Below are 109,506 nucleotides of genomic sequence, written 5' to 3'. Positions count from 1 at the left end.
CGAGCCACGAACCGGTGACGTCGATGACCGTCATCCCCTCGGGCGGGGAGACGTCCGGACCGATCGCGGTGATCCGGCCGTCCTCGACGACGACCGCGCCCCCGCGTACCGTTGGTGCCATGAGCAACTCCTTCGCGATCACCGGTGCCCACGTCGTCCCCGTCTCCGCTCCAGCCTTCGACGGCGGCGCGGTCGTCGTCGAGGACGGCCGGATCACCGCGATCGGTCCGGACGTCTCCCCGCCCGAGGGGATGACGGTCATCGACGTCACCGGTTCGTGGCTCGTCCCCGGCTTCGTCGAGGCGCACGGCCACGTCGGCATCCACGAGGAGGCCAACGGCGAGGCCGGCAACGACACGAACGAGATGACCGCCCCGAACATGGCCGGGGTCCGCGCGATCGACGCGATCGACATCGAGGACGAGGGCTTCCGGGACGCGCTCGCCGGCGGGATCACGAGCATCGTCGTCAAGCCCGGCTCCGGCAACCCGATCGGCGGCCAGAGCGTCGCCATCAAGACCTGGGGCGGCCGGACGATCGACGAGCAGCTCATCTCCGACTCAGTGAGCGTGAAGAGCGCCCTCGGCGAGAACCCGAAGCGCGTCTACGGCGGCAAGGGCCAGACGCCCTCGACCCGGCTCGGTGTCGCGAAGATCATCCGCGACGCCTTCGTGGAGGCGCAGAACTACAAGGCCGCCCGCGACGCCGCAGCCGCGAAGGACGAGCCGTTCGCCCGCGACCTGACGAAGGAGACGCTCGTCCGGGTGCTCGACGGCGAGCTCGTCTGGGACCAGCACACCCACCGCCACGACGACATCGCCACCGCGATCCGCCTGTCCGAGGAGTTCGGCTACCGCCTCGTCGTGAACCACGGCACCGAGGCGCACAAGATCGCCGACGTGCTGGCCGCCAAGGACATCCCGGTCATCTACGGCCCGCTCTTCACCAGCCGCTCGAAGGTCGAGCTCCGCGACCGCGGCATCCCGAACCTCGCCACGATCGCGGCAGCCGGGGTCCGGGTCGCGATCACGACGGACGCGCCGGTCGTGCCGATCAACATGCTCGTCGACCAGGCGACCGCCGCCGTGAAGGAGGGCCTGCCCGCCCAGACCGCACTCGAGGCGCTCACCGTCAACCCGGCCGAGTTCCTCGGGTTCGGGGACCGCGTCGGTCGCCTGGCCGAGGGCTACGACGCCGACCTCGTGCTCTGGGACGGCGACCCGCTCGACGCGACCAGCCGCGCGACGCGCGTCTGGATCGACGGCAAGCCCGTCTTCGCGTGGGCCGACGGGGCCGGCGTCACCACCCCGCGCTGGTAGCGGGTGCACAGCCTGGAGGCCCGGATCGCGACGTGCCTGCGGGTCGCGATCCGGGCCTCCAGGCCGTTGCGCCGGGGGCGCCGCGTGCTCAGACCTCGCGCGCCAGCAGGAAGTCGTTGATGCGCGTCGTGAGCTCCGCGTCGATCGGACGCACGTCGCCGTTCACCGAACGGATCGGCGCAGCCTGCCGCACGCTCGACACGAGCCAGAGCGCGTCCGCCGCCGCCAGGTCGGCGAGGGTGACGAGTTCGTAGGCGGTCTCGATGCCCTCCTGCTCGGCGAAGCGGAACACGTCGGCCTGCGTCGTGCCGGCCAGGATCCCGATGTCGGTGCGGGGCGTGACGAGCCGGTCGCCGACCTTCATGATGAGGTTGGCGCGCGTGCCCTCGAGCACGTAGCCGTCGCTCGAGACGAACAGGGCGTCATCGGCGCCGCGGCGGACGGCCTCGCGCAGGGCGGCCATGTTGACGCCGTACGACAGCGTCTTCGCGCCCTGCAGCAGCCACGGCGAGGTGCGCTCGACGTCGTGCCGGTACCCGCGGTCCAGGACGACGACGGAGATGCCCTCGGTGCGTGCGGCCGTGGAGTCGCCCGACGGCGCGGCGTAGACCCACCCGGTCGGACGGTCGGTGCCCTCGACGCCGCGGGTCAGGACGGTCTTGGCGAAGGCCTCCCGCACCGGGTCGAGGCGGGCGCAGACGGCCTCGATGGCCTGGCGCCAGGCCTCCGGGTCCGGGGTGGGCAGGTCGAGCATCGCGGCGGAGCGGCCGAAGCGGGCGAGGTGCGCCTCGAGGGCCTGGGGCCGGCCGTCGATCACCGTGATCGTCTCGAACACGCCGTCGCCGCGCGTCACGCCGAGGTCCTGCACCTGCACGTGCTCCTCGAGCGGCTTCGCCCAGCTGAAGGCGTCGGCCGCGGGGTCGTGCGGCGCGGCGTCGCGGGAGGGCTGGTTGAGGACGGCGAGCACGGTTTCGGTCATGCGTCCATCCAACCGCAGCTCAGCCGGCTTCGGGCAGCGCGCCCAGCAGCTTCCACACGGCGGGCGTCAGCTCGGGGTGCTGCAGCGCGATCCGGCGCAGCCGGTGGTACTCCTCGCCCAGCTTGGTGCCCTGCCCCGACGCCGGGTGGCTCGACCACTGTGCGTGCCGCTTGCCGATCGCCTCGTCCAGGTCGACGGCGTCCGCGCGCAGGATCAGCACGACCTGCTCGTCGACGGTGGGGAGCGTCGGCATGAACTCCCACGGGTCCTCACCCTGACGGCTCCGGTGCTCGACGAGCATCGAGATCTCCTCGGCGGCCTCGGCGCGCAGCACTTCGAGGCTGCGCCCGGTCCTGCGGGGCTCAGCCATGGTGCCCCCGCAGCACGCCTGCCATGGGAAAAGCGTACGACACTCCATCGGTCACACTGGACGCGTGACCCTTCGCGACGAGAGCAAGTCCCAGCATCCCCGGGTGGTGGTCGTGTACCTGCTGCGCGACGGCGAGGCAGGCCCCGAGGTCCTGCTGGGGGAGAAGCGCCGCGGCCTCGGCACGGGCCGTCTGGTCGGCCCCGGCGGCAAGCGCGAGCCCGGCGAGTCGGCGGTCGAGACCGCCGTGCGCGAGGTGCGTGAAGAGGTCGGCCTGCGGATCGACGCGGTCGACCTGGAGGCCCGTGGCACGTTGGACTACCGGTTCCCGTACCGACCGTCCTGGTCCCAGGTCTCGGACGTCTTCGTCTGCCGCCGCTGGCAGGGAGACCCGTCGGGCTCCGACGAACTGGAGCCGCGGTGGATCCCGGTCGACACCGTGCCCTACGACGCGATGTGGGACGACGCCCGCTACTGGTTGCCGGGGGTGCTCGCGGGCGGCAACGTCCGGGCGCGCTTCACGTTCGCCGAGGACGACGCGACGGTCGCCGGGTTCACCGGGACGGGCGTCGGCGCGGGCGTGGGTGAGTAGCTGCTTGCTGCTTGCTGCTTGCTGCTAGCGCGGCTGCTGGGTGCGGGTGCTGCCGGTGCGCGCTTCCTCGGCGGCGGCCATGACGTCGGCGTCGCCGCTCCGGCCACCCAGGGGCCGCACGAAGAAGTCGATGATGCCGACGACGATCGCGCCGATCATCGAGAACATCGCCCACCCGACGAACAGCCCGGCGGTGCCGCGGCCGTCGGCGGGCGCGAGCAGGACGCTCGCGGCGTAGAAGCCGACCGTCATCACGAGGAACACGACGACGACGGTGATGAGGACGCGGTGCCAGGTGATGCGCGGGTTCATCCGATCAGGATACGCGTCAGCGGTCGGCGTGCTTGCCGTGCGGAGCCGCCGCTGGTCGCGGTTCCTTCCGGTTCGCGGGGCGCTGCACGGCGATGCGACCGGTCGGCGTCGCATCCGGCTCGAGGCCGTCGCGACCGCCGGTGAAGACGTCACCACCGGTGCGGTCGTCCTCCCAGTCGTCGTCCCGCAGCACGCTCAGGGTGCCGGTCTCGGTGGAGGTCAGGCCGTGGCGCTCGAGCTCGGCGTCGCGCTGCCCGCCGAGGAACTCGCGGTTGGCGGTGTTGGCGTCCTGGAACATCGTGGTCCGGCCGGTGACGATCGCCCGGATCCGTCGGCGCTCCCACCACTTCTTGCCGAAGTACATCAGCACCAGGCCGGCCGTGGCGTAGCAGGCCATCGTGATCAGGCCGCGGGCCGGGCCGGGGCCGACGCCGTAGACCTGGTGCTTGATCATGTCGACCATGCTCGAGCCGACGACGACGTTGTTCAGCCAGGCGAAGGGCTCGGGCATGAACCACTTCGGGTAGGCGCCGCCGGACGACGGCATGGACAGGAAGACGAAGCAGATCATCGCGGGTGCGGCGATGAACCGGCCGACGAAGTAGCTCAGGCCGTTCACCGCCAGGCCGATCGCCACGATCCAGCCCCAGGCGATGAGCACGAGCTGGATCCAGTGCCCGTGGATGGCGCCGAGCACGGGCCCGGCGAGCGTGTTCGTGATGAGCGAGATGACGAGGCCGCCGACGACGATGACCGTCATCCGGGTGCGGTGCCGGAGCGGGCCGCCCATGATGCCGATGAACATCGCGACCATGTAGCCGCCGATGCACCACGCGAGCATGACGTACATCGCGACGGTGCCGTACTCGTCCCAGGCGGGCAGCGGTGCGAGCTCGGTGACCTTCGGGGTCGCCACGCCCAGGCCGGTCAGTACCGCGGTGAGGGTGGCCGGGACGAGGCTCGCGACCTGGAACTGGTGCGCGCTCGCCTTGAAGAACTCGTTCGCAGCGGGGTCGTACGCGACCGCCATCGAGCCACCCACCACGTCGCGCTTCGCCTGCGCGAGCGAGTCGTACGTGTGGAACACGAACTCGCCGGGCAACGCCTGCTGCACCGCCTGCACGAACGCCGGGTCGCTGCCGATCAGGGCGATCGGGACGTCGTGCGGGTGCGGGGCGTGGAACGCGAAGACGTAGCACAGGCAGAACCCGACGATGAAGAACAGCGGCATCCAGAGCTGCAGGCCGATCAGCTGCAGCGACGGGTGCAGGGTCGAGTACCACCGGCGGTAGGCGCCGTGCTGCTGGGGCGCGGGCACCGGAGCCTGTCGCCGGGGTCCCGAACGCGTGTGCCCGGCGACCTTGCCGCCACGACGCGGCTTGGTCCCACGTGCGGAGGGCCTGGTCCCACGCGGCTTCGGCGGCGTGGGACGAGAACCGCCGGGGCGCTCCGGTCCGTCGTCGTTCCTGGGGACGTCGTTCCGCGGCGTGCTCACTCGGCGCTCTGCTCCTGCTCTCGATCGGAGCGCCAGGATACGCCCGGGGTGCTCAGGAGCGACTGCGCGACGCCTGCGCCGAGTCCATCGCGAGCTCCTCGGCGTCGAGGGTCACGAGCACACGGCGCATGACCTCCTCGTCGAGGTTCCCCTTCTCCCGCTCCTCGAGCACGATCTCGCGGCGGCGGTCGAGGAGCTCGCGCCGGATGTCCTGGATCTGGGAGCCCCGGAGGCGCAGTGCGACGTTCCGCCCCTCGTCCTCTTCTTCCTCGGCGTCCTGACGGAACGTCTCTGCCTGACGCTCGAGTCGCGCCTTCAGACGGTTCACCACCGAGTCGACAGCCTCCGAGCCGTACTGCTTCGCCCACGCCGGACGCCGCTTCTCGAGCAGCTCGATCGCGGCCTCGGTCGTGCGCTGGTTGAGTCGCATCTCGCTGCGCACGTCCTCCTCGCCCTCGGCCGGGTCCTGCACCTTGAGCGCGCGGATGACGAACGGCAGGGTGAGTCCCTGCAGCAGCAGGGTGCCGACGGTGACGAAGAACGCGATGATGAAGATCGTGTCCTGCGCCGGGATCTGCGTCGGGCTGGCCACGACCGACACCGCTGCGGCCAGGGTCACCACACCGCGCATGCCCGTCCACGAGATGACGGTGAGCTCCCGCCAGTTGAGCTTCGGCTCCGCGGAACCGCGCATCCAGCGCAGCGACGGGTGCCCGCGGGACAGCTTGATCCGCAGCGGCCGGAGCCACTTCCCGTTGAACCGGTTGCGCGCGTAGGACTCGAACACGAACAGCGGCCGGACCAGGATCACCACCGCGAGCACGACGGCCGCAGCGGTGAGCGTCTGCCCGAGGCTCCGCTCGCTCTCGACCAGGTCCTGCACGACGGTGTTGAGCTGCAGGCCGATGAGCGCGAACACGAAGCCCTCGAGGATGACGTCGATGCTCGTCCAGAGCGGGCGCTCCTGCAGGCGGGTGGCGTAGCCCTCCTTCGGCGAGTTGTAGCCGATGTACAGGCCGGCCGTGACGACCGCGATGACGCCGGAGCCGGACAGGTCCTCGGCGAGGATGTAGGCGACGAAGGGCAGCAGGATGCTCATGATCGTCTCGACCACGGGGTCGTTGATGCGCATCCGGATCCAGTGCACGACGACGCCGAGCACGATGCCGACGACCAGACCGACGCCGATCGCCAGGCCGAAGATGCCGAGGTCCTGCCAGATGGTCAGCGACGTGCCCGCGATGATGAGCGTGAACACCCGCACCAGGGTCAGCGAGGCCGCGTCGTTGATCAGGCTCTCGCCGGACAGCACGGTCATGACACGGCGGGGGAGTCCGAGCTTCCGGCCGATCGCGGCGGCGGACACCGCGTCCGGCGGGGCGACGATCGCGCCGAGCAGGATCGCCGCGGGCAGCGTCATGTCCGGGATGAGCAGGTACGCCACCCCGCCGACGACCAGGGCGGTGACGATCACCAGGAAGATGCCGAGCCGTCGGATCTGCTTGATCGAGCCGCGGAAGCTCTGCCACGACACGTCGAGGGCCGCCGAGTAGAGCAGCGGCGGCAGGATCACCGTGAGGATGACCTCGGAGTCGATCTCCATCGGCGGCAGCCCGGGCAGGAACGAGGCGGCCAGGGCGACCGCCGTGACGAGCAGCGGAGCGGGGAGCCCCTTGGCTCGGGCGAACCCCGTCACCGCGAGCGATCCGATCAGCAGGATGAGGAGCTCAGCGGTGTCCATGGACGCATTCTCCCATCGGCATGGTTCCGAAGCTGAACGAGTGTGAAGCTGCGGTGAACAACAGGTTGCCGATCAGGTTTGCTCGAAGGGCCGACGCCTGGGACACTTGCCCGCGGTGGACATCACACTCATAGTCGTCCTGGTCATCGCGTTGGCCCTCTTCTTCGACTTCACAAACGGTTTTCACGACACCGCCAACGCGATGGCGACCCCGATCGCGACCGGCGCCATGAAGCCCAAGGTGGCGGTCACCGTCGCTGCGGTGCTCAACCTGGTCGGTGCGTTCCTCAGCACCGCCGTGGCGACGTCGATCTCACACGGGTTGATCAACGAGGGGCCCGGTGGCGTCGCCATCAGCCCCGAGATGATCTTCGCGGGCCTGATCGGGGCAGTCGTCTGGAACATGATCACGTGGCTCCGCGGGCTGCCGTCATCGTCGTCGCACGCGCTGTTCGGCGGGCTCATCGGTGCCGCGATCGTCGGCGCCGGGTTCCAGTCGGTCAACTACGTCGCGCTGCTGACGGTGGTGATCATCCCGGCGTTCGCCTCGCCCGTGATCGCCGCGCTCGTGTCGTTCTTGTCGACGCGCATCGCGTACCGGATCACGAAGCGTCCGGTGTTCCCGAACGAGCGCGGCGGGTTCCGCATCGGGCAGGTCTTCACCAGCTCGATGGTGTCCCTGGCGCACGGCACGAACGACGCGCAGAAGACGATGGGTGTCATCACGCTGACGCTCATCGCCTCGGGCGCGCAGTCGTCGAACCAGGGCGTGCAGTTCTGGGTCGTCGTCGCCTGTGCCCTCGCGATCGCCCTCGGCACCTACACGGGCGGCTGGCGCATCATCCGCACCCTCGGCTCGGGCATCACCGAGATCCGTGCGACGCAGGGCTTCGCCGCCGAGGCCTCGACCGCCGCGACGATCCTCGCCTCCAGCCACCTCGGCTTCGCGCTGTCGACCACGCAGGTGTCCTCGGGCTCGATCATCGGCGCCGGGCTCGGCCGCCGCGGCTCGAAGATCCAGTGGTCGACCGCCGGCAAGATCGTCATCGCCTGGTTCATCACCCTGCCCGCGGCCGCCGCGGTCGGTGCGGTCGCCTCGGGCATCGCCCGCCTCGGCGTCATCGGGCTCGTGCTCGACGCCGTGATCGGTGCCGTCGTCATCCTCGGGCTGTACCTGTGGTCGCTTCGCAAGCCGCACGAGCAGGCCTCCGCGATCGAGGTCGACGTCGCCGCGAACGCGGTCCTGACCCGCAAGGAGCTGCGTGACATGCAGCGCAAGAAGCGTGCCGACGCGGTCGCCCAGCGTCGCGCCGAACTGAGCCGCGAGCGCACGCTCCGTCGCATGGCGGCCCGCAAGGGAGGCCGTCGCTGATGGGCATCGACTGGTTCGCATTCCTCACCGTGGCGCTCGTCGCCGTGGTCTCGTCGTGCTTCGTCGTCGCCGTGTACTCGGTCGGCCTCCGTCTCTGGAGCGCCGCCGACACCCGCGAAGGCAAGTTCACCGTGAAGGCCGACGGCACGATCGGCCCGGCCACCGCCGGCTTCCCGAACCCGGCCGGAGCCTCGGCGGCCGCACGTGCGCTCCGCGCCGCGGCCATCGCGTGCTTCGTCGTGTGCGGCGCCGTCGTGCTCTACGGCATCTACCTCATCGTCCCGCAGTTCCACTGACGGGCACGCTCACCGAGTGAGCAGAAGACGCCGGTTCGCCCCTCGCGACCCGGCGTCTTCTGCTCACTCGTCGCGCGTTCGCCGCGCCCGCGCACGCGGGCGGCGCGCTTGGTGAGCAGAAGATGTCGGGTCCCCGTCCGTGACCCGACCCCTTCTGCTCACGAAGTGCGCGGGCGGGCGGACGGGAGGCCCGTGGCGGCCGGGCACCGGGCCTCCAGGCCGTCGCGGGCGAGCGGGCGAAATCCGCCGTGCGTCGCGAAGGCGACCACGCCATTCCGCCCGCTCGCACGGGCGGGCGGCGCGCTTGGTGAGCAGAAGATGTCGAGTCGCCGTGTGGGACCCGACCCCTTCTGCTCACGATGTGCGCGGGCGGGCGGACGGGAGGCCCGTGGCGGCCTGGCACCGGGCCTCCAGGCCGTCGCGGGCGCGCGGGCGAAATGCCGCCGTGCGTCGCGAAGGCGACCACGCCATTTCGCCCGCTCGCGCGGGCGGCGCGCTTGGTGAGCAGAAGATGTCGAGTCGCCGTGTGGGACCCGACCTCTTCTGCTCACGAAGTGCGCGGGCGGGCGGACGGGAGGCCCGTGGCGGCCTGGCACCGGGCCTCCAGGCCGTCGCGGGCGAGCGGGCGGAATGCCAGCGTGCGTTGCCGAGGCGACCGCGGCATTCCGCCCGCTCGCGCGGGCACGCCGCCCGCTCCGCCCAGTCCCGGCGCGTTCCCGGACCGGCCGGACGGACGGGACTAGCCTCGACGTGTGACCGGCAACGAGGAGGCACCTGTGACGACGACGACGCGGACCGAGAGCGACTCGCTGGGATCACGGGAGGTCCCGAACGACGCGTACTGGGGCATCAACACGTTGCGGGCACTCGAGAACTTCCCGATCACCTCCGTGCCGATCGCCGTGTACCCGGACCTCATCGAGGCGCTCGTCACCGTGAAGCAGGCGGCGGCGCGGGCGAACCGGGCGATCGGTGTCCTCGACGAAGAGCGCGCCGACGCGATCGACCGTGCAGCGCAGGAGGTCCGCGACGGAGCACTCCGCGAGCAGTTCGTCGTCGACGTCGTGCAGGGCGGCGCCGGGACGAGCACGAACATGAACACGAACGAGGTGCTCGCGAACCGGGCTCTCGAACTCCTCGGGCGTGAGCGGGGCGACTACGCGTACCTGCACCCGATCGACCACGTGAACCGCAGCCAGTCCACGAACGACACGTACCCGACGAGCATCAAGATCGCGATGATCTTCGGGGTCCGACGTCTGATCGTGCAGCTCGAGGAACTCTCCGCGGCGTTCGCCGAGCGGGGCCGCGCCTTCGCCGACGTGCTGAAGGTGGGCCGGACGCAGCTGCAGGACGCCGTGCCGATGACCCTCGGGCAGGAGTTCACCGGGTTCTCGCACACGATCCAGGAGGACGCTGACCTGCTCCGCAAGGTGATGCCGCTGCTCGCCGAGATGAACCTCGGCGCGACGGCGATCGGCACCGGGATCACCGCGGACCCGCTCTACCGCGACGAGGTCCGTCGGCAGCTGCAGGAGGCGAGCGGCATCGACGTCGTCACCGCCCCCGACCTCATCGAGGCGACGAGTGACGCCGGTGCGTTCATGACCCTGTCCGGCACGGTGAAGCGCAGCGCCGCGAAGCTCTCGAAGATCTGCAACGACCTGCGGCTGCTGTCGTCCGGCCCGCAGGCGGGTCTCGGCGAGATCACGTTGCCTGCTCGCCAGGCCGGTTCGTCGATCATGCCGGGCAAGGTCAACCCGGTGATCCCCGAGGTCGTGAACCAGATCGCCTACGCGGTCGCGGGGGCGGACACCACCGTGACGATGGCGGCGGAGAGCGGGCAGCTGCAGCTCAACGCCTTCGAGCCGATCATCGCCCACTCGATCCTGCAGTCGCTGCAGTGGATGTCCCGCGGCTGCGCGACGCTGCGCGAGCACTGCGTCGTCGGCATCGAGGCGAACGAGGCAAAGCTCGCAGCCCAGGTCGACACGAACGTCGGTGTGGTCACCGCGCTGACGCCGTACATCGGGTACGCGGCGGCTGCGTCGATCGCGCACACGGCGCTGACCACCTCGACGCCGATCTCGACGCTCGTCGTGGCCGCGGGCCTGATGGAGGAGGACCAGGTCATGCGCGTGCTCAGCCCGGCGCGGCTGTCGGGGATCGAGCTGGCGACGGGTGCGATCCCGATCGTCACCGAGGAGATGCTGGACGCCGAGGCGCGCAAGCGCTGACGCGGGGCGTCCGCACCACAGGAACGCGCGCACGAGCACCGCGCGCAAGCACCGCACGCACGCACACCCCCGTCAGGGCAGCGGCCGCTCGCCCACCCGCACCTGCTGCGCCATCGCCCGCAGGTGCTCCTCGTTCGGGGTCAGCTCGGCGTCCTCTTCCTCGGCCACCCGCGCGGCCTCGGCCCGGACGTGCTGCGCGGCCGCGATGTCCTGGTCCCGCCAGCGCGCGAGCGTGAAGTTCCGCGTGACGTCCCGCAGCGGCAGCCGGATCGACTCGTCCGCCTCGATGCCGGCGAGCAGCTGCCGCATCCGGATCACCTCGGAGTCGAGTTCCCCGCCGACCACGAGCACGAAGTTCGAGATGTACAGGTACACGAGCAGCAGGATCGCGCCACCGAGCCACCCGTAGGCGCGGTTCCCGCCGCCGAGGGTCTCCACGTAGAGCGCGAACCCCACCGTGGCGATGGCCCAGGTCACGATCGCGAACGCGGCACCGGCCGACACCCACCGCAGCTGCGGGGTCTTCACGTTCGGCGTCGCGTAGTAGAGCACCGCCACCATCACGACGAGGTCGGCCGCGAGCACCGGCCACTTCACCACGTTCCACACGTCGTCGATCCAGGGCGCCCAGCCGAGCTGGCGGATCACCGCCTCGGAGATCGTCGGCGTCCCGAGCAGGATGACGATGGCGACGGCACCGCCGACCATGACGAGCAGCGTGACGAGGAGCATCATGCTGCGGAACTTCCAGATCCGTCGGCCCTCCTCGACCTCGTAGGCGGTGTTCATCGCCCGCCCGAACGCCGTCGCGTAGCCGGACAGCGACCAGAGCGTCAGCACGACGCCGATCGTGAACCCGAGCCACGGGTTGTCCAGGGTCAGCAGCTGCCGGAGCGGCCCCTCGAGGTGCTCGGCGGTCTCCGGCCGGACGATGAACCCGAGGACCTCGACGATGTCGGTCAGGCTGTCGCCCTTGCGGTCGACGATCGACAGCGCCGACACGACCGCCAACGCGGTCGGGAACACCGTCAGCAGCGCGAAGAACGTCAGCGACGCGGCCGCGTCGACGACACGGTGCCGGATGACCGAGTGGTAGGTGCGCCGGACGACGGCGCGGACTCCCGTCCGCTGGAGGTCGCGCGATGCACTGTCCGGCATGTGTCGTACGGTACCCGACACGTGACGGCCGGGAGGCCCGTGGCGGGCCCGCCCCGCGCCTCCCGTCCGCCTGTTGGTCGCGTTGCGAGCTCCTGCAAGACACCGGTGTTCACGCTCCGCACCGCGGAACGCGGGTGTTCGACGCGCGAACACCGGTGTCTTGCGGACCCGCACTCGACCGCGGCCCGCGGTCAGTTGGCGTGGGGGTGCAGGGCGTCGTAGCGGCGGAACGAGGGGACCATCCGGAGCAGCAGCGCGACGAGGCCGATGATCAGCACGCCGCCGATGACCGGCGGGTACGCGATGCCGGCCGCGACGACCAGGCCGGCGTACAGGTCACCGAGCCGCGGGCCGCCCGTGACCACGACGATGAAGATGCCCTGCAGCCGACCGCGCATGCCGTCCGGCGACGCCGCCTGCAGGATCGTGTTCCGGAACACCGAGCTGACGTTGTCCGCACCGCCGGCCATCGCCAGGAACAGCGCCGCGAGCCCGAGCGCCGGCAGGATCTCGACGCCGAACGCCTCACCCGAGCGGCCGCCGAGCACGTGCGCCAGCGCGATGACCACTCCGAACGCCGCGATCGCCCCGCCGTACGCCGTGATGGCCCAGCCGACGGCCTCACCCTGGCGTCGGACGTGCCCGAGCGGCCCGGAGAACACGCTCGACAGCAGCGCACCGATCGCGTACGCGGCGGTCAGGGTACCGACGGTGATCGACCCACCGCCGATGACGAGCGCGCCGATCGCGGGGAACAGCACACGCGGCTGCCCGAAGGCCATCGCGATGATGTCGAGCACGAACGTCATCGTGATGTTGCGCGACCGCCGCAGGAACTTCGCGCCCTCGATGAGCGAGCCGAGCCCCGGCCGCAGTGCGTCGTGGTCGGCGGCCATCCGCGGCAGCGTGAACACCCCGAGGAACGCGAACGTGAACAGCACGACGTCGATCGTGTACGTCGGCGCGAACCCGACGCTCGCGATGAGCACGCCGGCGATCGCCGGACCCACGGTGACCTGGAACCCGGACGCGATCCCGCCCAGGGCGCTCGCCGCGGGCAGCAGGTCGGTGCCGACGAGCCGCGGGACGATGGCCGAGCGGGAGGCGTTGCTGACGGTGGCGGCCACGGCGTTCACCGTCGCGAGCACGTAGAGCAGTGCGACGCTGTGCAGGTCGAGCCAGGCGTGCGTGGCGATCAGCGCGACGGCGACCCAGGCGATGATCGACGACACGAGCGCGACGAGGCGTCGGTCGAAGGCGTCCGCGAGCATGCCGCCGTACAGGCCGGCGACGATCATCGGCACGAGCGCGATGACGCCCACCAGGGCCACGGCGAAGGTCGAGCGGGTGATCTCGTAGACCTCGAGCCCGACGGCGACGGTGGTCATCTGGGTGCCGATGCCGGCGATCGCGGTGCCGGCCCAGAGCCGGGCGAAGGCGGGGGAGCGGCGGAGCGGGGTGAGGTCGGCGAGCAGGCGGCGGCGCGGCGGTGCGGGAGTCGATGGTGTCACGGTGGAACCATTCTGCGGGCTGGACGCTCGTTGCGCGTGCCCGGTGCGCGCTCTGGTTGACTGATCGGCATGACTGACCTGAACAGCAAGCCCGAGTTCGACGCCCCCGAGGGCCCCGCCCCCACCGAGCTCGTCATCACCGACATCGTCGAGGGCTCCGGCGAGGAAGCGTCCGCCGGCTCGACCGTCAAGGTCCACTACGCCGGGGTCGAGTACGAGACCGGCGAGGAGTTCGACAGCTCCTGGAACCGCGGCGAGCCCATCGACTTCCCGCTCGCGGCCCTGGTGCGCGGGTGGCAGGAGGGCATCCCCGGCATGAAGGTCGGCGGTCGCCGCAAGCTCGTCGTCCCGCCGGAGCTCGCCTACGGTCCCGCCGGTGGTGGGCACTTCCTGTCCGGCAAGACCCTGATCTTCGTGATCGACCTGCTCGGGGTCCGCTGATGCAGGTCGGTGCCCCGACGATCGAGCTGAACGACGGCCACCGGTTCCCGGAGCTCGGCCTCGGCACCTACGGCCTGAACGGCGACGAGGGCGCTGCGGCGGTCGGCACCGCGATCGCGAGCGGCTACCGGCTGCTCGACACGGCGCTGAACTACGGCAACGAGGACGCCGTCGGCAAGGCCGTCCGTGAGTCCGAGGTGGCGCGCGAGGACCTCGTCGTCACGTCGAAGCTCCCCGGCCGGCACCACGGCTACGACGAGGCGCACCGCTCGATCGACGAGACCCTCGGCAACCTGGGGCTCGACCACGTCGACCTGTACCTGATCCACTGGCCGAACCCGTCGGTGGACAAGTTCGTCGACACCTGGAAGGCGTTGGTCGACCTCCGCGACAGCGGCAAGGTCCGCTCGATCGGCGTCTCGAACTTCACGCCCGAGCACCTGCGCCGGATCGTCGACGCCACCGGGGTCGCCCCGGCCGTCAACCAGGTGGAGCTGCACCCGTACTTCCCCCAGGCGGAACTGCGGAAGGTGCACCAGGAGCTCGGCATCGTGACCGAGAGCTGGAGCCCGCTCGCGAAGCGGTCGGAACTGCTCACCGAGCAGCCGATCGTCGATGCCGCCGCGGCGCACGGGGTGGCCCCCGGCCAGGTCGTGCTGCGCTGGCACGTCCAGCTCGGTGCCGTGCCGGTGCCGAAGTCGGGCGACGCCGCCCGCCAGAAGGAGAACCTCGACGTCTTCGGCTTCGAGCTGACCGACGACGAGGTGCAGGCGATCTCCGCGCTCGAGCGCGGTCGTCTGTGGGACGGCGACCCGGACACGCACGAAGAGATGTGACTCCGACGCGACCCTTCGGGGACAGCGGGGCTCCCGGTGGGCAGTACACTGGTTCCCCCTCTTCCCGAAGGGTTGCGTGTGTCCGAACCGACCGAGATCGACCGTGAACGCGGCTACGTCGACGGCCTCTTCCGTCGTCTCGACGAGCTGACCGCCGAGGCCGAACAGCGCCTCGCCGAGACCCGCCGACAGGCGGTCGGCGGGAACCACCAGAGCCGCAGCGAGCGCGACGCGTACGCGAGGCTCTACGAGGACACCGTCGCGACGCTCGAGCGGGTGGGGGACCGTCTGGTCTTCGGCCGGCTCGAGGTCGCCGAGCCCGACAACCCCGACGACACCTTCCGGTACATCGGCCGGGTGGGGCTGCGCGACGCCGAGCACCGGCCGCTGCTGCTCGACTGGCGCGTCCCCGGTGCGAGCGCCTTCTACCAGGCCACCGCGGCGCACCCGATGGGCATGCGCTCCCGCCGGCACCTGTCCCTGCAGGGCCGTCGCGTGGTCGGCGTCGAGGACGAGGTGTTCGACGCCTCGCTCTACGACGACGAGCGCACCCACCTGCAGGGCGAGGGGGCGCTGCTCGCCGCCGTGACCGCCGAGCGCACCGGCCGGATGACCGACATCGTCGCGACGATCCAGGGCGAGCAGGACCGCATCATCCGCTCCCCGCTCGAGGGCGTGCTCATCGTGCAGGGCGGCCCCGGCACCGGCAAGACCGCCGTGGCGCTGCACCGCGCGGCCTACCTGCTCTACTCGTACCGCGAGCGGCTGCGGGGCTCCGGCGTGCTCATGGTCGGCCCGTCGCCGGCGTTCCTGACGTACATCGAGCAGGTGCTCCCGTCGCTCGGCGAGACCGGTGTCGTGATGGCGTCGCTCGGTTCGCTCTACCCGGGCGTGCACGCGACGACGCACGACACCCGCGACGTCGCCGCCGTCAAGGGCGCGGCGCAGATGGCGTCACTGCTGCGCCGGGCCGTGCGCTCGCGCCAGGTCGTGCCGACCGAATCGGTCACGCTCGACATCGAGGGCGAGCGGCTCGTCGTGCCGCCGCAGCTCGTCGCCGACGCCATGAAGCGGGCGCAGGACCGCGGCAAGCCGCACAACGCCGCCCGCGTCACGTTCAACAAGACCGCCCTCGACGCGATGACCCGCCTGCTCGCCGAGCAGCTGCGGGAGCGCGGCACCACGGTGGACGAGGCCGACGAGAAGGTCCTGCGCGAGGACATCCGGAGTTCGTACGACGCCCGCGTGCTGCTCAACACCGCGTGGTTGCCGCTGCCGCCCGAGAAGTTCCTCGAGGACCTCTACGCCCGGCCGAACTGGCTCGCCTCGCTCACCCCCGACTGGACCCCGGAGCGCCGCGCCCTGCTGCAGCGCGCCCGCGGCACGGCCTGGACCGTCGAGGACGTCCCCCTGCTCGACGAGGCCGCCGAACTGCTCGGCCCGTTCGACCCGACCGGCGGCGCCGCCAAGCGCGCGGCGAAGGCCAGCCGGAACCGCGACATCGAGAACGCCCGCCAGGCCATCGAGAACATGGGCGTCGAGGGCATCGTCAGCGCCGAGCAGGTCGCCGGCTCGTTCGCCGAGGGCGGCGACCCCCGCTCCACCGCCGAGCGCGCCGCCGACGACCGCGAGTGGACCTACGGGCACATCGTCGTCGACGAGGCGCAGGAGCTCTCGCCGATGCAGTGGCGCGTGCTCGCCCGCCGCAACCCGCTGCGCTCGTTCACGATCGTCGGCGACATGGCGCAGGGTTCCTCGCCGGGTGCCGCACGCACCTGGGACGACGTCATCGGGGCGCTCGCGCGACGCCGACGCGGCCGTGCGCCGCAGGTGCCGCTCGACCACCGCATCGAGCAGCTCACGGTCAACTACCGCACCCCGCGCTCCATCGTGGAGGCCGCCGGGGCCTTCGCCGACAGTGCCGGCCTCACGGTCACCCGCAACGAGGCCGTTCGAGACGGCGACCCCGTCGAGAGCGTCCGCGTCGCCCGGGCCGACCTGCTCGACACCGTCGTGGCGGTCGCCGACGCCGAGCGTGCCCGGATCGGCTCCGGCACCATCGGCGTCATCGTCCCCGAGGCCCAGGTCGACACGGTCCGGCAGCGGCTCGCCCGCACCGAGGCGGACGTCCGGGGCCTCGCCTCGCCGAACGCCGGCTCGCTCACGGTGCTGACGGGTGCGGACGCCAAGGGTCTGGAGTTCGACGGCGTGCTGCTCGTCGACCCGGACGGCGTGGGTGCCGACGCCGCCCGCGCCGCCGCCGCGGTGTACGTCGCGATGACGCGTCCGACACGTCGCCTGACGGTCATCGACGTCGACTGACGGTCGCGCGCGTGTCCCCGCGCACTTCGTGAGCAGGAACGGTCGGGTCCGTCGGTCCCACGCGACCGTTCCTACACACGATCGGTGGGTGGTGGCGTCCCCGCGGGGCGGACGGGAGGCCCGGTGCGGGCCCGCCACGGGCCTCCCGGCTCAGGTCGGGTCGCCCTCGGACCGCACCCGCGCGACCAGGTCGGCCCACGGGCCGTCGAGGCGGCGACCCGGGATCGTCACGGTGGTGCGCTCGACGGTGATCGTCCAGCCGAAGTCGTCGGGGACGGGCGCAGCCGTCGGTGCCGGGGTACGCCGCAGCGCGTCGACGACGTCGGACCACGCCGTGGGGTCGCTGCTCGTGTCGGTGTCGACCCGCCAGCGCCGTGTGGTGCCGGCGAAGCCCCCGGAGCGGCGGACCTCGATGCGCATGGCCCCGACGGTACGCCCGGGTGGCCTGCTCAGTCGAGCACGCCCACCTGCTGCCAGGCCTGACGGACCGCGGTCTGCTCGGCGGAACCGTCCCCGAACCGCCGTCCGGCCGCGTCGACGGTGACGGTGGCGAAGCCCGCGAAGTCGATCGAGGCGGTCACCTCGGCCGACGTCAGGGCGTCCCACCAGACGGCGCCGGCGCCCAGCCACGCGGGGCCGCCGATGGCCGTGGCCGCCAGGAAGAACGCGTGGTTCGGGATGCCGGAGTTCGTGTGGACCCCACCGGCGTCGTCCGTGGTGACGACGAAGCCGGACATTGTCGCCGGCTGCGGGTCCTTCCCGAGCACCGGGTCGTCGTACGCGGTGCCGGGGGCCCGCATCGACCGGAGCGCGTCGCCCTGCACGGCGTCGGTGAACAGCCCCTCGCCGATGAGCCAGCTCGCCTGCTCCGCCGTCTGCCCCGCCGCGTACTGGGCGACCAGGGAACCGAAGACGTCGCTGATCGACTCGTTGAGGGCGCCCGACTGGCCCTGGTAGGTCAGGTCGGCCGTGTACTGCGTGACGCCGTGCGCGAGCTCGTGGCCGATGACCTCGAGCGCGACGGTGAAACGGCGGAACACCTCGTCGTCGCCGTCGCCGAACACCATCCGGCGGCCGTCCCAGTAGGCGTTGTCGTAGTCCTGGCCGTAGTGCACGGTCGCGTCGAGGGGGAGCCCGGCGCCGTCGATCGACACCCGGCCGAACACCTCGAGCCAGAAGGCGTGCGTGGCGCCGAGGCCCGCGTACGCCTCGTCGACCGCGGCATCACCGGAGTCGGCGTCGCCCTCGCCCCGGACGACGGTGCCGGGCAGCGTCGTGGTGCCGCGCGCGTCGGTGATCGTCCGCTGCGGCGAGCGGTCGACGGCACCGCTGACGCTGCGCGGTGCGACCAGGTGCGCGTGCTTCGGCGCCTGCACGGCGTCGAGGGAGGCCAGCGCAGTGCGGGCCGCCGAGGCCGCCCGGGGGAACGCATCGGCACCGGCGACGGCGCGGAGCAGGTAGGGCGGGACGACGGAGCGGATGCGGTCGGTCGCGGTCATGCGCACATGCAACCACCGGGCACCGACACGGCCCTGCGCGGGCCGTCTCGTGGCGGGGTCAGTCGCGCTTGCGGTGCTCGACGAGGGCCAGCGCGTACGACTCCCACCACTGGCCGGCCGCGGGGCCGCCGTTGCAGGTGCCGTCGCTGAGCCCGGGCGTCTTCACCCAGAGCAGGGCGTCGAGCCGGGTGCTGCCGCCGGTGACGTGCGGCTCCTGGCCGAGGCCGGCGCCCTCGGGGTTGCACCAGGTTCCCCGCCACCCCTGCCCGTTGCGGGAGACGTCGATGACGAAGTGCGGGTCGCCGCCGATCGCGTCGGCGAGCTCGTCGGCGTACGCGCGCTCCTGGTCGACCCGGTAGAAGTTCGACACGTTCGTGAAGAACCCCTGCACCTCGTCGACGCCGGCCTGCCGCAGCCAGTCCGCCATGGTGGCGGTCGGCACACGGTTCTCGTTGCCGCCGTCCAGGTACACGGTGAGCCCGTGGCCGGTCAGCGCGTCGACGGCCTTCCGCAGCAGGGGCAGGCGTTCGTCGCGCAGCCGCTCGCAGTTCTGGATCTGGGCGATCGAGTCGGGCTCGACGAGCACGACGGCGTGCGAACCGGCCATCGCCCGGACGGCGGACCGGACCCACGGCAGGTAGGCGTCGTCCTCGGTGCCGCCCTTCGAGTAGCTGCCGCAGTCACGGTCCGGGATGTTGTAGAGGACGAACACGGGGGTGCCACCGCGTTGCTCGGCCGTGCTGACCACCGACCGGATCGTGGAGCGGGTCTCGGCCCGCGAGGTGTTCGTCAGCCACGTCGCGATCGGCTGGTCGGCGATCACCGCGATCTGCTCGGCGGTCTGGGTGTCACCGTCGGCACGGGCCTGGCGCTCGCGGAGGCCGGCCTGGTTCACGGCGGTCGGCTGGCGCGCGAGCCCGCCCGGGAACGCCTCGGCCGCGGACTTCCGCTCGGCGACGCTGCGGCCGCTCGGGGTGCGGTCGCCGTCCGGCTGGCCGCCGTTCCACGGGCCGACGACCACGAGGGTCGTGACGACCGCGGCGACGACGACGGCCGCAGCGGCGATCCACCCCCACTGCCGCAGGCCGCCGGTGCGGTTGCGGCGTGGGGTGCTGGGTGCCTCGTGCTCCGGCATGCTGCGGTGCTCCTGATCTGACCGTGCGGTGTCGGTGGTGCGGGCACCGATCGCGCCCGGACCCATGCTGACAGGTGCGGGGGAGTCCTGACCAGCGCCGATCCGCGATCGCCCAGGTGTCGTACCGACGGCTGACAGGAGCGCTCCAGCGACCGCGCAGGACCGTGCAGCACACTGTGCGGATGTTCCGTCGACTCCTCCTCCTCGCCCTGACCGCGGGCTACGCCTGGGTGATCTGGCGGATGACGCTGACCCCGCAGGTCTTCACCTCTGCCCAGAACTCCCTCGTGCTGCACGCGATCGCCTGGGTGCAGCAGCTGCCGCACGGTGCCTGGTTCACGTACGAGCGCACCGAGTTCCTCGCCAACATCGCGATGTTCGTGCCCGTGGGGATGCTCGCGGCGCTGTGGCTGCCCCGGCGCTGGTGGATCCTCGGCGCGCTCGTCGCGGTCGCCCTGTCCACGGGCATCGAGTTCGCGCAGGCCACCTACCTGCCGTACCGCGTCGCGGACCCGCGCGACGTGCTGTCGAACGGCCTCGGCGGACTGCTCGGCGCGACGCTGGTCGGACTCGTCCGCAGCCTGCTGCCGGAGCGTCGTCGCCGGCGCCGTCTGCACCCCAGGACCGCCTAGGACTCTGGTAGTCTTGTGCGGTTGCCGTCGAACGGCCGCGGACAAAGAGCGCTCGTGCATCAGGCACGAGCACCGCGCAACGGACAGGAAGGGGATCACCATGGCACTTGACGCACAGGTCAAGCAGGAGATCATCGAAGAGTACGCGACCCACCCGGGCGACACCGGATCCCCCGAGGTCCAGGTCGCCGTTCTGACGCGTCGTATCAACGACCTGAACGAGCACCTCAAGGAGCACAAGCACGACCACCACTCGCGTCGTGGCCTGCTCCTCATGGTCGGTCAGCGTCGCCGTCTCCTCGGCTACCTCTCCGACGTCGACATCGCCCGCTACCGCACGCTCATCGAGCGCCTCGGCCTGCGTCGCTAGTCGACCGACACACGCTTGACCGAACGCCCCGGTCCTCTTCGAGAGGACCGGGGCGTTCTTCGTTCCGCGGGGCGTTCGGCGCTCGGCGGGGCCCCGCTCAGTCCGCATTCCGTCCTCGGTCGGTCGCGAGGTCGGTCACGACACCTCGCCCGCGCTCGTCCCGCGGTCACGACTCGTCGGCCACCACGGTCCCACTCGACACTTCGTGACCGCTCCGCAGTCAGCGCGCGGGGAGTCGTGACCGATCGGCACGCTGTTCGATGGCGGGAATGGTTGCGAGGGCAACCCGGTTGGATGCTATGTTCATGCAAACGCATCGAAAGTCGGGAAGCATCATGACCACCATCGCCGTCGTCTCCGCCGGACTCTCCGAGCCCAGCTCCACCCGCCTGCTCGCCGACCGTCTGGGCGAGGCCGCCGTGGCGTCGCTCGTCGCCGAGGGCACCCCGGCACACGTCGTGCACGTCGAACTCCGGCCGCTCGCGCACGAGATCACCGACGCGATGCTCACCGGCTTCGCGGCCCCGGCACTCTCGGCAGCGATGGCCGCCGTGGTCGAGGCCGACGCCGTCGTGTTCGTCACGCCGATCTTCACCGCGGGCGTCAGCGGACTGGCGAAGTCGTTCCTGGACGTGCTCGACAAGGACTCGATGGCCGACATGCCCGTCCTGCTCGGGGCCACCGGCGGGACCTCGCGGCACTCCCTCGCGATCGACCACGCCCTCCGGCCGGTCTTCGCGTACCTGCGTGCGGCGATCGTGCCCACCGGGGTGTTCGCCGCGACCGACGACTGGGGGACCGACGGTGACGCGGCCGCCCTGGACGGTCGCATCCGCCGGGCCGGAGCCGACCTGGCCTGGGCGATCCGGGCCTCCAGGCGGGCCCCGCAGGAAGCCGACGCGCTCCCCGCGACGCCGGACTTCGCGAGCCTGCTCGGCGGCCTCGGTCACTGATCCGCGTCCCACCGCCGTCGACGGGAGCGCGTGCTCTTAGACGGACCACAGGGTTCGTACGGTCGGTGCGCGGCGGGTGCGCGGCTGGCTCATCGGTGCCCTCGGGAACCTCGTCATGACGACGAGGAGCACCGATGGACACCAGAGGCAGCGGCAGGCGATCCGCACGGATCACGAGTGCGCTCGTCAGCGTGGGCGGGCTCGTGGTGGCGATGGTCACCGGTGCGGGGCTCTGGCTCGGGCACGAGCAGGCGAGCACGAGCACGAGCACGAGCAGTGACACGAGCACGAGCAGCTCCAGCAGCAGCGAGTCGAGCAGCAGTGCCGACACGAGCACGAACACCGACTCGTCGACCCAGCCGACCGACGCCGCGACCGGCTCGACGAGCGAGTCCGGCACGAGCGACTCCGGCACGAGCGACTCGGACACCGGCGTCTCGCAGGGCACCACCGGCGGTACCTCCGACACCACGACGACGGGGTCGTGACCGTGCACGCCGCCACCGACTGGGACCTCTGGACCACGACCGCCCGGGTCGTCCTCGACCACCGGGACCGTCGGTACCTCGCTGCCGCGGAGTCCTGCGTCCGGCAGGTCACCTCCGCCGTCGACGCCGCGTGCAGCCGCTTCCGCGACGACTCCGAACTCACCGCACGCGCCGACGACCTCGTGCGTGGCACCGAGGTGTCGCCGCTCCTCGCCGCACTGGTGCAGCAGGCGCTCGACGCAGCCCGGCTCTCCGACGGTGACGTCGACCCCACCCTCGGGCGCCGGATGGTCTCCCTCGGGTACGACGCCGCCTTCGCCGACGCCCAGCCGGTCCCGTCGCCCGAGGCCCTGTCGCGTGCACTCGACGACCGTCCGGCGTGGCAGCGCATCCTGCTGTCGGGCACGTTCCTGCGCATCCCCGAGGGCGTCACCCTCGACCTCGGTGCCACGGCGAAGGCCGCTGCCGCCGACATGGCCGCGGCGAGCATCACCGCACGGCTCGGCATCGGGGCGCTGGTGTCCCTCGGCGGTGACGTCGCGACCGCCGGCCCGGATCCGTCCGGCGGCTGGCAGGTGCGGGTGGCGGACCTCGAGGGTGACCCGGTCGACCACGTCCGGATCGCCTCGGGCTGGTCCGTGGCGACCTCGAGCACGCAGAAACGCCGCTGGGAGCAGGACGGCACCGCCCGGCACCACATCCTCGACCCCCGCTGGGGTCTGCCCGCCGAGCCGGTCTGGCGCACGGTGACCGTCGTCGCCCCGTCGTGCACCACGGCCAACACGATGACGACGGCCGCCGTGGTGCGCGGTCGCACCGCCGCCGAGTGGCTCCGGCAGAGCGGTCGCGCCGCCCGCCTCGTCGCCGCCGACGGCACGGTCGTGCGGCTCGGCGGCTGGCCCGACGACCGAGGCGCCGACGGCCAGCGCGCCGACGACGACCGATCGGCGGTCGCCTGATGGACACCGCGCTCTGGGTGATCGGCCGGGGCTTCGGGGTCACCGCCGTCCTGCTCCTCACCCTCACGGTGCTCCTCGGCATCGTCACCAGGGGCGGACGACCGCTGCCCGGACTGCCCCGGTTCGCCGTGCAGCTCGTGCACCGGGACGTCGCCCTCGCCGCCACCGTGTTCGTCGCGGTGCACGTGGGGTCGCTGCTGCTCGACACCGAGGCCGAGCTGCGCCTCCTCGACACGGTCGTGCCGTTCGTCGGCGCCGACCGGTGGTTCTGGCTGGGGCTCGGCACCCTGGCCGTCGACCTGCTCGTCGTGCTCGTCGTCACCGCACTGCTCCGCCGCGCGATCGGCCCGCGGGCCTTCCGGGCGGTGCACTGGGCGGCCTACGCCATGTGGCCGATCGCCCTGGCCCACGCGGTCGGCACCGGGACCGACGGCACCTCCGCGTGGTTCCTCGTGCTCGCCGGCGTCTGCACCGCGGCCGTCGTCGGCGCCGTCGTCTGGCGCTGCACCGCCCGTGTCACCGAGTTCCGTTCCGCGAAGCTGGAGGTCGTCCGATGACCCTGACCCACCCCCGCACCGTCGTCCCACCCACCGGCACCCGACGGCTCCTGGCCGCACCCGGTCCGGCCCGCACCGACCACGAGGACACCTTCGGCCCGCTGCCGCAGCTCGGCCCGTGGCTGGTCGACGAACTCGGCCGCGCCGGCGTCGACGGCCGCGGCGGAGCCGGGTTCCCGCTCGCCCGGAAGCTCGCCGCCGTGACCGTCCGCGGCCGCCGTCGGGGTCGGAGTGCGCCCCTCGTGGTCGCGAACGCCGCCGAGGGGGAACCCGCCAGCCGCAAGGACGCCGTCCTGCTCGAGCGCGCACCGCACCTGGTGCTCGACGGCATCGTCGTCGCGGCCGCCGCGGTCGGTGCGTCCGAGGCAGTGCTCGCCACGAGCGACCGACTCGCCGGTCCGGTCCGCCGGGCACTGGCGGAACGCACCGACCGCGGCGGCGACCCCGTGCCGATCAGCCTGCGGGTCCTGCCCCACGCCTCCTTCGTCTCCGGGGAGGCCAGCGCCCTCGCCTCGGCCGTCGCCGGTGGCCAGGGTGTGCCCGAGGACCGCGTGGTGCGGCTCGCCGAACGAGGCCCGAGCGGGCGACCGACCCTGGTGTCAAACGTCGAGACCCTCGCCCAGGCAGCACTCGTCGTGCGCTTCGGGGCGGCGTGGGCCCGGGGCGTCGGCAGCCCGAGTGCCCCCGGCACCCGGCTCGTCACGGTGAGCGACGTGACGGACCCGACCACCGCGGTGGTGCTGGAGACCGCCGGGGGTGCGCCGCTCGGGGAACTGCTGCGGGCCTCCCGGCTGCCGGTGACCGATCCGGCGCACACGCGCGCCGTGCTGGTCGGCGGATGGGGCGGGACATGGCTGCCGGCCGCGGCCCTCGACGCGTCGTTCGACCCCGAGGGACTGGCTCGGTGGGGTGCCGCGCCCGGGGCCGGGGTGCTCGCCGTGCTCGACGACCGGACCTGCCCGATCGCGGTGACGGCACGGCTGGCGGCGGCGCTCGCCGGAGCGTCCGCCGGACGGTGCGGACCCTGCGTGAACGGGCTGCCGCGGATCGCCGACGTCGTCGGGGACCTGGCCTCCGGGCGAGCAGCGGGGGACCTGGCGGGAGAGGTGCGTCGGGTCGCCGCGCTGGTGGACGGTCGTGGGGCGTGTCACCACCCGGACGGGGTGGCGCGGATGGTGCGGAGCGCGCTCGACGTGTTCCACGACGACGTGCAGGCGCACCTCGGTGGCCGGTGCCTGCTGCGGCGCGGGGGTGCGTGGTGAGCGGGGGCGCGGGCGCAGGCGCGGGTGTCGTCTCGCTGCACGTCGACTGGACGCGCTGCCGGGGCCGGGGGTTGTGCACGGAACTGTTCGCCGAGCGGCTCGAGCGCGACGAGTGGGGCTACCCAATCGCCCGGGCCGGCGACCCCGGCGCCCGGGCCGGCGGCGACCCCGGCGATCCCGGTGTCCGGGCCGGCAACCCGGGCGACCCCGGCACCCCCGGTGCCGGCACCCGCGACGTCCCGGTCCGTCCGCACGAGCGGGCCGCTGCGGCCGACGCCGTCGCGATGTGCCCCCTGCAGGCGCTCCGACTGGTGGAGCGGTGAGCAGCCGGCGACCGGCGCCCGGCCGGCCCAGCGCTCAGTACCAGTGCGGGTTGACGCTCATCTCGTGGCCCCACGCCCCGCAGGGTGAGCCGTAGGCGCTCTTGATGTACGCGAGCCCCCAGTCGATCTGCGTGTTCGCGTTGGTGCGCCAGTCGGCTCCGGCGACCGCCATCTTCTCGGCCGGCAGCGACTGCGGGATGCCGTAGGCGCCGCTCGAGGCGTTCAGGGCGTTCGCCCGCCACCCGGACTCCTGCGTCCAGAGCGACACCAGGCACGAGAACTGGTCGGAGCCCCACCCGTACGACCCGAGCGCGCTCCGTGCGTAGGCCTGCGCGGCCGCGGGGTCCACGGCGACGCCTCCGGTGCTCGGGTAGGACGAGCCGGTGCCGCCGCTGGTCGCGCCGCCGCTGGAAGCGCTGCTGCCGGCGTTCGCCGCGGCCGCGTTCGCCGCCGCCTCGGCCGCAGCCGCTGCGGCACGCTTGCGCTGCTGCTCCGCCTTCTGCGCGGCGACCCGCTGGCCGAGTTCGTACCCGGCCTCCTGCTTCGCGGTGCTGTCCTTGAGCGACGCGAGCTGCGCGTACAGCTCGTCGCTGTGCTGCTCCGTCGACTCGACGGCGGCGTCCGCCGCCTGTTCCGCCGACTTCGCTGCGGCCGAGCGCTCCTCGGCCGCCTGGGCGCGCGTCGCGCGTTCCGTCTCGGCCCGCTCGGCCTGCTCGTGCAGCGACGACGCCGTGCCGGCCGCGACGGACGCGTCGTCCATGACGCCGGCCCAGGTCTCCGACAGCTGGTCGAGGGCGCCGAGCTGGTAGAGCAGCTGGTCCGGGTTCTTCGCGGTCGCGATGCGGGTGGTCATCTGGTTCGTGCTGCCGTCGCGGTACAGGTTCGCGGCCAGTTGGCCGGCCCGCTGCTGGGCCCGGTCCGCCGTCTCGCTCGCGTGCTGCGCCTGGGCCTGGAGGCTCGTGGCGGCCTGGGTGGCCGACGCCAACTCCGACTCGGCCGCGTCCGCCTTCGACGAGGCCACCAGGGCGGCCTGCGACTTCGCGGCTGCTTCGTCCTGCGCCGACTGCAGCGCCGCCTGCACCTTCTGCACCTCGGCGCGCTTCGCTGTCTCGTTGCCCTTGGCGCGCTGGACGTCCTGCCAGGTCGGGTACTCGGTGGCGTTCGCGGGGGCAGCGGTCAGGGCCGGGGCGACGAGCGCGCCGACGACCACGGCGGCCGCGACGAGCACGCCCCGCGAGGGGGTGAGGCGCATGTCGGCAGGCTACCGATGTTCACCAGGAGTCCAGCGAGCCGCGCCGCCGACAGCCTTAGGACTGGTAAAGTCCATCGTGTCCGAGGACTCATTCCCCGGACGTCACACACAACACTGCGCAGGCCGGGCACGGAGCTGGTCATCGGTGGTGGCTCGCGGGCCGGAACGGTTTCCCGAGTGCTTCTACTGCTGGCCAGACATGCGTCCGGAACGATCGGCGCGCACGCACCATCGAGTGCCGTCGCCACGGCCTGCCGGAAACACATCAAGGAGGCGCCCTTTTGGAGGGTCCCGAGATCAAGTTCGCCGAAGCCGTCATCGACAACGGCAAGTACGGCAAGCGCACCGTCCGGTTCGAGACCGGTCGGCTCGCACAGCAGGCCCAGGGCGCGGTCGCCGCGTACCTGGACGAGGAAACGATGCTCCTCTCGGCCACCAGCGCCGGCAAGCACCCGCGTGAGGGCTTCGACTTCTTCCCGCTGACCGTCGACGTCGAGGAGCGTTCCTACGCCGCCGGCAAGATCCCCGGTTCGTTCTTCCGTCGTGAAGGCCGTCCGTCGACCGAGGCCATCCTCGTCTGCCGTCTCATCGACCGGCCGCTGCGTCCGTCGTTCGTCGACGGCCTCCGCAACGAGGTGCAGATCGTCATCACCGTCCTGAGCATCGCTCCGGACGAGTTCTACGACGCGCTGGCGATCAACGCCGCGTCGGCGTCGACGCAGATCTCCGGTCTGCCGTTCTCCGGCCCGATCGCCGGTGTGCGCCTCGCGCTCATCGGCGACCAGTGGGTCGCGTTCCCGAAGGCCTCGCAGCTCGCCGACGCCGTGTTCGACCTGACCGTCGCCGGTCGTGTCGTCACGGACGAGGCCGGCAACGAGGACGTCGCGATCATGATGGTCGAGGCGGAAGCCACCGAGCACGCCTGGGACCTCATCCAGGGCGGCGCCACCAAGCCCGACGAGGCCATCGTCGCGCAGGGTCTCGAGGCGGCGAAGCCGTTCCTCAAGTCCCTCGTCGACGCGCAGGCCAAGCTCGCCGCGCAGTCGGCCAAGGAGATCCAGGACTTCCCGGTCTTCCCGCCGTACGCGCCCGAGGTCTACTCGGCCGTCGAGGCCCTCGCGCTCTCCGAGCTCGGTGACGTCTACAAGATCGCCGCCAAGACCGAGCGTCAGGACGCCGACGACGCACTCAAGTCGCGCGTCAAGGCCGCCATCGCCGAGCAGGTCACCGCGGGCTCGCTGCCCGAGGTCGCCAACTCGCAGGTCGGCGCCGCGTACAAGTCGGTCACGAAGAAGGTCGTCCGCGGCCGCATCCTGACCGAGCAGATCCGCATGGACGGCCGCGGCCTCGCCGACATCCGTCCGCTCGACGCCGAGGTCGCCGTGATCCCGCGCGTCCACGGTTCGGCGATCTTCCAGCGTGGCGAGACGCAGATCCTCGGCGTCACCACGCTGAACATGCTCAAGATGGAGCAGCAGATCGACTCGCTGTCGCCCGTCACGAAGAAGCGCTACCTGCACCACTACAACTTCCCGCCCTACTCGACCGGTGAGACCGGCCGCGTGGGTTCGCCGAAGCGTCGCGAGATCGGGCACGGCTTCCTCGCCGAGCGCGCCCTCGTGCCGGTGCTGCCGTCGCGTGACGAGTTCCCCTACGCCATCCGTCAGGTCTCCGAGGCGCTCAGCTCCAACGGCTCGACCTCGATGGGTTCCGTCTGCGCCTCGACCCTGTCGCTGCTCAACGCCGGTGTGCCCCTCAAGGCCCCGGTCGCCGGCATCGCGATGGGCCTCGTGTCCGACACCGTCGACGGCCAGACCCGCTACGCGGCCCTGACCGACATCCTCGGTGCGGAAGACGCCCTCGGCGACATGGACTTCAAGGTCGCCGGTACCTCGGAGTTCGTCACCGCGATCCAGCTCGACACCAAGCTCGACGGCATCCCGTCGACGGTGCTCGACGCGGCGCTCAAGCAGGCCAAGGAGGCCCGCTCGGCCATCCTCGGTGTGCTGAACGAGGCCATCGACGCCCCCGACGAGATGGCGGACACCGCTCCTCGCGTCATCTCGGTGCAGATCCCCGTCGACAAGATCGGCGAGCTGATCGGCCCGAAGGGCAAGACGATCAACGGCATCCAGGACACCACTGGTGCCGACATCTCGATCGAGGACAACGGCACCGTCTACATCGGCGCCGTCGACGGTCCGTCGGCCGAGGCCGCTCGTGCCCAGGTCAACGCGATCGCGAACCCGACCAACCCGGAGATCGGGGACCAGTTCCTCGGCACCGTCGTGAAGATCGCCACCTTCGGCGCCTTCGTGTCGCTGCTCCCGGGCCGTGACGGTCTGCTCCACGTCTCCGAGGTGCGCAAGCTCGCCGGTGGCAAGCGTGTGGAGAACGTCGAAGACGTGCTCGGCGTCGGCCAGAAGGTCCTGGTCGAGGTCACCAAGGTGGACGACCGCGGCAAGCTGTCGCTCGCGCCGGTCGTGGCCGACGAGACCGAGGGTGACTCCACCTCGGCCGAGACGGTCCGCGCCCACGCCGAGGACCCGGCCGAGGGCTGATCCTCCCCGCGTCCTGACGCACGAACGGCCGCCGTCCCTTCCGGGGCGGCGGCCGTTCGCCGTTGCGGGGCAGGTGCCACGCGTGCGTTGGCCGCGCGTGCTTTCGCGGTCAGCGACACCTCACGGGCACGGCGCCGCGTGAACTGTCGCTGTGCGCGAAGGATCGCGGCGCCGTGCCACGTGCCGGTCAGGCCGCGGGGGTCTCCTGCGTGCCCATGAGCTGCGCGCGCCCGAGCAGGTGCCCGCGGAGCATGAAGCCCACGACCGCGGGGGTCGCGTCGGCGGGGACCTCGAGCACGGGGACATCGAGGGCGCTCAGCGTGAAGAAGTAGCGGTGCACACCGTGGCCCGCGGGCGGAGCAGCCCCGAGGAACGTGTCCGTGCCGAACTCGTTGCGTCGGCGGAGTGCCTCGGCGGGCAGCAGGGCGTCGTCGGTGCCGGCGCCTGCGGGGAGCGACGTCGCCGAGCCCGGGATGTCCGTCAGGCTCCAGTGCCAGAAGCCGGAGCCGGTCGGGGCATCGGGGTCGTAGACGGTCAGGACGAAGCTCTTCGTGCCCTCGGGTGCGTCCGACCACTCGAGTGCGGGGGAGCGGTCCTCGCCGCCGACGTCGGAGCCGCGTGCCGAGGTGGGCAGCTCGCCTCCGTCGGTGAAGTCGGGGCTCGTCAGGGTGAAGGACGGGACGTCGGGCAGGTTCCAGTTGGGGTCGTTGGCCATGCCTCCAGCCAACACCCGCCGGCTCGGGCTGCGCTCGGTGCGCGCGCGGGGCTGTGGGAGTTCGCACAGGACGGCCTGGAGGCGCGGTGCGGGCCCGCCACGGGCCTCCCGTCCGGCCGCGGTCGCCTCGACCGCCCCACGGAAGCGACACATGTGCGTCGCGCGGGTGCGGCCGTGCCGCGAAGGCGACAGGATGCCGCGAACTGTTCGGGGCTATCTGTCGCTTTCGCGAAAGCGACAGCCGACGGCGACAGCGCTGGCGGCGAGCCGGGCGTCAGCCCGCGAGCACCCGGTCGACCACGCGGTTGAGCGCGGCGGTGGCGGCGATCGCGTCACCGGCGTACGCGCCGGCCATCGCACCGTCGCGCGCGAGCATGAGCTCGTCGGCGCCGTCGCCGGGCAGGGGGTGTCCGGCCTCCTGCAGCAGGGTCGCGAGTCGCTCGGTGTACCAGTCGCGGTGCACGGCGACGACCTGGCGGACCGGGTCGCGCGGGTCGTGGTACTCGGCGGCGGCGTGCAGGAACGCACAGCCGCGGAACGCCGGGTCGTTGACGTCGTCGGCCAGCGCGGCGACCCACGCACGGACGGCCCGCTCGGGGGAGCCGGCGTCGGCGATGAGCTGCTCCATCCGCTCCTGCACGCGCTCGTGCTGGGTGCGGATGTAGGCCAGGATCAGGTTGTCCTTCGACCCGTAGTGCTTGTAGAACGTCGCCTTCGTGACGCTCGCCTCGGAGATGAGACGGTCGACGCCGACGCTGTGGATGCCCTCTTCGTAGAAGAGTCGCGTGGCGGTCTCGAGGACACGGACCTTCGCGCCGCCGGAGCGGGGAGTCGGGGGGACGCTCGACCCGTCCGGCGACGCGAGGTTCGTGCTCGGGCCGGGGAGACGCTGGACGGCCGGTTGGGGGGAATCGACCGTCACAGCGTGTACTCCTCGGACTCATCGGCTCCGCGACCGGAGTGGGGGGACTCGGTGATCGCGCAGGACTGATGTCCCGAGCCGCCGGATCGGAACTTAGGGGGGCTTTCGATCCGGCGTGACCAACAGTAGCACAAGGAGGACAGACAGACGAGTCGGTCTGTCCACATTTTCTGTACCCCACTTCGAGTGGCACGCGACCGAGACCGGGAAACTGGGCGGGAGGCATCGACGGATCACTAGGCTCGTCTGCGATGAACCAGCCAGTGCCACTGCCGCTCGGGGCCCCGGACACGTCGTTCCTGACGTCCGGCGGGGCCTTCGTCCGTCGCACCGTGCTGCCCTCGGGCGTCCGTGTGCTGACCGAGGCGGTGCCGGGTGCCGCGTCGACGAGCATCGGGTTCTGGGTCGGCGTCGGTTCGCGTGATGAGCGCGACGGGCAGTTCGGGTCGACGCACTTCCTCGAACACCTGCTCTTCAAGGGCACCGAGACCCGGTCGGCGCTCGACATCGCCATCGCGTTCGACTCGGTCGGCGGCGAGCACAACGCTGCGACCGCCAAGGAGTACACCTGCTACTACGCACGGGTCCGGGACACCGACGTCCCGATGGCCGTGAACGTCATCGGTGACATGGTCACCGGCTCGGTGCTCGAACCGGACGCCTTCGCCGTCGAGCGCGGGGTCATCCTCGAAGAGCTCGCGATGGCCGCCGACGACCCGGCCGACGTCGCGGGCGAGGCGTTCTTCGCCGCGGCCTTCGGCGGACACCCGCTCGGCCGTCCGATCGGCGGCACCCCGGACAGCATCCGTGCGGTCCAGCGCGACGAGGTGCTGGCCCACTACCGCGAGCACTACGCGCCGAACGGCATCGTCGTCACCGCCGCCGGTGCCGTCGACCACGACCGGTTCTGCGAACTCGTCGCCGGCGTCTTCCACGACGCCCCGGACGCCGAGCCGCTGCCGCGCCGCACACCCGAGACCGTGGCCGACCCGGTCGAGGCGAAGCTGACCGTGGTGCACCGCCCGACCGAGCAGGTCAGCATGCTCCGCGGCTCGCAGGGCCTCGACCTGCGCGACGACCGCCGTCCCTCGCTCAGCGTCCTGAACGCCGTGCTCGGTGGCGGCATGAGCTCGCGCCTGTTCCAGGAGGTCCGCGAGCGCCGCGGTCTGGCCTACGCGGTGTCGTCGTTCGCCCCCGCGTACCTGGACAACGGCGCCTTCGGTGTCTACGCCGGATGCGCGCCGGACAACGTCGCCGGTGTCATTGACATCGTCGACGCCGAGTTCCGCCGGATGGTCGACCACGGCATCACCGACGACGAGCTCCGACGTGCCAAGGGCCAGATCGAGGGCGCGCTGACGCTCTCGCTCGAGGACTCCGACGCCCGCATGACCCGCCTCGGCCGCTCCGAGCTCGGAACCGGCGAGTACACCGACCTGTCGACGGCGCTCGAGCGTGTCGACGGCGTCACGACCGACGGCGTGCTCGAACTCGCGCGCGACCTGCTCACCCGGCCGACGATCACCTCGGTCGTCGGTGCCGTGCAGCAGGACGAACTCGCTGCGGCCATCGGGATCGGCAGCTGAGCACGGACATGTCGCACTACCTGTACCTCGTCCGGCACGGCGAACACCAGGACGCCGAACACGGCCTGCGGGACGGCAAGCTCTCCGAACGCGGCAAGCGTCAGGCGACCCTGATCGCGGACCGTCTCGGCGGCGTGCCCTTCGACGGCGTGTACCACTCGCCGCTCGAGGCCCCGAGCGAGACCGCCGCGTTCCTGTCGCAGCGCCTGCCGTCGATCCAGCCCGAGCCCTCGACACTGCTGTTCGACTGCATCCCCTCGGGCCCGACCCCGGACATGCCGCACGCCTACCAGGGCTGGTACGGCGGCATCACCGAAGAGGAGATCGTCGCCGGGCAGGCCCAGATGGGCGACGCCGTGTCGGAGTGGTTCACCCCGGCGCGCGAGGACCGGCACGACCTGCTGATCACCCACAACGCCGTGATCGGCTGGTTCGTGCGCGAGGCGTTCCAAGCCCCCGAGTGGCGCTGGATGGGCACGAACGTCGCCCACACCGCGCTCACGATCATCCGGATCCGTTCGGCGAAGCCCGCCGAGGTCGTCACGCTGAACGACCTGGCCCACCTGCCGGTGGAACTGCGCACGGGTCTGCCCGTCGACCAGCCCGTCTAGCGGCTGCCCGTCCGGTCCGCGGCGGCGCGGCCGGGAGGCCCGTGGCGGCTCAGACGATCGGCTTGCGGTACCAGGCGGTCGCGTTCGGGTTGTCGTTGAACGGCTCGACCCGCTGGTACCCGCGGCCGCGGTACATCGCGCCGGCCGCCACGAGCGAGTCGTTCGTGTCGAGGACGATGCTCGTCGCGCCGAGGTCCGCCCCGGCCCGCTCGAGCAGGTCCATCACGGCCGTCGCGACGCCCGTGCCGCGCCCGGCCGGTGCCACGAAGACGTGCTTGACCTCGAACCGGACGTCGACGGCACCGGTCGCGTCGACCCCGTCCGCGATCCGACGGAGGCCGCCGCAGCCGACCGCGACATCGTCGTCGTACGCCACCGCGAACACCCCGTTCGGCGGCGTGAACTCGGCCGCGGGGGTGCGCTTCCGCGAGTACGTGCCCTGCGCGCTCGGGAACGTCGCCTCGCGCTCGTCCAGGTACGCGTCGAGCAGCACGTCGACCTCGGGCAGATCGGCCGGCACGGTCCTGACCTCGACTGACATGCGTCGATCCTAGGATGGACCGCATGGTCACTCCCGTCGCCGTCGTCGGCGCCACCGGTCGTCTCGGGGGCCTCGTGGCGTCCGTCGTCGAGGAACTCCCGGAGTTCGAGCTCGTCGCCCGCCTGTCGTCGAAGGACGGCGCGCACGAGGCGCCGCCGTCGGTCTTCGGCGGCGCGGCCCTGGTGGTCGACGTGACGGTGCCGTCGCTCAGCCCGGCGATCGTGGAGAACGCGCTGTCGAGCGGCGCGAACGTGCTCGTCGGCACCTCCGGCTGGTCGCTCGACCGGCTCGCGAAGCTCCGAACCGGGCTGCGGGAACGCCCGGACCAGGGGGTGCTCGTGGTCCCGAACTTCTCGATCGGCTCCGTGCTCGGCACCCACCTGGCGACGATCGCGGCACCGTGGTTCCCCGCCGCCGAGATCGTCGAGACCCACCACGCCGGCAAGATCGACTCGCCCTCGGGCACCGCGGTGCGCACCGCCGAGCTGATGGCCGACGCCCGGCGCGAGGTCGGTCCCGTGGACGCCCCGCACGTCGACCAGCGCGCCCGCGGCCAGCAGGTCGCCAGCGTGCCCATCCACTCGCTCCGGCTCCCCGGGGTGAAGGCCGTGCAGGACGTCCTGCTGAGCGGCCCCGGCGAGACGCTGACGATCCGGCACGACACCAACGACGACGTCGCCTACGTCGCGGGCATCCGTGCGGCGCTGGCGAACGTGGTGTCGGCGCGCGGCCTCACCGTGGGCCTCGGCAGCGTCCTCGGCATCGGCTGACCGCCGTGGGTCGGATGGAGCGGGCCGGACGCACGATCCGCTCGCCGTTCTGGGGTGCAGCGCTGATGGCGGTGCTGCTCGCCCTGTACATCGTGCTCGTCGGGCAGCGCGCCGTCGCCTTCATCGCGACCGGGATCCCGATCGGCATCGGCATCGGCGTCGCGCTGTTCGTCGTCGCCGCGATCGGGGCGCTCCTGCTCGTGCTGGAGTTCCGCTTCGGCATCCGCATCACCCGGCTCGGCGCGCGGCTCGAGGCCGAGGGCGGCACCCCGGACGACGTCGTCCCGGTGCGGCCGTCGGGCCGGCCGATCCGCGACGCCGCCGACGAGCTGTTCCCGCGGTACCGCGACGCGGTCGAGCAGGACCCGGCCGACTGGCGTGCCTGGTACCGGCTCGGTGTGGTCTACGACGCCGCCGGTGACCGCAAGCGCGCACGGTCGGCGATGCGCACCGCCCTGGCGCGCGCCGCCGACCGCTGACCCCGGGGCCGGAGGCGGATCAGAAGACGGCGTCGATCGCGTCCGCCGCCTGCGTGTACCGGAACGTGTAGCCGGACTCGAGCAGCTTCGTGGGCACCATCCGCTGGCTCGACAGGAGCATGTCGTCGGCGGCCTCCCGCAGCGCCAGGCGCAGGGCGAACTCGGGGATCCGGAAGAGGTACGGGCGGTGCAGGACCTCGGCGACGTGCTTCGTGATGCGGTCGGCCACGACGGGCTCAGGGCCGGCCAGGTTCACCGGACCGGACACGTCCGGTGCCGCGGTCGCCAGGTGCACGATGGCGCCGACCTCGTCCTCGAGCGCGATCCAGGGCCAGTGCTGGCCACCGGTGCCGAGCCGGCTGCCGACGCCGAGCTTCGTCAGCGGGACGAGCGGCGCAAGTGCACCGCCGCCCTTGCCGATGACGATGCCGGTACGGAGCGTGACGACCCGGACCCCGGCGGGAGCGGCGTTCGCGGCGGCCTCCCACGCGGTGCAGACGTCGGCGAGGAACCCCGTGCCCGGGGCGGCGTCGTCCTGCAGCACGTCGGCCGGGCGGTCGCCGTACACGCCCGAGGCCGAGCCCGACAGGAACAGCGCCGGGGGAGTGGCGGCGTGCCGCATCGCCTCGACCAGGGTGTCGGTGGCGTCGATGCGCGAGCTGCGGATCTCCTTGCGGTACGCGTCCGTCCACGGCAGCTTGCCGATGTTCGCGCCGGCCAGGTTGATCACCACGTCGGCACCGTCGAGGATCGCCGGGTCGAGCGGACGCCGCCCCGGTGCCCAGCGGAACTCGGTCGCGGTGCGCGCTTCGCGGCGGACGAGCGTGGTGACGTGGTGCCCCGCCTCGCGCAGGGCGCGGACGAGGGGCGTCCCGATGAACCCGGACGAGCCGGCCACCAGGATCGAGAGCGGTTGTTCCGTCGTGTCGGGCATGCCCGCAACGCTACTCACACCGACGTAGGCTTCTGTGTGTGACCGACAGCGAGACCGTACAGCCCGACGCCTCCGTCCCGACGCCCTACGAAGACCTGCTCCGCCGGGTCCTGACCGAGGGCTCGCCGAAGGGTGACCGCACCGGCACCGGCACCCGGAGCCTGTTCGGCGCACAGCTCCGCTACGACCTGTCGAAGGGCTTCCCCCTCGTCAGCACCAAGCGCGTGCACTTCAAGTCGGTCGCGTACGAGCTCCTCTGGTTCCTCCGTGGCGAGGGCAACGCCACCTGGCTGCAGGAGCACGGTGTCCGGATCTGGAACGCGTGGGCGGACGCCGACGGCGACCTCGGCCCGGTGTACGGCGTGCAGTGGCGCTCGTGGCCGACCCCCTCGGGCGAGCACGTCGACCAGATCGCCCAGGTCATCGACCAGATCAAGACCAACCCGGACAGCCGCCGGCTCATCGTCTCGGCGTGGAACGTCGCCGACGTGCCGGACATGGCGCTCGCCCCGTGCCACGCCTTCTTCCAGTTTTACGTGAACGACGGCAAGCTCTCGTGCCAGCTCTACCAGCGGAGCGCCGACATGTTCCTCGGCGTCCCGTTCAACATCGCCTCGTACGCGCTGCTGACCCACATGATCGCGGCGCAGACCGGGCTCGAGGTCGGCGACTTCGTCTGGACCGGCGGCGACTGCCACATCTACGACAACCACGTCGAACAGGTCGAGGAGCAGCTGTCCCGCACGGCGTACCCGATGCCGACGCTCGAACTCGCACCGCGCGACTCGATCGACGACTACGAGTACGAGGACTTCACCGTCGTCGGTTACGAGCACCACCCGGCGATCAAGGCCGCGGTCGCCGTCTGATGATCGGCATGGTCTGGGCCCGCTCGACCACCGGCGTCATCGGTGCCGACGGCGGCATGCCCTGGCACGTGCCCGAGGACCTGGCGCACTTCAAGCAGGTCACCGGCGACGCGACCGTGCTGATGGGCCGGCGCACCTGGGAGTCCCTGCCCGAGCGCTTCCGGCCGCTGCCCGGTCGTCGCAACGTCGTGCTCACCCGGGACACGACGTGGACGGCCGACGGCGCCGAGGTCGTGCACGACCTGCAGGCCGAACTCGGGCGTGCCGACGGCGCCGACGAGACCGTGTGGGTGATCGGCGGCGGTCAGGTCTACGCCGCCGCACTCGACGCGGCCGACCACGTCTCCGAGACGCTGATCGACGTCGACGTGCCCGGTGACACCGTCGCACCCACGCTCGACGAGGCGGCCGGCTGGACGCTCACCGACGAGGGCACCTGGCAGGAGTCCCGGAACGACGGCACCCGCTACCGGTTCCTGGAGTGGCAGCGCCGCGCCTGAGCGCCCGCACGGGCCGGGCGTGACCGGCGGGACGGACGTGATCCGGGCCTCCCGGCCGCGCCGCAGGCGGTCCACCGTCCACACGGACGGCGGTCCTCGCGCGCATCCCCGGTACGCTGGTGCCCGTGTCCCCGCGTGAGAATCCCTTCGGTCAGGTCCTCGTCGCCCTCGTGACCCCGTTCACGGCCGACGGCGAGGTCGACTGGCCCGGCGTCGAGCAGCACATCGACGACTGCATCACCGCCGGCGCCGACGGCATCGTCGTCACCGGCACGACCGGCGAGACGTCGACGCTGACCGACCCGGAGAAGCTCCGGCTGGTCGAGGTCGGCAAGTCCGTCGCCGCCGGCCGCGCGAAGATCATCACGGGCGGTGGCTCGAACGAGACCGCGCACGCGATCCACCTGTACAAGCAGAGCGAGAAGGCCGGCGCGGACGGCGTGATGATCGTCACGCCGTACTACAACAAGCCGACGCAGTCGGGTGTCCTCACCCACTTCCGGATGATCGCGGACGCCACCGACCTGCCGGTGATCCTGTACGACATCCCGGGCCGCACCGGCATCCCGATCACGTACGACACGATCCTGCGTGCGTCCAAGCACCCGAACATCCTCGCCGTGAAGGACGCCAAGGGTGACTTCGCCGAGGTCTCGCGGGTGCTGAACAACACCGACCTCATGTACTTCTCCGGGGACGACACGAACGTGCTCCCGCACCTGTCGATCGGCGCCACCGGCCTGATCGGCGTGACCGCGAACATCACGTCGGCGCCGTACCGCACCATCGTCGACGCCGTGAACCGGGGCGACCTGGCCACCGCGACGGCCGAGCACAAGCGACTCGAGCCGCTCGTCCGCGCCGTGATGACGCACGTTCCCGGTACCGTGGCCGCCAAGTACATCCTGCACGGGCTCGGCCGCATCGGCAGCCCGCGCGTCCGACTGCCGCTCGTCGGCCCCGAGGACTCCGAGGCGTACGCCATCGAGACCTCCCTCGAAGCCGTGCGCGACGTGCCCGGCGCCGACTTCTCGAACTTCCGCCCCGACCGCAACGCGGCGGCCGGCGGTGCACTACCGAAGGTGCCAGGCACCACCCGCTAGCGAACACCGCGGCGCGCAGCACGCGCGTCGCCCGAATCCGTAGGACCGAATGCCCACACAGATCTCCGAACCGCAGCCGCTCGAAGCCGGCACCCTCCGCGTCGTCCCCATCGGGGGCCTCGGCGAGATCGGTCGCAACATGACCGTCTACGAGTACGAGGGCAAGCTGCTCATCGTCGACGCCGGCGTGCTGTTCCCCGAGGAGCACCAGCCCGGTGTCGACCTGATCCTGCCGGACTTCTCGCCGATCCGTGACCGCCTCGACGACGTCCTCGGTGTCGTGCTCACGCACGGCCACGAAGACCACATCGGCGCCGTCCCGTACCTGCTGAAGCTCCGCGACGACATCCCGCTGATCGGCTCCACGCTGACCCTGGCGCTCGTCGAGGCGAAGCTCAAGGAACACCGGATCAAGCCGTACACGCTCGTCGTGGCCGAGGACCAGACCGAGCAGATCGGCCCGTTCCACCTCGAGTTCGTCGCCGTGAACCACTCCATCCCGGACGCCCTCGCCGTCGCGATCACGACCCCCGCGGGTCGTGTGCTGCACACGGGTGACTTCAAGATGGACCAGCTCCCGCTGGACGACCGCATCACCGACCTCCGTGCGTTCGCCCGTCTGGGCGAGGTCGGCGTGGACCTGTTCCTGCCGGACTCCACGAACGCCGACGTGCCGGGCTTCACCGCTCCGGAGCGCGACATCGGCCCGGTGCTCGAGAACATCATCATGCGCGCCCGCAAGAAGGTCGTCGTGGCGAGCTTCTCGTCGCACGTGCACCGCGTGCAGCAGGTCCTCGACGCCGCCGCGGCCGCGAACCGCAAGGTCGCGTTCATGGGGCGCTCGATGATCCGCAACATGACGATCGCCGCCGACCTCGGGTACCTGCGGGTGCCGGAGAACGTGCTCATCGACACGAAGAAGGCGAAGAACGTCCCCGACGACCAGATCGTCTACATGTCGACCGGGTCGCAGGGTGAGCCGATGGCCGTCCTGGCCCGCATGGCGAACCTCGAGCACCAGATCGAGATCGGCGAGGGCGACACCGTCATCCTCGCGTCGTCGCTCATCCCGGGCAACGAGAACGCCGTGTACCGCGTCATCGACGGGCTGACCAAGCTCGGTGCGAAGGTCGTGCACAAGGGCAACGCGAAGGTGCACGTCTCCGGACACGCCTCCGCCGGCGAGCTGCTCTACTGCTACAACATCCTGCGGCCGCGCAACGTGCTCCCCGTCCACGGCGAGCACCGCCACCTGTACGCGAACGCCGACCTGGCGATCCAGACGGGTGTCCCGCCGCGCAACGTGATCCTCGGGCAGGACGGCATCGTCGTCGACCTGAAGGACGGCGTCGCGACGGTCGCCGGCCAGCTCGACATCGGCTACGTCTACGTCGACGGCTCCACCGTCGGCGAGATCACCGACGCCGACCTGAAGGACCGCCGCGTCCTGGCGGAAGAGGGCTTCATCTCGATCTTCTGCGCGGTGGACTTCACCACCGGGCAGTGCGTGATCGGCCCGGAGATCCAGTCGCGTGGCTTCGCCGAGGACGACTCCGTGTTCGACGACGTCCGCCCGCAGATCGCCAAGGCGATCTCCGAGGCCGCGGCCAACGGCACGCGCGACTCGCACGCCTTCGCGCAGGTCGTCCGTCGCACGGTCGGTCGCTGGGTGAACACCAAGCACCGCCGTCGTCCGATGATCGTCCCGGTGGTCATCGAGGCGTAGGGCCCGTTCGCAGGGTGGGCGCGCGTTCGCGTCCGTCCGGCCCGGGAGGCCCGTCCAGCGTCCGTCACGGACGCTGCGGCGGGCCTTCCTGCGTTTGTCCTGAGCGGGCGTTAGGGTTCTGCCCATGGCCGGAGGCACCAAGTCGACCACGCGCTCGCGCGCGTCCACGTCGTCCCGTGGCAACGGGACGCGCGGTTCGTCGCGCACCCAGGCCACGACGAAGAAGCTGCCGCAGGCCGCACCCACGCCGGTGTTCCGCGAGCAGAACCCGCTCGTGACCTTCTGGCTCGCGATGGCGCACGGCGTCGGCGCGATGTTCCGGCTGCTCGGCAAGGAGACCCTCGAGAAGGACCAGCGGCGCGACGGGTTCCCGTTCCTGCTGTTCCTGCTGGCCATCGCCGGCGGGGTCGTCGAGTGGCTCAACCCGACCAACAGTGTCTCCGTTGCGCTCGACGCGTACACGTTCGGCGGGCTGTTCGGCCGCCTGGCGTTCGCCCTGCCCGTCATCATGATCGTGTTCGCCGGATGGTTGTTCCGGCACCCGGCCTCGGTGCACGACAACACCCGGATCGGCATCGGCCTGGGCATCCTGATCGTGTCGATCGCCTCGCTCTGCCACGTCTTCGGCGGCCGTCCGAGCGCGGCCGACGGCATGCCCGCGCTGGCCGCTGCCGGTGGGGTGCTCGGCTGGGTGGTCATCGGCTGGCTCGTCACGATCGCGACCGCCTGGGTGGCCGTCCCCGTGGCGATCGTGCTGCTGGTGCTCTCGCTCTTCATCATCACCAAGACGCCGCCGAACAAGCTCGGGCGACGCCTGCACGAGCTCTACGCCTACCTGTTCGGCGCCCCGGCCCCCGCAGCAGAACCCGAGGCCGACGCCGCCGCCGTGGCGGAGCCCGCCGCCCGCGCCCGCACGTCGAAGCGCGGCAAGAAGGGCGACACCGACTTCCAGCTGTTCGACGACCTCGGGTTCGGTGACGAGCAGGCCGCTGCCGACGCCGAAGCCGGTGGCGACAACGTGCCGTGGTGGCGCCGGAACAAGTCCGGGCGCGAAGAGGACCCGGCGTACGACAGCCCCGTGCTGCCCCCGGCCAGCGGGGTCGCCCCGGCTGCCGCTGCCGTCGCACCAGTTGCCCCCGTCGTGCCCGCTGCGCCCGCCGTGAGCCCGAACGCCGGTGCCGCCGCCGGGCTCGTCGACCTCACGCCGGCCGAGCCCGCGTCGGTCAACCTCAACGACTCCGTCGAGCAGGACCTGCAGGACGCCGAGCAGGCGCTCCGCGCGTTCGGTACCGACGTTCCCGCACGGCCCGAGCCGACGGCCGACATCCGTCCGGCGGTGCCCGAGGTGCTGTCCGAGCCCGAGATCGTCGACGAGCCAGAGGACATCGACGCCGCCGCCGAGCTGAGCGCAGCCGCCGCCGGTTCCGACGACGATCCGTCGAAGCCCTACCGACTGCCCGCCGCCACGACGCTGAGTTCCGGAACGCCCTCGGTGGCGCGGAGCCAGGCGAACGACGACATCGTCGCCGCCATCACCGGGGTGCTCACCGAGTTCAAGGTCGACGCGAAGGTCACCGGGTTCTCCCGCGGGCCGACGGTGACCCGGTACGAGATCGAGCTCGGCCCCGGCGTCAAGGTCGAGCGCGTCACGGCCCTGTCGAAGAACCTGTCGTACGCGGTCGCCTCGAACGAGGTCCGCATCCTGTCGCCGATCCCGGGCAAGAGCGCCATCGGCGTCGAGATCCCGAACACCGACCGCGAGATCGTCTCGCTCGGTGACGTGCTGCGCTCGAACGCCGCCCGCAAGTCGAAGCACCCGATGACGATCGGCGTCGGCAAGGACGTCGAGGGCGGCTTCGTCGTCGCGAACCTCGCGAAGATGCCGCACCTGCTCGTCGCCGGCTCCACCGGTTCCGGCAAGTCGGTGTTCATCAACTCGATGATCACCTCGCTGCTGATGCGTGCGAAGCCGTCCGAGGTCCGCATGGTCCTGGTCGACCCGAAGCGCGTCGAGCTCTCGATCTACGCCGGTGTCCCGCACCTCATCACGCCCATCATCACGAACCCGAAGAAGGCGGCCGAAGCGCTGCAGTGGGTCGTGAAGGAGATGGACATGCGGTACGACGACCTGGCGTCGTTCGGGTTCCGCCACGTCGACGACTTCAACAAGGCGATCGAGAACAACGAGATCGTCCTGCCGGCGGGCAGCGAGCGGAAGCTCAAGCCGTACCCGTACCTGCTCGTCGTCGTCGACGAGCTCGCCGACCTCATGCTCGTGGCGCCGCGTGACGTCGAGGAGTCGATCGTCCGCATCACCCAGCTCGCCCGCGCCGCCGGCATCCACCTGGTGCTCGCGACGCAGCGCCCCTCGGTCGACGTCATCACCGGCCTGATCAAGGCGAACGTGCCGTCGCGCATCGCCTTCGCGGTGACGAGCGTCACAGACTCCCGCGTCATCCTCGACCAGCCCGGCGCCGACAAGCTCATCGGTCAGGGCGACGCGCTCTTCCTGCCGATGGGATCGTCCAAGTCGCTCCGCGTGCAGGGCGCCTGGGTGCAGGAGGGCGAGGTCGCCGAGGTCGTCCAGCACGTCACGCGGCAGGCGCAGCCCGAGTACCGCCAGGACGTCCAGGCCGTGGTCGAGCGCAAGGAGATCGACGCCGACATCGGTGACGACCTCGAACTGCTGCTCGCGGCCGTCGAGCAGGTCGTGTCGACCCAGTTCGGCTCGACGTCGATGCTGCAGCGCAAGCTCCGCGTCGGCTTCGCCAAGGCCGGCCGCCTGATGGACCTGATGGAGTCGCGCGACATCGTCGGGCCGTCCGAGGGGTCGAAGGCCCGCGACGTCCTGGTGACCGCCGACCAGCTGCCCGCGGTGCTCGCGAAGCTCCGTGGCGAGGAGCCGCCCGCCGCGGCCGCTCCGGCAGCGCCGGCCCCGACGCCGTCCGGCGACGGCGACCGCTACGGAGCAGACCCGGTCGGGGACATGACCCGCGGGTACGATGAAGTCCACGACGAGCCCGATGAGGACGCGTGGGGACTGACGGGCAGGGAGTGACGGCGATGACCGCCTCGGACAGCACGAACACCACGCACGGCGCACGGTTCCCGTGGCGCGGGCGGCTGCTGCGCAAGGGCCCCGGCCCGGCGTCGACCGCGAACGTCGCGAACATCATCACGGTGGTTCGCATCCTGATGGCGCCGCTGTTCTTCGTCCTGCTGCTCACCGACGCCGGCAACGACGGCCCCCTGCGCATCTGGGCAGCGGTCGTCTTCGTCGTGGCCATCGTCACGGACAGCGCCGACGGCATCATCGCCCGTCGGCAGAACCTGGTCACGGACTTCGGCAAGCTCGTCGACCCGATCGCCGACAAGGTGCTCATCGGCGGTGCCCTCGTCGCGCTGTCGATCCTGCAGGAGCTGCCCTGGTACGTGACGGTGCTGATCATGGTGCGCGAGATCGGCATCACGGTCTTCCGGTTCGCGGTGCTCTCCGACCGGGTGATCCCGGCCAGCCGCGGCGGCAAGATCAAGACCGTGCTGCAGGCCGTCGCGCTGACGGCCGCGCTGTTCCCGTGGTGGAACCTGGTCGGCGACTGGGCGCACTGGGTCAACGGCATCCTGATGACGGCCGCGTTCCTGGCAACGATCCTGAGCGGGATCGACTACCTCTGGCAGGCATGGAAGCACAACCGCACCACCGCATGACCGGGCCCGACCGCTCGACGCAGGCCGCGCCTCCCGTCCCGGTCGCACCGGGGCTCATCGCCGAGCTGACGGCGCGGGGCGAGACCCTCGCCGTGGCGGAGTCGCTGACCGGCGGACTCGTCGTGGCGACGCTGGTCGACGTGCCGGGTGCGAGCGCCGTGGTCCGGGGCGGCGTCGTGGCCTACGCGACGCCCGTGAAGCACTCCGTGCTCGGGGTCTCGGCGGAGCTGCTCGAGGCCGAGGGCGCCGTGCACCCGGAGGTCGCCCGGCAGATGGCCGCCGGTGTCCGGATCGCGCTGTCCGTCGACGGGGAACCCGCGACGTGGGGGATCAGCACGACGGGCGTCGCCGGCCCGGACCCGCAGGACGGCAAGCCCGTCGGCACCGTGTACGTGGGGATCGCCTCCGCCGCGGGGGCTGAGGCCTTCGAGCTGCACCTCGACGGTGACCGGGGAGCAATCCGGCACGCCACCGTCTCCGAACTCCTTGCACGGATGTCGTCCGAGGTCCGGGGCCGGGAATAGGTCCCGTTTCCACTGGGTTACATCTCACGAAATCTCCAGCAGTACGGCAGCCAGCCTGGCTAACATGCTGCAACCGGCAACGCTATTGTTGCTGAACCCGAACTCGATCCACCGGACCGAGCGGGCGCGGAGACGACAGAGAGGAGGAGTTCTCATGGTTCTCGTTCGTCAGGAAATCGGCGATGTGCTCCGGGACTTCCGCTTGCAGAAGGGCCGGACCCTCCGTCAGGTCGCGTCCAAGGCCAGTGTCGCGCTCGGGTACCTCAGTGAGGTCGAGCGCGGGCAGAAGGAAGCCAGCTCGGAGATCCTCGCGTCCGTTGCGGATGCTCTGGACACGCCCATCTCGACCATCATGCGCGAAGTGGGCGACCGCCTCGCGATCGTCGAGGGGCTGACCCCCGTCCCCGACACGCTCCCGGACGACCTCGTCGCCGAGTTCGACAACGACCTCGCGGTTCGCTGAGCGCACCGCACCGAACGCCCTCGCCGGTCCTTCCCGGCGGGGGCGTTCTGCGTTCCGACCCACGACCACGCGCCTAGGCTGGTCGGATGCGCGTGAGTGAGTTCTGGCGAGCCGTCGACCAGGTGTTCGGTGAGGCCTACGGTTCCGTGGTCACCCGTGACGTCGTGCTCGAGGGGCTGGGCGGTCGCTCCGCCGTGGACGCCCTCGCCGCCGGCATCGACGCCCGCCGGGTGTGGGACGCACTGTGCGACTCGCAGGACGTCCCGATGGACCGGCGGCACGGCAAGGGCCTCGCCGAACCCCAGGACTGAGCGGGTCCCGCGGGGCCGCGCACCCGAAACTGTGTTCGGCGTGTTGCTCGAACGCGTGTTCGATCGGTGGTAGCTTCCTCCACAGCGGCGTCGCCCGGATGTTCCATCCACAGATCGCGTGACCGTCGGCAGTGATGTCGGTGGCTCGCCATAGGTTGATGGACATCGGGAACAGCCCGAAGCCTTGTCGCAGAACCATCGGCCTTGCACCATCGGCCGGCGTGGACGCGACAGCCTACAGGCGGCCGAACACGAGCACGAAGGAGCACCCCATGCCATCACCGGCAGACCGCGAAAAGGCCCTCGAGACCGCACTCGCACAGATCGACAGGCAGTTCGGCAAGGGTGCGATCATGCGCCTCGGTTCGGACGAACGCGCCCCCGTCAACGTCATCCAGACCGGGTCGGTGGCGCTGGACGTCGCGCTCGGCATCGGTGGCCTGCCCCGTGGCCGCATCGTCGAGATCTACGGCCCGGAGTCGTCGGGTAAGACGACCCTCACCATCCACGCCATCGCCAACGCCCAGCGCGCCGGTGGCATCGCGGCCTTCATCGACGCCGAGCACGCGCTCGACCCCGAGTACGCCAAGAAGCTCGGTGTCGACATCGACGCCCTGCTCGTGTCGCAGCCCGACACCGCCGAGCAGGCGCTCGAGATCGCGGACATGCTGGTCCGCTCCGGCTCCATCGACCTGATCGTCATCGACTCCGTCGCGGCCCTCGTGCCCCGTGCCGAGATCGAGGGCGAGATGGGTGACTCGCACGTCGGTCTGCAGGCCCGCCTCATGTCCCAGGCGCTGCGAAAGCTCGCCGGTGGCCTGAACCAGACGCAGACCACGATGATCTTCATCAACCAGCTGCGCGAGAAGATCGGCGTGTTCTTCGGTTCGCCCGAGACCACCTCGGGCGGTAAGGCGCTGAAGTTCTACGCGTCCGTGCGCCTCGACATCCGCCGCATCGAGACGCTCAAGAGCGGCACCGACGCAGTGGGCAACCGCACGCGCGTCAAGGTCGTCAAGAACAAGATGGCGCCGCCCTTCAAGCAGGCCGAGTTCGACATCCTGTACGGCGTCGGCATCTCGCGTGAAGGCTCGTTGCTCGACTTCGGTGTCGACCACGGCATCGTCAAGAAGTCGGGTGCCTGGTACACCTACGACGGCGACCAGCTCGGGCAGGGCAAGGAGAACTCGCGTTCCTTCCTGATCCAGAACCCCGAGATCGCTGCCGACATCGAAGGCAAGATCCTTGCCAAGCTCGGCGTCGGCGGCGCCAAGGCCGAAGATGCCCCGGTCGAGTCGATCGCGCCGAAGCTCGCGGAGCGCAAGGGCGCGTGAGCACCGACCACGACGACGACGGCCTCGCACCGGTCACCGACCTGTTCGGTGCGAGGTCGCGTCGCCGTGCCCCCGTCACCCCGGTGGCGCCGGCGATCCCCGAGCCCCCGGTGTCACCGGACGAACCGCGCGACACCGACGGCTGGGCACTGCCCGAGTCGGACGAAGATCGTGCGGACGAGTTCCCCGCATCGTTCGACGCTGATTCGCCGGTGCCCCTGCACGGTGCCCGCGGGCCGGCGGCGTGGGTGTCGCCCGTCATCGGAGACGGCAGCGGGCGCTCGAGCCGTGCGGAGCAGGACGGCTACGACTCCGAGACGGCTGACGCCACCACGGCGTCGGTGTTCTCCATCGCCGGCGGCGAGGAGATCGACCCGGCCGACGCACCCCGTCCGCTCGACGAACAGCGCGCGGACGCCGAACGGCTCAGCCTGCGTGCCCTCGGGCGCAAGGGCGTGAGCGAGTCCGAGATGCGGACCCTGCTGCTGCAGCAGGACCTCGACCCCGACGTGGTCGAGCACGAGATCGAACGGTTGACCCGTGTCGGGCTCCTCGACGACGTCGCCCTCGCCACCGACCTGGTGGATCGGCTGCACGCCCGCAAGGGCCTTGGCCGACAGGGTGTCGTGACCGAGCTCCGTCGCCGGGGGATCGACCAGGTGGCGATCGACACCGCACTCGACGAAGCCGCCGACGACGAGGACGACGAGTTCCTCCGCGCGCAGGAACTCGCCGACAAGCGGGCACCGCAGATGCGCGGACTCGACCGGGCCACCGCGGAACGCCGGCTGTCCGGCTTCCTGATGCGCAAGGGCTACAGCTCCGGTGTCGTCCGGATCGCTGTGGCACGTGCCCTCGACGGTGGCGGGAAGCGGCCGCCTTCCGGCCGCGGGACCGTCCGGTTCGAGTAGCCGCTCCGACCTACACTGGGACGACCATGGCCACCGTCGAAGCGCGCCCCCGCACCTACGAAGTCCGCACCTACGGGTGCCAGATGAACGTCCACGACTCCGAGCGGTTGAGCGGGTCACTGCAGGCCGCGGGCTACACCGCGGCGGACGGTGCGCAGGCCGACGTCGTCGTCATCAACACCTGTGCGGTGCGCGAGAACGCGGACAACCGGCTGTACGGCAACCTCGGGCAGCTCGCGGGGATCAAGCGCGAGCACCCCGGCATGCAGATCGCCGTCGGCGGGTGCCTGGCGCAGAAGGACAAGAACGTCATCCTCGAGAAGGCGCCGTGGGTCGACGTCGTCTTCGGCACGCACAACATGGGGTCGCTGCCGACCCTGCTCGAGCGGGCGCGGCACAACGACGAGGCGCAGATCGAGATCCTCGAGGCGCTCGACGTCTTCCCGTCGACGCTGCCGACCAAGCGCGACTCGACGCACAGCGGCTGGGTCTCCATCTCCGTCGGCTGCAACAACACCTGCACGTTCTGCATCGTCCCCTCGCTCCGTGGCAAGGAGAAGGACCGCCGTCCCGGTGACGTCCTGGCCGAGATCCAAGCGCTGGTCGACGACGGCGCGATCGAGGTCACGCTGCTCGGGCAGAACGTGAACTCCTACGGGGTCGAGTTCGGCGACCGACAGGCGTTCGGCAAGCTGCTGCGGGCCACCGGTGCCATCGAGGGCCTCGAGCGCGTCCGCTTCACGAGCCCGCACCCGGCGGCGTTCACCGACGACGTCATCGACGCGATGGCCGAGACCCCGAACGTGATGCCCCAGCTGCACATGCCGCTGCAGTCGGGTTCCGACCGGGTGCTCAAGGCCATGCGCCGGAGCTACCGCAGCGAGCGGTTCCTCGGCATCCTCGACCGCGTCCGCGCGAAGATCCCGCACGCGGCGATCTCCACCGACATCATCGTCGGGTTCCCCGGCGAGACCGACGCCGACTTCGAGGACACCCTGCGCGTCGTCGAGCAGTCACGGTTCGCCTCGGCGTTCACGTTCCAGTACTCGATCCGCCCGGGGACCCCGGCCGCGACGATGGACGACCAGCTGCCGAAGCACATCGTGCAGGAGCGCTACGAGCGACTCGTCGCCCTGCAGGAACGCATCACCGCGGAAGAGAACGCGCTGCAGGTCGGCCGGAGCGTCGAGGTGCTCGTCGCGTCGGGCGAAGGCCGCAAGGACGACGCCACCCACCGGCTCTCCGGTCGCGCGGAGGACTCCCGGCTCGTGCACTTCACCGTGCCCGCCGGGTCCGAGGTCCCGCGCCCGGGCGACGTGGTCACCGTCGACATCACCCGTGCCGCACCGCACTTCCTGCTCGCCGACGACGACGCGCCGCTGCGCATCCGACGCACCCGGGCCGGTGACGCCTGGGACCGCGCGCAGGCCGAGAGCTGCGGCGTGCCCACGCCCGCTGCCGCCACGGGCGACGGACCCCGTCCGGTCTCGCTCGGGCTGCCCACGCTCCGTGTCGGGCGCTGAGCTCCCCGGGGCTGCGCCGACGAGCGACGCGTTGCTCGCATCCGGTGACGCCGCGGACCTGATCGCAGTCGTCGGGGCGACGGGCACCGGGAAGTCCGACCTCGGCATCGCGATCGCGGAACGGTTGCGTGCTGCGGGCCGGAACGCCGAGATCATCAACGCGGACGCCATGCAGCTGTACCGGGGCATGGACATCGGCACCGCGAAGCTGCCGCCGGCCGAGCGGCACGGCATCCCGCACCACCAGCTCGACGTGCTCGACGTCACCGACGAGGCGAGTGTCGCCGCCTACCAGGTCGCCGCCCGCGCCGACGTCGACCGGATCCAAGCCGACGGTGGCGTGGCCGTCCTCGTCGGCGGCAGCGGCCTGTACGTCTCCGCGGTGTTGTTCGACCTGGCGTTCCCGGGCACCGACCCCGCGCTCCGTGCGCAGCTCGAGCGCGAGCACGAGGAGCTCGGCCCGGGCATCCTGCTCGAGCGACTCCGCGCTCTGGACCCGGCAGCTGCCGCGACGATCGACGCGCGCAACCCACGGCGGTTGATCCGTGCACTCGAGATCGCGAGCCGATCCGAGGTCGTGACCCCGAGCCTCCCGGCCGCGCCCCGCGCCTGGCGACCGTCCCGGATCCTGCACCTGCGGCGTGACCGCGAGCAGCTCGTGTCGGCGCTGCACGAGCGGGCCACGCGGATGTTCGAGGCCGGACTCGTCGACGAGGTCGCGGCCCTCCGCGAGCAGGGACTCGAGCAGGGCAAGACCGCGCGGGGCGCGATCGGGTACTCGCAGGCGCTCGAGGTGCTCGCCGGCACGGCGACCCGCGAGCAGGCGGTCGAGGCGACCGGCATCGCGACCCGCAAGTACGCCCGGCGGCAGGTGTCGTGGTTCCGCCGGTACGCCGAGGCCGAGACGCTCGACGTCACGGGGGCGGACCGCGGCGACCTGTCGGAACTGGCCCGTAGGATCGTGCCGTGACCGAGCTGCACTTCACCAAGGGCCAGGGGACCGGCAACGACTTCGTCCTGTTCGCCGACCCCGACGCCACCGTCGACCTGACCCCCGAGCGGATCCGCGCCATCGCGGACCGACGCTTCGGCGTGGGCGGCGACGGCGTGATCCGCGCGGTGCGGTCCGAGGCGATCCCCGAGGGGCGGGCGCTCGTGGCCGTCGAGCCCGAGGCGACCTGGTTCATGGACTACCACAACGCTGACGGCACGGTCGCGGAGATGTGCGGCAACGGCATCCGCGTGTTCGCCCGGTACCTGACCGAGTCCGGCCTGGTCGAGCTCGCTCCCGGCGAGACGCTCACCGTCGGCAGTCGCAAGGGGCTGGTCGACATCCAGCGCACCACGAACGGGTTCGCCGCCGACCTCGGTCGCTGGGGCCTGGGCATCGAGGGCGGTGGTTCCGACGACGTGCTCGTCCGGGCGAAGAACCTCGACGGCGCGCGGCCCGGCATCGGCATCGACGTGGGCAACCCGCACGTGGTCGTCGCCGTCGAGACCGAGGACGAACTGGCCGACCTCGACCTGACGTTCCTGCCGGTGCTCGACCCGGCACCGGAGCACGGTGCGAACGTCGAGTTCGTGCTGCCCGGCGACCCCTTGATCAAGGACGGCGTCGGCGAGATCACGATGCGGGTGCACGAGCGGGGGAGCGGTGAGACGCTGTCATGCGGCACCGGGGCGGTCGCCGCTGCCCTCGCGACGCGCTACTGGGTCGGTGCGGGGGCGCCGGACACCTGGCGCGTGCGGGTGCCGGGCGGCCTGCTGACGGTGCGGATGACGGCGACCGAGGACGGCGAGCACGTCTCGCTGTCCGGTCCCGCCGAGCTCGTGTTCTCCGGCGATCTGACGGTCTGACGCGGAGCGGCGCGCGGGGCGCCCCGCTCGCGCGGGTGCGGGGCGGCGCTTCGGCTCGTTGCCGTTACGTGAGCAGAAATGGTCGGGTGCCCAGCGGCGACCCGACCATTTGTGCTCACGATGTGAGCGCTAGAGCTCGCGCCCTACGCGCTGCGCTGCACCCGGATCACGCGGAACCCCTTCGCCGTCGACTCGCGCGTGACCGCGAACCCCGAGCCGAGCGCCCCGACGAGCCACTTCTGCAGCGAGTCACCCCCGAGGTCCTTCGACACGACGAGCCAGGCGTCGCCCCCGACCTCGAGCCGGGGCAGCCACGTCAGCAGGATCTCGTGCAGCTCGTCCTTGCCGACACGGATCGGCGGGTTCGACCAGATCGTGCGGAAGCGCAGGTCGGCCGGCACGTCGTCGGGCAGCGCGATCGTGACGTTCGATGCCCCCGCAGCAGCAGCGTTGGCGCGCGCGAGCCCGAGCACCCGCTCGTTGACGTCGACGCCCCACACCTGGGCGTCGGGGGACTGCAGGGCCATCGTGATCGCGATCGGTCCCCAGCCACAGCCGATGTCGAGCAGCGCTCCGTCGGCAGCGGGTGCGGGCACCGAACCGAGCAGGACCTTCGTGCCGCGGTCGACGCCGTCGGGGCTGAAGACCCCCGCCGCGGTCGACAGGGTGAGGGGCTGACCAGCGAGCGTGACGTGCACCTGGCGCGGCCGGAGTTCGCTCTCGGGGCTGGCCGAGAAGTAGTGGTCGTTCGCCATGGATGAACCGTACCGGCAACCGAGTGTGTCGGAGGGCCTCCAGAGGTAGCCTGTGCACAGGATGACGGATACCCATCAGCAGAACCACCAGACCAACGACGACAGCGCAGAGGGTGTCGTCGAGAGGGTGTTGCGCAACGCAGACCACCGCGCAGCATCGTCCATCTTCGCACCCGCCCAGGCCATCCAGACGCAGTCGGTCGACGACCGCAGCTGGACCGGCGACGGCGACCAGTACGACCGTGAGGACCGTGCGGCGCTGCGCCGTGTCGCCGGCCTCTCCACCGAACTCGAGGACGTCACCGAGGTCGAGTACCGCCAGCTGCGGCTCGAGCAGGTCGTCCTGATCGGCGTGTACCCCCAGGGCGACGCCTCGGACGCCGAGAACTCCCTCCGCGAGCTCGCGGCACTCGCCGAGACCGCGGGCGCCGTGGTGCTCGACGGGCTCCTCCAGCGCCGGCCGAACCCGGACCCGGCCACCTACCTGGGCAAGGGCAAAGCCCAGGAGCTCGCGATGGTCGTCAAGGCCACCGGCGCCGACACCGTCATCGCCGACACCGAACTGGCACCCTCGCAGCGTCGTGCGCTCGAGGACGTCGTGAAGGTGAAGGTCATCGACCGCACGGCCGTGATCCTCGACATCTTCAGCCAGCACGCGAAGACCCGCGAGGGGAAGGCGCAGGTCGAACTCGCCCAGCTGCAGTACCTGCTGCCTCGACTGCGCGGTTGGGGTGACTCGATGTCCCGACAGGCCGGTGGCCAGGTCTCCGGCGGCGCTGGCATGGGCTCTCGTGGCCCCGGTGAGACGAAGATGGAGCTCGACCGCCGCAAGATCCACACGCGGATGGCGAAGCTCCGCCGGCAGATCGCCGGGTTCACCCCGGCCCGTGAGGCCAAGCGTGCCGAGCGCAACCGCAACGAGGTGCCGAGCGTCGCGATCGCGGGCTACACCAACGCCGGCAAGTCGTCGCTGCTCAACCGGCTGACGAGCGCGGGCGTGCTGGTGCAGAACCAGCTGTTCGCGACGCTGGACGCCACCGTCCGTCGGACCGAGAGCGCCAAGGGCCGGGAGTTCACGTTCGTCGACACGGTCGGCTTCGTCCGCAACCTGCCGCACCAGCTCGTCGAGGCCTTCCGCTCCACCCTCGAAGAGGTCGGCGACGCGGACGTCATCGTGCACGTGGTCGACGGCTCGCACCCCGACCCCGGTGCGCAGCTGTCCACCGTGCGCGAGGTCATCGGCGACGTCGGTGCGGGTGACATCCCGGAGATCGTCGTCTTCAACAAGGCCGATCTGATCGACGACGCGCAGCGCCTCGTGCTCATCGGACTCGTGCCGGACGCGGTGTTCGTGTCGGCGCGCACGGGCGAGGGCATCCCGGAGCTCCTCAGCGTCATCGAGGACCGCCTGCCGGAGCCCGACGTCGACCTGACGATCGTGGTGCCGTACGACCGCGGCGACCTGGTGTCGTCGCTGCACGACACCGGCTCGGTCGAGTCCGTCGACTACGTCGAGGACGGCACGCGCCTGCGGGTGCGCGTCTTCCAGCGGCAGGTCTCCGAGCTCGAGCCCTACGTGGTCACGCCGGTCCCCACCGTCTGACGGTCACCTCCGACACGCGCTGGCGCTGGGGAGCGCTGCCGCGCGGCCTGGAGGCCCGTCACGGGTCCGCCGGACACCGTCACGTCGCCGAGACGCCCCGGAACACACGAAACGCCGCCGGATCCGGCGGCGTTTCGTCGTGCAGGGGGCGTCGTACGGTGACGACGGCGTCTCGCGCCGGTGCAGCGCGGGCCGCGGTCAGAGGGAGCGGAGGACCGCGACGACCTTGCCGAGCACCGAGGCCGCGTCGCCGAGGATCGGCTCGAAGGCGGAGTTGCGCGGCAGCAGCCACGTGTGACCGTCGCGCTGGCGGAAGACCTTGACCGTCGCCTCTTCGTCGAGCATGGCCGCGACGATGTCACCGTTCTCGGCGGTCTGCTGCGACCGGACGACGACCCAGTCACCGTCGCAGATCGCGGCGTCGATCATCGACTCACCGACGACCTTGAGCATGAACAGCTCGCCGGTGCCGACGAGCTGTCGGGGGAGCGGGATGATCTCGTCGACGTGCTGCTCGGCGGTGATCGGGACACCGGCGGCGATCCGGCCGACGAGCGGCACGAGCGTGGTGGCGTCGATGTCCGGTCCGCCGACGTCGGACGACGGCTCGTCGACCAGGACCTCGAGCGCGCGCGGGCGGTTCGGGTCGCGGCGGATCCAGCCCCCGAGCTCGAGTTGGCCGAGTTGGTGGGAGACGCTGGAGAGCGAGGAGAGGCCGGCGGCGTCGCCGATCTCGCGCATGCTCGGCGGGTAGCCCCGTGAGGCGATCGACGCACGGATCGCGTCGAAGATCGCCTGCTGCTTCGGCGTCAGCGGCTTCTGGCCCCGCAGTTCGTCCACCACGTCGTCTCGCTTTCGTCGGTGCCGGTCCGGCCGCGGCGGGAATGTCGGTGGTCCCCGTCAGGCTTGTCCCAGTCGATCGAAACAGTATCCGACCAGCCAGGGCCGGACAAACACCTGTTCGAGCGTGTCGCAAGAAAACCCCGCAGAAATCCACTCCCAGGACTTGTGCGTCGTCTGATTCGAAACTATGTTCGGTACACGACTTCGGTTTCACCGAACGGGAAGGCAAGAACGACATGAGCACCATCGCCATCGCTGACATCCAGCGCACCGCGGCGCCCGCCGTGCGTACCCGCCTGCGTCTGACGCGTCGCGGCCGCATCGTCTTCACGACGCTCGCCGCGCTCCCGCTCCTCATCGTCGTCGCCCTCGGCGTGCTGAACGGCGGGCAGGCCTCCGCCGGAGACGCCACCGCCGGCGGCGCGCGCACCCAGTTCGAGACCGTGACGATCCAGCCGGGCGAGACGCTCTGGCAGCTCGCCGAGCAGACCGCGCCGAACTCGGACCCGCGTGACTTCGTGCAGGACGTCGTGAGCCTCAACGCGCTCGACGGCTCCGCGCTGCAGGCCGGCGAAGAGATCGCCATCCCCACCAAGTACACCGACGGCGAGTAGCCACTCGGGCAGCGCCGTCCAGACGGCTGGTCGTCGCACGGTGACAGCGGCCTACGATGGATCGGTGGCATTCACGCTCGAAGACCTCCCGATCCGAGACGACCTGCGCGGGCAGAGCCCCTACGGCGCCCCGCAGAAGCACGTTCGCGTGCAGCTCAACGTCAACGAGAACACGCATCCCGTTCCGGACGACGTCGCTGCCGACATCGTCGAGTCGATCCGGCAGGCCCTGCTGACGGTCAACCGGTACCCGGACCGCGAGTTCACCGAGCTCCGGCAGTCACTTGCCGACTACCTCGGGCACGACCTGACCGCCGAGCAGCTCTGGGCGGCGAACGGGTCGAACGAGGTGTTGCAGCAGCTCCTCCAGGCGTTCGGCGGACCCGGTCGCTCGGTGCTCGGGTTCCCGCCCACCTACTCGATGCACTCGATCCTCGCGTCGGGCACCGGCACCACGTGGATCCCGGCCCAGCGGGACGACGAGTTCCGCATCTCACCCGAGACCGTCGTGGCAGCCATCCGTGCGCACCAGCCGGACATCGTGTTCCTGTGCGGGCCGAACAACCCGACGGGCACCCCGCTCGACATCGAGACGATCGCGGCCGCCTACGACGCGACCGACGGCATCGTGATGGTGGACGAGGCGTACGCCGAGTTCATGCCGTCCGACGCCCCGAGTGCCCTCACGCTGCTGCCCGGTCGTGAGCGGCTGGTGGTCTCCCGCACGATGAGCAAGGCGTTCGCGTTCGCCGGTGCCCGGGTCGGGTACATGGCTGCGCACCCCGCCGTCGTCGACGCCGTCCGACTGGTCCGGCTGCCGTACCACCTGTCCGCGCTCACCCAGGCGGCAGCGATCGCGGCACTCCGGCACGCCCCAGAGATGCTGGCGATGGTCGACGACATCAAGGGGCAGCGTGACCGCATGGTCACCGAGCTCCAGGCCCTGGGGTACCGCACCTACGAGACCTGGTCGAACTTCGTCCTGTTCGGTGGTGTCGCCGACCCGAACGCCGCGTTCGAGGCGCTGCTCGAGCGCGACGTGATCGTGCGCGACCTCGGGATCCCGAACCACTTGCGGGTGAGTGCGGGGACCGAAGCCGAGACGACCGCGTTCCTCGACGCCATGCGGCAGGTCGCCGCCGAGCAGCCGCCGGTTAGGGTTGAGGCATGACCGCCCGCACCGCCTCGATCAGCCGTTCGACGAGCGAATCGAGTGTCGAACTCGAGCTCGACCTGGACGGTACCGGGACCTCGTCGATCTCGACCTCCGTCCCGTTCTTCGACCACATGCTGACCGCGTTCAGCAAGCACTCCCTGATCGACCTGCGGGTGCGCTCGACGGGTGACACCGACATCGACGTGCACCACACGGTCGAGGACACCGGCATCGTGCTCGGACAGGCGATCAAGCAGGCCCTCGGTGACCGCTCCGGCATCGGCCGGTACGGCGACGCCCTGGTCCCGTTGGACGAAGCGCTGGCCCAGGCCGTCGTCGACGTCTCCGGGCGCCCGTTCCTGGTGCACTCCGGCGAGCCCGCGGGCTTCGAGTTCCACCGCATCGGTGGCCACTTCACCGGCTCGATGGTCCGCCACGTGTTCGAAGCGATCACGTTCAACGCCGGCATCACCGTCCACGTCCGCGTGCTCGAGGGCCGCGACCCCCACCACATCGCCGAAGCCGAGTTCAAGGCGTTCGCCCGAGCCATGCGCAAGGCGGTCGAGCTGGACCCACGCGTCGACGGCATCCCCTCCACGAAGGGCGCCCTGTGACAACCGCCAAGCCGAACGTCGTCGTCCTCGACTACGGGTCGGGGAACGTCCACTCCGCCGCCAAGGCACTCGAGCGCGCCGGCGCCGAGGTCACCCTGACCTCGGACAAGCAGGCGGCACTCAAGGCCGACGGCCTGCTCGTCCCCGGCGTCGGGGCGTTCGCCGCCGTGATCGACCAGCTCGAGGGCGTGCAGGGCGGCGAGATCGTCGACCACCGTCTGGCCGGCGGGCGACCCGTGCTCGGCATCTGCGTCGGCATGCAGGTCCTGTTCTCGCGGGGCATCGAGCGTGGTGCCGACGTCGAAGGGCTCGGCCAGTGGCCCGGCACCGTGCAGGAGATCCAGGCCGAGGTGCTGCCGCACATGGGCTGGAACACCGTGCAGGCGCCCGAGGACTCCGTGCTGTTCGACGGGCTGCACGACGAGCGCTTCTACTTCGTGCACTCCTACGGCGTGACCGACTTCCCGCTCGAGGCGTACGGGCCGTTCCGCGCGCCGCGTCTGACCTGGGCCGAGCACGGGCAGCCCTTCATTGCCGCGGTCGAGAACGGGCCGCTCACCGCCACGCAGTTCCACCCCGAGAAGTCCGGCGAGCCGGGCATCCGCCTGCTCTCCAACTGGGTGCGTTCGCTCTGAACCCGGCCGGTGCCGGGCGCGACGGCCGTGCCGGACGCGCACCGGGCCTCCCGGCTGTCCGCAGCCCCTTCTCCACCGCAACGAAACCGACAGGACCATGACCGACCTCACCGACACCCCGCCCCTCGTCCTGCTGCCGGCTGTCGACGTCGTCGACGGACAGGCCGTGCGGCTCACCCAGGGTGAGGCGGGGAGCGAGACCGGCTACGGCGATCCCGTCGCCGCTGCCCGGACCTGGCGTGACCAGGGTGCCGAGTGGATCCACCTCGTCGACCTCGACGCAGCCTTCGGTCGTGGCGACAACCGCAGGGTGATCGCGCACGCCGTCCGCGAGGTCGAGGGTGTCTCCGTCGAGCTGTCCGGCGGCATCCGCGACGACGCCTCGCTCGAAGCGGCACTGGCGACCGGTGCGGCGCGCGTGAACCTCGGCACCGCGGCGCTCGAGAACCCGGACTGGGCCGCGCGGGTGATCGGTGAGTACGGCGAGCAGATCGCCGTCGGGCTGGACGTCCGCGGCACCACGCTGTCGAGCCGCGGCTGGACCGAGGACGCCGGTGACCTGTGGGAGGTGCTCGACCGGCTGGAAGCCGCCGGGTGCGCCCGCTACGTGGTGACCGACGTCACGAAGGACGGCACGCTGCAGGGGCCCAACGTCGAACTGCTCCGCCAGGTGTGCGACCGGACCGACCAGCCCGTGGTGGCCTCCGGCGGGATCTCAACGCTCGACGACCTCCGTGCGCTCCGCGAACTCGTGCCGTACGGGCTCGAGGGCGCGATCATCGGCAAGGCGCTGTACTCCGGGGCGTTCACGCTGCCGGCCGCACTCGACATCGCCTCCGAGTAGCGCCGTGGCGGGCATCTCGAACGGCCGCGGCACCGGGCCGGACGCCGACGACGCGCACACCCCCGGCGGGGCGGCGGACTCGGCGGGCTTCTCGTGGGAAGGCCGCACGTTCGACCACCACGACACCGCGTTCGCCGAGGACGACGGACTCGCCGACCCCGCGGTGGTCGCCGCGATCGGTGCGCTCGCCGCGGGTGCCTCCCAGGCGGCGATCGTCGAGGCGCTCCGCACCGCCCGGCTGCTCATCCCACTCATCGCCGAGGCCGGTGACGTGGGGGAGACCGACGAGGGCAAGCTCGTCGACAAGACCCAGGAACTCTCGATCGTGACGGTCGCCGGTCCGGATGGTCGCAGCGTGATGCCGGCGTTCACCTCGGTGGACGCCATGCACGTGTGGGACCCGGACGCGCGCCCGGTGCCGGTGGAGTCGCGCCGTGTGGCGATGGCCGCGGCGAGCGAGGACACCCAGCTCGTCGTGCTCGACCCGAAGTCGCCGACCGAGTTCGTGCTGCGACGTCCGGCGGTGTGGGCGCTCGGGCAGGACCTGCCGTGGACCCCGTGCTTCGAAGACCCCGAGGTGGCTCGGGCCTTCGCGGTCTCGGTCGAGGGGGAGCCCGGCGTCGCCCGTGTCGAACTCGCGCCGGGCGACCCGGTCGGCCGGTTCGCCGGGCCGGAGCTGACGGTGGGCCTGGCGCTGCACCCGGGGCTCGACCGCGAGCAGGTCGGCGAGCTCGTCGGGCGACTGCAGCAGCGGTGGTCGACCGACCCGGTGATCGCGGAGCGGGTCGACAGCATGCGCGTCGCCCTGCGCGCTGCCTGACGAGCAGCAGCGCGGCGTCCCGCGGCGGTGCGACCCGGCCCAGCCCGAGGTCGCCGGTACGATGACGGGGTGAGCCCGAACCCGACGACCAACCCCACCGGCGCGACCACCCACGGTCCGACGGGGCGTCCCGTCCGGGACTTCCCCGTGCCCGAGGAGCTCGACAGCACCGGACCCGCCCGCATCATCGCGCTCTGCAACCAGAAGGGCGGCGTCGGCAAGACCACGACTGCCATCAACCTGGGCGCCGCGCTCGCCGAGTACGGCCGCAAGGTCCTGGCCGTCGACTTCGACCCGCAGGGTGCACTGTCCGCGGGCCTCGGCGTCCGGACGCACGACATCCACACCGTCTACGACCTGCTCATGGGTGCCGTGAAGGACCCGAACCAGGTCATCCAGCCGACGAACACCCCCGGCCTCGACGTCATCCCGGCGAACATCGACCTGTCCGCGGCCGAGGTGCACCTGGTCAACGAGGTCGCCCGCGAGCAGATCCTGGCGAGCGTGCTGCGCAAGGTCGCGAACGACTACGACGTGATCCTGGTCGACTGCCAGCCGTCGCTCGGCCTGCTCACCGTGAACGCCCTCACGGCCGCGCACGGCGTCCTCATCCCGCTCGAGTGCGAGTTCTTCGCGCTCCGCGGTGTCGCCCTGCTCATCGAGACGATCGACAAGGTGCGCGACCGCCTCAACCCGGCGCTCAAGCTCGACGGCATCCTGGCGACGATGTACGACTCGCGCACGCTGCACTCGCGCGAGGTCATGGAGCGGGTCGTCGACACCTTCGACGACCGCGTGCTCGACACCGTCATCGGCCGCACCGTGAAGTTCCCGGACGCCACGGTGTCCGCACGCCCGATCACGCAGACCGCGCCGGACCACCCTGCCGCCCACGCCTACCGGCAGCTCGCACGAGAGCTCGTCCAGCGTGGCGCCGTCGCCTGACGCGGGGTTCCGGGTCCGGCTCGCCAACTTCGACGGACCGTTCGACCTCCTGCTGTCGCTCATCACGAAGCACGAGCTCGACATCACCGAGGTGTCGCTCGGTGCCGTGACGGGGGAGTTCATCCAGTACGTCCGGCAGGCCGAGTCCGCCGACGAGCTCGACGAGGCCAGCGAGTTCCTGGTCGTCGCGGCGACGCTGCTCGACCTGAAGATCGTCGGGCTGCTGCCCCAGGGTGAGCTCGTGGACGCGGAGGACGTCGCCCTGCTCGAGGCCCGGGACCTGCTGTTCGCCCGACTGCTGCAGTACCGGGCGTTCAAGCAGGCCGCCGACTGGTTCGGGGAGCGCTGGGGCGTCGAGTCGCGCCGGCACGTCCGCAGCGTCCGGCTCGAGGAGCGGTTCCGCGCGCGGACGCCGGAGCTCGTCTGGACCCTGTCGGTGCAGGACTTCGCCGCACTGGCCGCGCTGGCCTTCGCCCCGCGGGAGATCCCGACCGTCGGCCTCGACCACCTGCACGCCCCGCTCATCAGCATCCGCGAGCAGGCCGCGATCGTCGTCTCGATCCTCCGCACCCGTGATGGTGAGGGCGTCTCGTTCCGTGAACTGGTCGCGGGCGTCGACCAGACGGGTATCGTGGTGGCTCGCTTCCTCGCGATCCTCGAGCTGTACCGGAACGCGTCGATCTCGTTCGAGCAGCTCGAGCCGCTCGGGGAGCTGACACTGCGGTGGACCGCCGAGGACTGGTCCGACGAGAGCCTCGCGAACCTGGGAGCCGACTATGACGGATGACGTGCACGACACGTCCAGCGCCGAACCCGGCGGCGCCGACGAGATGGCCGACGCCCGCGCCATCGAGCGCGAGATCCACGAGCGCGCCGCGTCCGAGGCCCACCCCGCCATCCCCATCGACCGGCAGCTCGAGGCCATCCTGATGATCGCCGACCAGCCGCAGTCACTCGTCGCCCTCGGTGCTGCCGTCGGCTCGCCCGTCCCCGCCGTCCGCCAGGCGATCGAACGCCTGGTCGCGGACTTCGACGGCGTCGACGGCACGATCCGCCGTGGTTTCGAACTCCGCGAGGTCGGTGGCGGCTGGCGCTTCTACGTCCGCGCCGACCTGGACCCCGTGGTCGAGCAGTTCGTCGAGGCCGAGCGCCCCTCGCGGCTGTCGCAGGCCGCACTCGAGACCCTCGCGGTCGTCGCCTACAAGCAGCCGATCACCCGCTCGCAGATCGCTGCGATCCGCGCCGTCAACGTCGACGGCGTCGTCCGAACCCTGGTGGCACGCGGCCTCATCGAGGAGTCGTTCACCGACGCCGAGACCGGCGCCATCAACTACGTCACGTCCGACCTGCTCCTGCAGCAGCTCGGCATCAACTCGCTCGACGAGCTGCCGCTCATCTCGCCCCTCCTGGACGACGGTGCGGACGGCTTCGAGCAGAACGAAGGGATCCCCGATGGCAGGGTTTGACGACCGGGGGCGCGGCGCGCCCCGAGACCGAGACGACCGCAACGGACGCTCGGGAGGCCCGGATCGCTCCGGCCGCCCGGCCGGCGGACGCGGCGGGGCCGGCTCCAGTGCCGGTGGCCGCTCCGGCGGGTACGGTCGCGACGACCGTGGGGGCGCACGCCCGCCGCGTGACGACGACCGTCGTGGCGGGTACCCGTCGCGCGACGACCGCGGCGGCGAGCGTGGTGGGTACCGCGGGGCTTCGGCTCCGCGTGACGACCGTGGTGGCTACCGGGGTCGTGACGACCGCTCCGGTGGCGGTGACCGTGGTGGCTACCGGGGTAACTCGGCTCCGCGTGACGATCGCGGTGGCTACCGCGGCCGTGACGACCGTGGTGGGTCCGCTCCTCGCGACGACCGCGGTGGTGACCGTGGGGGCTACCGCGGCAACTCCGCTCCGCGTGACGACCGCGGTGGCTACCGGGGTCGTGACGACCGTTCCGGTGGCGGCGACCGTGGTGGGTACCGCGGCAACTCGGCTCCGCGTGACGACCGTGGTGGCTACCGCGGCCGTGACGATCGTGGGGCTTCGGCTCCGCGCGATGACCGTGGTGGCTACCGGGGCTCGGCTCCGCGTGACGACCGTGGTGGGTACCGGGGCCGCGACGACCGTGGAAGCTCGGCACCCCGCGACGACCGTGGTGGGTACCGCGGCAACTCCGCGCCGCGTGACGACCGCGGTGGGTACCGGGGCCGCGACGACCGTGGGAGCTCCGCACCGCGCGATGAGCGTGGCGGCTACCGGGGTCGCGATGACCGTTCCGGTGGCGGTGACCGTGGTGGCTACCGCGGCAACTCCGCTCCGCGTGACGACCGTGGTGGGTACCGCGGACGTGACGACCGTGGTGCTTCGGCACCGCGTGACGACCGTGGTGGGTACCGCGGGCGGGACGACCGTGGGGCTTCGGCCCCGCGCGATGATCGCGGTGGCTACCGGGGTCGCGACGACCGTGGCAGCTCCGCGCCGCGTGGTGACCGACGTGATGACCGCGGCCGCGACGACCGCCGCACCCCGGACGGCCAGCAGAGCCGCGTCTGGCACAACGGCCGCCGCTACGTCGGCGGCACCACGAGCGTCCGCAACAGCGACCGCACCACGCCGAAGCCGAGCGGGCAGCGCGACGACCGGGGCAACCCGGCCGAGGGCACGCCCGAACGGCCGATCATCGAGGACTGGGACGCGGCGGACGGAACGGCTCCTGCCGGGGCCGAGCCGAGCCTCCAGGCAGAGGGTGAGCGCCTGCAGAAGGTGATCGCCGCTGCCGGCGTGGCATCCCGCCGGGTCGCGGAGAACCTGATCGTCGAGGGCCGCGTGACGGTCAACGGCGAGGTCGTGGACGCCCTCGGGCGCCGCGTCGACCCCGAGAAGGACGCGATCAGCGTCGACGGCGTGCCCGTGCAGATCGACTCGTCGCGGCGCTACATCGTGCTGAACAAGCCGACCGGTGTCGTCTCGAGCCTGCAGGACGAGCGCGGTCGCCGCGACCTGACCGAGTTCGTGGACCGTTACGAGGAGCGCCTGTTCAACGTCGGCCGTCTCGACACCGAGACCTCCGGGCTGCTCGTCCTAACGAACGACGGCGACCTGGCACACGTGCTCGCGCACCCGTCGTTCGGTGTGCAGAAGACGTACATCGCGAAGGTCCACGGCAACGTGAACCCCGCCGTGGTGCAGCGCCTGACCGAGGGCGTCGAGCTCGAGGACGGTCCGATCAAGGCCGACAAGGTGCGGTTGCTCGAGTCCTCGCGGGGTGAGTCGCTCGTCGAGATCACGCTGCACTCCGGCCGCAACCGCATCGTCCGTCGCATGCTCGAGGCCGTCGACCACCCGGTCCTCGAACTCGTCCGCCGGTCGTTCGGACCGCTGCACCTGGGCAGCCTGCCGCCGGGCAAGATGCGCGAGCTCGGCACGGTCGAGGTCGGCAAGCTGCTCAGCACCGTCCGTGACGCGAAGCCGTCCGCTCGTGACGACCGCGACGACGCGCTCGACCAGGACGACGACGAGTACGAGGACGAGTCGGCGGACTGACCGAACCCGACGCTCGGGCATCGACCGATGCCCGAGCCTCGATCGGTAGGCTTGCCCGGTGACCGACGTGAACCCGACCGACATCGACCGCCGTCTGCGCGGCCCGGTCCGGGTCGTCGGTGCCGGGTTGCTCGGCGCCTCGATCGGTCTCGCCCTGCGTGAGAAGGGTGTGGACGTCGTCCTCGACGACGTCTCGCCCGCCGCGCTGGCGCTCGCCGTGGACTACGGCGCCGGGCGTCGACCGGCCGCCGGCGACCAGCCGGAGCTCATCGTCGTCGCGGTGCCGCCGGACGTCGTGGCGATGGTGGTCGAGCGTGAGCTCGCCGCCCACCCCGACGCCGTGGTGACCGACGTCGCCAGTGTGAAGTCCGGGCCGCTCGCCGCCCTGGTGGCGGCCGGGGCCGACGTCTCCCGCTACATCGGGTCGCACCCGATGGCCGGACGCGAGCGCAGCGGTCCGACCGCCGCCCGCGCCGACCTGTTCGTCGGCCGCCCGTGGGTGATCGCGGGGCACGACGGCATCACGTTCCAGCGCGCCGCGGTGGTCGAGGACCTCGCGCTCGACGTCGGCGCCACCGTCGTGCCGATGGACCCCGAGTCGCACGACCTCGCCGTCGCGTACGTCTCGCACGCGCCGCAGCTCGTGTCGACGCTGATGGCCTCGCGCCTGCGGGACGCCCCCGACGGGTCGCTCGGGCTGGCCGGTGGCGGCGTGCGGGACGTCACCCGGATCGCCGCGAGCGACCCCGGGCTCTGGGTGCAGATCATCGGGGCGAACGCCGGGCACATCCGGCCGGTGCTCACCGACCTGCGCGACGACCTGTCCCGCGTGATCGACGCGCTCGGCGACCCGGACGGTGCCGGATCGCCGCGCACCATCGCCGAGACCATCGCCGACGGCAACCGCGGGGTCGAACGACTGCCCGGCAAGCACGGCACCACCAAGCGCTTCGCCCAGGTGGTCGTCCTGGTCGACGACACCCCCGGGCAGATTGCCGCACTCCTGACGTTCATCGGGGAGATCGGCATCAACCTCGAGGACATGCGCCTCGAGCACTCACCGGGCGCACAGATCGGCATCGTCGAGGTGTCGGTGCTGCCCGAGCAGGAACAGCGACTCGTCGAGGAACTCGAGGGGCGCGGATGGAGGATCGCAGCAGCATGGGCCTGAACGACGACACGAACGACTCCGGCGTGATCAGTGGACGCGCTCCGGCCGGTGGGACCGACGGGCCCGACTCCGGCTTGCCGACCCCGACCCCGACCCCCGGCGACGGGGCGCGCGGCGGTGCTGAGGGTGGCCCCCTCGGTGGTCCCGCTGGCGGCCTCGGTAAGCCCGGCGGGGAGCCCGGTTCGACCAGCGCCCCGATGCCGTCCGGCCTGGCCGACGGCGCCTACGTGGCGAAGATCGTCATCGCGGTCGACGGTCCCGCCGGCAGCGGCAAGTCGAGCGTCTCCCGCGCGGCCGCACGCGCTCTGGGCTACGGGTACCAGGACACCGGCGCCGCCTACCGTGCACTCGCGTGGCACGCCCTGCAGCAGCGGGTCGACCTCGACGACGCCGCGGCGGTCCTGGCGAGCTGGGACACCTTCGACTACGCCATCGGCACCGACCCCGACGACTACTACGTCAAGGTGGGGGAGACCGACGTGACCGAGGCCATCCGCACCCCCGACGTCACCGGCGCGGTCGCCCACATCGCGAAGCTCCCGGACGTCCGGAAGCGCCTGGTCCAGCTGTTCCGCAACGTCATGCGGAAGACCGACGCCCCGGGCATCATCACCGAGGGCCGGGACATCACCACGGTCGTCGCACCCGACGCCGAGGTCCGGATCCTGCTGACGGCCGACGAGTCCGTTAGAATGGCCCGACGCTCGGCAGAGGTCACGACCCAGTCGGCCGCCGAGACCTCCGCAGCACTCGCTCGTCGCGACGCGGCGGACGCGAAGGTCGTCGACTTCATGAACGCCGCCGACGGCGTCACGACGCTCGACTCCACCGACCTCGACTTCGACCAGACCGTGCAGGCGGTCGTCGACCTGGCCCGCGCGGCCACGCACTGACGCACGACCGGACGGCCTCGGCCGCCTGGTCACACCACGGCCGGACCCCCGGCCCCGGCCGGCAACGGCCACCGACACCGCGGCCCCGGCCGCTCGCGAGGAACCCAAGATGGCTCAGCTGGACAACCCGGACAACGACGACTTCCCCCGGTACGACGACGCCCTCGGCGAGCGGCTCGCCGGACTCGACGAGGCCGAGGCCGAGCAGCGCGCGACCGCGCTCCGCGCCGGACTCGAGGAGTACGACCTCGAGGACGAGGACCTCGCCCTGCTCGAGGCCGGTCAGGTCGGCGAGGACGGCGTCCACTACCTGCCCGCCTACCCGGTGCTCGCGATCGTCGGCCGCCCGAACGTCGGCAAGTCCGCGCTCGTGAACCGCATCCTCGGTCGTCGTGAGGCGGTCGTGCAGGACGTCCCCGGCGTCACCCGCGACCGTGTCAGCTACAAGGCCGACTGGAACGACAAGCGCTTCACGCTCGTCGACACCGGCGGCTGGGAGCCCGGCGCCGAGGGCATCAACGCCTCGGTCGCCGCGCAGGCCGAGGTCGCGATCGACCTCGCCGACGCCGTGCTGTTCGTCGTGGACGTCACGGTCGGGATCACCGCCACCGACGAGCACGTCGTCAAGATGCTCCGCGGCACCGACCGCCCCGTCATCGTCGTCGCGAACAAGGCCGACGACGAGCGCCGTGAACTCGACGCCTACGAACTCTGGAACCTGGGGCTCGGGGAGCCGCACCCGGTGTCGGCCCTGCACGGCCGTGGCGTCGCGGACCTGCTCGACCTGATCATCAAGACGCTGCCCGACACCTCGGCCGTCGCCAAGCAGGAGGTCGGCGGCCCCCGCCGCGTGGCCATCCTCGGCCGCCCGAACGTCGGCAAGAGCTCGCTGCTCAACAAGGCCGCCGGTGAAGAGCGGGTCGTCGTGAACGACATCGCCGGCACCACCCGTGACCCGGTGGACGAGCAGATCGAGCTCGGCGGCAAGGTGTGGCGCTTCGTCGACACCGCCGGCATCCGGAAGCGCGTCCACATGCAGCAGGGGGCCGACTTCTACGCGTCGCTCCGCACCACCGCCGCGCTCGAGAAGGCCGAGGTCGCCGTCGTCGTCCTCGACGTCACCGAGCCGGTCTCCGTGCAGGACCTCCGCATCATCGACCTCGTCCTCGAGTCGGGCCGTGCCCTCGTGCTGGCCTACAACAAGTGGGACCTGCTCGACGACGAGCGCCGCCGCTACCTGGAGCGCGAGATCGAGCAGGACCTGGCGCACGTCGCCTGGGCCCCGCGCGTGAACATCTCCGCCCGCACCGGCCGCCACCTCGAGAAGCTCGTGCCGGCGCTCGAGACCGCCCTCGAGTCGTGGGACACCCGCATCCCGACCGGCAAGGTCAACGCCTTCATCGCCGAGCTCGTGCAGGAACACCCGCACCCCGTGCGCGGCGGCAAGCAGCCCCGCATCCTGTTCGGGACCCAGGCGTCGAGCCAGCCGCCGACCTTCGTGCTCTTCACGTCGGCGTTCCTCGACCCGCAGTACCGACGCTTCATCACGCGTCGCCTCCGCGAGGTCTGGGGCTTCTCCGGCACGCCGATCAACGTCAACATGCGGGTGCGCGAGCGCCGGAAGCGCTGAGCGCTCCCACCCGTCACGCAGAACGCGCCTCGATCCGTCGGGGCGCGTTCTGCGTTCGGGTTCGGCCTGGAGGCCCGCAGCCGGACCGGCGCGCCGGTGCGGCATCATTGGGGCGTGGGTACCGGGCCGTGGGCAGCGGACCGACGTCGGCTCGCCCTGGTGGGTGTCCTCGTCGGTGTGGTCGTCGTGGGGTCGGTGTCCCTGTGGACGATCTCGCACGCACCGGACGACGGCGACTCGGTCACCCGTGCCGACTCCGTGCCCTCCGAGCCGGCGCAGTCGCCCGACGTCCGACTGCCGCCGTCCAACGGCCTCGAGGAACCGATCGAGCCCGAACCCGTCCGTCCGGTCGACGGTTCGCCCATCGACCCGTGGTGGCGCCGCGTCCCGCCGGTCTCCGGTGACATCGTCGGCATCGGAGCTGCGGCCTCCGGGCACGTGCGGATCGCCGGGAACACGGGCGACGAGACCCTCGCGGTGGAGATCGACCACCTGGAGACCGGCGGGGACGGCCCGGTCGACGTCGTGCTGTCCGCGGGGACGGTGCGCGGTGGCTCGAAGCCGGTGTGGACGCCGGCCGCGGATTCCTACGACCTGTTCCAGGCTGCCGGGGTCGAACAGGGGCTGACCGTCGTGCTCAGCGACCCGTGGTCACTGCCCGACGAGGTCCGTTCCCTGGTCCTGCTCGACGCCGACACCGGGACCGTGCTGGGTGGTGCGGCACTCGTCCCGTCGGACTGAGCGGGGCGCAGGCTGAGGCTGGGCGGGGTTGGGGTGCGCTGCCCCGACGTAGAACGACGGTGTCGTGGTCGTCCGACGTCGACAGTGTCGTTCCGCATCGGTGCTCGTGGCTGTGCCGCGTCCGCCACCACCGCCGGGATGGGGCACGATGTACTGGTGACGCAGCAGAACGACGGACTCGGTGTGTTCGCCGACCGCGTGTGGTGCCGTCTGCGCCTCGACCGGTTGGCCGGAGGTCGGCAGTCCGGGTACGTGATCCGCGAGGACATGCTCGAACACCCCGACACCGTCCGCTCGTTCCGGTGGATCCGGTGGCTGCTCGTCGCGGAGACCGTCGTCGGCCTCACCGCCATCGTGGTCGCCGTGCTGCTGACCCGCGCAGGGGAGTCCCTGTCGTGGGCGGTGTGGTTCCGGTCCACCGTGGTGCTGCTCATCACCCTGACGCTCTACGTGTTCGCCTGGCGGGCACAGCTCGGGTACTACTGGGCGTACCAGCGGCTGCGGTTGTTCAGCCGGATCTTCCCGATCGTGACGCTGATCGTCGCGGCGATCCCGGGGCTCTACCCGTTCTGGATGGTCATCGAGCAGATCCTGTTCTCGGTGCTCATGGTCGGCATCGGCGACGTGCTGACGAGCGACCACATGCGGGCGACGTTCCCGAAGCCCGCGCGGCGGTAGGGCTCCGGCGGGCGGCAGACCGGCTCCGCGACAGAACACGAGTCGATCGACACGTGGACTGTCGCAAAACAGATGTGGGGGCGGCGCGAGCGGGCTACGCGACCGTGGCCAGGGCGAACGGGAGCACGGCGGAGGCCCCTGCGCGCCGGAGCTCCCGACCGGCGACGGTCATCGTCCACCGGCTGTCGACCAGGTCGTCGACGAGCAGCACCGGGCCCTCGTGCGACTGCAGGGCGGCGGCGAGCGACGGATCGACCACGAAGGTGTCCCACACGCCGGACAACCGGTAGGCGCTGTTCGTCGCACCGTCGCCACGAGGGGTCCCGCCAGCGCGGCCGAGCGTGCCGAGGAACTGCAGCCGCCCGATGGTGGACAGCGCCTGGGCGAGGGACCCCACGAGCTCGGGCCGTGACCGCGAGGACATCGCCACGACGCCGGTCGGCCGGGTCTCCCACGGCCAGTCCTTGAGCGCCCGGACGCAACCGTCGACGAGTTCGCGCGAGATCGGGGCATCGGGGGTGGACGTCGAGAACAGCGCACGCAGTGGACCGCCCCAGCCGAGGTCGGTCAGACGCGCCACCGCACGGCCGGGCTGCACGAGCTCGTCCGGGCCGATCTTGCCCCGCACGGAGACCCCGAGCGACGACATCCCCGAGGGCCACTGGGCACGCGGGGCGATCTCGACACCGACCTTGTCGAGCGCGGCCGCTGCACCGGACGAGTCGGTGTCGGACACGGCCGTCGGGAACCACGCCCCGGCGCAGTTGTCGCACCGGCCACAGGGCTCGGCCGAGGGGTCGTCGAGGTCCTGCTGCAGCAGCTGCATGCGGCAGGCCGAGGTGGACTCGTAGTCGAGCATCGACGCTGCCTCCGCAGCACGGGCCGCTGCGACCCGCTCGTACCGGGGCGCGTCGTACTCCCACGGCTGCCCGGTCGACACCCAGCCGCCGGTGACGCGTCGGACGGCGCCGTCGACGTCGAGCACCTTGAGCAGGAGTTCGAGGGTGGAGCGCTTGATGTCGACCAGGCCCTCGAGCGCCACGGTCGACATCGCGGTGTCGGTGGACAGGGCACTGAGCACGGCGGCGGCGCGGGCCTCGGTCGGCATCGAGGCGCTGGCGAAGTACTGCCAGATCTCGCGGTCCTCGCGCCCGGGCAGGAGCAGGACGTCGGCGTTGTCGGTCGCACGACCCGCGCGACCGATCTGCTGGTAGTAGGCGACGGGCGACGAGGGAGCCCCGACGTGCACGACGAACCCGAGGTCGGGCTTGTCGAACCCCATGCCGAGCGCACTCGTGGCGACCAGGGCCTTCAGCTCGTTGCCCTTGAGCTGCTGTTCGAGCTGTTCGCGCTCATCGGTGTCGGTGCGCCCCGTGTAGGCGCGGACGGCGTACCCGTTGTCGCGGAGCAGCCGGGCGATGTCCTCGGCCGCCGAGACGGTGAGCGTGTAGATGATGCCGCTGCCGGGCAGGTCGCCGAGGTGCGCGAGGAGCCAGCCGAGGCGCTGCCGGGCATCGGGCAGCGTCAGCACACCGAGGCGCAGGGACTTGCGGGCGAGCGACCCACGGATCGTGAACACCGGGTCGGCCGGGCCAGCGGTGAGCTGTTCGGCGACGTCCTCGACCACGCGCTCGTTCGCCGTCGCGGTGGTCGCCAGGACGGGGACGCCATGGGGGAGCGAACGGATGAGCTCGGCCAGCCGGCGGTAGTCCGGCCGGAAGTCGTGGCCCCAATCCGAGATGCAGTGTGCTTCGTCGACCACGAGCATGCCCATCCGGGCGATCAGGGTCGGCATCTGCTCGTCGCGGAACTTCGGGTTGTTCAGCCGCTCGGGGGAGACCAGCAGTACGTCGACCTCGTCACGGGCGAGGGCTGCCTGGGTCTCGCCCCACTCGTGGGCATTCGCGGAGTTGATCGACACCGCACGGACACCGGCCCGCGCGGCAGCGGCGACCTGGTCGCGCATTAGGGCGAGCAGCGGCGACACCAGGACGGTCGGGCCGCCCCCGCGTCGGCGCAGCAGCAGCGTTGCCAGGAAGTACACCGCGGACTTGCCCCACCCGGTGCGCTGCACGACGAGGGCGCGTTGCCGGTGCTCGACCAGCGCCGAGATGGCCTCGAGCTGGCCGGGGTGGAACACCGCGTCGGGGCGCCCCGTGAGCGCAGCGAGCGCCTGCTGCGCCTCGGCGGCGATGTCCGCAGAGGGGGACACGGAAGACGACGCGGTGGACCCGACACCAAGACCAGACATGCCCCCATGCTGTCAGCACCGACCGACGTAACGCAGGTCGCGCCTCCAGGCTGTGGAGAAGCTCCCTACTGGTAGGTGACCAACGACGGTGTCGGCTGCACGTCCTGCATGGTCTGCGCGGGCGTCAGCATGGGCGTGTCCTCGTCATAGAAGTTCTTCCAGCCCCAGTGCAGCCCCTTCGGCGCGCCCTGGTGCAGTGCCTTCCACGTCGCCTGCTTGTCCGGCTGCGACCCCTGCCCGTCGACGTGCACGAGCATGTCGAGCTCCGGGTGGGTCTGCAGTGCGGAGCGGTCCTGGATCATGGACAGCCGGAACTGGTGCAGCACCAGGGCCTTCGGCGGCAGCCCCTCGTCGCGCACGAGTCCAGCCAACCACGTGGAGACCTCGTTCACCTCGGACGCCGAGACACTCCCGATCTGCTTGAGGGGCACCTGGTCCTTCGTCAGCCGCCACTCCGGGTCGAGCGCCAGCCAGACGCCCGGCTTCTTCAGCAGTGACTCGTACTTCTTGGCCTGCGACAGGAAGTCCGACCGCCCGGGCTGCAGGTCGATGATGACCGGCATGTCCGCATCGTGCGCGGCCTCGACGTAGGGCTCGAGCGTCGACACCGGCAGCTCCGTCGAGTAGTCGCCGTCGGCTCCGGCGTCCCCCGCGGCGACGGTCGCGATGACCTCCATCGCGGGCGTCACGAGCTCGTCGGACTCCGCCCGGTACGGCTTCGCGACCTGCTCGGCACGCTGCACGGTCTCCTTCGGCCCCTGCTCGCCGAGCACGCCCAGCGCAGGCGCCCCGGGAGCCCCGTACAGCGCGACGTACCGGTGCCCGTCGAACGGTCGCTGGCCGCCGTTCCGCAGCTGGAACCCGCCCTCGGCCGCCCGCACCGTCCACTCCGCGTCCGGCAGGGCCTCGAACGCCGCACCGACCAGGACGGTCGGGTGCTTCGACCGCTCGTGCAGCGCCGTCACCACGTCGGGTGCGGCAGCCGGGTCGGCTACACCCTTCGGCATGGTCACGACGCGCGCGCCTGCGGCCTTCGCGGTCGCCACGGCAGCAGCGTCCGCACTCGCGTCCGCCACCACCACGGTCGCCTGCCGGGAGGCCCGGGTCGACTCCGGCGCGTCACCGCCGTCCGGCGCCTGCCGCTGTTCGGCGTCCGTGTCGACCGACACGTCGCCCTCGGCCTGGTACCAGTCGGCGCCGAGCCGGTCGAGCTCGCGGGCGACGGCGGCGCTCTTGTTCTTTGCGGTCAGCAGCACCGGGACGTGGGCGCTCGCCGCAGCCTTCGCCGCACCACGGATGCCGTCGGCGTCGCCTGCCCGGGCGACAACCGCTCCCGGGGCGCTCGCGAACAGGGCCTTGCTGACGCGGACCGACCGGGCTGCGGCATCCGAGGCATCGGCCACCGTGACGGTGTCGGCCGAGGCCTTCGCCAGGGTCGGGCGGCTCGTGTCCGGTCCGCTCGACGTGCACCCGGCGGCTCCGAGCAGCAGGCCGGAGACCGCGATCGCGACCAGGAAACGAGGGGTGGAACGAGAACGCATCGAGCCACCATACGAGCCAGACGGAGAGGTCCCTGAGAATCCGACGGGTGTCGTCTCGTACAAGGGAGGCATGCCCCACCACCCCGACGACCGCCCGCTCATCGGACCGGTCCGGTCGCCCGAGGTGCACTGCATGACGCTCAACGTGCGTCGCCGCGTGCCGCGACAGCCGACCCACCCCGACGCCTGGGAGCGTCGCCGAGAGGCCGTGCTCGCGCTCGTCACGTGCGAAGCGCCCACCGTCCTCGCCGTCCAGGAGGCCCTGCCCACGCAGGCAGACGACCTGACGTCCGGCCTCGGGTCGGGTTGGGAGCCCGTCCTGGCCGGACGGGGAGCGCGCGGCGGTGGCGAACAGGTCGGCCTGTTCCTCGACCGCTCCCGCCTCGACGTCGTCGAGCGCCGCACCTGGGCGCTCTCCCGCACGCCCCACCGCCCCGGCTCGCGGTCGTGGGCGACGTCCTTCCCCCGGCACGCCGTCGGAGCCGTCGTCGACGACCGCGCGACCGGCGTTCGGTTCCTGGCGATCGCCACCCACCTCGACGTCGCCTCGCCGTGGGCCCGAGTCCGCTCCGCCGAACTGCTCGGCCGGATCGTCCGGCAGCGCGGCCTGCCCGCCGTGGTCATGGCCGACTGGAACAGCCCGGCCGGTTCCGCACCATGGCGAGCCCTGGCGGAGGCGGGGGTCGAGGACAGCTGGGGGCGGGCCTCCAGGCAGGTGGGTGAGCCCTACGGGACGTACCCGCACTACGGGAGTCCGCGTGTCGGTGGCCGGCGGATCGACGGGGTGCTCGTGACGTCCGAGGCGGAGGTGGAACGCGTCGCGGTCGACGTGCGGCGGCCGGGCGGCGTGTGGCCGTCCGACCACGCTGCCGTGCACGCGGTCGTGCGGTGGGCGTCGTGATCGCCACGCTCGGACCGACGTTCCTGCGGCCGCGGTTCCTGGTGGCCGACGTGGTGCGGGCGCTGACGCTCGTGAGCGTCGTCGTGGCGACTGTCGGGTGGGGCGGGACGGCGTTCCCGGTCATGGCGCTGGCGCTGCTCGGCGTCGTCGTGCCGCGGATGCTCGGGCTGCGGCCCGCGTTCGACGTGGCGGTGTGCGTGCTCGTGCTCCTCGCCGGGTGGTCGAGCGTGCTCGAGTGGTACACGACGGTCTTCCTGTGGGACAAGTTCATGCACGTCGTGCTGACCGGGCTGCTCGCGGCGGTGCTCTACGTCATCGGTGCCGACCTGCGCGCTGTGCCGGCCCCGCACGCCGAGCGCCGGGTGGTCGTCGCGGTGCTCGCGCTGTGTGCGGGACTCGCGGTCGGGGCGGTCTGGGAGATGGGGGAGTGGCTCGGGCACAACTTCGTCGACTCGAAGATCTTCGTCGGGTACGACGACACGATCGGGGACCTGGCGGCGGACGGCTCCGGCGGGTTGCTCGTCGGGCTCGGGTTGCCGTGGTTGGCGGCGCGGCGCGAGGTGGTGCGGCCGGGCTGAGCGTGTCGTTCGGGTCGCGTTGCTCCGACTCGCCGTGGCACGGAGGGGGTCTGACGTCCGCTATGCTGGACCGGTCGCTCGCGCTCCGGTCGGACGTGGGCGAGGATCCTCCGGGATCCTGAGTTCTCCGGAACTCGCGGGCTGTGGCGCAGCTTGGTAGCGCACTTGACTGGGGGTCAAGGGGTCGCAGGTTCAAATCCTGTCAGCCCGACCGAAACGTGTCTGACACGACGACAGAAGCCCACCGAGGATCTCGGTGGGCTTCTTCGTTCTCATGGCTGTCGTTGGGTCGTACGCATGGGGTGCCTCACTGCGACGTTTAGCGGACCACCCGTGTGCGACGTGGGTCTTCTGACCCCTGCGGCCCGGTCGATTCAGACACCGCGTTGCGCGACGGGACCGGCTTACGAGACGTTCCTACCGGGGCTCGTCACCGAACGAGTGCCTTTGTCCATCGAGGCGAGTCGGACACCAGCTCATGACGGCGACGATAGATTCGCGGCATGACCCCTCGACGCGTTGTACTCGTGACGCTGGGTGCACTGGTCATCATCATCGGCTTCGTGTTGATGGCCCACTCGGACGGCAGGCTCGACCGTCTGGTGGCTTTTCTCGTCATCTTCGCCGGGTTCGCTCTAGTCGTGTTCACCACGGCTCGACCGGGCCAAGCGGCGCTCGCCCGCTACTGGAGCAAGTACGAGAAGAAGTAGCCACGACACATGTCACTCCTGCCGGACCGTTGAGCGCTCGTCATGCAGGACACGGTCAGGGCCGTCAGCCCCGCCCGGTTGTGGATCCCTATCGGCAGCCGATCCGACCTCACCTGCCGTCACTCGGCGGCCCCGGTAGAGTCGGTGCGAACGCCGAAGCGGACGAGATGGGGGATCTCGATGCGCAGGATCGTGTCGGTTGCAGTGATGGCCGTTCTCGCTTGCACCGTTGTCGGTTGCACTGACAGTTCCAAGCCTGACGTCACTCCGGCCCCATCCTCCGACCAACCGTTGGCTTCGGCATCTGCGGTCTCCGAGAGTGCTCCGGCCGAAGATCACGAGAGGACCGTGACGGCGAATGGAAGCGTCACCGGCGGTCCCTCATCATTCGTCTACACCGTGGCATCGGGGGACGCCGTGACAGGAATTGCTGCGCGTTTCGGTCTCTGCACTGCCGACATTTACCTGGCCAATGAAGACCCAGAGGTATATGGGCACGAGCTTGCGGTCGGCCAGCAGCTCACTATTCGCCGGATGGTCGGACCGGGTCATACAACGGAGCAGTGCGACCAGCCCTACCCAGACGGCGTGTACTGACCATGCGAGAGCGAGACTTGCAGGGTCCGCCTACCCAGCACGGCTGGAAGTCAACACCAAGTGCGGTGTTGTTCTGGGTACTCGCGGTGGTCGGGCTGCCCATCATGGCCGGCGCGTGGTTGTGGCTCAGTCTTGCCTCGTTAGAGGAAGCTACAGAACAGCCGAAGGCCGTTGCTGCGGGCACCACGATGGCTGGCACGACGCTGCTCGTGGGCGGCAACCCGCTGGCGCTCACCCATGTCCTCGGACTGGTCGTCCTTGGCGCGGTAGCAGTCAAGGGACGGTGCCACCGGTGGACGGGAATGATCGCAACCCTGGTTGCAGTGCTGTCGCCTCCGCGGCTGGGATCGCGTTCGTATTGATCCTGAACGGCGGGCAGCTGCTCACTCCAGTGAGTGGTTCATACGCCCCGTAGCCGCTACCGGCGCGCAACATGATGCTGAGGTCCCTCGACACGTGTGGGCCGACGAGGCCAGATGAGTTCCGGCGTCCAGTAGCGCATCGGCTACTGAGACATTTGGGCCGGTTCTATGAGCCGGTCACACTTCGTGTCATAACGATGCTGCCGTAGCGCTTACCGGGGAAGCGCACGTCGTCGACGTGCTCGAAGCCCCAACGCGCGTACATGGCGACAAGGTGCTCGGCCGGTGCCGCAGTGTCGAGTCCAATCCGCGTGATACCGTTCCTCGCGGCCCACGCGCACGCGACGTCGAACAGCGTTCTGGCGACGGCGCGACCGCGCAGTTCCGGCCCGACCGCCACTTGGCACAGCCATCCGGTGCCTGGCTTCTGAGCATGCTCCGACAGTGAACGGACGTCGTCCGGTGGAGGCGCGGACATCGTCATGCTCGCTGCGACACGGCCGTCGTTCTCCACAATCCAGCAGACGCCCCCTGCCACCCGCTGACGGGTCGTCTCGACGTCCTGGGTCGCTGCGGTGAAGTTCAATCCCGCATCTTGAAGCTCTCGGTAGGCCGAGTTCAGAAGAGCCGTCAGCTCCACTGCGTCCTCAGGACGGAAAGGACGCGGCTCGACGTTGGTAGTCACTCTGCAAGCCTAGGAGGCTGCCTCACGGTAAGCCGGTCCCGCCCGCCGACGCCCGGATCGGGATCGGCTACTGGACTTCTTCTTCCTCCCCTTGAGCTGAGGGATTTGCCCTATCCGCTTGCGCGGGTGGGACGACGCACGCCTGTCGCCCTGATCTCCGCATCGCCTTTCTTGCTCGTCTCTTGACAGATCCACAGGTTGGGGTCGAAGGTAACTGTCATGGGGACGGATCGGGGGGCTGGCGCTGAGGACCAGCCCGCGGAACGGCTTGAGCGCCTCGTTGCTGAGTCGCCCGGGTCAGTGGTTTCTGCGCCGGAGCAGGCGCAAACCTCTCGTCGAGTCCTCGGTGCGGTGGGCTTGCTTGCGGGTATCGGTGTTGTTGTGGCCGTGGGGTTGATTGCCGTTTGGCACTTCGTGTTGTCGCACGTTGTGCGTGCGGCCATGAGTCATTGGGCCGGTTAGTAGAGATCTGAGGCACGTCCAGCATGGGCAGGGCCGTGTGGGCGTCATTTGGGGGAGAGATGGCTGAGTTGTGGTTGCGTCGACGTTCGTTCCGTACCACCGCAGTGGCGGTTCTGGCGTGCGTGGCAGTGTTTGCAGGAGGTCCAGCACTGGCTGCCGCGCCGCCTGCTGCGGATCCGGACGCCTCGTTGCCGCCGGTTCAGAGCCAGGGGGATGCATCGCAGCAGGTTCCGGAAGGCGACCGGCGTCAGGCTCTTGGATCTGAGTGGGCGTCCTCGGGGGATGCCGCGTATCAGCTGGTGGGGACGGCTGACGGTCTCGCGGTGGTGCGCGGCACCGCGAAGGCGGGGTACCGCTGGGAGACGTTGGCGCAGATCACCGTTCCGGGTGTTGAGACGGACCGGTGGATTGGGAACTTCTGCCTGACCGCTGATGCGTCGCGCATGGTTGTGGTTTATGCCCCGCGGACGACGACGAACTCGGAGCAGGGGTTCGGGGAGGGTGCCTGGGCAAGTGTCGTGGACACGAAGACGGGGGAGCAGTCCTCTCTCGGCCGGGGGTACAGCATCTCGTATTCCAATCCGGGCTGTGGAGCAGGGCAACGAGTCGCTTTGATGCGGTCCGTGGACGATGCGACGTCAATTGCGAGCTTTGACGCGGTGGACAAATCGAGCCAGTGGACGGCTGACATCCCGCGGCAGCTGACATCCCCCGTGCCACTTGCCGACGGGTCAGTGCTCGGCGCCACTGCTGGGAAGATTGTTCGTGTCCGTGACGGTGGTGCGGTGGAAATGGTCGCCAAGACAACCGGTACCGCCTTTGATTTGGTCGTCGCCGGAAGTCGGCTGACGTATGCCGAGTACAAGGGTGCGACCGCCACGGTGAAGACGGGGACAGTGCCCGCGACGGGGACGGCTGCGCTCCGCTCAATTGGCTCCGGGAAACTTGAACAGGTCGGGGTTGCAGCGGATTCCCGCGGCCACACCTACGTCCTCGGCGACCTCAAGGCAGCTGGTTCGGTCCCGGATGGGATCCGTACGGCACCAGAGGTGCAGCCGGGTGCGGACATCTCGACGACGGGGCTAGTGGCGACAAGCGACGCGGCATCCCCGTCCACCCTTGGTGGTAGCGCCGCTGGTGACGCAACGATCGGGGTGCAGTCTCTCGAGACGGGGAAAGCCACAACGCTCGAAGTCCCTCCGGCGGGCGGGGACGTGACTTCTTCGCCAGTCGGTTCTCCTGCCGCATCACGGTCTCGGGTCGCCGCAGCTGCGGTGGGCTCGAAGTCGAATCCATCCGAAACGGAGCGCACGTGCGCGGTGCCCCGCAACGACCCGCGCGCACAGGCGCTGCAGCCCAAGCCGCGGCAGGTCGAGTGGGCCGTCAACCGGATCGTCTCCGGCCAGCTGACCATCTCTCGCCCCGCGAACTGGAACAGCACCGGCATGGCCGCGTACAAGCCAGCAGACCTGTTCCCGACGAAGGCGCTCTCCGGCGGCGGACGCATCCCCTCGCAGGTGCTCCTCGGGATCCTCGCGCAGGAGTCTAATTTGTGGCAAGCGTCCCGCTATACGAAGCCTGGAGCGACCGGGAACCCGCAGATTGGCGTGTTCTACGGCAACCCGCAGGCCGCAGGTGTGAATGACAACGCGTTCTGGGCGGTGGACTTCTCGAACGCCGACTGCGGCTATGGAGTCGGGCAGGTCACCGACGGGATGCGTCTCGCCGGCCGCGAGCAAGGCCGCGTTACCGCACTTCCGGTCGCGAAGCAGCAAGCCATCGCCCTCGACTACACGGTGAACATCGCTGCTGCGGCGCAGATCCTGACGGACAAGTGGAACCAGAGCCGCGCCGACGGCACCACCATCAACAACGGCGACCCGACGAAGATCGAGAACTGGTTTGCAGCGGCCTGGGCGTACAACTCCGGCTACCACGCGAAGGGAGAGCCCGAGTCGAACGGCGCGTGGGGGCTTGGCTGGCTGAACAACCCGGTCAATCCGGCCTACCCGGCGAACCGGAAGGCCTTCCTCGATGGCAACGCGGCGGACGCCGCACACCCACAGGACTGGCCCTACCCAGAGAAGATCATGGGGTTCGCGGCGAACTCGCTGACCTTAACCGAGAAGCAGACCGCCGACGCACCGCCGACCGAAGTGGGCGGGTACCGCACCGCCTGGTGGAACGGCACCGACGAGACCGCTCCGAAGAACCGCACGGCGGTGAAGCCCCCGCTGACAACCTTCTGCCAGCAGGGCGTAAACGAGTGCGCACCGATCTACACCGGCTACTGCTCCCGCTCCGACCTGCACTGCTGGTGGCATGGAAACGCGACCTGGAAGAAGGACTGCGACACCACCTGCGGCAACGAGCTCTACCGGTTCGCCCCCGCTGCCGACTACATGACCGAACAGCCCAACGGGGAAAGCTTCCCGCCTGCCTGCACCCGTACCGGTCTGCCGAGTACCGCGCGAGTCATTGACGACGTCCCGATCACGACGGACGCGGGAACCCTCACCGCCAACCCGACGAGAGCTGGATGCTCTCGAGTAGCCACAGAGGGGTCATTCCGATTCGACTTCGGTGCTGCCGGTGCATCCGGTTCGTACCCGTCGAAGATCGACACGCACCAGCTCGGCGGCGGCTTCAACGATCACTTCTACTTCACCCACACGTGGGCATCCAACAACACCCCGGCCTCTTCCGTGACTGGCACGTGGACGCTCGGCGGCAGTCTCAAACAGTGGGGAAGAGTCTGGATCCACACCCCGGACAACGGGGCATGGGCGAAAGACGCCCGCTACGACATCAATCTTGGCGACGGACGCACCAAAACCCGTGTGCTCCCACAACGCAACTGGTCCAACAAGTGGTCATCCGTTGGGGTGTTCCAGTTCAATGGCACACCGTCGGTATCGCTGTCGAACATTACGAACGACGCCGACGACAACGCCGCACGAGACGACGTCGCGTGGGACGCCGTCGCATTCGAGCCGCTGTCCGCGAAACCGAAGGACATCGTGGTCAACATCGGCGACTCGTACTCCTCGGGCGAGGGAGCGCCAGGTGACACCCCTGGCGGCTACATCCCGGTCAGCGACACCAACGGTGATGATACCTACTACCAAAACGCATGCCACCGCTCGGTGAACTCCTGGACCAACCGGGCCGTCTTGCCCGGAGCGACAGCCACTGTGGCCAGCCGCGACAGCACACGCGACGCCACGCTGGACTACCACTCCGTGGCGTGCTCGGGCGCGCAAGCGACGAATCTGCTGACGACGAAGCAATGGGAACCACCGCAGCTGTCGCAGGGGTACCTCGATGAGAACACCACCCTGGTGACGATGTCCATCGGGGGGAACGACATCGGGTTTGGCGACATCATCCGCGGTTGCATCTTCAAGGGTGTCTGCGAAGACAAGCAGAAGCCTTCCGCATACGCGGCACTCGACATTCTCAAGGGCCGCCTCGACGCCACCTACACCGAGATCAGGCGGCAAGCACCAAACGCCAAGATCGCGGTGATGGGCTATCCGAACATTTTCGAGGACGGCGTCAAATGCGTCGCGGGGATGAAGGAAGCCGACCAGGCGTGGCTCGTACAGCTCGGCGTCGACCTGAACCAAACGATCAAGGACCGCATCACGGCGCAGAACGCGGGCGCGAAGATGGTGTTCATGGACCCGGCGCCGGTGTTCAAGGGGCACAACGTCTGCAGCGCAGACCCAGCCATCCACACAACTCTGCCGATCGTCACGAACCTTTACGGTGCCCGGCGCAGCGGCGAGAAGGCCTGGTTCAACATCCCCGTTACCGAGGGCGCAGACGCGATCTTCGCGGTGTCGCAGCAGAGCTTCCACCCGAAGGTTCTCGGTACTGGCTACGAAGCGAAGCTGCTCGAGGCAGCCCTCAAATAGCAGCCCGCCGCTTTCGGACCAGGCGCCACTCGCCGCAGCACGGGTGGACGGCCGTCACAGAATGCTGCTGTCACAAGGGGATAACTATGGAACTGACCAGCGACCGCCGCATCGTCGCGACACTGCTCGCGTTCGGACTCGCCGCCGGCGCCCTCGTCGGGGGAAGCCAGACCGCCGGCGCCAGCCCGGCTGCCGCGGCCACCACCGCCGCTGCGTGCACCGACGGAGGCGAGACAGCGGACAACTTCGTCGCGTACAACATGTACGTTGAACTTCGCCGCAGCGCCAAGTGCGGAGGCACCGCCTGGTTCCGCATCAACTACAACGGCGGCGGCATCCAAGGCAACGGCGAAGTCACGCTCCAGCTCAAGTCCCGCACCGGGACCGTCTCGTCGGTATACACGAAGGACGTCCTCAGTGCCAGCCCGTCCTGGGTGAGCCCGTACTACACCGGTTACAGCCAGGCTCGGTTGGTCTACAAGAACAAGTCCGGTGGTGTCGCCAACCGCACGGGAGGGTGGAAGTCGATCTACCAGGAAGCACGGTAGTTCGACCACTTACGACTGAACGGGCTTTGAGGCTTCCTATCTCAGGGCCCGTTCAGCGCTTCATCCGACACCCTCGGGGAACGATGCATGGCACTGATCCACCTGATGACCCGGACCCTTCACATGACGGATATCCAGCCGTTGCCCGACCGAGAGTTCCTGCCCTAGGACGTCGTCATTGCTCAGGTAGATGTCCGCAGTGCAGATGCCAAACCGCTGCGCGATCGCTATCACCGCGTCTCCTTGTGCAACCCGGTACCTGTACCCGTTCCCGTCAGCGGTGCTCGATCCCGCGGCGCCGGCACGAGATCCCAGATCAGAGGGATCCGCAGAGACAACCCCCACGGGAGTCGACGAGGCGGACGGCGTAGCCGTTGGCGACGCCGATGGGAGTGGCGACTCTCGATGCGCGGTGCAACCGGTCAACAGGACCCCGCTTACAACAGCAACGACCACTGCCGTAGTCACTCGATTCACTCTGCCCCCTTAGCTCAGTGGACCCAGCATAAGGCGCGCCTTCGACAGGGCGACTCGCCGCCCGGTGGACGACGTCTTGCATCACTTCCAGCCCCGCTGACATGCTCCGAGAAGCAGCATTATCGGAACCGGGCCGCGCCGACTCGGTATCCGTGTGCGCGCATGGCGGCTTCGACGGCGGTGGTGATCAGCTTGCGCTGGTCGGTGTTGTCGCCGGCGGTGAGGGCGTTGAGTTGCACGGTGCCGATCGGCGTGGTGCTGTCAAGGATCGCGACGAGCTGCTCGAGGGGGAGCTGGCTACGGGTGTGGAGGGTGTGCAAGTGGCGGGCGATACCGTCGCGGAGATGCTGTTGGAGCTCCTTGGTGAAGGTGGCGTCGTCGGCGTGTACCCAGCCGGCCTGTCGGTAGGTTCGGCGGGTGGCATAGACAGTGCGTGCGAACGTTGCGGCCGCAGCAAGGCCCGCCAGGACCCAGGTGGCGGTCGTGCCGACGGCAGCGAGCCCAACTGTGATGATCACGCCGCTGATCAGCGTGGCGAGGATCCATGGCACGTCGGATCGTGTTGCAGCGTGCGCGATGCTACGGGCGGTGTCGGCGATCGCGGTGACTTCTGATGCTGCTGGTTTCGGGACGGGAGCGCGGCTGATGGGTTCGTAGGTGGTTGCAGTCCGTTGAAGGGGAGTCGTGGAGCGGATCTGTCCGTCGACTGAGATCCGTGTCAACTGCCCATCGCCACCGAGAGCGCTCGGTCGCCTCCGGTCCCTCCCGAGCCTTGCAGATCGCGAACGGCTGGGAGCCCTCCCGGGCAACACCCACACTGGCCATTGCCTGACCGGCGCAGGCCCAGGAATGCGCCGACACCCACCGCAGCAATGCCTCCGAAGAACGAAAGGCTCATGCTGCTGAACCAGGGCGCGTCCGAGCACCCGGTGTGTGGAGGTTTTGGGCAGAGCCCGTAGGCGTACAGGTTCTCGTTGAACACGTAGCCGGTTGAGATGACCACGGCCACGATTTCCGACCACGACGAATGCCCAGTTCATGACCAGGTCGCCGCGAGCAGCATTCCCTTCCCGAGGTGTGCTTGTGGTGCGTGTCCTCGTTCACGAGTGCTTCGATCGGTTCTTCTCCACCGGCCAGCTCCGTATCTGATCACGAGAGCGGCTGTCGCCGGATCCACACGGTCACCCCGAGGTGAGCGATGCCGGTCGCAGCGAGACAGACCATTGCCCACCCGACGACGCTGTGCCCGGTGGCGAGCCAGAAGATCCCGAAGGCGAGGACGAGGGCGGCCAGGAGAGCACCGACCAGGAGCAGCAGCAGGCTGGTCACGGGGGTGGCGTTCAAGGTGAGCTGCACGTCACGCACCCAGGCCGGGGTCCGCACACGATGCACGAGGATCGCGACCGTACCCACCAGGACGGCGATGCTCGCTGCAAACAGACCTGCTTCAGCCATGGCGAGATGGTACCGGCGAAAGGTGCATGCTTCGGCTGGTCCGCAGCCTCGAACGCCCCGGCTGACGCTGACAGGATGAGTTCGTGCAGATCGAAGACGTGGACGAGCGGCACTACGGCACCGAAGGCGAGCGCGACACGTTCGTCGTGCACTTCTTCCATGGCCCGAGCGGCGAGACGGTCGCGCCCGACTGGGACGCCACGAGTTGGGCGGTCAGAGTGATCCGCGTCACCGACGCGACGTACCGTGCGGCGTTTGCAGAGGCCCGGCGGATCGCCGCAGGCGAGGTGTTGCCGACACTGTTCTCGGTGTCCCTCGAGACCGCGGAGCCGAGTGGTCCTGGGATCCTGCGACTGTTCGGGACCGACCTCAACATGGAGGGACTCGAGCTCGAGCCCGATTCACACGCGGCGAAACGGGAGATGTTCGCCGAGTTCTTCAGCCGCGACCGTTCTGCGCGCGCGTGATCGGGCCTCCAGCCCATCACGCGCCGCGCGCGAGGAGCTGCTCGTGATGGAGCTGCAGTCGACGTCCGCACCGCTGTGCAACGCGCTCACTGTGGGTGACGATCACGAACTTGGTTCCCGCTTGCTGCAGCCGGTCGAAGAGGGCGAGCACTTCGTCTTCGGTCGTCTCGTCCAGTGCGCCGGTGGGCTCATCGGCGAGGACGACCGCAGGGCGCTTCGCGATGGCTCGAGCGATCGCGACGCGCTGCGCTTCTCCTCCTGACAGCCGTCGTGGGCGCTTGCTGGCGAGGTGGCCGATGCCGACCGCCTCGAGGGCCTCACGTGCTCGGTCAGCGGAGTCAGCGCGAGCAGGAACGCCGAGCCGGACGTTGTCGAGCACGCTGCGGTCGCCGAGGAGGCTGTGGTCCTGGGTGACGATGCCGATGTGTCGCAGTCGGTGCGCCGCCATCCTCCGTGCGGTGCGCTCGAGCATGTGCCCGTCGTGCTCGTAGCTCCCGCGGAAGTCGCTATCGAGGCCGGCGAGGATCCGGAGCAGCGTGCTCTTGCCGGATCCGCTCCGCCCGGTGATCGCGACCGAGCGATCGTCGTCACGAAGGTCGAAGTCGAGTCGGTCGAACAGTGCTCGGGTCGATCCGTCGGGCTCGGTGATGGTCTTCGAGACGTTGCGCAGCACGATCATCGTGGGGTACCTCTTCGGCGTTGGGCGGTCAGTTCGATGCGGAAGGCTCGTCGGGCGAGTGCCCCGTCCGACGCACACCAGAGGAGCAGGGCGGTGCCGGCGCCGAGTCGTGCCGTTGCACTGTCGTTGGGGAGCAACGCGCTGATCGCGAGGAACAGCCCGAGCACGGCGGTGTACTCGGTCAGGCGGCTCGCACGGAACAGTCGGTTCGTGGCATCCGGATTCCTCCCGAGGAGATGGTGCACCCGCGCCACTGGCGCTCGTCGGTGATGCAGGAGTCGGTTGAGGAACGCCGTGATGATGCCCACGCTCGCGGTGAGGACGACGAGCAGCGCGGTGACGAGCGCCACGTTGTCCTGGACGAGCTGGCGGACGAGGGAGAGCTGCACGAGGTAGCTCGGGACTCCGAGCAATGTGTACGACCGGAAGCCGGTGTCGTCTCCGATCGCGTCGAGACGCGCGACGACGGCTCCGAAATCGAGGCTGTGATCGGCGGCGAGATCGGCGTTGAGCACCTGGAACACCAGGCGCCCGAACAGCTCGGGATCCAGTCGGTCCAGTGCTGCTCGGTCGAGTCGGGCGAGTGTCGGCGGGTAGGGCACGATGACGGTGTCGTCGAGGTACTGGTTGGGTTCACCGCGGAAGTACATGGCGCTGTCCGGTTCGAGGAAACCGACGACTTCGAGCTCCTGCTCCTGCAGGATGACCGCTCCGGTGAGTCGCTCTCCGAGCTCGTACACGCCGCGGTACTCGTTGCCGAGCAGCACCGGGATCCGGCCGGATCCCCAGTCGACGCCGTCCCACTCGATCGGCTTGCCGTCCTGCACGGAGAGCCCCGCGAACTCGTACGCGGTCTCGTTGAGCTGGATCGACTTGATGTCCTGGACGCTCCGTCCGGACTCGTCCTGGTACTTCCCGTTGAGCGTGTACTCGGTGCCGTAGCCGACGTCGAAGCGGTCGTCGCCGCGGAAGTCCTGGACAGTGACGGGCTGGTCGTACGAGGAGATGAAGTCGAATCCGGGCTCGTCATCGATGCGGTCGACGAACGAGGCGACGTCGTCGAGTGCGTGCTGGTCTCGCCGGATCGCTTCGAACGCATCCGGGTCGAGATCGTCGACCACCGTGTAGAGGTCGGCGTCGGCATCAGCGGACAGGCCCTGGGCCACTGCCTGCGAGGTGGACTGAGTGAACGACGCCACGTTGTACCAGCAGAGTGTTAGCAGCACGAGCAGGACGATCTTGGCGACGATGATCGTCCAGTTGGACCGGAGGTCGTTCAGCAGTTCCATCGTCGGGTTCCCTGCAAGAACGAAGCGACGGACACGGCGAGCACGACGGTTCCGACCGCGACGACTGCGGGGGTGACGTCGAGGTCGAGGATGGTGGTCTGCCTGACGACTGCCGCGCCCGCGAGGGCGGCAGTACTGGCGGCGATGCTGATCACGCCGACTCGGATGGCAGCGCTGCGAAGGGTGTTCAGCGGTCGGATCCCGGTGGTGAAGCGGACGGCGGCGGTGCGGAGTTCCCATCGTCCGGCCTGAAGACCTGCGACCACGGCGATGAGTATGACGACGAGCGCGCCGAGCGCGACCAGGACCGGCGACACGGCGTCGACGTTCGTCCTGCGGTTCGTGCCGTCGTCGATGATCTCGACGCTCCTGCCGGGGAACTCTGCGCGGTAGTGGTGGGCGCTGCTCGGGCCGTCCAGGAGTAGCCGCTGTGGTGACGCCGAGAACCGCGACGGATCACCGAGGACCACATCGTCGGACAGCAGGCTGTCGGCCCGGACGCCGAGTCGCCCCACCACGTTGTACGGCTTGCCATCGACGGCGATGTCGTCGCCGCGGATGGCAACGTCAGCGCCCGCGAGGGCTTCGCCGGGGCGCCCGGTCAGTGCGTGCCCGTCGTGCAGTGGGACGTCTGTCCACCGTCCGGACAGGATCGCAACGGCGCGGACACCATCCTCGAGTTCCGCGAACACCTTGGTTCCCGGTTCGAACGTGCTCCGCGCACGCTCGAGCTCGTCGAGTGTCGCGGTCACCCACGCGCTCTGGCCCGTACGGAGGTCGTTGCCTTCCGCGGCGATGACACGTCGGCGAGCGTCGAACACCCCGATCAAGACCGTCAACAGCATGGCCAGCAGGAGCAGGCCCGCGATTGCCGTGATCTGTTGCTTCGTCACGTCTTCTCCTCGTGCAGCAGCGGGCGTGCTGACACTAGCCGTTAACATGTCAGACGCGGATCGATCTGTCGAGCGGGCGTGCTGGATCGCCGCAGAAGCGTCGTTCTGCTTCAGGCGCCTTCCATTCGAAGGGCCGTGCTGGTGCCGTGACGCTCATCGCTCATCCGAGCGATGTCCTCGTCCGAGCGAGGTGCTCTCCCGGTCGACCGCACCGGTCGCAGCACTCGCTCCGGCTGGTCAGAGCTTGACGGGGAACGTGGCGAGGAGGGCGATGCCGGCGAGCGCGCCAACGACGGCTGTGATCAACAGGACATCTCGCAGTCGCTTGCGCAGTTCCCGTTGGGACAGGGCCGTGAGGAACAGGACGAGGGCGAAGAGGACGGTGAGGATGGAGTAGTTGTCCGCCCGTTGGTTCATCTCGAGCGCCCGGGCGAAGCTTCCGTCCGCGCGATCGGCGAGTGCGGTCGCGGTGGCGGTGCCCTCGGGGACGTAGGACCGCTCTGCGAACGGTCCGGCCGCTGCTTTCCCGTCTGCCTGCCACGCCTCGAACGCGGTCCGGAGCTCCGGGGTGAACCGTTGCTCGACGTAGTCCCGGAGCACCGTGTCGTTGCGTGCATCAGCGAGGACCCACTGCACCCAGATGGTGAGGTCCCACTGCCGGGCGTCGCGCGCTTCCGAGGTCGCATCGGCGGCTTGCACCCGAGCGCTCGAGGCCTGGCTGAACGCGATCGACATCTCGCCGCTCCACTTGGATGCCTGGAACCCGCACCAGGCGGTGAGGACCGCGGTGATCGAGAGGATGAGGACGGTGATGAGCTCGCGGTTCGAGCGCCAACGTGTCCGGCGATCGGACTGCCCTGTACTGCTCATGCCTTCTGCTCCCGGCCGTCGGTCCGTTGAACGGACCACCACCTTCGTCCTGCTGGGGGAGGCGCCCATCGCCCGGAGCGGGTGAACTCGGCGAGGACCTGGAGCGAAACCACGGACGGACTGGAGGCGCGGTGCCAGCTGGCACCGTGCCTCCAGTCCGGCCGTCACCCCGCTGGGGCGGGGCGCCGGGACAGGCTGGTCATCTCGAGAAGCCGCGGATCCGCGTCGGTGTCACTCGGTGGGTCGCAGGCGACGCCGGCGACGCAGCGCCAGAGTCCCGGCGCCGGCCAGGAGGAGCAGTGTCGCGAGCAACGCCGGTCCGACAGGTGACTCCGCTCCGGTCGCGGCCAGCGTGCCCGTCGCCGTCGCCGGGGTCATCGGTGTGGTCGTCGTCGGGGTCGTCGGTGTGCCGGCGCCCTGCGCCGCTGGTGCCACGGTCGGCGTCGGCGTGGGCGCCGCGGTGGGCGTCGCGGTCGGTCCTGGCACGGCCGCAGCGATCAGCGGGCTCTCGGTCATCGCCGTGCCGGTGAGGCAGTGCTTGAGCTCGGTCTCCTTGACCCAGTGCGACCCTGCGGCGACCGCACGGCACCCGGAGGCGAACGCGATCTCCCGTTCGTTGTAGAGGATGCGCACGAGCGGCGTGTAGGCCGCTCCGGTAGCGGGGTCGATGCCCGCTCGTGACACGACGTCCCACTGCACGTTCGCCGCCATCGGCGTCACCTGGGAGCCTCGCCACGGGTTGGTGGCGTCGTCGTAGACGTCGGCGTCCGAGGTCGGAGCAGCGTTGTCGGGCGCGGCGACGGTGGAGCCCGGCAGACGCAGCAGCGCAGCGAACGGGATGATCGTCTCGGCATGCGCGAAGCGGAAGGTCGCCACCACGTCGCCGCCGGCGACGCGGCGGTCGATCGTGGCGAAGAAGTCGTCGAGCAGGGGCTCGGCGATCGAGTACGTCTCGTCGTGCCCGGCGAGGCTCGGGCCCTTCTCGTAGAAGTCCTCGGCGTCGAGCAGGTACGCGAACCACTCGGCATCCGCCGGCCGGCCAGCGAAGTACTGCGCGAAGTCGAACTGGTGCGGAGCGACGTTCTCCTCTTGCATGTCGGCCGCGATGATGTACAGGTTGTACAGCGACATCGCCGCGTCGACGGTGCTCTTGATCGACTTCTTCGGATCGCCGCAGGCATCGGGATCGGCCTTGGTGTCGGCACCGGGCGCACACGCCACCGCGCCGCCCTTCGAGCCGTCGGCGGTGTTGTACCAGGTGTGCGCCTTGTCCGTGCCGATCGCGGCGATGAACCCGGGCGTGAAGATGCCGGAGAGCAGGTCCTTCGCCGCTTCGAAGGATCGCGGCTTCGCCTCGATGTACTGCAAGGCCGCGGCGATCGTGCCGCCGTCTCCGGTCTGTGCGGCGACGTAGTCCTCGTACGCCTGGGCGCGCTCGCGCTCGGGCGACCCTTCGGCCTTGTCGGTGCCGTCCGGGTTCTCGACGTCGTGGAAGTAGAGCAGGTCAGGGCGCGGTTCGAGCTTGACGCCCGGAGCCCCGAAGCCCCGCAAGAAGTTCTCGCCCGACTCCGTCGCGCGAGACTCACCCGAGGTCTCGGCGACGACACGCCCGCCCGTCTTCGCCGCAGCTGCGAACAGCTGCTTGTTGCGCTGCGCGGCTCGTGCTCCGATGCCCTGGTGCTGGGTGGCGCCCTGACCGGTGAGCATGCCGTAGCCGTTCGCGACGTTCGCCGCGGTGATGGCGTCGAGGTTCGCGGAGAACTCCTTCCCGATCTCCGGCGTCAGGAACCCGTTCTCCGCCTGCGCGGTCGCGGCGAGACGGTGCAGCAGTGCGTCGTACTTGTACGCGGAGAGTCCCCGGGAGCCGTGTCGGGCGACCGACTCCGTGGCGACGGGGGCGTAGCCCGTCGGCGCCGGCGAGTAGGCGTCGATGTCCGACTGGCTGGGGGCGATGTAGGGCTGCTTGCTGCTGGTGAAGCTGGCCTCGTCGGCGTGCGCCGGTGTCGCGAACACCAGCGAGGCGAGGGCGGCGACGGCAACGCAGGACAGTGCGGTGCGGGTGTTCATGGGTCCTCCGGTATCGGGACCCTCGGGCAGCGGTCCGACAAGCAGAGGTAGCGGCAGCGGGTGAACAGCCCTTGACCTGGGGGTGACCGGACGGTGCTGCCGGGCACGGCGGCGCGCGTGGGATGCGACGACAGGAGCGCAGGCCCTGGACGCGTGCCACTGACGGACTGGAGGCCCGGTGCCAGCTGGTACCGGGCCTCCAGTCCGTCAGTTGCGGGCCACCGAGACCTGCCTAGCTGTGCCCGGATCGTCGGGTCAACTTCGAGCTGACGACGCCGTAGAGCAGCCAGGCGACGACAACGACGAGTGCGACCGCCTGACTTGCACTGGCTGGCGCCCTTGTCGAGGACGAACGGGTTCCACCCCGAGAGCGGGGTTCCGGAGAGCCCGTACCCATCATCGGATGGTGACGACGAGCTTGCCTGACCGGGTCCCGTCCTCCATGTCGCGGTGGGCCTGCACGATCTCCTCGAGCGGATACACCTTCGCGATCGGGACCTGCACGGTGCCGGCTGCGACGGTGTCGAGGAACGTCTGCAGCACCGATGCCGGCAGGTCGCTCGCTTCGCCGGAGTACGCGGTGAGGCGCACCCCGTTGGGGATCACCGCCATCGGGTAGAAGTCGGGGATGGTCCAGACGTCGGAGAGCATCCCGCTGAACGACACGGTGCCGTGGACGGCTGTCGCCCGGAGCGTGTCGGGCAGCGTGTCGGTGCCGATCAACTCGACCGCTCCGTTGACGCCGTCCGGCACGATTCGACGGACCGCGTCGGCGATCCGGCCCGAGTCCACCACGACGTGGTCCGCACCAGTGGCGTGCAGTCGCTCGGTGCGGTCCGGGTTGCGCGTGGTGGCGATGACGGTCATGCCCTGCTGCTTCGCCAGCACGATGCACGCCAGGCCGATCGACGACGTGCCACCGCGGATCAGGATCGTGTCGCCCCGGCGGGCACCGACGCCCACGGTGAGCGACCCGTGTGCGGTCTGCAGCATCTCGGGGACGGCGCCGAGCACGGACCAGTCGAGGCTGCTCCGGAACGGCACGACGCTGCTGGCCGGAACGACGGTGTACTCGGCGTAGCCCCCGTCGAAGTCGCGACCCATCCCGCCCATCAGCCCGGCCACTTGGGTACCGGCGGGGAACTCTCCACCTGGGGCTGCCTCCACGGTCCCGACGGCTTCGATCCCGGGCACCCGTGGGAAGGTCCCGAAATGGCCCATGCCGCGGCGGAAGTGCAGCTCGGACCGGTTGAGCCCGAACGCTTCCACACGGATCAGCACCTGGCCCGGGCCTGGGATCGGGATCGGCAGCTCACGGAGGTGCAACACGTCGGGGCCACCGGGTGCGTCGATCACGACGGCCCGCATGGTGGCCGTCATCGCCTTGCCTCCAACGTCGACTGCAGGCGCTCGAGTGCCGCGATGCCGTCTGCGATCGCCGTGGCATCGGCATCCGAGAGCACGGCGTCCAGCGCTTGGTCGAACCGCTCGTCCGCGAGGGCGAAGGCGTCTCTCCCCTGGGGTGAGAGCACACTGCGGACACTGCGCCGATCGTCCGGGTCCGTCGAACGCTCGAGGAAACCATCGGCGGCGAGCCGGTCGAGCAAGCGACTGGCTGCAGCGATCGACGTCCCGACGCCGGTCGCGACGTCCTGCACCCGGGCGCCCGATGGGGCCGCCTGGACGATCCGCAACACTTCCAGTCGGGCCAGGCTCAGCACACCCTCGCCCCGCATCCGCTTCTCGACCGCGTTCCACACGTCGGTCTCGTGCCGCACCAGCGCGGCGAAGTACTCGTGCAGACGCGCCGCTCGCCCGGTCCGGTCATCCGCGGCGTCGATTCCAGGGAGGGGGGCGAGTTCCGTGCTCATGCTTCGACTCTACGGCATCTACTTGCTATGTAAAGTAGTTGCCCATGACCACAGACACACGCCTCTCGTTCCTGCGATTCGTCGACTTCATCAACAGCGCCGACCCGTCCATCGGTGAGACGGTTATCGCACCGGAGGCGGCGTTCTTGACGCCGTTCTCGCCCGAGCCGCTGCGCGGGCTGCCGGGGTACCTGCAAATCCTGACGATCATGCGGGGCGCGTTCTCTGACATCCAGTGGAGCATCGACCGGATCGTCGTCGAGGGCGACACGGTCGCAGCACGTTTCGAACTCCGCGGCACGCACGACGGCGAGTTCCTCGGTGTCCCCGCTACGGGGAGGACGGTGGTCGCGAACGCGAGCAACTTCTACCGTTTCGACGAGGGACTGATCGTCGACGAGGTCGGCCAGCCTGACGTGCTCAGCATCCTCGGGCAGATCGGGGCGCTCCCGCCGGCACTCGGCTGAACGGTCACCGTTGAACGCCCTCGAGGACCCACCCGTTGTCGCAGATGCGCATCGGGGGAGTGAGTGACCTGGAACCGTGGATGCTGCTCGGGTTCGGCGAGGACGTGCCCCGATCGCTACGGTGATGCGCGCGCAGCCTCGGGCGGCAGCGGCGTCCGTTGGCAAGGTGCATGGATGCAGACCGAGGACGCTTGGCAGATCGCCACCCGAGCTCCGTCACCGACGCTGTTCGCGGGGGAGTTCGCCGAGTTCTCCAGTCGAGACTGCACCGCGGTCGAGTGATCGGGCGTGACCCGCGGTCGTCGTCGAGGAGGTCCGGAGCGCAGCCGGCGGCGGACTGGGTGTGGCCGCCACATCCCCGGCACGGACGTCACTTCGCCAGCGCGCGCGGATCGCGGAGAGTCGAGAGTTAGATGGGCGCATGTTCTCTCGCGTTCCGCCCCGTGTGTTCGGCCTTGCGTTCGGCCTCGGGGCTCTGGTCGCGGGGCTCGTGATGGCGCTCCTCGGTGCGGGCGTTCAGTACATCGGGCTCGTGGCCGGAGGGCTGGTCATCGCGGCGATGGGATTGCTGGCTGCGATCGTCGGCGCGATCGGCTTCGCACTCCACGGGTCCGCCCGATCCGAGCGTGACCGGACGAAGCGAACCTGAGTCGCTGGCAGGCTCGTTCGGCGGTCGATCCGTTACCGAACGGCGATCGTCCTGAGTGGTGAGCACATCGCCACGACGACGGCGACGGCGAACACGAGGGTCACCGCGAGCAGCGCGACGCCATCTCCAGCGCCGGTCATGAGCGCGCCGCCGCCCACTGCTCCTCCAGCCGCGAGGGTCCTGTTCGCGCTGCGCATCGTGCCGTTCATCCGACCGAGCAGCGCGTCGGGTGTGACGGTTTGGCGAAGACTCATCTCGTTCGCGTTCTCGCAGCCCGCTGCAGCGCCGTGCACGGCGAAGGCGACGAACAACACCGCGACAGTCGCCGGTGTTCCTGCGGTGTCGGTGCCAACCGTCGTGAGCGTGATGGCGGCCCAGGCGATCGGGTACGCGGCTCGAGCGGCGATGATCGTCCGGCCGGCGCCGAAGCGGGTGCCGAGGCGCGGCGCCGCAGTGGCGCCGAGGAGCATCGCGACACCGCTGACGGCGAGGATGCCCCCGTACACGGCCGCTGAGAGCGCGAAGGTGCGGAGCGCGAGTGTCGCGAACACCGTCAGTCCGGCGGCGTTGGCGAGGAACCAGAGATGTGTCGACAGCGCCAGCGGTGCGAGCGTCGCATGACCGTACGTCCACCGCAGACCGTCGGCGATGTCGCTCCGCAACCGCGCACCCGCCGTGCGCGCTGGCGTCTGCTCGATGACGCGGACGCCCGCGATGAGGACGGCGTCGACGAAGTAGCTCACCGCGTCGAGGGCGATCGCGACCGGCGCGGTCACGATGCTGACCAGGACACCTCCGAGAGCCGGGCCCACCGTCTGCGCTGCAGCATCACTCTGGTCGACCCGCGCATTCGTCGCCAGGAGGAGTGGGCGAGGGACGATTCGGGGGAGGAGGGACTGCGTTGCGGCGAATCCGATGACGGACAGGATGCCGAACACGAACAACGCCGCCGCCGTCACCCAGAGGTTCAAGAGCCCCGTGAACCAGAGCACCGGGATCGTGCCCAGGCACACGCCACGACCGACACTCGCCCAGATCAGGAGTGGCTTGCGTGGGAATCGATCAACGTACGCGCCGACGATCAGCCCGAACAACGCGTACGGGAGGAACTGGGCAGCGTTCACCAGCCCCACCTCGAACGGGCTGGCGTGCAGCACTGTCACCACGAGAACCGGTACGGCGACCGCGCTGACTGCTGATCCGAACGACGAGACGGTCGCAGCAGACCAGTACGGGCGGAACCCGGGGACTCCACGCAGCGTGGTCGCGTCCTCGCCCATGCGCCAACGCTGGCAGACCGCGACGCTGCGAGCAAGACAGTTCGCCCAAGACACTGTTCAAGCGTCGATGTCGGTCGGCTCCGCGACTTGTACGCGTCCCGGCAAACCCCGGACCGCTCTGTGCCAAGCCCAGGCGGCGGCGAGGAACACACCCGTGGCGATGAGCCAGAGCAGCCAGGGCGTGCGCGAGTCCAAGAGTCCGAGAGTGAGCGGGAACAGTGCCATGCCGATCGAGCTCGCGGTCTGGAACACCCCGATTGCCCGGCCGCGGATTCGAGGGTGTGGAGCTTCGGCCATGACCGCGTTGGCGGCCGGGAGGTAGATCATGTCCGCAGCTGCCAGCAGGATCGCGACCACGATGACGAAGGACCACGCAGCCAGCCCATGCAGCGGAGGAAGAACGATGAGCGGTGCTGCGGTCGCGGCCGTCAAGACTGCACCGAGAGCGATGAGCGTTCCACGCTGCTGACCAGCAACCCAGCGGGTCACGGAGGTCTGGAGCAACGCGCACAGGCCCGTAGCGACAGCGAACTGGACGGGCGCGACCGCTGGGGACATGCCCCACCGCTCGACGAAGAGAACGCTGAACGCGACGTTCGGCAACACCATTGCGGGACCGATGAGGAACTGTCCGAGCGTGATGAGTCGCATCGACCGGTCGGCGATGAAGGAACGAAGTGACCCGGTCGTGTCCGCCCCTTCCGCATCGGCGAAGGCGGACGTCGGCGTGGATCGGTGCCCGGTGGGTTGCGTCGCGAACACGCCGGCCGCCACAACGCTGGTGACGACGTTGGCGAGGACCAGCCACCGCAACCCGTCTTGGTGGCCGTTCGCGAGGGTGACCGCGGCGATGATCGCGCCAGCGCCGAGCGCTGCGGCCTTCGTCGCTTCGAGGAACGCGAACCACCGCTCGAACGGGCGGCCTTCAGCGAGGTCGTGGACGTACGCGGTCCATGAGGTCCAGTAGAGCCGCTCGGAGCCGTTGGCCAGGAAGATCGCCGCGAAGATCATCATCGGATCGTGAGCGAACAGGTAGAGCGTGAAGCCCGCTGCTGAGAGGAGGTTGTTGAGGATCATCGACGCCTTCGCGCCGAATCGATCGGTGAGGACGCCACCGACCAGTCCGATCGGGAGGGCAACCAGTGTCGCGACGGTGGAGACGGCGCCGAGCACTGCAAGCGGCACGTCGGTGGTGATGGTGAAGTAGACGATCGTCAGTGGCAGCGTGAGGCCGGCGCCGATGGTGTCGGTCAAGACTGCGAAGGTGACGAAACGGTGTTCGCGCAAGCTCGCGAGTGAGGCCCGAAACCGGGCAGGGGTGAAGAGCATGGATGTGGTCCCGTGAAGTCGTCGCGCCGCCGTCGTACGACGGCGCGGGCAAGCAGAAGCACGCGAGCAGGACGCTCGCGTCGGGGAGGGGCCGACCTTCGTGGTCAGCTCAGTACTGCGTTGCCATGACTCCGGGAGGGATCGGCCGCGGTCCGACGAACTCGGGCGCAGGCTTGGTGGAGAACAGTCGACGAGGGGCACAGAACGGCATCGTTGCCACCCTTCGCCATCATCGGACCAGTTGAACGAACGCTAGCAGCGCTCAAGATGAGAGATCAACGTGCCGTCTCAATTGGTGCCCCCTCCACGGGACGCACCCCGCCGTCCGCGCTCGGCGCACTGACAGGCTCGTTGTTCAGGGCTCCGACGTCACGTCGTCACTTGTTGGCTTCGTCGATCAACGTCGTCAACACACTGCGATTGATCGGACCGAGGATGCGGGCGCTCACCCGGCCCTCCTTGTCGAGAATGATGGTTGCCGGCGTCGAGTTGGGGGCGTTCGTCCCGGAGAATGCGAGTTGCACGGCCGCGTCCTGGTCAACGGCGTTGCTGTACGAGACGTCGTGCTCCTTCACGAAGGCACGCGCGGTCGCTGCAGAGTCCCGGACATCGACGCCGAGGAACGACGCCTGCGCGTGCCGATCATCGCTGACGGCTTGGAGGTCCTTCGCCTCGACGCGGCAGGGTGCGCACGACGCGTACCAGAAGTTGAGGACGAGCGCCTTGCCACGGTAATGATCGGCACGGATGACCTTGCCGTCGAGGTCATGGGTCTCGAAAGTGACCCGTTCACCACGATCGTTCGCGGCGAACTCCGTGACAGCGCCGTCTCCCGAGATGTAGTTCTTCGTGTCGCCGTCGCGGTACTGCTTCGCGAGGCCGTCGCTGCCTCCCGTGCAGCCGGTGAGCGTCACGGCGACCGCGACGGCGACGCCGACCAACAGTGCAGGACCCCCGACTCGACGTTGCCTCATTGCGCCAGGGTACGCACGCTTGCGGCCACTCTGGCGTCCGTCAGCAGATGCCCTACAGAGATGGCCGAGTCATGAGTTCTGCCACTTCGACGACCGCGTCGTCCGGCATCTCGGGGTAGTAGTTCTCGCGGAGCTGTTCCCCGAAGCGCCGCATGTCCGTCCCCGGAGGCTGATGCGCCTGTTCCGCCGTGAGGGTGTCGAGCCGGTACCGGTGCACGGCGGTGATCGCGCCGGTCAACGGTTCGGCGGTCGGGTGATCGTCGAAGACGAACGTCGCCGCGCCGACCTGTACAGACTCGTTCCACCGCACGGTGGTGACCTTGTCGCCGCGGATGATCGCTTCGTGGTGCTTCTGATGGAAGTGGACGGTACCTGGGGCTGTGTCGGCCATGCTCCCAGCTTGCCGGACGTCGCGGAGTGAGTGCGTCCCCTGTCACGCTGAGGACTCAACGATCGAGGAGGACCGGCAACTCGCGATCAGTCTCGGCGACCTGGGTGAGCTTCATGGCGACTGGTCGGAGCGGCCGTGACATCAACACCTTGTTGAGGAGCCCGCGGAGCGCGAGCGCCAGTCGGGACTGCGGGTACGCCAGTGCCTTGAGTCCGCGAGGGAGGTCCTGCACATCGTCGACCAGCGGGCGCATCCACTTCTCGTACGCGGTCAGCGCTGCTTCCTGGTCCTGCGTCACGTCGGCGAGCTCCGCGGCAAGGACGTACCCGGCGGTGAGCGCGAGTGAGGCGCCGCCGCCCCCCATCGGTGTGACGCACCATCCGGCGTCACCGGCCATCACGACGTGGCCGCGGTGCCAGGTCCGCATCCGGATCTGCTGGAGCTGGTCGATGTAGACGTCCGGGGACGTGTCGAGCGCGTCCAGGACCCGTGGCGCCTCCCACCCGACTCCGTCGTACCTGCGCCGCACCGCCGCCAGTGTCTGCTCACGAGTCAGACACATGACGTCGTCCCCGGGAGAGTAGGCGAGGATCGCGCGGGTGGTGCCGTACGGGTCGGGTCGCAGGTGGACCTGGCGTCCGCGAACGGCGTTGTGCCACCGCCAACGGTCGTCATCGCTGTCGGTCCGCGGGATGGTCCCGAACACCATGGTGACGTCGAGGTCGCGCTGGTCGACGTCGCCCTCGGCGAAGACCATCGCACGGGTCCGAGACCGCACACCCTCGGCGATGACGAACAGGTCCGCGCTGAGGCGCTGTCCCTTCGCGGTCGTCACGGTGACTCCCGCAGCGTCGTCGGCGACGTCCGACACGGTGTCCCCGTAGATGAAGGAGACGCCGGCCGGCAGGTTGTCGAGGATCGTCCGAGCGAGGTCGCCGCGCAGGATCTCGAGTTCCGCGGTCGCACCGCCGGCCCCGTCGGAGGGCAGTTCGGCGGTGACGGCCCCTCGCCCGTCGACGAGCACGGTGCCCGTCTCGGTGGTGTTCCGTGCCTTCACGGCGTCGAACAAGCCCATCTTGCGAAGCACGTCGCGCGCGACGCCTCGAACATCGACGTTCTGTCCGCCGTCACGGAACGCAGCGGCGCGTTCGATCACGGTCACGTCCCATCCGGTCCGGCGGAGCCAGTATGCGGTCGACAGGCCAGCGATACTGGCTCCTGAGATGACAGCGGTGCGGTTTGCCATGGTGTTCCTCCGTTGTGAGCTTTACAATAAAGATACTACACAGTAAAGGAATTCGATGGACGACGTGTTCGAGGCGGAGTGGGATGCACCCCAGGTCGAGGTGATGGAAGCACTCCAGAGCTGGGCGGTGGCGTTCGCGGAGCTCAACCAGCTGATGTCCTCCTGGCTCGACCTGCCGACCACAGATGCGAACGCCCTCGGACAGGTGCTCTGGGCCGACTCGTCCGGGGACCCGCTGTCGCCCGCACGGCTCGGGCAGCGGATCGGTATGACCTCCGGCTCCGTGACGGTGCTGCTGAACCGCTTGGAAGCGGCCGGTCTGCTCGCACGCAGCCGTGAGCACACCGACCGGCGCCGGGTGACGCTCCGTCCGACACCGGCGGCACGGGAACGTGCGCGGGCGTTCACGGAGAGGTCGACCGCCGAGATTGCTGCCGCCCTGCAACAGGTGCCTGCAGTGGAGCTCGAGCACCACGCCGCGTTCATCCGCCGCATGGTCGGTGCCGCGACGGACGCCGCGGACCGGCTCCGCAGGTAGCGGCCGTCGATTGCGGGGAGCGGCGTGGATCGGTCGGTCACTCATGGCCGGGGTCCTCGTCTGGGTGCTACCGCCCACGATCGTCCGGATCCGCCGCGCGCGCCGGTCCGTCGAGGAGCACCCGTCAGCGGACCCGGCATGGGAGCCGGAGCCCCTCGCCTCGTGAGCTCGGGTGCCAGCGCTCTCCCTTCATCTCAGGAGCCGATCGGCGACGGGATGCCAGGGTCGTCGTCATCGATCGGGGGCGTCACCGTCACCGTCGAAGACCTGCCGGTTGCCGGCGATCACCTGCTGGTGTTCCCGCACCCAGTGGGCGAGGGCGAGGGCCACGTACTGCAGCGACCGTCCGAGGTCGGTGAGCTCGTACTCGACGCGCGGCGGCACCTCGGCGTGGACCGTCCGCGAGACGAGCCCGTCGCGCTCGAGTGCGCGCAGCGTCACGGTCAGCATCCGGCGTGAGATGCCGGGGATGACCTCGGAGAGCTCGGTGAACCGCCGCCGCTCGTCACCGAGCACCCCGATCACCAACAGCGTCCACTTGTCGCCCATCCGGGACAGCAGCGACCGGAAGAGTTCCGGGTCCTCGCTCGTGCACAGCTCGGCCATCGTGGGCATCGACTGGTGGAGCCGGGCCTGCAACGTCTCCAGCGCGGTCTGGTCCGTCATGGGGTCTCCCGTGGTTACTGCCGGGTAACAGGGGATCGTTTGCGGTAACGGGAACCCGGCGGGCAGAGTTACTCATCGTAACCGAAGCCCGGGTCGTCGACTCGGGAACGATCGAAGGAGTGTCATGACCCTGTTCCGACTGGACGCCAGCATCCGCACCGAGGGTTCCACCAGCCGAGCACTCGGCGACATCGTCGAGACCGAGTGGAGTGCCGTGCACGCGGGCGCCGAGGTGACCCGCCGTCACGTCGGCACCGACCCCGTGCCCGCCGACAGTTGGGCGAACGCCGTCGCCGCCTCCGCGACGCCCGAGTCCGAGCGCACGGCGGCCCAGGTCGCCGCCGTCGCCCTGGCCGCCGAGCTGACCGAAGAGCTGGCCGGTGCCGACGCCCTGCTGTTCGCCGTGCCGCTCTACAACTTCGGCGTCTCGCAGCACTTCAAGTCCTACGTCGACCTCGTGCTGACCGACCCGCGCATGGCACCCGGCGCCGTGCCCGCGACCGCGGGCAAGCCGGCCGTCCTCGTCACGGTGCAGGGTGGCAACTACTCCGCAGGCACACCCCGGGAGGGCTGGGACCACGCCACGGCCTGGATGCGACGCATCCTGGAGGACGTCTGGCAGCTCGACCTCGACGTGGTGACGCGCGAGTTCACGCTCGTCGGGGTGAACCCCGCCCTCGATCAGTTCACGGAGCTGGCCGACGAACTGCGGGTCCGCGCCGAAGAGCAGGCGGCCCGGCACGGCCGCACGTTGGCGGCCGTGCCGAAGGCTGCGTGAAGCCGGCTCCTACGACGCGAGCATCTGCGCCACCACCGCGTACAGCTCCTTGGGGTCCCCGGCGAGCATCTGCTTGATCAACGCGGTCTGCTCGTCGACGACGACCTCGTAGTCGTCGCGCTCGACCCCGTCCAAGGTCGCGCGCGCCACGTCCGCCGGGTCGGTCTTGGGCATCGAGATCCCCGCGGTCATGTCGGTGTCTGCCACTCCGAGGTGCACGGACATCACCGCGGTCCCTTGGCCGGCCAGCTCGTGCCGCAACGCGTTGCCCATGTTCCACAGGGCGGCCTTCGACACCGCGTAGGCGGAGGCTCCGGGCATGGCGAGCCACGAGGCACCCGAGGCGATGTTCACGATGCTCCCACCGCCGTTCGCCGCCAGGACGGGTGCGAACGCGCGGATCACGGACAGGGTGCCCCAGACGTTCGTGTCCATGTCGGCGTGCGCTGCGTCCAGATCGCCCAACAGGGTCGCCGTGGTCGCGATCCCGGCGTTGTTGATCAGGAGATCGACGTCGGTCGCGACCGCGGCGGCGGCTGCGACGGACGCGGGGGAGGTGATGTCGAGGGCGAGACGCTCGACGCCCTCGAGGTCGATCAGTTCGGGGCGTCGGGCGGTGGCGTAGACCTTTGCCCCGCGGGCGATCAGCTGTGCGGCGAGGTGGCGTCCGATACCGCGGTTCGTGCCGGTGACGAGGGCAGTGGCTCCAGAGAGGTTCATGCCCGCTACGGTAGAACCTGACGTCAACGTGAGAATCAAGCCCGAGGGACAGAACGATGCGGATCGGTGAACTCGCAGATCGGGCCGGCGTCAGCGTCCGGTCACTGCGGTACTACGAGGAGCAGGGGCTCCTCGAGTCGGAGCGGACCACGGGCGGACACCGGGAGTACCGCGAGCCCGACGTCGCGCGGGTGCGCTTCATGCAGATGCTCTACGCGGCGGGCATGCCGAGTCGTCGGATCGTGGAAATCCTGCCCTTCCTCGACACCGGGGTCGCGACGCGGACGATGCTCGACCACTTCGACGAGGAGAGCGATCGCATCCGACGCCAGATCGAGGCCCTCGGCGCCACCCATGACCGCCTCGCGCGGCTCCGCGACATCGCGGCGGAGTCCGTCGCGGGGCGGCCGCCGGAGGAGTGCCGCTCGTCGGCGAACGCCGCCGCCGCCTGAGCACCCCCGACTAGCTGGCGGCGGGCCTGCTGAACAGGTTGACGACGTTGCCGTCCGGGTCGCGGACCAGTGCGGAGCGGTTGCCCCACGGCATCGTGGTCGGCTCCAGGACGACGTCGTCGCTGCCGAGCTGCAGTCCGGCGAAGGCACCGTCGACGTCAGCGACCTCGAACTCGATGAACACGGAACGGTTCGTCGCGGGCGTCACCGCGCCGCCGAGCATGGCGACCGTGGCGGTGCTGGCGATCGCGAGGGTCCCACCCGGGCCACTGAACTGCGCGAAGACCGGCGCAGGGCGCTCGGCTGGCTGGCCGGTGACCCGTTCGTAGAAGGCGACCATGCCCTCGAGGTCGTCGGTGATGATGCGGACGGATGCGAACGACATGGGGTTCCTCACGGTGGTGCTGCTGACTCGGAGCGATCAGCTTCACCGGCCGCCGCGACACCGTCCTGTCGGTGTTTCCGGAAACCGACCGCGTTTCCTGAAACCGACCGCGCTAGTCGTCGAGGACCGGCCGGAGCCGTCCGTACTGGATCGCGAGGTCCTCGGATCGCAGGACGCGCTGCGCCGTCCGCTCGTCGGTGACCTCGACTGACAGCATCCGGTCGCCGCGGAACGCCCGCACCCCGTCGCGGGTCCGGCACCAGGCGATCAGGTACCACTGACCGTCCTTCCCGATCGACCCCAGCGGTTCGACGTCGCGGACGGACTCCGCTCCGCCGGCATCCCGGTACCGGAGCCGCACGACTCGATCCGCGCGCAGGGCCGCCGCGAACTCGGCCGGGGCGACCGTGGTCTGGTCGTCCTCCAGGAAGTGCACCCGCGAGGCCAGCGAACTGGCTCGTGCGGCATCCCCGGCGGGCATCACCGCGAGCGTCTTCCTGGCCGCGGTCTGCGCCGCGTGCCGGAACGGACTGCGCCCCAGCGAGCCGAGCCCGATCAGCACCGCGAGGGCCTCGTCCGGCGTGAAGCCCGCCGGGCCGAGCGTCGCGGACGCGTCGATGACGTACCCGCCGGTCCGGCCGGGCTCCGCCCAGATGGGCAGACCCGCCTGCTGCAGCGCGGAGATGTCCCGTTCGATGGTCCGGACCGACACCTCGAACCGCTCCGCGAGACGACGCGCGCTCCGCGGCTGCGGGGCGACGGCGCGCAACTCCTCCACGAGGCCGTAGAGCCGGTCGGTGCGATTCACCTCGCCATCTTCGCTGTCGTCCCGACGTTCCGTCAGATCCACGCCGTCTCGTCTGCCACGTGCTCGTGGGTCTCGCGTCCGTCGGCCTAGGCTGCGGGGGTGTCCGCAGCCCTGACCGTCGAACTCCTCCGGACGTTCGGCGTCGCTCTCGAGCCCGGGTTGTCCGAACGGGAACTGGCGCGGGCCGAGCGTCGGTACGGCGTCCGGTTCGGCGCGGACCACCGAGCCCTGCTCTCCCTCGCGCTGCCGAGCGGGGACGGCTGGTTCGACTGGCGCGCGCGGAACGACGAGCGACTGCGGCGAGCGATCCGGTGGCCGGTCGAGGGTGCCCTGTTCGACGTCCGTCACGACGCCTTCTGGCCCGGGTCGTGGGGCGAGCGACCCGGCGACGAGTCGCAGCGTCTCGAGGTGGCTGAGCGGCACCTGCGGCAGTGGCCGCAGCTGGTGCCGTTGTACTCGCACCGCTACCTGCCTGCCGCGCCGCTCGGCAGCGGGGCGCCGGTCTTCTCGGTGCACCAGACGGACGTGATCATCTACGGCGATGATCTCGTCGACTACGTCAAGCGGGAGTTCCGGCCGGATCGTACAGAGCGGGAGACCAGCGTCGGAATGCACGACCTGGAGCCGTGGACGCTGCTCGCCTTCGGCGAGGACGTGCCCTGAACGCAACGAGCGGATCGGACTGCCGGCGGTCCTGAACGCGACGGCTGACGGACTGGAGGCACGGTGCCAGCTGGCACCGCGCCTCCAGTCCGTCCTGGGGTCGCGCCCAGGGCGTGTCAGGACTCCGACAGGAATCCGGCGCGAAGCGTGAGGGCTCCGTCAGGGAAGCACGCACGCCGTCGGCGGTCCGGCATGATCGGCAGGTTGCCCGCATGCACCACGGAACCAGGAGGACACCGGTGGCCCTCATCGACAACGGCATCTACGTCAACGGAACCAGAACGGAGTCGCCGCAGGACCTCAGCCTGACCTACGAGGCGCTCGACGCCGCGGGAAGCGGCGCGATGGCCTGGATCGGGCTGTTCCGACCGACGGCCGCCGAACTGGCCTCGGTCGCGGACGAGTTCGGGCTGCACCCGCTCGCGGTCGAGGACGCGCACAAGGGGCACCAGCGCGCGAAGCTCGAGCGCTACGGCGACACCTTGTTCGTGGTGCTGCGACCCGCCTGGTACGACGAGGACGAGGAGACCGTCGAGTTCGGTGAGGTGCACCTGTTCACCGGGCGCGACTTCGTCGTCACCGTCCGGCATGCGGAGCAGCCGAACCTCGCCGACGTGCGGAAGCGACTCGAAGCCGATCCGGACGCCCTGGGGCGCGGATCCGAGGCGGTGCTCTGCGCGGTCCTCGACGAGGTCATCGACAGCTACGCCCCGGTCGTCGCCGGGCTGCAGGACGACATCGACGACATCGAGGACGACCTGTTCGACGGGGACGTCGACCCGGCGTCCTCGCGGCGGATCTACCAGCTGCTCAGCGAGGTCATCGGGTTCCAGCGCGCCATCGGCCCGCTTCCCGGGATGCTCAACGCGTTGCTGCGCGGCGCCGAGAAGTACGGCACGGACACCGAGGTGCAGAACCAGCTGCGGAACGTGCTGGACCACGCGATCCGCGTGACGGAGCGGGTCGACACGTTCCGGACACTGCTCGAGAACGCGCTCACGCTGCACTCGACCCTGGTGACGCAGGAGCAGAACGACGCGATGCGCCGGATGACCAGCGCGAGCCTGGCACAGGGGGAGGAGAGCCGGCGGCTGGCGCGGGCATCGATGGAGCAGGGCGAAGAGGTGAAGAAGATCTCGTCCTGGGCGGCGATCCTGTTCGCTCCCACGTTGGTCGCGTCGATCTACGGCATGAACTTCGAGCACATGCCCGAGCTGCGGTGGGTGTGGGGGTACCCGGCGGCGATCGTCGCGATGGTCCTGTTGGCGGTCGTGCTGTGGGCGGTGTTCAAGCGGCGGCACTGGCTCTGAGCGTGCGTGACGACGGACTGGAGGCGCGGTGCCAGCTGGCGCCGTGCCTCCAGTCCGTCGGTCAGTCCGTCCAGGTCTGCTGGACGAGCGCTTTCAGGAGACCGTCGGTCGGGACGTTCGACTGCGTGATCGAGATCCAGGTGTCGCCGCGCACGAAGAACGTGTGCGTCGTCTCCACCTGATCCGAGTAGTACATCGACGTCTCGGTGTGCTGGCACGAACGTCCACCGAGCGTGTCGGTGCAGGTCCAGTCCTTGTCGGCGACGACGCGGAGGCGAGCCTGCAGGACGTCACGATCTGCCGTGCCCATCTCGAGGAACAACCCCTCGTCGCCCTCGGAGGTACCGCCCGGTGTCCAGGCACAGACCAGCTCCGCGTCCTCCTTGAACGGGATCTCGGGGTCGATGTAGTAGTCGGTCCTGCCGCCCGGTACCTGGGGGCGGAACTGGGTGATCTCCAGCGAACCGAACAAGCGCGGAGCATCGGCGGCCGGCACGGCATCGGTGCACGCCCCGGGGATCGTCGCCGTGGTGTCAGCCGGCGCGGGGGTCGGCGTGATGCGGGCCGCGGACGGGGACGGTGACACGGTCGGTGCCGGTGTCGGCGGTGCAGAGGACGGCGCGGGTGCCGGTGCTGCGGCGAAGGGCGTCGGAACGAGTCCGAGCGCCACCGAACCGCTCGCGGTGCCGATGCCGAGCACCCCGATCAACGCCACGATGAGGCCGACGCGACGGTGTGTGGAAGCCGGGCGAGGCTTGTCGTGCATGCCCCGGACGACCTGCTGCCGCATGCCGGCGAGCATCCGCTGCATCTCGTCGCCTCCGGGCGGCTCGTTGCTCATCGGGGACCCGTGGTCGGTTCGTCGTTCATCGTTCATCGTTCGTCACCGCCTTCTTGATCCGTGCACGGGACCGCCACACGCGCTGGGTGACGGCGCCGACGCTCATGCCGAGCAGGTCGGCGGCCTCGGCGTAGGAGCGGCCCTCGATGAGGCACAGCTCGCACACCTGGCGATCGAGTGGTGCAAGCGCGTCGATCTCGGCGCGGACCCACCGCAGTCGCTCGCGGGCGTCGTCGTCCGGCTCGGGCGCCGCGAGCTCGTCGGGCAGATCGACACCCTCGTGCCGTCGCTGCTGTCGCCGCAGGTTCGCGGCGTGGTTCCGGCACACGACGAGCAGCCACGGCAGGAGTGACTCCCCGGGGACCTCCACGGTGTCGGCCTTCTGCCACAGGGTCAGGAACGCGTCCTGCACGATCTCCTCGACGTCCATGCGCCGCGTGACCAGTGCCCACGTGTAGCGGGTCATGGTCTCGGCGTGACGGTCGAACAACGCGGTGACCGCACTGCGGTCGCCGCGCGCTGCTGCCGCCACGAGCGCGCTGTCCGGCTCGGCTGATCGGTTCATGTCCACCCCCTTCACTCCGCAGTGTGCACGGAGGGGACATCCTCACAGATCGGTCGCCACCGGGCGTGTCGCGACCGGGGCCGCCGCTGCGCGGACGGCGCGCACCCGCAGGAAGTCGAGCTTGTCGCCGTCGGGGCCGCTCTCCGGCGTGGAGTAGACGACGAGCTTGATGTCGGAATCGGGGACGGTGACGACGTCGCAGTCCAGGACCACGTCACCGACGATCGGGTTGTGGACCGTCTTCACGAGCGACTGGTGCGCCGTGGCTCGTCCTTCGTCCCAGTACCCGGCGAAGCGTTCGCTCTCGGTCCGGAGCCGGACGATGAACGCGCGGAACGCCGGGTCGCCGCCGAGGCTTCCGGCGGTGCGCCGGAGGTCGGCGACGAGCGCCCGCTCGAACGGTTCCGGTCCACCGTGCGCCGTCGCGATCTCGGCGACGCTGTTGTCGAGGAACGTCTGCACGATCAGGTTCTGTTCGGGGTCCTTGCGCACCGACGGCGCGTCGAAGAGTGCCTGCCAGAGCGGCGTGGAGTGCAGCAGTGTCCAGTCGGCGGCGAACACGGCGAGCGGCAGGTCACCCATGCGGACCAGCATGCGCTGGACACCGGGCGGGATGTGGCGGGACACCACACCAGCCCGGGGAGACGCCAGACCGGCGGCACGGTGGAACAGGTCCGTCTCGGCGCGGTCGAGCTGGAGCGCACGAGCGAGTGCCTGGACGACCTGGGCCGAGGGCGTGCGGGAGCGGCCCTGCTCGAGCCGCATCACGTAGTCGGCGCTGACACCGGCGAGCTGCGCGAGTTCCTCACGGCGGAGTCCCGCCGTCCTGCGTCGACCGTACGACTCCATCCCGACGTCCTCGGGGGTCAGCCGCCCCCGCCACGATCGGAGGAGATCGCCGAGGGCTTCGACCTGGTCTGCGGACACCCGACCATTCTCCGCGTGTGGACCCGCCGCTGGGTAGGACTGTCCTTCCGTGGCTGGAGATCCGGCAGCGCCGCACGCTGGTCACCTCACCACCAGCAACGAGCTCCAAGGAGATCCATGACGAACACCCTCATCACCGGCGGCAACAAGGGCATCGGCCGGGAGACCGCGCGACGGCTGATCGCCGCCGGGCACACCGTGTGGATCGGCGCTCGCGACATCGATCGCGGTCGGCGAGCCGCCGACGAACTCGGAGCGTCGTTCGTGCAGCTCGACGTCACGGACGACTCCTCCGTCGCCTCGGCCGCCGCGACGATCGGTGACCACGCAGGGCACCTCGACGTGCTGATCAACAACGCCGGCATCCTCGGGGACGTCACCGCACCCGAGGACATGACCGTCGACCAGCTCCGCGCGGTCTACGAGACGAACGTCTTCGGCGTCGTCCGTGTGACGAACGCGTTCCTGCCGGTACTCCGGCGGTCCGCTGCGCCCTCGGTGATCAACGTGACGAGCGGCCTCGGGTCGTTCACGATGATCCACGACCCCGAACGCGTGGAGTCGCAGTACCCCCTCGCGGCGTACGGGTCGTCGAAGACCGCGGTCACGATGCTGACGATGCAGTACGCGAAGACGACGCCGGACGTCCGCTTCAACGCGGTGGACCCCGGCCAGACCGCGACCGAGTTCACCGGGAACCTCGGGCACAGCGTCGAGGAGGGCGCCGACGCGGCCGTCCGGGTCGCGACCCTCGGCGCGGACACGCCGACCGGCACCGTCACGGATCGCGAGGGCACCCTGCCCTGGTGACCGCGCGGCGGTCCCCACACCGTGACGGACTGGAGGCGCGGTGCCAGCTGGCACCGCGCCTCCAGTCCGTCCGCTGGTCACGTCGCGCGACCGACGCCGGCTTGTTCACCCAACCGACGCATGCGCGTGGCAGGGTGGTCCGGGGCATCGTCGCCCGCAGCCCAGCCAGCCGCCAGCGGAGCACGATGCCAACACCCGACCTGATGATCGTCACGGACCTCGACGGGACGTTCCTCGACCACCACGACTACTCGTTCGACGCGGCCCTGCCGATGCTGGAACAGCTGCGGGCGGACGACGTCCCCGTGGTGTTCTGCAGCAGCAAGACGCGTGCCGAGATCACGGCGCTGCAGGCACGCACGGGGCTCGACGGACACGCGTTCGTGGCGGAGAACGGCGCGGTCGTCGTCGGACCGGCGGGCGACGTGCTGGTCGGACCGCGCGACGGCGACCTCGAGCGGCTGCACGCAGCACTCGACCGCGTCCGACAGTCACTGCAGCTGCGGTTCGAGACCTTCGGCGACGTGACCGACGCGGTCGTCGCCGCGTGGACCGGCCTCGACCTCGAAGCGGCCGGACGAGCGCAGCAGCGCGAGGCATCCGAGGTGCTGCTCTGGCACGCCGAGGACGACGACCGGGCGGACGCGTTCCGCGCGGCGCTCGCCACGGTCGGCCTCGACCTGGTGCGCGGCGGCCGGTTCTGGCACGTGCTGCCGGCGGGCCGCGACAAGGGCGCGGCGGTCCGGACGTTGATCGCCGAACACGAGCGTCGGACGGGGACGGTCCCGCGCACGATCGGACTCGGCGACGGCCCGAACGACACCGCGCTGCTCGACGCCGTCGACTTCGCCGTCGTGATCCGCGGACACGGCCCGGCACCCGGACCGCTCGCGGACGACCGCCCCGAGCGCGTCCACCGCACGACCGCCCCCGGCCCGCAGGGCTGGACCGAGGGCCTCACCCGGTTCACCACCCCGTCCGTCAGGAGCCACCGATGAGCGACTTCCACCAGAACGGCGTCATCACGACGTTCCACGACCTCGGTCGCCGCAGCACCGCGAGCCTCGAGGAGGACCTGCGGGGCTTCGCCGAGAAGCGTCCGATGAGCCTGATCCTGCCGGCGCTGTACTCCGAGCTCGAGCGTCCGGCCCTGTCGCGCATCGTCGACGAGCTGGCCGAGGCCGACTGGCTCAGCGAGATCGTGATCGGGCTCGACCGCGCCGACCGCTCGCAGTTCGAGCACGCCCGCGAGTTCTTCTCGCGGCTGCCCCAGCGGCACCGGATCCTGTGGAACGACGGGCCGCGACTGCGCGAGCTCGACGCCGAACTGGAGCGTGCTGGTCTGGCGCCGGGGGAGCCCGGCAAGGGCCGGAACGTCTGGTACTGCACCGGGTACGCCCTGGCGTCGGAGCGGGCGGACTGCATCGCCCTGCACGACTGCGACATCACCACCTACGAGCGGGGCATGCTCGCGCGGCTGTTCTACCCGGTCGCGAACCCCGCGTTCGACTACGAGTTCTCGAAGGGCTACTACGCCCGCGTCGCCGACGGTCGGATCAACGGCCGCGCCGCACGGCTGCTCGTCGGGCCCCTGCTCCGCTCGCTCCGCCAGGTCTACGGGGAGTCCGAGTACCTGGAGTACCTCAGCAGCTTCCGGTACCCGCTGTCCGGTGAGTTCGCGATGCGTGCCCACGTGCTCAACGGCCTGAAGATCCCCGGGGACTGGGGACTCGAGATCGGCATGCTCTCCGAGGTCTACCGCGACTACGCGACCCGGCAGGTGTGCCAGGTGGAGATCGCCGACGCGTACGACCACAAACACCAGCCCCTCGCCGAGGCCGACGGCACCGGTGGGCTCGCCCGGATGGGCAACGACATCGTGCAGTCGCTGCTCCGGAAGCTCGCGACGATGGGCGTCCCGCTCACGTCCGACTCGTTCCGGGTGCTCAAGGCGACGTACTACCGGAACGCGCTCGACATCGTCGAGGTGTACCGGCACGAAGCCGAGATGAGCGGGCTCGCGTTCGACCAGCACGCCGAGGAAGCCGCCGTGGAGCTCTTCACCAAGGCGATCCTCGACGCCGGCGGCGCCTTCACGGCGCGGCCGAACGACAAGCCGTTCATCCCGAGCTGGAGCCGGGTGCGCTCAGCGGTTCCGGACGTGCTCGACCGGCTGCGGGACGCGGTGGAGGCGGACCAGCAGGACTGACCGGTTCGCTCGACCGGGTGACGGCGTCGACGAAGCCGTCAACGACCAGACCGGCGCAAGCCGTCGAGGGGGACCCACCCTGGCTGCGAGCGTTGCCACGATCGGAAACGGTCGATGCGCCCCTGCGCGGCTGCCACGGCAGGCCGAGCCCGCCGGATCACGCGGCTCCGCAAGACGAGGAAGCCCGAGCCCACGAGGACGAAGAAGCCCGCCAGAGCCAGCCCCGTAAATCGGATCGGACCGACTACTGACCAGCCGATCGAGGCGCCGCCGAGCGCACACAGCACACACCCCCAGAACAACAGTCGGCTCGCGGTGTGCCGGAAGGTCCGGACGAGCCGTTCATCGTGTTCGATCGTCGGCGTGCTGCCGGGCTCTGACTCTGCGAACCCCACCCGGAGCCGCATCACGAGCCCCAGATGACGTACGCGACGACCCCGAGGACGACGACACCGCCGATGGGAACGAAGAAGATCCAGTCGTTCCGGATCGGCGCGCTACCCGGTTGATGGTCTCGCTGGAACGGGGCGACCGGGTTGCCGCTGACCCCGGGGAGGAAGTCGGTCGAGTGCTGTCGGACCGGTTCTTCGGGACGCTGGTCGTGCATGTGACCCCCCAGAGTCGACGGGTGCTGATGACCCTCCCGTCGATCTTGCCCGACATCGGGTGCCTTGACCACCACCGGTGCAATCGGCCGACTCGTCATCCGTGCTGCGGGTCCCACCCGTCGGATCCCGGCGCCCACCCGAGTTCCGGACCGAGACGCTCAGCGATGTCGGTGATGATCTGCGCGTAGTCGTCGGGCTCGAACGAGAACGGGAGTGCGAAGGCGACCTCGGTGACCGCCTGGTAGCCGACGTCGGCACGGAGCCGGTCCGCGATCTCGGCCGACGTGCCCACCAGGTCGGCGGCGAAGAGCATCCCGGCGGGGCCCTGCGGCACGCCGACGCGACCCGAGCGGCTGTCGACGTAGGCACGGTAGCGGGCCGCTTGCTCGGCCGTCGCGGTGTCGGTCGGGATGACGACCAGGCCCTGCGAGACGC

The 109,506-nt window shown here is 70.4% G+C and carries 112 protein-coding genes and 1 tRNA gene (1 of these 113 cut by a window edge); 69 read left to right on the top strand and 44 right to left on the bottom strand.

All coding sequences use genetic code 11. From position 1 onward, the window contains the following. Positions 1-119 precede the first annotated feature (119 nt). Complete coding sequence (locus DEJ04_RS06865) at positions 120-1,319, top strand: amidohydrolase (RefSeq protein ID WP_111046618.1); 1,200 nt, start codon at positions 120-122, stop codon at positions 1,317-1,319. 88 nt (positions 1,320-1,407) lie between these two features. On the opposite strand, the gene DEJ04_RS06860 is transcribed toward DEJ04_RS06865, so the two are convergent. Further along, entirely contained in the window at positions 1,408-2,298 is an 891-nt protein-coding gene (locus tag DEJ04_RS06860) for an aminodeoxychorismate lyase (protein ID WP_111046617.1), read from the bottom strand. Between the two features lie 19 nt (positions 2,299-2,317). Then, positions 2,318-2,668 (bottom strand): tryptophan synthase subunit alpha, encoded by a 351-nt coding sequence (locus tag DEJ04_RS06855; RefSeq protein WP_111038858.1) that lies wholly within the window; start codon positions 2,666-2,668, stop codon positions 2,318-2,320. A gap of 64 nt (positions 2,669-2,732) precedes the next feature. On the opposite strand from DEJ04_RS06855, the gene DEJ04_RS06850 reads away from it, so the two are divergent. Continuing rightward, positions 2,733-3,257 (top strand): 8-oxo-dGTP diphosphatase, encoded by a 525-nt coding sequence (locus tag DEJ04_RS06850; RefSeq protein WP_181437753.1) that lies wholly within the window; start codon positions 2,733-2,735, stop codon positions 3,255-3,257. A 24-nt stretch (positions 3,258-3,281) separates the two neighbouring features. Here the strand turns inward: DEJ04_RS06850 and DEJ04_RS06845 are convergent, their stop codons facing one another. From DEJ04_RS06845 to DEJ04_RS06835, 3 genes are all read right to left on the bottom strand, one after another. Beyond that, the gene (locus DEJ04_RS06845) at positions 3,282-3,569 is read right to left on the bottom strand and encodes a hypothetical protein (protein WP_110864711.1); all 288 of its coding nucleotides are present in this window, start codon (positions 3,567-3,569) and stop codon (positions 3,282-3,284) included. Positions 3,570-3,585: 16 nt separating this feature from the next. Further along, positions 3,586-4,887, bottom strand: coding sequence for an ABC transporter permease (locus DEJ04_RS06840; RefSeq protein ID WP_071405578.1), 1,302 nt, complete (start codon positions 4,885-4,887; stop codon positions 3,586-3,588). A 229-nt stretch (positions 4,888-5,116) separates the two neighbouring features. Then, positions 5,117-6,805 (bottom strand): sodium:proton antiporter, encoded by a 1,689-nt coding sequence (locus DEJ04_RS06835; RefSeq protein ID WP_027464738.1) that lies wholly within the window; start codon positions 6,803-6,805, stop codon positions 5,117-5,119. 115 nt (positions 6,806-6,920) lie between these two features. Between DEJ04_RS06835 and DEJ04_RS06830 the strand changes: the two genes are divergently transcribed. The 3 genes from DEJ04_RS06830 to DEJ04_RS06820 all read left to right on the top strand — a co-directional run bounded on the left by DEJ04_RS06830 (position 6,921) and on the right by DEJ04_RS06820 (position 10,710). Beyond that, a complete protein-coding gene (locus tag DEJ04_RS06830; RefSeq protein ID WP_035807670.1) occupies positions 6,921-8,177 on the top strand; it encodes an inorganic phosphate transporter in 1,257 nt (418 codons plus the stop codon). After that, positions 8,177-8,473, top strand: a complete 297-nt coding sequence (locus tag DEJ04_RS06825) for a hypothetical protein (protein WP_111046615.1) — start codon at positions 8,177-8,179, stop codon at positions 8,471-8,473. Before DEJ04_RS06830 ends, DEJ04_RS06825 begins: the two co-directional genes overlap by 1 nt. 776 nt (positions 8,474-9,249) lie before the next feature. Continuing rightward, the gene (locus tag DEJ04_RS06820; protein ID WP_258370489.1) at positions 9,250-10,710 is read left to right on the top strand and encodes an aspartate ammonia-lyase; all 1,461 of its coding nucleotides are present in this window, start codon (positions 9,250-9,252) and stop codon (positions 10,708-10,710) included. Positions 10,711-10,782: 72 nt separating this feature from the next. Here the strand turns inward: DEJ04_RS06820 and DEJ04_RS06815 are convergent, their stop codons facing one another. Continuing rightward, positions 10,783-11,868 (bottom strand): YihY/virulence factor BrkB family protein, encoded by a 1,086-nt coding sequence (locus DEJ04_RS06815; RefSeq protein ID WP_110864715.1) that lies wholly within the window; start codon positions 11,866-11,868, stop codon positions 10,783-10,785. A gap of 191 nt (positions 11,869-12,059) precedes the next feature. Next, entirely contained in the window at positions 12,060-13,379 is a 1,320-nt protein-coding gene (locus tag DEJ04_RS06810; RefSeq protein WP_111046614.1) for an MFS transporter, read from the bottom strand. 69 nt (positions 13,380-13,448) lie between these two features. Here DEJ04_RS06810 and DEJ04_RS06805 point away from each other — a divergent pair, with 69 nt between their 5' ends. The 3 genes from DEJ04_RS06805 (at position 13,449) to DEJ04_RS06795 (ending at position 16,978) form a co-directional block, all read left to right on the top strand. After that, complete coding sequence (locus DEJ04_RS06805; RefSeq protein ID WP_173035534.1) at positions 13,449-13,820, top strand: FKBP-type peptidyl-prolyl cis-trans isomerase; 372 nt, start codon at positions 13,449-13,451, stop codon at positions 13,818-13,820. After that, on the top strand, positions 13,820-14,656 hold the full coding sequence (locus tag DEJ04_RS06800) for an aldo/keto reductase (protein ID WP_111046613.1): 837 nt from the start codon (positions 13,820-13,822) through the stop codon (positions 14,654-14,656). Before DEJ04_RS06805 ends, DEJ04_RS06800 begins: the two co-directional genes overlap by 1 nt. A 78-nt stretch (positions 14,657-14,734) precedes the next feature. Beyond that, positions 14,735-16,978: an ATP-binding domain-containing protein gene (locus tag DEJ04_RS06795; protein WP_258371327.1), complete on the top strand. Its 2,244-nt coding sequence runs from the start codon at positions 14,735-14,737 to the stop codon at positions 16,976-16,978. Between the two features lie 150 nt (positions 16,979-17,128). Here DEJ04_RS06795 and DEJ04_RS06790 read toward each other — a convergent pair whose 3' ends face one another. From DEJ04_RS06790 to DEJ04_RS06780, 3 genes are read right to left on the bottom strand one after another with little or no spacing between them, the layout of a single operon-like run. Then, a complete protein-coding gene (locus DEJ04_RS06790; protein ID WP_111046611.1) occupies positions 17,129-17,398 on the bottom strand; it encodes a protealysin inhibitor emfourin in 270 nt (89 codons plus the stop codon). A 29-nt stretch (positions 17,399-17,427) separates the two neighbouring features. Continuing rightward, complete coding sequence (locus DEJ04_RS06785; RefSeq protein WP_111046610.1) at positions 17,428-18,477, bottom strand: M4 family metallopeptidase; 1,050 nt, start codon at positions 18,475-18,477, stop codon at positions 17,428-17,430. A gap of 58 nt (positions 18,478-18,535) precedes the next feature. Continuing rightward, a complete protein-coding gene (locus DEJ04_RS06780; RefSeq protein ID WP_146245002.1) occupies positions 18,536-19,612 on the bottom strand; it encodes a glycoside hydrolase family 6 protein in 1,077 nt (358 codons plus the stop codon). A 182-nt stretch (positions 19,613-19,794) separates the two neighbouring features. Here DEJ04_RS06780 and DEJ04_RS06775 point away from each other — a divergent pair, with 182 nt between their 5' ends. The 8 genes from DEJ04_RS06775 to DEJ04_RS18355 all read left to right on the top strand — a co-directional run bounded on the left by DEJ04_RS06775 (position 19,795) and on the right by DEJ04_RS18355 (position 25,156). Next, positions 19,795-20,244 (top strand): VanZ family protein, encoded by a 450-nt coding sequence (locus tag DEJ04_RS06775; RefSeq protein ID WP_084741173.1) that lies wholly within the window; start codon positions 19,795-19,797, stop codon positions 20,242-20,244. A 100-nt stretch (positions 20,245-20,344) separates the two neighbouring features. Next, positions 20,345-20,614 (top strand): 30S ribosomal protein S15, encoded by a 270-nt coding sequence (rpsO, locus tag DEJ04_RS06770; RefSeq protein WP_017885935.1) that lies wholly within the window; start codon positions 20,345-20,347, stop codon positions 20,612-20,614. 335 nt (positions 20,615-20,949) lie between these two features. Next, positions 20,950-21,567, top strand: coding sequence for a CE1759 family FMN reductase (locus DEJ04_RS06765; RefSeq protein WP_071245007.1), 618 nt, complete (start codon positions 20,950-20,952; stop codon positions 21,565-21,567). A gap of 134 nt (positions 21,568-21,701) precedes the next feature. Further along, positions 21,702-22,055 carry a hypothetical protein gene (locus DEJ04_RS06760; protein ID WP_146248659.1) on the top strand — a complete coding sequence of 118 codons (354 nt, stop codon included), beginning with the start codon at positions 21,702-21,704 and terminating at the stop codon, positions 22,053-22,055. After that, a complete protein-coding gene (locus tag DEJ04_RS06755; RefSeq protein WP_111046608.1) occupies positions 22,052-23,014 on the top strand; it encodes an FAD:protein FMN transferase in 963 nt (320 codons plus the stop codon). The genes DEJ04_RS06760 and DEJ04_RS06755 overlap by 4 nt, the downstream gene beginning before the upstream one ends. Then, on the top strand, positions 23,014-23,571 hold the full coding sequence (locus DEJ04_RS06750; protein WP_071405587.1) for a ferric reductase-like transmembrane domain-containing protein: 558 nt from the start codon (positions 23,014-23,016) through the stop codon (positions 23,569-23,571). Before DEJ04_RS06755 ends, DEJ04_RS06750 begins: the two co-directional genes overlap by 1 nt. Then, entirely contained in the window at positions 23,568-24,833 is a 1,266-nt protein-coding gene (locus DEJ04_RS06745; protein ID WP_111046607.1) for an NADH-ubiquinone oxidoreductase-F iron-sulfur binding region domain-containing protein, read from the top strand. Before DEJ04_RS06750 ends, DEJ04_RS06745 begins: the two co-directional genes overlap by 4 nt. Further along, the gene (locus DEJ04_RS18355; protein ID WP_111046606.1) at positions 24,716-25,156 is read left to right on the top strand and encodes a ferredoxin; all 441 of its coding nucleotides are present in this window, start codon (positions 24,716-24,718) and stop codon (positions 25,154-25,156) included. Before DEJ04_RS06745 ends, DEJ04_RS18355 begins: the two co-directional genes overlap by 118 nt. Before the next feature lie 34 nt (positions 25,157-25,190). On the opposite strand, the gene DEJ04_RS06735 is transcribed toward DEJ04_RS18355, so the two are convergent. Further along, positions 25,191-26,408: a hypothetical protein gene (locus DEJ04_RS06735; protein ID WP_111046605.1), complete on the bottom strand. Its 1,218-nt coding sequence runs from the start codon at positions 26,406-26,408 to the stop codon at positions 25,191-25,193. Positions 26,409-26,689: 281 nt separating this feature from the next. On the opposite strand from DEJ04_RS06735, the gene DEJ04_RS06730 reads away from it, so the two are divergent. Then, a complete protein-coding gene (locus DEJ04_RS06730; protein ID WP_110864729.1) occupies positions 26,690-28,969 on the top strand; it encodes a polyribonucleotide nucleotidyltransferase in 2,280 nt (759 codons plus the stop codon). A 187-nt stretch (positions 28,970-29,156) separates the two neighbouring features. Here the strand turns inward: DEJ04_RS06730 and DEJ04_RS06725 are convergent, their stop codons facing one another. After that, positions 29,157-29,684 (bottom strand): YbhB/YbcL family Raf kinase inhibitor-like protein, encoded by a 528-nt coding sequence (locus tag DEJ04_RS06725; protein WP_111033188.1) that lies wholly within the window; start codon positions 29,682-29,684, stop codon positions 29,157-29,159. A gap of 274 nt (positions 29,685-29,958) precedes the next feature. Further along, the gene (locus DEJ04_RS06720; RefSeq protein ID WP_110891918.1) at positions 29,959-30,606 is read right to left on the bottom strand and encodes a TetR/AcrR family transcriptional regulator; all 648 of its coding nucleotides are present in this window, start codon (positions 30,604-30,606) and stop codon (positions 29,959-29,961) included. Positions 30,607-30,857: 251 nt separating this feature from the next. Here DEJ04_RS06720 and DEJ04_RS06715 point away from each other — a divergent pair, with 251 nt between their 5' ends. Together DEJ04_RS06715 and DEJ04_RS06710 are read left to right on the top strand one after the other, a co-directional pair. Further along, positions 30,858-32,192, top strand: a complete 1,335-nt coding sequence (locus tag DEJ04_RS06715; protein WP_071405593.1) for a pitrilysin family protein — start codon at positions 30,858-30,860, stop codon at positions 32,190-32,192. An 8-nt stretch (positions 32,193-32,200) separates the two neighbouring features. After that, positions 32,201-32,803: a histidine phosphatase family protein gene (locus DEJ04_RS06710; protein WP_027464756.1), complete on the top strand. Its 603-nt coding sequence runs from the start codon at positions 32,201-32,203 to the stop codon at positions 32,801-32,803. A 49-nt stretch (positions 32,804-32,852) separates the two neighbouring features. Here the strand turns inward: DEJ04_RS06710 and DEJ04_RS06705 are convergent, their stop codons facing one another. After that, complete coding sequence (locus DEJ04_RS06705; RefSeq protein WP_111046604.1) at positions 32,853-33,344, bottom strand: GNAT family N-acetyltransferase; 492 nt, start codon at positions 33,342-33,344, stop codon at positions 32,853-32,855. Between the two features lie 23 nt (positions 33,345-33,367). Here DEJ04_RS06705 and DEJ04_RS06700 point away from each other — a divergent pair, with 23 nt between their 5' ends. Together DEJ04_RS06700 and DEJ04_RS06695 are read left to right on the top strand one after the other, a co-directional pair. Next, a complete protein-coding gene (locus tag DEJ04_RS06700) occupies positions 33,368-34,114 on the top strand; it encodes a 4-hydroxy-tetrahydrodipicolinate reductase (RefSeq protein WP_258371326.1) in 747 nt (248 codons plus the stop codon). Between the two features lie 14 nt (positions 34,115-34,128). Beyond that, complete coding sequence (locus tag DEJ04_RS06695) at positions 34,129-34,593, top strand: tetratricopeptide repeat protein (RefSeq protein ID WP_017885925.1); 465 nt, start codon at positions 34,129-34,131, stop codon at positions 34,591-34,593. 19 nt (positions 34,594-34,612) lie between these two features. Here DEJ04_RS06695 and DEJ04_RS06690 read toward each other — a convergent pair whose 3' ends face one another. Beyond that, positions 34,613-35,527 (bottom strand): TIGR01777 family oxidoreductase, encoded by a 915-nt coding sequence (locus DEJ04_RS06690; protein ID WP_111046602.1) that lies wholly within the window; start codon positions 35,525-35,527, stop codon positions 34,613-34,615. Positions 35,528-35,565: 38 nt separating this feature from the next. On the opposite strand from DEJ04_RS06690, the gene DEJ04_RS06685 reads away from it, so the two are divergent. The 14 genes from DEJ04_RS06685 (at position 35,566) to dapF (ending at position 50,356) form a co-directional block, all read left to right on the top strand. Next, positions 35,566-36,396 (top strand): thymidylate synthase, encoded by an 831-nt coding sequence (locus DEJ04_RS06685; protein WP_111046601.1) that lies wholly within the window; start codon positions 35,566-35,568, stop codon positions 36,394-36,396. Beyond that, entirely contained in the window at positions 36,396-36,896 is a 501-nt protein-coding gene (locus DEJ04_RS06680) for a dihydrofolate reductase (protein WP_111046600.1), read from the top strand. Before DEJ04_RS06685 ends, DEJ04_RS06680 begins: the two co-directional genes overlap by 1 nt. A gap of 125 nt (positions 36,897-37,021) precedes the next feature. Continuing rightward, the gene (gene dapA, locus DEJ04_RS06675; protein WP_017885921.1) at positions 37,022-37,999 is read left to right on the top strand and encodes a 4-hydroxy-tetrahydrodipicolinate synthase; all 978 of its coding nucleotides are present in this window, start codon (positions 37,022-37,024) and stop codon (positions 37,997-37,999) included. A 49-nt stretch (positions 38,000-38,048) separates the two neighbouring features. After that, positions 38,049-39,725, top strand: a complete 1,677-nt coding sequence (locus DEJ04_RS06670; RefSeq protein ID WP_111046599.1) for a ribonuclease J — start codon at positions 38,049-38,051, stop codon at positions 39,723-39,725. A 124-nt stretch (positions 39,726-39,849) separates the two neighbouring features. Further along, positions 39,850-42,783, top strand: coding sequence for a DNA translocase FtsK (locus tag DEJ04_RS06665; RefSeq protein WP_111046598.1), 2,934 nt, complete (start codon positions 39,850-39,852; stop codon positions 42,781-42,783). A gap of 5 nt (positions 42,784-42,788) precedes the next feature. After that, positions 42,789-43,433, top strand: a complete 645-nt coding sequence (pgsA, locus tag DEJ04_RS06660; protein WP_071405653.1) for a CDP-diacylglycerol--glycerol-3-phosphate 3-phosphatidyltransferase — start codon at positions 42,789-42,791, stop codon at positions 43,431-43,433. Continuing rightward, the gene (locus DEJ04_RS06655; protein WP_110864739.1) at positions 43,430-43,957 is read left to right on the top strand and encodes a CinA family protein; all 528 of its coding nucleotides are present in this window, start codon (positions 43,430-43,432) and stop codon (positions 43,955-43,957) included. Before pgsA ends, DEJ04_RS06655 begins: the two co-directional genes overlap by 4 nt. 154 nt (positions 43,958-44,111) lie before the next feature. Further along, positions 44,112-44,420, top strand: a complete 309-nt coding sequence (locus tag DEJ04_RS06650) for a helix-turn-helix domain-containing protein (protein WP_027464765.1) — start codon at positions 44,112-44,114, stop codon at positions 44,418-44,420. A gap of 86 nt (positions 44,421-44,506) precedes the next feature. Further along, a complete protein-coding gene (locus tag DEJ04_RS06645) occupies positions 44,507-44,731 on the top strand; it encodes a DUF3046 domain-containing protein (RefSeq protein WP_017885915.1) in 225 nt (74 codons plus the stop codon). Between the two features lie 272 nt (positions 44,732-45,003). Further along, positions 45,004-46,065, top strand: coding sequence for a recombinase RecA (gene recA, locus DEJ04_RS06640; RefSeq protein WP_027464767.1), 1,062 nt, complete (start codon positions 45,004-45,006; stop codon positions 46,063-46,065). Further along, entirely contained in the window at positions 46,062-46,976 is a 915-nt protein-coding gene (locus DEJ04_RS06635) for a regulatory protein RecX (RefSeq protein WP_111038874.1), read from the top strand. Before recA ends, DEJ04_RS06635 begins: the two co-directional genes overlap by 4 nt. A gap of 26 nt (positions 46,977-47,002) precedes the next feature. Continuing rightward, the gene (gene miaB / locus DEJ04_RS06630; protein ID WP_111046597.1) at positions 47,003-48,499 is read left to right on the top strand and encodes a tRNA (N6-isopentenyl adenosine(37)-C2)-methylthiotransferase MiaB; all 1,497 of its coding nucleotides are present in this window, start codon (positions 47,003-47,005) and stop codon (positions 48,497-48,499) included. A 31-nt stretch (positions 48,500-48,530) separates the two neighbouring features. After that, positions 48,531-49,469: a tRNA (adenosine(37)-N6)-dimethylallyltransferase MiaA gene (miaA, locus tag DEJ04_RS06625; RefSeq protein WP_258371325.1), complete on the top strand. Its 939-nt coding sequence runs from the start codon at positions 48,531-48,533 to the stop codon at positions 49,467-49,469. Next, on the top strand, positions 49,466-50,356 hold the full coding sequence (gene dapF / locus DEJ04_RS06620; protein WP_027464770.1) for a diaminopimelate epimerase: 891 nt from the start codon (positions 49,466-49,468) through the stop codon (positions 50,354-50,356). The genes miaA and dapF overlap by 4 nt, the downstream gene beginning before the upstream one ends. A gap of 143 nt (positions 50,357-50,499) precedes the next feature. Here the strand turns inward: dapF and DEJ04_RS06615 are convergent, their stop codons facing one another. Further along, positions 50,500-51,111 (bottom strand): class I SAM-dependent methyltransferase, encoded by a 612-nt coding sequence (locus DEJ04_RS06615; RefSeq protein ID WP_111046596.1) that lies wholly within the window; start codon positions 51,109-51,111, stop codon positions 50,500-50,502. Positions 51,112-51,172: 61 nt separating this feature from the next. Here DEJ04_RS06615 and hflX point away from each other — a divergent pair, with 61 nt between their 5' ends. After that, positions 51,173-52,714, top strand: coding sequence for a GTPase HflX (hflX, locus tag DEJ04_RS06610; protein WP_111046595.1), 1,542 nt, complete (start codon positions 51,173-51,175; stop codon positions 52,712-52,714). Between the two features lie 198 nt (positions 52,715-52,912). On the opposite strand, the gene lexA is transcribed toward hflX, so the two are convergent. Next, complete coding sequence (gene lexA / locus DEJ04_RS06605) at positions 52,913-53,557, bottom strand: transcriptional repressor LexA (protein ID WP_027464773.1); 645 nt, start codon at positions 53,555-53,557, stop codon at positions 52,913-52,915. Positions 53,558-53,793: 236 nt separating this feature from the next. Here lexA and DEJ04_RS06600 point away from each other — a divergent pair, with 236 nt between their 5' ends. The 15 genes from DEJ04_RS06600 to DEJ04_RS06530 all read left to right on the top strand — a co-directional run bounded on the left by DEJ04_RS06600 (position 53,794) and on the right by DEJ04_RS06530 (position 67,832). Further along, a complete protein-coding gene (locus DEJ04_RS06600; RefSeq protein WP_027464774.1) occupies positions 53,794-54,171 on the top strand; it encodes a LysM peptidoglycan-binding domain-containing protein in 378 nt (125 codons plus the stop codon). Positions 54,172-54,235: 64 nt separating this feature from the next. Next, positions 54,236-55,342 carry a histidinol-phosphate transaminase gene (locus tag DEJ04_RS06595; RefSeq protein ID WP_111046594.1) on the top strand — a complete coding sequence of 369 codons (1,107 nt, stop codon included), beginning with the start codon at positions 54,236-54,238 and terminating at the stop codon, positions 55,340-55,342. Beyond that, complete coding sequence (hisB, locus tag DEJ04_RS06590) at positions 55,339-55,941, top strand: imidazoleglycerol-phosphate dehydratase HisB (protein WP_027464776.1); 603 nt, start codon at positions 55,339-55,341, stop codon at positions 55,939-55,941. The genes DEJ04_RS06595 and hisB overlap by 4 nt, the downstream gene beginning before the upstream one ends. Beyond that, on the top strand, positions 55,938-56,576 hold the full coding sequence (hisH, locus tag DEJ04_RS06585) for an imidazole glycerol phosphate synthase subunit HisH (protein WP_111030465.1): 639 nt from the start codon (positions 55,938-55,940) through the stop codon (positions 56,574-56,576). The genes hisB and hisH overlap by 4 nt, the downstream gene beginning before the upstream one ends. Before the next feature lie 97 nt (positions 56,577-56,673). After that, positions 56,674-57,420, top strand: a complete 747-nt coding sequence (priA, locus tag DEJ04_RS06580; protein WP_017885902.1) for a bifunctional 1-(5-phosphoribosyl)-5-((5-phosphoribosylamino)methylideneamino)imidazole-4-carboxamide isomerase/phosphoribosylanthranilate isomerase PriA — start codon at positions 56,674-56,676, stop codon at positions 57,418-57,420. 4 nt (positions 57,421-57,424) lie between these two features. Then, on the top strand, positions 57,425-58,240 hold the full coding sequence (locus DEJ04_RS06575; protein WP_111046593.1) for an SseB family protein: 816 nt from the start codon (positions 57,425-57,427) through the stop codon (positions 58,238-58,240). A gap of 69 nt (positions 58,241-58,309) precedes the next feature. Beyond that, a complete protein-coding gene (locus tag DEJ04_RS06570; protein WP_017885900.1) occupies positions 58,310-59,185 on the top strand; it encodes a ParA family protein in 876 nt (291 codons plus the stop codon). Then, a complete protein-coding gene (locus DEJ04_RS06565) occupies positions 59,169-59,972 on the top strand; it encodes a ScpA family protein (protein WP_171907825.1) in 804 nt (267 codons plus the stop codon). The genes DEJ04_RS06570 and DEJ04_RS06565 overlap by 17 nt, the downstream gene beginning before the upstream one ends. Then, entirely contained in the window at positions 59,962-60,651 is a 690-nt protein-coding gene (gene scpB, locus DEJ04_RS06560) for an SMC-Scp complex subunit ScpB (protein WP_246520983.1), read from the top strand. Before DEJ04_RS06565 ends, scpB begins: the two co-directional genes overlap by 11 nt. Before the next feature lie 1,279 nt (positions 60,652-61,930). Then, positions 61,931-62,719 carry a pseudouridine synthase gene (locus DEJ04_RS18660; RefSeq protein ID WP_258371328.1) on the top strand — a complete coding sequence of 263 codons (789 nt, stop codon included), beginning with the start codon at positions 61,931-61,933 and terminating at the stop codon, positions 62,717-62,719. 58 nt (positions 62,720-62,777) lie between these two features. Beyond that, positions 62,778-63,890, top strand: a complete 1,113-nt coding sequence (locus tag DEJ04_RS06550; protein WP_111046591.1) for a prephenate dehydrogenase — start codon at positions 62,778-62,780, stop codon at positions 63,888-63,890. 197 nt (positions 63,891-64,087) lie between these two features. Then, positions 64,088-64,783, top strand: a complete 696-nt coding sequence (cmk, locus tag DEJ04_RS06545; RefSeq protein WP_111038957.1) for a (d)CMP kinase — start codon at positions 64,088-64,090, stop codon at positions 64,781-64,783. Between the two features lie 109 nt (positions 64,784-64,892). Continuing rightward, positions 64,893-66,413, top strand: a complete 1,521-nt coding sequence (der, locus tag DEJ04_RS06540; RefSeq protein WP_071405612.1) for a ribosome biogenesis GTPase Der — start codon at positions 64,893-64,895, stop codon at positions 66,411-66,413. Between the two features lie 114 nt (positions 66,414-66,527). Beyond that, positions 66,528-67,154 carry a hypothetical protein gene (locus DEJ04_RS06535; RefSeq protein ID WP_146248658.1) on the top strand — a complete coding sequence of 209 codons (627 nt, stop codon included), beginning with the start codon at positions 66,528-66,530 and terminating at the stop codon, positions 67,152-67,154. A 156-nt stretch (positions 67,155-67,310) separates the two neighbouring features. After that, positions 67,311-67,832 carry a hypothetical protein gene (locus tag DEJ04_RS06530; protein ID WP_111046626.1) on the top strand — a complete coding sequence of 174 codons (522 nt, stop codon included), beginning with the start codon at positions 67,311-67,313 and terminating at the stop codon, positions 67,830-67,832. A gap of 94 nt (positions 67,833-67,926) precedes the next feature. Here DEJ04_RS06530 and DEJ04_RS06525 read toward each other — a convergent pair whose 3' ends face one another. After that, positions 67,927-70,083: an ATP-dependent DNA helicase RecQ gene (locus DEJ04_RS06525; protein WP_220035551.1), complete on the bottom strand. Its 2,157-nt coding sequence runs from the start codon at positions 70,081-70,083 to the stop codon at positions 67,927-67,929. 65 nt (positions 70,084-70,148) lie between these two features. Beyond that, positions 70,149-71,624, bottom strand: coding sequence for a hypothetical protein (locus DEJ04_RS06520; RefSeq protein ID WP_111046589.1), 1,476 nt, complete (start codon positions 71,622-71,624; stop codon positions 70,149-70,151). 70 nt (positions 71,625-71,694) lie between these two features. On the opposite strand from DEJ04_RS06520, the gene DEJ04_RS06515 reads away from it, so the two are divergent. The 5 genes from DEJ04_RS06515 to DEJ04_RS18860 all read left to right on the top strand — a co-directional run bounded on the left by DEJ04_RS06515 (position 71,695) and on the right by DEJ04_RS18860 (position 74,410). After that, positions 71,695-72,525 (top strand): endonuclease/exonuclease/phosphatase family protein, encoded by an 831-nt coding sequence (locus DEJ04_RS06515; protein WP_111046588.1) that lies wholly within the window; start codon positions 71,695-71,697, stop codon positions 72,523-72,525. Beyond that, positions 72,522-73,103: a hypothetical protein gene (locus DEJ04_RS06510; protein WP_128781346.1), complete on the top strand. Its 582-nt coding sequence runs from the start codon at positions 72,522-72,524 to the stop codon at positions 73,101-73,103. Before DEJ04_RS06515 ends, DEJ04_RS06510 begins: the two co-directional genes overlap by 4 nt. 137 nt (positions 73,104-73,240) lie before the next feature. Further along, positions 73,241-73,314 (top strand) — tRNA-Pro (locus DEJ04_RS06505). A 292-nt stretch (positions 73,315-73,606) separates the two neighbouring features. Beyond that, the gene (locus tag DEJ04_RS06500) at positions 73,607-73,813 is read left to right on the top strand and encodes a hypothetical protein (RefSeq protein ID WP_146248657.1); all 207 of its coding nucleotides are present in this window, start codon (positions 73,607-73,609) and stop codon (positions 73,811-73,813) included. A gap of 42 nt (positions 73,814-73,855) precedes the next feature. Next, positions 73,856-74,410 (top strand): LysM domain-containing protein, encoded by a 555-nt coding sequence (locus DEJ04_RS18860; protein WP_111046586.1) that lies wholly within the window; start codon positions 73,856-73,858, stop codon positions 74,408-74,410. Between the two features lie 528 nt (positions 74,411-74,938). Here DEJ04_RS18860 and DEJ04_RS06490 read toward each other — a convergent pair. After that, positions 74,939-75,457, bottom strand: coding sequence for a GNAT family N-acetyltransferase (locus tag DEJ04_RS06490; RefSeq protein ID WP_111046585.1), 519 nt, complete (start codon positions 75,455-75,457; stop codon positions 74,939-74,941). Between the two features lie 1,085 nt (positions 75,458-76,542). Between DEJ04_RS06490 and DEJ04_RS06485 the strand changes: the two genes are divergently transcribed. Continuing rightward, positions 76,543-79,839 (top strand): SGNH/GDSL hydrolase family protein, encoded by a 3,297-nt coding sequence (locus DEJ04_RS06485; RefSeq protein WP_181437750.1) that lies wholly within the window; start codon positions 76,543-76,545, stop codon positions 79,837-79,839. An 86-nt stretch (positions 79,840-79,925) separates the two neighbouring features. Continuing rightward, the gene (locus DEJ04_RS06480; protein ID WP_111046583.1) at positions 79,926-80,387 is read left to right on the top strand and encodes a hypothetical protein; all 462 of its coding nucleotides are present in this window, start codon (positions 79,926-79,928) and stop codon (positions 80,385-80,387) included. Between the two features lie 60 nt (positions 80,388-80,447). On the opposite strand, the gene DEJ04_RS18855 is transcribed toward DEJ04_RS06480, so the two are convergent. The 3 genes from DEJ04_RS18855 to DEJ04_RS06470 all read right to left on the bottom strand — a co-directional run bounded on the left by DEJ04_RS18855 (position 80,448) and on the right by DEJ04_RS06470 (position 82,319). Then, positions 80,448-80,732 (bottom strand): LysM domain-containing protein, encoded by a 285-nt coding sequence (locus DEJ04_RS18855; protein ID WP_375334726.1) that lies wholly within the window; start codon positions 80,730-80,732, stop codon positions 80,448-80,450. A gap of 251 nt (positions 80,733-80,983) precedes the next feature. Further along, positions 80,984-81,415, bottom strand: coding sequence for a hypothetical protein (locus tag DEJ04_RS06475; RefSeq protein ID WP_111046582.1), 432 nt, complete (start codon positions 81,413-81,415; stop codon positions 80,984-80,986). A 598-nt stretch (positions 81,416-82,013) separates the two neighbouring features. Continuing rightward, positions 82,014-82,319 (bottom strand): hypothetical protein, encoded by a 306-nt coding sequence (locus DEJ04_RS06470; protein ID WP_146248656.1) that lies wholly within the window; start codon positions 82,317-82,319, stop codon positions 82,014-82,016. 83 nt (positions 82,320-82,402) lie between these two features. Between DEJ04_RS06470 and DEJ04_RS06465 the strand changes: the two genes are divergently transcribed. Continuing rightward, a complete protein-coding gene (locus tag DEJ04_RS06465; protein WP_111046580.1) occupies positions 82,403-82,786 on the top strand; it encodes a hypothetical protein in 384 nt (127 codons plus the stop codon). Between the two features lie 16 nt (positions 82,787-82,802). On the opposite strand, the gene DEJ04_RS06460 is transcribed toward DEJ04_RS06465, so the two are convergent. The 7 genes from DEJ04_RS06460 to DEJ04_RS06430 all read right to left on the bottom strand — a co-directional run bounded on the left by DEJ04_RS06460 (position 82,803) and on the right by DEJ04_RS06430 (position 90,455). Continuing rightward, complete coding sequence (locus tag DEJ04_RS06460) at positions 82,803-83,465, bottom strand: ABC transporter ATP-binding protein (RefSeq protein WP_111046579.1); 663 nt, start codon at positions 83,463-83,465, stop codon at positions 82,803-82,805. Beyond that, positions 83,462-84,754: a hypothetical protein gene (locus DEJ04_RS06455; protein ID WP_111046578.1), complete on the bottom strand. Its 1,293-nt coding sequence runs from the start codon at positions 84,752-84,754 to the stop codon at positions 83,462-83,464. Before DEJ04_RS06455 ends, DEJ04_RS06460 begins: the two co-directional genes overlap by 4 nt. Further along, complete coding sequence (locus tag DEJ04_RS06450) at positions 84,742-85,647, bottom strand: hypothetical protein (protein ID WP_111046577.1); 906 nt, start codon at positions 85,645-85,647, stop codon at positions 84,742-84,744. The genes DEJ04_RS06455 and DEJ04_RS06450 overlap by 13 nt, the downstream gene beginning before the upstream one ends. Positions 85,648-85,884: 237 nt before the next feature. Then, entirely contained in the window at positions 85,885-86,517 is a 633-nt protein-coding gene (locus DEJ04_RS06445; RefSeq protein ID WP_111046576.1) for a hypothetical protein, read from the bottom strand. Between the two features lie 231 nt (positions 86,518-86,748). Continuing rightward, positions 86,749-88,584, bottom strand: coding sequence for a histidine-type phosphatase (locus tag DEJ04_RS06440; RefSeq protein WP_111046575.1), 1,836 nt, complete (start codon positions 88,582-88,584; stop codon positions 86,749-86,751). Between the two features lie 396 nt (positions 88,585-88,980). Further along, the gene (locus DEJ04_RS06435) at positions 88,981-89,964 is read right to left on the bottom strand and encodes a zinc-binding alcohol dehydrogenase family protein (RefSeq protein WP_111046574.1); all 984 of its coding nucleotides are present in this window, start codon (positions 89,962-89,964) and stop codon (positions 88,981-88,983) included. Continuing rightward, positions 89,961-90,455, bottom strand: coding sequence for a MarR family transcriptional regulator (locus DEJ04_RS06430; protein WP_111046573.1), 495 nt, complete (start codon positions 90,453-90,455; stop codon positions 89,961-89,963). Before DEJ04_RS06430 ends, DEJ04_RS06435 begins: the two co-directional genes overlap by 4 nt. A gap of 44 nt (positions 90,456-90,499) precedes the next feature. Here DEJ04_RS06430 and DEJ04_RS06425 point away from each other — a divergent pair, with 44 nt between their 5' ends. Both DEJ04_RS06425 and DEJ04_RS06420 read left to right on the top strand, forming a co-directional pair. After that, a complete protein-coding gene (locus tag DEJ04_RS06425; protein ID WP_110864774.1) occupies positions 90,500-90,922 on the top strand; it encodes an ester cyclase in 423 nt (140 codons plus the stop codon). Between the two features lie 421 nt (positions 90,923-91,343). Further along, positions 91,344-91,571, top strand: coding sequence for a hypothetical protein (locus tag DEJ04_RS06420; protein ID WP_111087522.1), 228 nt, complete (start codon positions 91,344-91,346; stop codon positions 91,569-91,571). Between the two features lie 32 nt (positions 91,572-91,603). Here DEJ04_RS06420 and DEJ04_RS06415 read toward each other — a convergent pair whose 3' ends face one another. From DEJ04_RS06415 to DEJ04_RS06395, 5 genes are all read right to left on the bottom strand, one after another. Further along, positions 91,604-92,851 (bottom strand): MFS transporter, encoded by a 1,248-nt coding sequence (locus DEJ04_RS06415; RefSeq protein WP_111046571.1) that lies wholly within the window; start codon positions 92,849-92,851, stop codon positions 91,604-91,606. A 57-nt stretch (positions 92,852-92,908) separates the two neighbouring features. Further along, positions 92,909-94,105, bottom strand: coding sequence for an MFS transporter (locus DEJ04_RS06410; protein ID WP_181437749.1), 1,197 nt, complete (start codon positions 94,103-94,105; stop codon positions 92,909-92,911). A 452-nt stretch (positions 94,106-94,557) separates the two neighbouring features. Continuing rightward, positions 94,558-95,121, bottom strand: coding sequence for a redoxin domain-containing protein (locus DEJ04_RS06405; protein WP_258371323.1), 564 nt, complete (start codon positions 95,119-95,121; stop codon positions 94,558-94,560). A gap of 85 nt (positions 95,122-95,206) precedes the next feature. Beyond that, the gene (locus tag DEJ04_RS06400; protein ID WP_111046568.1) at positions 95,207-95,545 is read right to left on the bottom strand and encodes an ASCH domain-containing protein; all 339 of its coding nucleotides are present in this window, start codon (positions 95,543-95,545) and stop codon (positions 95,207-95,209) included. 55 nt (positions 95,546-95,600) lie between these two features. Beyond that, positions 95,601-96,791 (bottom strand): FAD-dependent monooxygenase, encoded by a 1,191-nt coding sequence (locus tag DEJ04_RS06395; protein WP_111046567.1) that lies wholly within the window; start codon positions 96,789-96,791, stop codon positions 95,601-95,603. A gap of 55 nt (positions 96,792-96,846) precedes the next feature. Between DEJ04_RS06395 and DEJ04_RS06390 the strand changes: the two genes are divergently transcribed. Continuing rightward, positions 96,847-97,329: a MarR family winged helix-turn-helix transcriptional regulator gene (locus DEJ04_RS06390; RefSeq protein ID WP_111046566.1), complete on the top strand. Its 483-nt coding sequence runs from the start codon at positions 96,847-96,849 to the stop codon at positions 97,327-97,329. A 231-nt stretch (positions 97,330-97,560) separates the two neighbouring features. Here DEJ04_RS06390 and DEJ04_RS06385 read toward each other — a convergent pair whose 3' ends face one another. After that, on the bottom strand, positions 97,561-97,995 hold the full coding sequence (locus DEJ04_RS06385) for a helix-turn-helix domain-containing protein (protein WP_309148013.1): 435 nt from the start codon (positions 97,993-97,995) through the stop codon (positions 97,561-97,563). A gap of 124 nt (positions 97,996-98,119) precedes the next feature. Between DEJ04_RS06385 and DEJ04_RS06380 the strand changes: the two genes are divergently transcribed. After that, positions 98,120-98,773, top strand: coding sequence for an FMN-dependent NADH-azoreductase (locus tag DEJ04_RS06380; protein ID WP_111046565.1), 654 nt, complete (start codon positions 98,120-98,122; stop codon positions 98,771-98,773). Between the two features lie 9 nt (positions 98,774-98,782). Here DEJ04_RS06380 and DEJ04_RS06375 read toward each other — a convergent pair whose 3' ends face one another. Continuing rightward, positions 98,783-99,493 carry an SDR family oxidoreductase gene (locus tag DEJ04_RS06375; RefSeq protein ID WP_111046564.1) on the bottom strand — a complete coding sequence of 237 codons (711 nt, stop codon included), beginning with the start codon at positions 99,491-99,493 and terminating at the stop codon, positions 98,783-98,785. A 56-nt stretch (positions 99,494-99,549) separates the two neighbouring features. Between DEJ04_RS06375 and DEJ04_RS06370 the strand changes: the two genes are divergently transcribed. Further along, positions 99,550-99,945, top strand: coding sequence for a MerR family transcriptional regulator (locus tag DEJ04_RS06370; RefSeq protein WP_111046563.1), 396 nt, complete (start codon positions 99,550-99,552; stop codon positions 99,943-99,945). A gap of 10 nt (positions 99,946-99,955) precedes the next feature. On the opposite strand, the gene DEJ04_RS06365 is transcribed toward DEJ04_RS06370, so the two are convergent. After that, positions 99,956-100,330 (bottom strand): VOC family protein, encoded by a 375-nt coding sequence (locus tag DEJ04_RS06365; RefSeq protein WP_111046562.1) that lies wholly within the window; start codon positions 100,328-100,330, stop codon positions 99,956-99,958. A gap of 112 nt (positions 100,331-100,442) precedes the next feature. After that, entirely contained in the window at positions 100,443-101,138 is a 696-nt protein-coding gene (locus tag DEJ04_RS06360) for a YafY family protein (protein ID WP_111046623.1), read from the bottom strand. Positions 101,139-101,237: 99 nt separating this feature from the next. Between DEJ04_RS06360 and DEJ04_RS06355 the strand changes: the two genes are divergently transcribed. Together DEJ04_RS06355 and DEJ04_RS06350 are read left to right on the top strand one after the other, a co-directional pair. After that, positions 101,238-101,801: a hypothetical protein gene (locus tag DEJ04_RS06355; RefSeq protein WP_111046561.1), complete on the top strand. Its 564-nt coding sequence runs from the start codon at positions 101,238-101,240 to the stop codon at positions 101,799-101,801. Between the two features lie 239 nt (positions 101,802-102,040). Beyond that, positions 102,041-103,111: a magnesium and cobalt transport protein CorA gene (locus DEJ04_RS06350; RefSeq protein WP_111046560.1), complete on the top strand. Its 1,071-nt coding sequence runs from the start codon at positions 102,041-102,043 to the stop codon at positions 103,109-103,111. Positions 103,112-103,172: 61 nt separating this feature from the next. Here the strand turns inward: DEJ04_RS06350 and DEJ04_RS06345 are convergent, their stop codons facing one another. Genes DEJ04_RS06345 through DEJ04_RS06335 form a run of 3 tightly spaced genes read right to left on the bottom strand, consistent with a single transcriptional unit; the run spans position 103,173 to position 105,444 of the window. Then, positions 103,173-103,952: a hypothetical protein gene (locus tag DEJ04_RS06345; RefSeq protein ID WP_111046559.1), complete on the bottom strand. Its 780-nt coding sequence runs from the start codon at positions 103,950-103,952 to the stop codon at positions 103,173-103,175. A gap of 25 nt (positions 103,953-103,977) precedes the next feature. After that, a complete protein-coding gene (locus DEJ04_RS06340; protein WP_083389453.1) occupies positions 103,978-104,517 on the bottom strand; it encodes an RNA polymerase sigma factor in 540 nt (179 codons plus the stop codon). A 42-nt stretch (positions 104,518-104,559) separates the two neighbouring features. Next, positions 104,560-105,444: a helix-turn-helix transcriptional regulator gene (locus DEJ04_RS06335; RefSeq protein ID WP_111046558.1), complete on the bottom strand. Its 885-nt coding sequence runs from the start codon at positions 105,442-105,444 to the stop codon at positions 104,560-104,562. Positions 105,445-105,561: 117 nt separating this feature from the next. Here DEJ04_RS06335 and DEJ04_RS06330 point away from each other — a divergent pair, with 117 nt between their 5' ends. From DEJ04_RS06330 to DEJ04_RS06320, 3 genes are all read left to right on the top strand, one after another. After that, positions 105,562-106,254 (top strand): SDR family NAD(P)-dependent oxidoreductase, encoded by a 693-nt coding sequence (locus tag DEJ04_RS06330; protein ID WP_111046557.1) that lies wholly within the window; start codon positions 105,562-105,564, stop codon positions 106,252-106,254. 185 nt (positions 106,255-106,439) lie between these two features. Further along, a complete protein-coding gene (locus tag DEJ04_RS06325; protein ID WP_111046622.1) occupies positions 106,440-107,252 on the top strand; it encodes a mannosyl-3-phosphoglycerate phosphatase in 813 nt (270 codons plus the stop codon). Next, the gene (locus tag DEJ04_RS06320) at positions 107,249-108,463 is read left to right on the top strand and encodes a glycosyl transferase (RefSeq protein WP_027464806.1); all 1,215 of its coding nucleotides are present in this window, start codon (positions 107,249-107,251) and stop codon (positions 108,461-108,463) included. Before DEJ04_RS06325 ends, DEJ04_RS06320 begins: the two co-directional genes overlap by 4 nt. A 406-nt stretch (positions 108,464-108,869) precedes the next feature. On the opposite strand, the gene DEJ04_RS06310 is transcribed toward DEJ04_RS06320, so the two are convergent. Together DEJ04_RS06310 and DEJ04_RS06305 are read right to left on the bottom strand one after the other, a co-directional pair. Then, on the bottom strand, positions 108,870-109,070 hold the full coding sequence (locus DEJ04_RS06310; protein WP_110864786.1) for a hypothetical protein: 201 nt from the start codon (positions 109,068-109,070) through the stop codon (positions 108,870-108,872). 95 nt (positions 109,071-109,165) lie between these two features. Then, a protein-coding gene (locus tag DEJ04_RS06305; RefSeq protein WP_110864787.1) for an LLM class flavin-dependent oxidoreductase crosses the window boundary here: on the bottom strand, positions 109,166-109,506 show its 3' portion. 709 nt of this gene lie beyond the right edge of the window; 341 of the gene's 1,050 nt are visible here — the last part of the coding sequence; the start codon falls outside the window, past its right edge; its stop codon occupies positions 109,166-109,168.

It is taken from the genome of Curtobacterium sp. MCLR17_044, assembly GCF_003234435.1.
Lineage (GTDB): Bacteria > Actinomycetota > Actinomycetes > Actinomycetales > Microbacteriaceae > Curtobacterium > Curtobacterium flaccumfaciens.
Note: the sequence above shows the minus strand (reverse complement) of the source record. Positions and strands in the feature narration are given on the sequence as shown.

Excerpts from the sequence above, each read along its gene's own strand:
- DEJ04_RS06865 (WP_111046618.1), top strand. The coding sequence starts at position 120 with ATGAGCAACTCCTTCGCGATCACCGGTGCCCACGTCGTCCCCGTCTCC.
- DEJ04_RS06860 (WP_111046617.1), bottom strand. The coding sequence starts at position 2,298 with ATGACCGAAACCGTGCTCGCCGTCCTCAACCAGCCCTCCCGCGACGCC.
- DEJ04_RS06855 (WP_111038858.1), bottom strand. The coding sequence starts at position 2,668 with ATGGCTGAGCCCCGCAGGACCGGGCGCAGCCTCGAAGTGCTGCGCGCC.
- DEJ04_RS06845 (WP_110864711.1), bottom strand. The coding sequence starts at position 3,569 with ATGAACCCGCGCATCACCTGGCACCGCGTCCTCATCACCGTCGTCGTC.
- DEJ04_RS06835 (WP_027464738.1), bottom strand. The coding sequence starts at position 6,805 with ATGGACACCGCTGAGCTCCTCATCCTGCTGATCGGATCGCTCGCGGTG.
- DEJ04_RS06825 (WP_111046615.1), top strand. The coding sequence starts at position 8,177 with ATGGGCATCGACTGGTTCGCATTCCTCACCGTGGCGCTCGTCGCCGTG.
- DEJ04_RS06815 (WP_110864715.1), bottom strand. The coding sequence starts at position 11,868 with ATGCCGGACAGTGCATCGCGCGACCTCCAGCGGACGGGAGTCCGCGCC.
- DEJ04_RS06805 (WP_173035534.1), top strand. The coding sequence starts at position 13,449 with ATGACTGACCTGAACAGCAAGCCCGAGTTCGACGCCCCCGAGGGCCCC.
- DEJ04_RS06800 (WP_111046613.1), top strand. The coding sequence starts at position 13,820 with ATGCAGGTCGGTGCCCCGACGATCGAGCTGAACGACGGCCACCGGTTC.
- DEJ04_RS06790 (WP_111046611.1), bottom strand. The coding sequence starts at position 17,398 with ATGCGCATCGAGGTCCGCCGCTCCGGGGGCTTCGCCGGCACCACACGG.
- DEJ04_RS06785 (WP_111046610.1), bottom strand. The coding sequence starts at position 18,477 with ATGACCGCGACCGACCGCATCCGCTCCGTCGTCCCGCCCTACCTGCTC.
- DEJ04_RS06780 (WP_146245002.1), bottom strand. The coding sequence starts at position 19,612 with ATGCCGGAGCACGAGGCACCCAGCACCCCACGCCGCAACCGCACCGGC.
- DEJ04_RS06775 (WP_084741173.1), top strand. The coding sequence starts at position 19,795 with ATGTTCCGTCGACTCCTCCTCCTCGCCCTGACCGCGGGCTACGCCTGG.
- rpsO (WP_017885935.1), top strand. The coding sequence starts at position 20,345 with ATGGCACTTGACGCACAGGTCAAGCAGGAGATCATCGAAGAGTACGCG.
- DEJ04_RS06765 (WP_071245007.1), top strand. The coding sequence starts at position 20,950 with ATGACCACCATCGCCGTCGTCTCCGCCGGACTCTCCGAGCCCAGCTCC.
- DEJ04_RS06760 (WP_146248659.1), top strand. The coding sequence starts at position 21,702 with ATGGACACCAGAGGCAGCGGCAGGCGATCCGCACGGATCACGAGTGCG.
- DEJ04_RS06750 (WP_071405587.1), top strand. The coding sequence starts at position 23,014 with ATGGACACCGCGCTCTGGGTGATCGGCCGGGGCTTCGGGGTCACCGCC.
- DEJ04_RS06745 (WP_111046607.1), top strand. The coding sequence starts at position 23,568 with ATGACCCTGACCCACCCCCGCACCGTCGTCCCACCCACCGGCACCCGA.
- DEJ04_RS06735 (WP_111046605.1), bottom strand. The coding sequence starts at position 26,408 with ATGCGCCTCACCCCCTCGCGGGGCGTGCTCGTCGCGGCCGCCGTGGTC.
- DEJ04_RS06725 (WP_111033188.1), bottom strand. The coding sequence starts at position 29,684 with ATGGCCAACGACCCCAACTGGAACCTGCCCGACGTCCCGTCCTTCACC.
- DEJ04_RS06715 (WP_071405593.1), top strand. The coding sequence starts at position 30,858 with ATGAACCAGCCAGTGCCACTGCCGCTCGGGGCCCCGGACACGTCGTTC.
- DEJ04_RS06710 (WP_027464756.1), top strand. The coding sequence starts at position 32,201 with ATGTCGCACTACCTGTACCTCGTCCGGCACGGCGAACACCAGGACGCC.
- DEJ04_RS06705 (WP_111046604.1), bottom strand. The coding sequence starts at position 33,344 with ATGTCAGTCGAGGTCAGGACCGTGCCGGCCGATCTGCCCGAGGTCGAC.
- DEJ04_RS06700 (WP_258371326.1), top strand. The coding sequence starts at position 33,368 with ATGGTCACTCCCGTCGCCGTCGTCGGCGCCACCGGTCGTCTCGGGGGC.
- DEJ04_RS06695 (WP_017885925.1), top strand. The coding sequence starts at position 34,129 with ATGGAGCGGGCCGGACGCACGATCCGCTCGCCGTTCTGGGGTGCAGCG.
- DEJ04_RS06690 (WP_111046602.1), bottom strand. The coding sequence starts at position 35,527 with ATGCCCGACACGACGGAACAACCGCTCTCGATCCTGGTGGCCGGCTCG.
- DEJ04_RS06680 (WP_111046600.1), top strand. The coding sequence starts at position 36,396 with ATGATCGGCATGGTCTGGGCCCGCTCGACCACCGGCGTCATCGGTGCC.
- DEJ04_RS06670 (WP_111046599.1), top strand. The coding sequence starts at position 38,049 with ATGCCCACACAGATCTCCGAACCGCAGCCGCTCGAAGCCGGCACCCTC.
- DEJ04_RS06665 (WP_111046598.1), top strand. The coding sequence starts at position 39,850 with ATGGCCGGAGGCACCAAGTCGACCACGCGCTCGCGCGCGTCCACGTCG.
- pgsA (WP_071405653.1), top strand. The coding sequence starts at position 42,789 with ATGACCGCCTCGGACAGCACGAACACCACGCACGGCGCACGGTTCCCG.
- DEJ04_RS06655 (WP_110864739.1), top strand. The coding sequence starts at position 43,430 with ATGACCGGGCCCGACCGCTCGACGCAGGCCGCGCCTCCCGTCCCGGTC.
- DEJ04_RS06650 (WP_027464765.1), top strand. The coding sequence starts at position 44,112 with ATGGTTCTCGTTCGTCAGGAAATCGGCGATGTGCTCCGGGACTTCCGC.
- DEJ04_RS06645 (WP_017885915.1), top strand. The coding sequence starts at position 44,507 with ATGCGCGTGAGTGAGTTCTGGCGAGCCGTCGACCAGGTGTTCGGTGAG.
- recA (WP_027464767.1), top strand. The coding sequence starts at position 45,004 with ATGCCATCACCGGCAGACCGCGAAAAGGCCCTCGAGACCGCACTCGCA.
- miaB (WP_111046597.1), top strand. The coding sequence starts at position 47,003 with ATGGCCACCGTCGAAGCGCGCCCCCGCACCTACGAAGTCCGCACCTAC.
- DEJ04_RS06615 (WP_111046596.1), bottom strand. The coding sequence starts at position 51,111 with ATGGCGAACGACCACTACTTCTCGGCCAGCCCCGAGAGCGAACTCCGG.
- hflX (WP_111046595.1), top strand. The coding sequence starts at position 51,173 with ATGACGGATACCCATCAGCAGAACCACCAGACCAACGACGACAGCGCA.
- DEJ04_RS06600 (WP_027464774.1), top strand. The coding sequence starts at position 53,794 with ATGAGCACCATCGCCATCGCTGACATCCAGCGCACCGCGGCGCCCGCC.
- hisB (WP_027464776.1), top strand. The coding sequence starts at position 55,339 with ATGACCGCCCGCACCGCCTCGATCAGCCGTTCGACGAGCGAATCGAGT.
- priA (WP_017885902.1), top strand. The coding sequence starts at position 56,674 with ATGACCGACCTCACCGACACCCCGCCCCTCGTCCTGCTGCCGGCTGTC.
- scpB (WP_246520983.1), top strand. The coding sequence starts at position 59,962 with ATGACGGATGACGTGCACGACACGTCCAGCGCCGAACCCGGCGGCGCC.
- cmk (WP_111038957.1), top strand. The coding sequence starts at position 64,088 with ATGCCGTCCGGCCTGGCCGACGGCGCCTACGTGGCGAAGATCGTCATC.
- der (WP_071405612.1), top strand. The coding sequence starts at position 64,893 with ATGGCTCAGCTGGACAACCCGGACAACGACGACTTCCCCCGGTACGAC.
- DEJ04_RS06525 (WP_220035551.1), bottom strand. The coding sequence starts at position 70,083 with ATGTCTGGTCTTGGTGTCGGGTCCACCGCGTCGTCTTCCGTGTCCCCC.
- DEJ04_RS06520 (WP_111046589.1), bottom strand. The coding sequence starts at position 71,624 with ATGCGTTCTCGTTCCACCCCTCGTTTCCTGGTCGCGATCGCGGTCTCC.
- DEJ04_RS06515 (WP_111046588.1), top strand. The coding sequence starts at position 71,695 with ATGCCCCACCACCCCGACGACCGCCCGCTCATCGGACCGGTCCGGTCG.
- DEJ04_RS06500 (WP_146248657.1), top strand. The coding sequence starts at position 73,607 with ATGACCCCTCGACGCGTTGTACTCGTGACGCTGGGTGCACTGGTCATC.
- DEJ04_RS18860 (WP_111046586.1), top strand. The coding sequence starts at position 73,856 with ATGCAGGACACGGTCAGGGCCGTCAGCCCCGCCCGGTTGTGGATCCCT.
- DEJ04_RS06480 (WP_111046583.1), top strand. The coding sequence starts at position 79,926 with ATGGAACTGACCAGCGACCGCCGCATCGTCGCGACACTGCTCGCGTTC.
- DEJ04_RS06470 (WP_146248656.1), bottom strand. The coding sequence starts at position 82,319 with ATGGCTGAAGCAGGTCTGTTTGCAGCGAGCATCGCCGTCCTGGTGGGT.
- DEJ04_RS06460 (WP_111046579.1), bottom strand. The coding sequence starts at position 83,465 with ATGATCGTGCTGCGCAACGTCTCGAAGACCATCACCGAGCCCGACGGA.
- DEJ04_RS06455 (WP_111046578.1), bottom strand. The coding sequence starts at position 84,754 with ATGGAACTGCTGAACGACCTCCGGTCCAACTGGACGATCATCGTCGCC.
- DEJ04_RS06445 (WP_111046576.1), bottom strand. The coding sequence starts at position 86,517 with ATGAGCAGTACAGGGCAGTCCGATCGCCGGACACGTTGGCGCTCGAAC.
- DEJ04_RS06440 (WP_111046575.1), bottom strand. The coding sequence starts at position 88,584 with ATGAACACCCGCACCGCACTGTCCTGCGTTGCCGTCGCCGCCCTCGCC.
- DEJ04_RS06435 (WP_111046574.1), bottom strand. The coding sequence starts at position 89,964 with ATGACGGCCACCATGCGGGCCGTCGTGATCGACGCACCCGGTGGCCCC.
- DEJ04_RS06430 (WP_111046573.1), bottom strand. The coding sequence starts at position 90,455 with ATGAGCACGGAACTCGCCCCCCTCCCTGGAATCGACGCCGCGGATGAC.
- DEJ04_RS06425 (WP_110864774.1), top strand. The coding sequence starts at position 90,500 with ATGACCACAGACACACGCCTCTCGTTCCTGCGATTCGTCGACTTCATC.
- DEJ04_RS06420 (WP_111087522.1), top strand. The coding sequence starts at position 91,344 with ATGTTCTCTCGCGTTCCGCCCCGTGTGTTCGGCCTTGCGTTCGGCCTC.
- DEJ04_RS06415 (WP_111046571.1), bottom strand. The coding sequence starts at position 92,851 with ATGGGCGAGGACGCGACCACGCTGCGTGGAGTCCCCGGGTTCCGCCCG.
- DEJ04_RS06400 (WP_111046568.1), bottom strand. The coding sequence starts at position 95,545 with ATGGCCGACACAGCCCCAGGTACCGTCCACTTCCATCAGAAGCACCAC.
- DEJ04_RS06395 (WP_111046567.1), bottom strand. The coding sequence starts at position 96,791 with ATGGCAAACCGCACCGCTGTCATCTCAGGAGCCAGTATCGCTGGCCTG.
- DEJ04_RS06390 (WP_111046566.1), top strand. The coding sequence starts at position 96,847 with ATGGACGACGTGTTCGAGGCGGAGTGGGATGCACCCCAGGTCGAGGTG.
- DEJ04_RS06385 (WP_309148013.1), bottom strand. The coding sequence starts at position 97,995 with ATGACGGACCAGACCGCGCTGGAGACGTTGCAGGCCCGGCTCCACCAG.
- DEJ04_RS06380 (WP_111046565.1), top strand. The coding sequence starts at position 98,120 with ATGACCCTGTTCCGACTGGACGCCAGCATCCGCACCGAGGGTTCCACC.
- DEJ04_RS06375 (WP_111046564.1), bottom strand. The coding sequence starts at position 99,493 with ATGAACCTCTCTGGAGCCACTGCCCTCGTCACCGGCACGAACCGCGGT.
- DEJ04_RS06370 (WP_111046563.1), top strand. The coding sequence starts at position 99,550 with ATGCGGATCGGTGAACTCGCAGATCGGGCCGGCGTCAGCGTCCGGTCA.
- DEJ04_RS06365 (WP_111046562.1), bottom strand. The coding sequence starts at position 100,330 with ATGTCGTTCGCATCCGTCCGCATCATCACCGACGACCTCGAGGGCATG.
- DEJ04_RS06345 (WP_111046559.1), bottom strand. The coding sequence starts at position 103,952 with ATGAGCAACGAGCCGCCCGGAGGCGACGAGATGCAGCGGATGCTCGCC.
- DEJ04_RS06340 (WP_083389453.1), bottom strand. The coding sequence starts at position 104,517 with ATGAACCGATCAGCCGAGCCGGACAGCGCGCTCGTGGCGGCAGCAGCG.
- DEJ04_RS06330 (WP_111046557.1), top strand. The coding sequence starts at position 105,562 with ATGACGAACACCCTCATCACCGGCGGCAACAAGGGCATCGGCCGGGAG.
- DEJ04_RS06325 (WP_111046622.1), top strand. The coding sequence starts at position 106,440 with ATGCCAACACCCGACCTGATGATCGTCACGGACCTCGACGGGACGTTC.
- DEJ04_RS06320 (WP_027464806.1), top strand. The coding sequence starts at position 107,249 with ATGAGCGACTTCCACCAGAACGGCGTCATCACGACGTTCCACGACCTC.
- DEJ04_RS06310 (WP_110864786.1), bottom strand. The coding sequence starts at position 109,070 with ATGCACGACCAGCGTCCCGAAGAACCGGTCCGACAGCACTCGACCGAC.